This window comes from Caballeronia sp. LP006, assembly GCF_031450995.1.
Classification (GTDB): domain Bacteria; phylum Pseudomonadota; class Gammaproteobacteria; order Burkholderiales; family Burkholderiaceae; genus Caballeronia.
This window is the reverse complement of record NZ_JARTVW010000001.1, coordinates 1-115,343: the sequence shown is the minus strand read 5'-3', so window position 1 is coordinate 115,343 and position 115,343 is coordinate 1. Positions and strand designations below refer to the sequence as shown.

The window sequence follows — 115,343 nt, the reverse complement described above, 5'->3', positions numbered from 1 at the left end:
TCCTGGGAGCAGCGCTCTCGATCTTTCGATGAGCGCGCGTGCCCCAGGTTTGATTGATTACTGCTTCAACGACGGTTCGCCTACTTTGGGCCCCACTCCCACGCTTGCTTACGTTTCGGCGCGGGACGCGTCGCCGGATACCTCTTTCGACTGCTTCATGAATCGAGATTCAGGCAAAAAGAAAAAGCCGATGACCGCAACAACGCCCGCAACTACTGTCGGGTACCAGAGGCCGAAGTAGATGTCGCCTGTCGCGGCGACCATCGCAAAGGCTGTCGCGGGCATGAAACCGCCAAACCATCCGTTGCCGATGTTGTATGGAAGCGAAGTAGCGGTGTAACGGACCTGCGGCGGGAACAACTCGACCAGCCACGCGGCGGCGGGACTGTACACCATGGTCAGATAGATGACCGGTATCATGATGAGCAGAATGAGCATCGGCTTATTGACGGCCGATGGGTCCGCACTCTTCGGATAACCGTGCTGCGCAAGTGCGGCAGTCAGCGATTCAGTGAACGCCTTGATACGTTGAGTGACCTGCGGTGCGCTAAGGCCCTGAAGGCTACGAAGTTCGACGACCTGGCTGCCCACAATCACGACCGTGGCTGGCCCGCTGGACTGGGACGCGGTGTAATTCACTGCATTCCTCGCCAGTGCCGCTTTCGCCACGTCGCACGGCTTGTTGAAGGTGCTCGTGCCAACAGGGTTGAACTGGAAGCTGCAGTCGCTCAGGTTCGTTTCGAGCTTCACGGGCGAGGTTGCCTGTGCGTACTCGAGTGCCGGATTTGCGTAGTGCATGATCCCCTTGTAAATCGGTAAGTAGGTCAGCGCGGCAATTGCACAGCCGGTGAGAATCACCGGTTTGCGGCCGATACGGTCGGACAGCCAACCGCACAACACATAAAATGGAAGGCACAGCACCAGCGCGATGGTCAGGACCTCATTGGTCAACTTTCCGTCCAGCTTCACCGCTTGCAGCAGGAAGAACTGGATGTAGAACTGTCCCGTGTATGCAACCACGCCGAGCCCTGCGGTGCAGCCAAGCAGAGACGCAATCACAAGCTTTCTGTTCCTGGCGTTGACGAACGTGTCACGCAGCGGCGACTTGGATTGCTCCCCTTTCTCCTGCATCTGCTTGAATTCCGGACTCTCGTTAAGCTTCACGCGAATCCACAACGAGATGCCGAGCAGGACAATGGAAAACAGGAACGGAAGACGCCATCCCCAGTCTCCGAACGAGTCTTCGCCGACACCGGAACGCACGCCCAGAATGACGAAGAGGGAAAGGAGGAGACCGAGCGTGCCAGTCGTCTGGATCCACGACGTGTGCAAACCGCGTTTTTCGGCGCTCGAATGTTCGGCCACATAGGTCACCGCACCGCCATACTCACCGCCCACGGCAAGGCCCTGCAGCAGTCGGAGCACGATGAGCAGAATTGGAGATGCGATCCCAAGGGTTTCATACGAAGGCAGCAGCCCGACAATAAAAGTCGGCAAACCCATCAACACAATGGTGACGAGGAAGGTGCGCTTTCTCCCAGCGATGTCGCCAATGACGCCAAACACGAGCGAGCCGAACGGCCGAACGATGAACCCTGCTGCAAATGCCAACAGGGCAAAAATAAAGCCGGCGGTTGGATTCACGCCAGAGAAAAACTGCTTCGCGATAATCGCGGAGAGCGAACCATAGAGATAAAAGTCGTACCACTCGAACATCGTCCCGAGGGACGATGCAATGATGACCTTCCTTCGCTCACTCGACGACGTTTGGGATTTCAAGGCAAGCATTCCAGTCTCCTACTATCTCGTTCAGGAGCCGGAACCTGCGGCTTCCAACGGTTCCGGCGGGGTCGTTGCGCTGACGACTATCCGATGGCCTCTGTCAGCAGAGCGCTACTTAAACCATCCCGAACTTTTCCAGCTTGTCTCCCAAGCCGAGCAGCTCGACCATGCTCTTGCCAGCGGCGATTCCTTCGCGGATTCCGTTTTCCTTGTCCTCGCGCGCGCGGCTGAGGCGAATGACCTCTTCGACTTCGTCCTGTGCGACGACGACCAGTCCGTCGCGGTCACCGACTACGATGTCGCCTGGATTCACGACAACGCCGCCGATGGTGACGGGAACGTTGACCTTCCCGGGTTGATTCTTATTGGTGCCTTTGATGGACAGGCCGCGCGAGAACGTCGGAAAGCCCAGCTCGATGATGGTATTTGCGTCACGAACAGAACCGTCGATGACCAACCCGACAATGCCCTGTTTCTGCGCAGCCAGCGTGAGGAGATCGCCCCACGGACCTGCCTCGATGAAGCCTTTGGCATCTATCACGAGCACGTCGCCTGGCTTCGCCTTCGTCAGCGAGTAGTGAATCGCCAGGTTATCGCTGGGGCGAATGTCAACGGTCAGCGCGCGGCCAGCCAGACCCACCGTCGGGTCGATGGGGCGCAGTGCGCCGTCAATTGCGCCTTTCTGGCCTTGCGCTTCGTGAATCGTTGCGGTGCCGAGTTGCTTGAGCGCTTCGATTTGTTCATTGGTAACGGACATGACCTTCTCCAAAACAATAGGGTGAGCAGGGGCCTGACAGCCGCACTGCCAAATGGACTTCGGGATTTCGTTGGGGCTAAGCTGCTGCTTTCTCAGGCTCTGACGAGAGCCAGGTAAGCGCATCGGCCAGCGCGGGCTTCTCGGTGGGAAGCGGAAATGCGTCGAGCTTGTCCGCGGTACGTGCAAAGCGATGCTGCACACCGTCAAGAACATCCGACACGATGCCGATCGCAGCAAGTTGGCGCTCTGCCTCTTCGACTTCATGCTGACGGCGACGAGCATGGATAACGTGCGTCGTCACCAGCATCTCGAGGAACTGCGGCAACGAGGCCTTATCGATGTCCTGTAGCACCTCGTAAAGCGCCGGGCGCAGCCCTTGTCGTTCCGCTGCCATCAACACCTCAACGGCCAGCGCCTCCATACCCTTCGTAAATACGCTGCGCAAGATCTTCAGCGACATCGCGTCCCCGGCACGGCTGTCCGGAAGGACTCGCGGCGCCACACCTGCAGCTTCGGCCAGAATGGCTGAAAACAAGGTCGCACCATCCCCTGAGCAAAGCAGCGGGGTGCGTGCGCCAAAGAGTGCAATCGCCCCCATGATCGCCACGTCGGCGTATGCGATTTTCTGCGAATTCGCGAGGGCCTCCCCCTGACGCTTCGTCTCCGGAGATGCTGTCGTGAAGTCGGCGAACAATGCTCCTGGCTTCATGTACTTGAAACAGCTCTGGGCAACCTCATGCGATTTCGTCCCTACAACACATGAAAAAACGCAGTTGGCCTCGGAAAGCCACGGCCCCACTGCCTCGTTGATAGGCAAATTGACGTCGCTTGCAAGCTTTGCCGCCAGTTCCGATACCCGCTGCTCGCACAGCATCAATTTGTTTTGAGCCATGCCCGCAAGTGCGCTCGCGTAGCAACGCCCGACCTCACCCAACCCCACGATTGCAATATTCATGAACTCCTCCTTGTGACGGGTTAACAGTACAAATAAAATACAATCGTCACAAGCGGACTTTGCGGAATGCCGGGAAAACCCCTAATCTATGGCATTCTGGACGAGTGGCAGGGCGGGTCCGGGACAATCGAAAAACAATGTATGATGTAGAATCACTAAGGGCAGGAGACGGTGCATCTGATGGGAGTGGTTCGCCAAACGGGCAGTCGGGGCGGACCGACTGCCGGTCGAGAGAGCTACGCGAGATGAAAAAAGGAATGGAATCCGCCTACGACACGATGCGTAAACGCATCCTGTCGGGCCAGTACGAGCCGGGCACGCAGCTTAAAGAGGAACACCTCGCTGAAGAACTTGGCATGAGCCGAACGCCGGTAAGGGCCGCGCTGAAGAAGCTGTCTGACGACAAACTGGTCTCCGTCGAGGCAAACCGCGGTGTGTTCGTTGCGGGATGGACGCGGTGGGACATCGAAGAAATGTTCAGTCTTCGCGCCCTACTGGAGCCGCACGCCGCGCGGCTTGCCGCCGAGCATGCCACGGATGACGACATCGATGAATTGAATCGAATCAACGCTGAGATGGCCAGCGCGATTAAGAGCCAGTCGGAGGATGCAGTTCTGCGGATACAAGCAGCCAATCGAGCGTTTCACATGCAGCTACTCGATTGCGCCAAGTCCCAGCGCCTGAAATCGATGCTGGTCACGCTCATCGACATGCCGGTCATCACACGGTCCTTCTTCCTCTACTCTGCACCGGACTTCGCACGAAGCCTCCAGCAGCACGAGGACATCGCCTACGCTGTGCAGACACACGACGGTCAACTGGCCTGTAGTCTGATGGAGTCGCACATTCGCTTGTCGTATCGTCGCTTCATGAAAGAGCGAATTGACTCCGGCCAGAGGCTGAATCAGGCACAGACGCCGCATGAGCATTAACTTGCGCAAGGCCGGCGCTCAGACAGCCAATACAAAGAAAGAACAATCCAGTGGTGAGCATTTCGACATGATCCCTTTCTCTGCCGGCGATAGTCGCCCTACTGTCGCGCTGCCTGAAGACGCTTGCGACTGCCACATGCACGTTTTCGATGACCGGCTGCCCCCAGTTGCTGGCGCGCTACTTACACCGCCCACCGCAACGATTGACGACTATCGAAAACTGCAGGCAAGGCTTGGATGCAGCCGTCATGTGCTCGTGCAGCCTTCGACGTACGGCACTGACAACAGCTTAATGGTGTCGGTGCTCCGCGAGAATCGCACCATGACTCGAGGTGTTGCGGTCGTCAATGACAGAGTGACCGACGTTGAGCTTCTCGCGCTCGCCGATGCTGGCGTCGTCGGCATCCGATTCAATCAGGTGCAAGCCGGCGCGACGTCACTTGACATGCTGCATACGCTCGCTCCCCGAATCAATAAATTGGGCTGGCATATCCAGCTTCATCTGACTGGACAACAACTCATCGAGAGCGCACAGCTGCTATTGGCACTCGACGTTCCGGTTGTCCTTGACCACTACGCGCGGTTGCATCTTTTCCCGAGACTGGCGAGCGAACTGACAGAAAGCGTTCTGAGGCTCATGGATTCTGGTCGCGTCTGGCTCAAGCTCTCCGCGCCGTACCTGTCGAGTCAGGGCCAACATCCGCCGTACACCGACTTGGGGAAGGCTCTTGAATTTCTGACGCACAGATTCCCAGAACGGCTCGTATGGGGTTCTGACTGGCCTCATGCGACCGAACAAAAAAAGCCGGATGACGCCAAGATGTTGGATTGGCTCGCGGGGCAGACATCCATTTCGATGCTGAAGAAATCTGTATTTGTCGATAACGCCGCCTCGCTGTACGGTTTTTAGTTGGCTCGTGCGTCGGAGTCACACGCCGACGCGTATCGATAAGCAGACTTCCGGCTGGCTGATCACGGAGCCTGCATTGGACGACAGATGCGATCCCTTGGCCTGGTCCGGCAGACTGCTATCGGTATAAAGCTGCCATCTGAATGTCCGAGCGACGCTAGTATCGAACGTCTCAAAGTGGCCGATTGGGTGAGGTCGCCAACGGCCGCTTATTGGCGCTCCAGTTCGCGAAACCTGAAATTAGCTGACTGACCGCTTCGGAGAAAGTTATCTGACCGGAGTGGGTCGCGTTCTGCCGGTCGCCTGCGCTAGGCAGCAAGCGGCCACAACTGGTCGGCCGGGTGTGTCCGCTTTCGGATTGTCCAAACAGTTGGTCGCCGGCCGCCGTGCCTGTTGAATCCGGCCGAGTGAAGCAAGTCACAATGGTGCCGCGCACGTGGCCTTGTTGATCGAACCTATTTTTTCTCAATGGTGCGCGCATTCTTTCGGCGCTTATTTGGGCAGTTCTTCCGCGTCCGCCATAATTTTGATCAGGTCGTGCGTCATTTCCCTTGGCACCTGCGACACGAGTAGCCGTAGCTGTAACTTGAAGAGATTTAACCTTCGAGCCCAGAAGCGTTTACGTTCACCTGTCGTTTCGTTGCACTGCGCTCGGATAGGATCCAAACTATCGCGGGCCTGCTGAATCTGGATTGCGAACTCGCCTTTGAAAGGCATTGGTATAAGTCGCGTTCCCGTCACTTTCACGCGCGTGCCCTTAGCTTGAATCTGTTGCGCCATCGAACTAATGTCAGCGAGCAACGCCGAGATCGAGGTGCGAACTTTATCCGCGCTAGTCTCTGGATAATCATCGTCAAGGTAGCTGAAGGACATATTCCTCGCATACGAGGCTAACTTGTCCTGCATTAGGCTCACGTGCTCCCAAGCATGCGCGAACTCATTCCTGATTTTGCGCAGGTACTCGAGGTCTTTGAACTGTTCCTCGTTGATCAAACCGAGGGCGTAGCTGGCCTTGATCCGCGATGAGAATGTGCCCAGCGGCGCGTTGAAACCCGTAAGCAGATCTTTGCTCGCCTCGACGGGCAGCATGAACGCTTCGATAAGCCGTCCCAAGGCTTCCTCAGCGAACGCGGCCAACGACAGGATCAGACCACGTTCGTCGTGGTCGTGCAGCGTCCTCGTTAGTCGATTCAGCGGGCTGAAAACATTATCTTCTTTCATTGAGTGCTCGTCCTTCTTTGGGGGCGCCATGTTTCTCCTTGATGTTCATAGGCAGTGAGGCTCATTGAACCATCTCGATCTTGTGGCTGTCGACCTCCTCAGCGAATCTCACCCATAGCGAAGATCAATGCGTCCGCTTTTCGTCAATCAATCGCCGAAAGCGGAGGTCCGCTCCGGGTCGCTTTCACCCATTAGGAAACGAAGGAAATGCTGCCGGGTGACGTCGCGAGATAGGAGTGCGGTGGTGGAAGGCGGTGAATGTCCGTCGTCATGGACTGAGCTGCCGGTTATTGGGCCCAAGCAAGTGGTACGGCAGTGAGATCGCCCCGCGACGGATTTGCAGTCAAGGGTTCAACGTTATCTAGCCTCCGTTGAGTGTTGAATCGCGAGTTGTCCACGGACGGGCAACGGGTCGCTTTTCACGACCACGACGCTGCCCGTCGGTGGGCAACTCGCAGGGTGATGCGGCTTTTGTCTTCGCGCTCAGGTTTTCGAATTCGAGCGGCGAACAAAATCCGATGCTGCTATGCAGGCGGCGTACGTTGTACCAACCTTCCAAGAATGAGAAGATGCACCGCCGTGCTTGTTCGTGGGTCACGAAGTGTTCGCGCAGCAGCAGATCTGCCTCAAGTGTGCCAAAAAAGGATTCGCACATTGCGTTGTCGTAGGCGTCGCCAGCTGTACCCATCGACGGCTGTACACCCGCTTCGCGGCAGCGTCGCCCAAATGCAATTGACGTGTATTGGGATCCTTGGTCGGTATGCAGGATGACGCCCTCGTGACGCCGCTGCTGGAGCGCCATGGCGAGCGCGCGTAACATAAATTCAGTGTACAAATGGTTCGACATCGCCCAGCCGACAATGCGCCGACTGAATACATCGAGCACCACGGCCAGATATAGAAAGCTTTCCACCATCGGAATGTAGGTGGCATCTGCGACCCACAGTATGTTAGGCCCCCCAGCATTGAAGTGCCGGCGCACCAAATCCGGCGCGCGCCGTGCTCCCGCCCGCTGACGCGTCGTATGTGGCCAGCGCCGTCGGCGTGCTCCCCTTAGGTCCGCAAAGCGCATTAGGCGCGCGACTCGCTTGCGTCCCACGTGCACACCTTCGCGCGCGAGTTGCAAATGGATGCGCGGCGCCGCATACGTACTCCGCGAACTCGCATGTAGCGTACGAATGCGTGCGAGTAATTGAGCATCGCTACGTGATTGCCTAGACGGCTCACGCACCAGCCACGCGTAGTAACCGCTGGTCGAGACTCCCAACAGCCGTGCCATCGTGGCAATGGGCCAACGGGCCCGGTTCGCTCTCATGAATCCGTATCCTTCGAAGATACGGCTCCTGTCTCGCGGGCGAACCAGGCCGCGGCGTGAGAGAGAATGTCGCGCTCCGTTCTTAGTTGCCGATTTCTCGCGGCGCAAACGGGTGAGTTCCTGGCGCTCAGCGGTGGTTGAACCCTCCTGACGCACACCGGCGTCAATATCCGCTTGCGCGACCCAGTAAATTATCGTCTGCACGCTAGGCTCGAACTCTCGCGCCAGCTCCTCAGGTGTTCGGCCTTCACCAGGGCAACAATACGAGCCCGGAACTCCGCCGGGTACGGTGCTCGATGCCTGCCCATTTTCACCACCTCCTTTTACAAAGAATAGGTATCCTTTTTTCCCGGTCAACATATGCGCCGGCGACTTCCTCACAGGTGTTTGCGTTCAAAACGCGACGTTTTGCCGACCTTTTAACTTCAGGATCTCGCGCGCCTCGGCTGGAGTGGCGATCTCCAGCCCAAGCTCAGTCAGGATGCGGCCGATTTTGGCCACCTGCTCGGCGTTCGAGATGGCAAGCTCGCCGCGCCCCTTGAATAAATTGTCTTCCAAGCCGACGCGCACGTTCGCTCCCATGACCGCGCCCATGGTCACGAATGGCATCTGCTGGCGACCTGCGGCGAACAGTGACCAAACGTAATCTTTGCCGAACAGGCGATCGGCCGTCTGTTTCATCAGCAGCACGTTTTCTGGGTCGGCGCCAATGCCGCCCATCACACCGAACACCGATTGGATCAGGAATGGTGGTTTGACCAGGCCGATCTCGACGAAGTAGGCCAGGTTATACAGGTGGCCGATGTCGTAGCACTCGAACTCGAATTTGGTGCCATGGGTCTTGCCCAGCGTTTCTAAGATGTAGCGGATGTCGCGGAAGGTGTTGCGGAAGATGCCGTCTTCGGTAGCTTTCAGATAGGGCACCTCCCAGTCGTGTTTCCATTCGCGAGGCTTATCGGCCATGCGAAACATGGCGAAGTTGATCGAGCCCATGTTCAGCGAAGCCATCTCCGAGGATGCGCGCAGCGCGCCTTCCAGCCGCTGCTCGAGCGTCATCGTTAAGCTTCCGCCCGTGGTGATGTTGAGCACGGCATCGGTCTGCTCGGCGATGCGCGGTAGAAACTGCATGTACGTGTTGGCAGAGGGCGTGGGGCTACCGTCGACAGGATTGCGCGCGTGGAGGTGAATGATGGCCGCGCCGGCCTCGGCTGCAGCGACGCTCTGCTCGGTGATCTTGTCAGGCGTGCAGGGCAGGTAGGGCGACATCGTGGGCGTGTGTACGGACCCGGTAATGGCGCAGCTGATGATGGTCTTGCTCATGAATGTGTCTCGTTGTGTGATGGAGGGATGGCGAGTGGATCGGGGGACGCGGCCAGCCGGTCGTCGAAGATGGCGACTGCGCGCGTCCAGCCAGCCGAAGCGTTGCGAATTTTGTGGGGGAAACAGCTGATGAAGAAGCCAGCGGGCGGCAGCGCCTCTAGGTTGTGCAGCTTCTCAAGATGGCAGTAGCCGATGTCGCGGCCGGCCTTGTGGCCTTCCCAGATCAGTCCCGCGTCATGGCTCTCGGCGAATTTTTCGGCGGTGTAGACGAAAGGTGCATCCCAGCTCCAGGCGTCGGTGCCGGTCAGGCGGACGCCACGCTCCAGCAGGTACATGGTGGCGTCGTAGCCCATGCCACAGCCTGCCGAGACGTAGTCGTTATTACCGTAGCGACTGCCTGCGCGGGTATTGATCACCACGATCTCTAAGGGCTGCAGCACATGGCCGATGCGCTTAAGTTCGGCTTCGACGTCGGTTGCTCTGACCACGTATCCGTCGGCGAAATTGCGGAAGTCCAGCTTCACGCCGGGCTGGAAGCACCACTCCAGCGGCACCTCATCAATGGTCCAGGCACGCCTTTTCTCGCCCAGAGCTTTGTCCATAGTGCTGTGGAAGTGGAACGGTGCATCGAGGTGCGTGCCGTTGTGGGTGGAGAGCGTCACTCTTTCAACGGCCCAACCCTCGCCGTCAGGTAGATCCTCTTTCTTCAGGCCAGGAAAGAACGGCTCGATCTGGTCGACCGTGTTCTCGTGAGTGAAGTACTGGATATCGGGCCTGAAGGCGGGTGGATCGGAGACGACGTCGTTTTCCAGGTAGATGGATAGATCGACGAGGCGGCGGGTCATCGGGGAACTCCTATCATTTGGGGCGAGCAGAACATGTCGGGCTCAGCGCGCCGCGACGACTTCTTCCGCAGGAAGTTTTTGTTCGGGTGGCAGCATCATCACAACCGCAGCGGCAGCCACGAAGACGCCACCGCACACGGCAATGCTGGGACCGAAGCCGAAGGCACTGGACATAGAGTTCAGCAGTAGCGGCGCGAACGCGGAGAAGCCGCGTCCCACGTTAAAGCAGAAGCCCGTGCCTGTAGCACGCACCTGGGTCGGAAACAATTCCGCGAAATACGAACCCATCAGCCCCGCGAAGGCCATGAAGAAGGCGAACACCGGGCCGAGAAACAGCAGGAGCGTCTGGTCGGTGGCCTGCACCTAGAAGGGCAGCAGAAGGCCTGAGCAGCCCAGCGACAGGCTCAGTGCCGTCTTCTTACCGATGCGGTCGGCGATGTATCCGAAAGCGTTGTAGCCGATGAACATGCCGACGTTAAGCAAGGCGAGGAACCGCGCCATGGTCCCCACGTCAAGTCCGCGCTCTTTCACCAGGAAAGTTGGCAGCCAGGTGCTGGCGCCCCAGTACGCGGCCAGAGCCAGCGCCGAGGTCAGCGTACCCAGTATCGTCACGCGCAGCAGGGCGGGGGCGAACAGCGGAGCTAATCCTCGTTCACCAGCGCTCTGGTGTTGGCCGCTGTGCTTGTGCTGCTGTTTGGCCCGCCAAGCCTCGGACTCGGGGACGCATAGCCAGACGTAAGCCATGGCGATCACGACCGCGGCACCGCAGGCGAAGAACAGCACGCGCCAGCCGTATATGGGTAGTACGTAGGCGGCCGCGGCTGCGGCGACGGCCGCGCCGATGGAGAACGAACTGAGCACAAAGGACGTAGCCCGCGCTCGCTGATCCGCAGGCCAGGTTTCGTTCACATGTGAGGCGGCTATGCCAAACACGCTGCCGAAACCCAGGCCGGACAGGAACCGCAGCACCAGCACTTCGCGCCAATCGGTTACCCCGGCGATCATCATGGTGAGCAAGCCGAAGCTCCCCAGCGAGAGTAGCAGCACGGCACGGCGCCCCCAGCGGTCGGCTAAGGGACCCATTACCATGCCGCTCATGCCAACACCAAGCAAGGTGGCTGTGACCAGCAGTCCAGCCTGCGTCGGAGCGATTTGCAAGGACGCTCTGATTGAGGGCATGGCAATCGCTAGGATGATGATGTCCACGGCTTCAAACATGTAGCTCAAGAAATATCCGGTCAGCACGCGCCATTTCAATGTGAATGCGAGGGGGGGCATGGGTGTCGTCTCCAAGATTGTCTTGATCTTATATTGACTGTACGTACGTGCAGTGTTCGAAAAATGATATACGGTAAGTAAAGTTAGTCAATTCTTTCTTTCGGAAACACCATGGGGAAACCTTGGTTCTCAGTTGGGGAACCCATCAAGGTTGACCTTGCATAATCGACCGTTTGCCGGCGATGCTCGGCAGTCTGAATCGCTAGCCGCGTCTAGTCCCGAGCCTAGACGCGCTAGGCTCGCGCAAAGGTCACCAGTGCTTCAAATGCTGCATCAGAAAGTCGTCTGACCGCAATCAGCCTCATCGGAAGCTGTTTGCGAGACACCCAAAGGCCTGCAGCCGTCATCAGGGAACGAGTCGTCTGACGGCCAGTTCAATGCCGTGGCATTCCCGTAACTTCTCGCATGCCAGCGTCGAACCAAAATCGGCATAACGCTGGCGGATCAGCGCGAGCGCATGTTAGGCCCCGCCGCCCGACAACTTGGGATCTACAAATTTGTCACGGCCAAATTGAAATCTCGCAGTCCAGGGCAGCAGAATTCTTGCACTGGGTTAAGTCGTCAGCCCGAGACTCGACCGATAATCAATCGGACTGAGTGCGCAAAGCGGGCTCGTGATCCGTTTCTCGTTGTGTCAGCGAATGTAAGAGTCAACGGCCTCATGCATTGATCAATTGATCGGTGCTGTAGGCCAGCCAGTCCGGAGCGTAAAACAATTTCGTCGTCAGCCATCCGAAGAATGGTTCTCACGCCGCATTATCAGGCGAGCATCCCTTGCGCGAAATCCAACGAAGTAGATTGGCCTCACGCAATCCGGTGAGGCAAGCTGGCCGGCGACCGTACGCACTACGATCTGAGTGCGCGAATGGGCCACAGGTCGGCCGTTGCCTGCTCATTGATCGACGGCAGCATCGAACATCGAGTCCATAAACTCGGCGTCTGGTCACGTACCGATCGCCCCCGGTTCCAGCATGAATGAAGTAAAGCTGCTTCTGAATCGACGTGTCGAGCCGTGCCCCGCGATGTTTGGCAAGACCCCTAGAACTTGTGGCGAATTCCCAATGTGGTCACCAACTGACGGTTGGTGGAGGACGCGTAATAGCCTTGGATATCGGCTAAAGCTCCGCCGCCTGCTTCTTGTAAATATACGATCAGCGCAATGTCGGTCCGCTTTGACAGGAAGTAATCGGCCGCCAGATTCAGTTCGCGCCAACGGGGCCTTGATCCGGTGATTGAGTATTTTCCCGTTGTGTACACATAACCCATGCCAAGGAGCAGGTCGCTGTGCAACATGTAATTAGCGCTGACGCTAAAGTTTTGAAGATTGAGGTGTTGACCGTCAAGATAGAAATAGTTGACGTCGGTGTAGAGTGCGCCAAGCTTCAACGCGCCGATGTTATAAAAGCCCCCAGTGCCGAAAATTCTCTGTTTGTCAGCGTAAGCGTGCGTCGTCAGCGCGCTTCTATCGAACGTTAAATAGGAGACGGCATAATCAGTGTCAAGTGCGCCGGTTTGATTTGTCGCACTGTAAGGATGATCGAACTCTGTGTATGCGATGTTCCAGTTGAAGGGCCCAGACTGGTAGCTTAGGCCTCCGCCGAACGAGCGATTGTCGCTGAACCCGCTTGCGGAATTGCTAAATCCATACATCGCAGTTGCTCGGATGCCGCCGTAAGTCGGCGAGGTGTATTTGACAGCGTTATTGACGTGAAGATTGTTATAGGTATTGTCGTTGTCGCCGATTGTGCCGTTCCAGTTATAGCCAGTGTTTAGGTCGAGAAGGTCTTCGACGCTGTCGTACTGCCGGCCGAAAGTGACTGTGCCCCAGGTCGAATTCGACAATCCGACGAAGGCTTGGCGCCCAAACATCCGAGCGTTGTAAGACGCAGTTCCGTTCAAGATATTGAACCCATTCTCCAAGGTGAAAATGACGCTCGTTCCACCGCCAATATCCTCTTTCCCCTGCAAACCCCATCGCGGCGACTGGTTCGTGCCGCTGGCTGTCTGATAGCTATGATGCCCGCTCTGGTTGGTCGAATATGCGAGGCCGCCGGAGATCAGTCCGTAGAGTGTTACGCTGCTCTGTGCAAACGCCTCGGATCCGTAGAAGGCGGCGCACAACAAACATGGATATGCGAGTTGTCTTGTTTTCACGCTAATTCTCGAGTTGGATGGTTGAAGACGAAGGCAGCATCATTCGGATTCGCGCAATTTATGTTGCAGTACTAATAAACGTGCCTATTTAGACACACACTTTAGGCAAAATACCGCCGCGCCAACGGTCTACAATCAAAAATCACGGCCGCCTCCAGAGCTGGGAGGCAACACGTTATCGACGGGTTTTAGCGGGTCGGCGGTCGACGGCGAATTTCAATCAGACCGGAATCACTTTTGATACCCATCGCGTACAGCCCCGGCGATTGACCGTTGTAGCGAATCTCCACATTGAGGTCCATAGGCCTTACGACATCGCCAAACCATGAGGAAAGTTGGTTCTCGTCCTCACCGATTTCAATCCATTCGACCCCCCCAGGAGTGGAGTGCCCCGTATCCTTTTCGACCGGCACACTGGCAGGATGATTCGAAAGCTCAGGTTTGTAGTAGAGATTCGGCATCCCGGCCGGCCAGGCCTTCAGCGCGCTAGGCACCTGGATCGCCAGGCCACGGTTGCCGTTCATCATCTGACGGGCCGTATCGACATTGAGTGTCTTGGTGTCGACGGTCGTGCCCTGATGTGCGGCGAAGCATTCCATTTCCTCCATCGTGCTGGCGCGAAAGCAGAGGCCGAGAAAGCAGTCGCCAGCGAGCGTGACGCGTTCATAGAGCTTGGTGACCGGGTTTGCATTGTATAACTGGACGTAATCGACAATCCCTTCGACCTCAATGTAGACATCAGATGACAACGGCACCACCTTGTGTCCGAGCCCGTAGAGCGGGAAGAAACCACCGTCGTAGTTTCCGAATCCTGTTTCCCGGCTCAATCGGAAGGTGGCTTCGTAAACGTTCTGTGCCGCAAGACAGATGTGATCCAGTTCGATCATAATTTGTCATCCTCTCTTTGTTAGTGTTGAGACTGTGAATTGATACCCGGCTAAGAATTAACCTGTGCAGCTGTTCGCTGCCGAGGACCGACTAGCGCCTCATCGCGATATCGGGGAAGCGTCAGGAAGAGCAGCGCGGCGACCAACGCGAGCGTTGCACATACGTAGAGACCGGGTTTGTAGCTGTGAAAGACGTCGGCAATCCAGCCAATCGAAAAGGGGCTGATGCCCGCGCAGATTGAAAGCGCACCGTATTGCCATGCGTAGACACGCGGAAAGATCGACATTTTGAAGTATCGTGTGGTCATGTACGCGATCAGGTCAATTTCGCCGCCAAATGCCCAGCCAAGTGTGAAAGCGTAGAGTGTCGCGTATCGTGCGCCGCCTGCGCCGACCAGCAGCAATCCAACGGCTCCGACGACACAGGACGTCGCCATAAGCCACGGTGCGTGCAGCAGATCGGAAAGCCATCCGAAAATGAGCCGCACGCAGATCGTGCCGATTCCAATCATGCTCACGTACTTCGCGACCGACACTGAGTCGACACCGAACTCCCGAAGCATGGGAACCATGTGCTGCGCACTTCCGGATACGAACAGCGTCGTCGCGGAAAAGGCAACCAGTAGCGTCCAGAACACACGTCCTCTGCGGGCTATACGGAATTCCTCCAAGATGACCGTATCCAGCACAGAAGTCGTTTCCCGCTGCGATGGACCGTGCGATCGCATGCGCAGACATACAAGTGCGATCGGCACACCAATCAGCGCAATTAGCGCCAGTGCGAGGTAGCCGCCACGCCATCCATGTACGCGTATCATGGACGCAGTAACTATCGGTATCAGCGCACCCGACGCGCCCAGTCCGATCTGAGTCAGTCCGAGTGCGAATCCGCGGCCCTTGTCAAACCAGTCGCTGATCACCCGTGTGAACGTGATCCCGCTCGTTGCGCCGCCGCAGAGGCCCAGACAGCAGAGCAGGCCGATGTAGATTGCAGGGCTCGTTGTAAAGCTGGCCAATCCGGCGAAACAGGCCGCCATGCCGACTGCACTGATCGCCGTCGTTTTGGCTGCGCCGAAGCGCGACAGCAGGCGTCCCCACGTTCCCAGACCGAGGGCAAGACCGAATGTAAAGGCCGCATATCCGGCGCCGTATTGCGCTTTGGTCAAACCGATCGACGCATTAAGGTCTTTCGCGAAAAGCCCGAGGTTATAGCTCGCGAGGCCAATGACGCCAACTCCCAAACCCGCGGTCGATGCGAGCAGTTGAACTAGGCCGCGACGGAACTCTTCCACTTTTGTCATTTGTAGCTCTCTCCATTTTCCGACGCACTTTACGTATCTGTGAGGCTGCCTTTCTACTGCCCCGAGGTGTCTGCAGCATATTTCTAGATTAGACTTGCTAACTGTACGTACGTCTAGTGTACAAAATAAAAAGCAGCTTTTGCAACGCTGGGGTAAACAGCAATGCACGGTGCAGAAGACGACACAGGCCGCAGTGTCTTGCGGGACTTATCCACCTCGGCCGACCTCTCGCCATCAGGCAAGTATGCGTCGGGGAGACACGCTCAATACGGCAAAGTAGCGGAACGCAAAAAGGCCACCGACGCCCTCACTATTCAAGCGGCGCCGATTTTCCTGCGAACGTTGTTGACCAGAAGCGCTTCGAGTTGCCCGACGCTTTCGGAAGCGTGCCGGCGGAAAAGCTCGAGTTCCGCTGTCAGTAGATTCGGTCGGGATTCAACGATTTTTCCGAACCACAATATCGACTGTCTTTCGCCATCGTACGGCCGCCACCGATCGTCCGGTTGCCCCTCGCGGATAAACGCCGCGTAGAGCTGTCCCATCTCTCTCGAGACGCGCCGGACGTCTTCGCGGTCCGCACCGTCGAACGCCGGCCACTGCAAGAGGTCCTCTTCAGCATGATTGCGCCAGAGGAAGGGCATATCGCCCGTGTGCACTGCGCGTAGATAGCCGCCGAAGCCGGGAAGATCGTAAGCAAACTCAAAGACATGGACAGGTGTGCCGCTCGATGACTGACGCCTAGCGATCTCCAGCGAAGAAAATTTGAAGAACTCAAACGACATGATGTCCGAAACTGTATGGCCAGGCTGAGTATGGTCGGGGTACAGTTTTCGGTAGCCATCGTAGAGGTCCCGCGCATGCGCGTCGCCATAGACTTGGCTCAGGATCGCCAGTGCCTGCGTTTCGGATCCTTCGACAATAGTCTTCGCGTGTCCGCGGAAGAATTGCCATTCATCCTTTGCGAACCCGATCATCAATGGCTTTTTCAAGTCATCCGAGCGGGGACTGGAAAGAAACTGGGCAGGCGCCTCGGGAATCCATTGTCCGTCGATGACACCGCCCAGCGGACGCCAGGCAACATTTGCGTCGGGATCGAAGAAGCGCGTCATGATGTTCTGAACGGCGAGCAGCCGAATCGGGTCAATGTCGTGAAGCTTGGAAAAGTCGTCAAGCTTCAGAAGTTCCAGATACTTGTTGGCGACGAAGCGGGCTTCTTCCTGCTGCTGGGTGCACCAAACGTTGAAAGGCGACAGCGACTGAAGGATCGCTCGTTTAAAGTACCGGCGAGCTGGAGGGTATGTCAGAAGATGCGATACTGCGGTCGCCCCGGCAGACTCTCCACCGATCGTGATGTTCTCCGGGTCGCCACCGAACGCTTCGATGTTCTCGAATACCCATGCTAGCGCCGCCACTTGGTCCTGCACGCCAAGGTTGATTGCTTCGGGAAACTCGTCGCTCACGAGGCCAAAATGCACCCAGCCTAGCGCGCCCATTCGATAGTTCGGGCGAACGACGATGAAATCCTCTTCCCGAGCCAGGTTTTCTCCGCGTTCGACAGCGAATGATCCCGAGCTCACCGCATTCGCACCGCCATGGAAGTAGACGTACACGGGACGAAGGCCGCGTGGCCGGTTGTCCGGTGCCCAAATGTCGAGGTATAGGCAGTCTTCCGCGATATGCTCGTGGTTATAGACTTTCCCGACGTATCCGGGCCATGCCGGAATGCCAGGTACGCCGGAATCTAATTGCGCCACTTCCTTCAGAACTTCCTGCGCGTTGACGAGATTGATTTGTACAGACGCTGGGCCGGATTTTGTTGCCGACCGCACGCCGGTCCACCGCTCAAGTGGTCGTGGGGCACAGAACCGTAATGCGCCGATCGGCGGCTTTGCGAAAGGGACTCCCCTGAAAACGCGCAGACCGTTCTCACGTCCGCCTTCGAGTTTGCCGTAGCGCGTTTCTACGACACCAAGTTCGCTTTGCATATGAATCTCCGATGCTTGTGGACTCAAATCGGCAGTGGCCGTTGAGTACAGGGTTTGAAATCGCAGTGTTGACTGTACGTACGTACAGTCTAAGCTAATAGCGTCGTGACTTGCAAGCTCGTGTAAAAGTCGTCGAACCATGTCCCAGTTTCGAAGAATATATTTTAGACTGTACGTACGTGCAATTTTGTGCTAATCAAATGCATGTTAGAGTTTTCACGTAGACCGTTAATAAGGAAATCAAATGACAGTTGGCACGACGTCGGAAGCGCGCCGGATTAAAGCAAAACCGGCGCATGAGCCAGACAAGCGCGAGCGAATCCTCGTTGCCGCTGAGAAGCTTTTTGCGCAGGAGGGTTATCATGGGGTGTCGATGCGAGACATCGCAAAAAGCGCGGAGGTCGGCTTACCGATCATCGTCTATCACTTCGAAACGAAGCTGAATCTATACCGTTCGATCTTTGAATTCCGTAGGGAAATCATGGAGGAACGTCTAAACGACCTTGGCAAGATCGACGACTTCGACAGCGAGGACGCAGTCGAGAGGATCGTGCGCGCTTTCATCGCTCCGATTGTCCGCAGTCACGCTACTCCGGAAGGCATCTACCACGCGCAGCTCGTTGTGCGGGAAGCGTCTGATCCACAGGAAGCTACGCGAGGCATCATCGAAGAATATTTTGATCCTCTGGCTAGGGCGTTCATCGATGCGCTGAGAAAGGCGATCCCCACAGCGTCACACGAGTACCTGTGCTGGGCATACCTATTTTCAGTTGGCGCGTTGGTCATGAGCGATTTCGATGGACGAATGGTACGAATCTCGCAGGGCAAATACGCTGGCATCCCGATGAAGAAAAAAATTGCAATGCTGAGTCGGTATATTGCTGCGGGCATCCGCGCTAGCAGCTAGGTTAGGCTTGTCAGTTGCCGCGGGAAAGGCGTGCCCGCCAATGGCTTTAATGATTTTATCTGGCGCCGGTGGCCGCCGCTCATGCATTTCCCGCGCGATGGCCCGTCCACAAGATTGCAGGCCAGTTGCGAGACGATTGACCGTGGTTCGAGGGGCTCGGCTTCATGGGCGTGTCGGCCGAAGCTGGGCTTACATCGCCACAAACTGCTACCACGCGCATATCAGCGATTCACAAGCTCACTCAAATGGCCGTTCAGGGGGGGCGGAAGCGAGTGTTCAGCGTGCCCCGCGATGATCTCTATCACACATTTCGAGCCTTGCAATCTAAAGCCGACAAATCCGGAAAGCTGGATCAACTTTAATTCGATAAGGACTACATATGAAAATGCGTTAATACTATTTATGTAAAACAGGCCTCAGGGCCACGAGGGACGACGACAATTACCTTTTTGCGTTCAACTTGCGCCAGAGCGTTGTCTTGCTGATGCCGAGCGCCTTGCATGCGGCATCGCGGTCGCCGCCGAATTCGGCAAGCGTCGCGCGCACCTGATCCGCCTCGGCGGTCCGGCTCAACTGACGCAGGCTCAAATTCGCATCGTCGTCTCGCGCCGGTTCGCAGACCTCGGGCGCAATCGCTGCAAAATCTTCCAGTGACAACCTCGACTCGCGTCCGTTTTTCTCGCGCAGATGCGCGATTTCCACCGCCACGCGTTCGATCACGTTTTGCAATTCCCGCACATTCCCCGGCCAGCGATATGCGCTCAACACTCCGTCGAGCGGCGCCAGCACTTTCTTCACGACATCGCGGTTCGGCAGGCGCAATCCGAGCGCCACCTCGCGGCTCGCGGCCTGCATCAGCAGTTCCGTCGCGAGCGGCAGGATGTCGCCGGCGCGCGCCCGCAGCGGCGGCAACGCGATGCTCAATATATTGATCCGATAGAACAGGTCGGCGCGGAACGAGCCGTCCTGCACGCCTTGCGCGAGCGTCCGGTGCGTGGCGGCGATCACGCGGATATCCACGCGCGTCGATTCGGTCGAGCCCAGCCGCACGACCTCGCGTTCCTGCAACACTCGCAGCAGCCGGCTTTGCAGCGACGCCGGCATCTCGCCGATTTCATCGAGAAACAGCGTGCCGCGATGAGCCGCCTCGATCAGCCCCGCCTTGCCGCCCTTGCGCGCGCCCGTGAACGCGCCTTCCTCGTAGCCGAATAGTTCGCTCTCCAGCAACGCCTCTGGAAACGCGCCGCAATTGATCGCGACGAACGGAAAGTCCTGCCGCCGGCTCATCTGATGCATGCTCTGCGCGACCATTTCCTTGCCCGTGCCGCTTTCGCCGAGAATCAGCAGCGTCGCATCCGATGTCGCGTACTTGCACACCTGCGCCTTCACGCGCTGCATCGCATCCGATTCCCCGACGATCGCGTCGAGCCGATAACGCGCGACGAATTCCTGCGCGCCTTGTCGCGAGCGCAGCGTCCGGTCCAGCCGCTCCACCGCTCGGGATTCCTGAAACGTGTAGATCGTGCCACCGGAGGCGCCGTCGCCCGCCAGCGGACCACAATGGATTGCGTAGCTGACACCGCGCACGCTGCCAACTCGGTCTTCGCCGTCCGAAGGCAGGATACTGCCTAGTGCCGGCGCGACGTCAAGCAGCGGACGGCCCACGATGCGTGCAGCATCGGTGAGCCCGAGCGCAGACAGCAAACGCTGATTAATGGCCTCGATACAGCCATTTGCGTCGACCGCGACGACGCCATCGCGCAGATGCTGTAACAGGTTATCGAGCCGCGTGCGCCGCCCGACTTCGCGGCGCATCGCCTGCGCGACTTCCAGCGCGGTCTCGAACGCGGCTGCCACTGATGTCCGCGAATAGAGGAACACCGACTGCATGCCGGCACGAGCGGCGAGGTCGGTCACGAGGCCCGGCCCGACCACGACATCGATACCCCGGTCGCGCAGGTCATGCACGAGAATTTCCGCATCCTCCGCCGAACGATACGATTCGCAGGCCACGTCGATGGCATAGGCCGACAAGAAGCGCCGAATCTCCTGCGGCGTCTCACCGTGCGTGACAAGCGCCATCCGCGCGCCGTCCTGACGCGCTTTCGTGAGCGCATGCATGACATCAAAGCCGGTCGGGCTGATGATCACCACCGGCACCGAGACGCGCGATTTCAGATACGCGCCGTTCGATCCGCCGCCGACCACCACGTCCGGCCGCTCGCCGGTCTCACTCTCGATGCGCGCCACGGCATCTTCATAACCCAGCGCGACCACGTCGAGGTCGGCACGGTCGGCGTACTCGCTGCTGACATCCAAGAACAGGTCCCGCAGCCGGCTGATGCCGACCGCCCAGATGCGCGGATGCGATGCGGATTCTGCTTTCATGCTGTTCCGGAAATGACTTTTAAAAAGACGGACAGGATATCGCGTGAATCCCCATTCCGAAATTGGAATTTCACTTATGAAAGGAAGTGCGCACGGTGCAAATTGACGATTATATAAAAATCAACAGGTTACGAGCGCGCTTCTGCATGGCAAAGAATTTGCACTATTACGGCGCCTTTTACGGAGACATCAACATGCACTCAACATCCTCACCTGGACAGACCGCCGGCGCGCGGTTTCGTAACGCCGTCCGGGACGAATCGCCCTTGCAGGTCGTCGGTGCGATCACCGCCTATGCCTCCAAGATGGCCGAAGCCGTCGGCTTCAAGGCGCTCTATCTCTCGGGTGGCGGCGTGGCCGCCAATTCGCTCGGCATGCCGGACCTCGGGATCAGCACGATGGAAGACGTGCTGATCGACGCGCGCCGCATCACGGATGCGTCGTCGCTGCCGCTCATGGTCGATATCGATACCGGCTGGGGCGGCGCGTTGAACATCGCGCGCACGATCCGCTCGTTCATTAATGCGGGCGTGGCGGCGGTGCATATCGAAGATCAGGTCGGACAGAAACGCTGCGGGCATCGCCCGGGCAAGGAAGTCGTCACGACGGGTGAAATGGTCGATCGTGTGAAAGCCGCTGTTGATGCGCGCACCGACGACGCTTTCGTAATCATGGCGCGCACCGACGCGGCCGCCGCCGAAGGCATCGACGCCGCGATCGAGCGCGCCGTGGCCTATGTCGAAGCCGGAGCGGACATGATTTTCCCCGAAGCCATGAAGACACTCGACGACTATCGGCGCTTCAAGGCGGCGGTCGGCGTGCCGATTCTCGCGAATCTGACCGAGTTCGGCTCGACGCCGTTCTTCACGACCGACGAACTGAAGGACGCGAATGTCGATATCGCGCTCTATTGCTGCGGCGCGTATCGCGCAATGAATGCCGCCGCGCTCAACTTCTACGAGACCGTGCGGCGCGATGGCACACAAAAAGCCGCCGTAGACACGATGCAGACGCGCGCCGACCTGTATCGATATCTCGGCTATCACGCGTACGAAGACAAGCTGGATCAGTTGTTTTCGGCGCAGAAATAACCCCCAGCTTCAGGAGACTGAGTAATGAGCGAAGCAGACAACAGCACCGCAACGAGCGGTTTCAAGCCGAAGAAATCGGTTGCCCTCTCGGGCGTGACCGCGGGCAACACCGCGTTGTGCACAGTCGGCAAGACCGGCAACGACCTGCACTATCGCGGTTACGACATTCTCGATGTCGCGACCACCAGCGAGTTCGAGGAGATCGCGTATCTGCTCGTGCATGGCAAGCTGCCGAACGTCGCCGAGTTGAAGGCGTACAAGACAAAACTCAAGGCTTTGCGCGGCTTGCCCGCAAACCTCAAGGCCGCGCTCGAATGGATTCCGGCGTCCGCGCACCCCATGGACGTCATGCGCACCGGCGTATCCATGCTCGGCACCATCCTGCCCGAAAAAGACGATCACAACGTTCCCGGCGCGAAGGATATCGCCGACAAACTGATGGCCTCGCTCGGTTCGATGCTGCTCTACTGGTATCACTACTCGCACAACGGCAAGCGCATCGAAGTCGAAACTGACGACGACTCCATCGGCGGACACTTTCTGCATTTGCTGCATGGCGTGGAGCCCTCGAAATCGTGGGTCGAAGCCATGCACGTATCGCTCAATCTTTACGCTGAACATGAGTTCAACGCATCCACGTTCACCACTCGCGTGATCGCGGGCACGGGATCGGACATGTATTCGGCGATCGTGGGTGGCATTGGCGCATTGCGCGGCCCGAAACATGGCGGCGCCAATGAAGTCGCGTTCGAAATTCAATCGCGCTATCAGACGCCCGACGAAGCCGAGTCCGACATTCGCGCACGCGTCGAGAAGAAGGAAGTGGTGATCGGCTTCGGTCATCCGGTCTATACCATCTCCGATCCGCGTAACAAGGTCATCAAGGAAGTCGCGAAGAAGCTCTCGAAGGAAGCGGGCGACAACAAGCTCTTCAGCATCGCCGAACGGCTCGAATCCGTGATGGCCGACGCAAAGAAAATGTTCCCCAACCTCGACTGGTTCAGCGCGGTTTCGTATCACATGATGGGCGTGCCCACGGCCATGTTCACGCCGCTCTTCGTCATCTCGCGCACGGCGGGATGGAGCGCGCACATCATCGAGCAACGCATCGACAACAAAATCATCCGGCCGAGTGCGAACTACACGGGACCAGACAACCTCGATTTCGTCGCACTGGCCGACCGCAGGTAAGTTTGCGTTCGTCCCTCTGCGTCCTGAGAGCGCGCGGAGTTATGCTCTGTCGCCCCCCGGCAGCAGAGGCTTTTTCCAGCGGTCCATAAAAACCGATTCAACCTGCCCCCACCCTACCTTCGAGCATGGCGTCTACAGTCAAAGACCATGCGATGAGCGAGACACGGCCATGAACACTGCAAACCGCAAACCCCTGCCCGGCACCCAATGCGATTTCTTCGATGCGCGCGCGGCCGTCGACGCCATCTCGCCCGGCGCCTACGACACGCTGCCCTACACCTCGCGCGTGCTCGCTGAAAACCTCGTGCGCCGCTGCGACCCGGAGATTCTCGAAGCGTCGCTGCGACAATTGATCGAACGCAAGACCGAGCGCGATTTTCCGTGGTTTCCGGCGCGTGTCGTCTGCCACGACATTCTCGGCCAGACGGCGCTCGTCGATCTCGCGGGCCTGCGCGACGCCATCGCCGATCAGGGCGGCGATCCCGCCAAGGTGAACCCTGTGGTGCCAGTTCAGCTGATCGTGGACCACTCGCTCGCCGTCGAATGCGGAGGCTTCGATCCGGACGCGTTTCAGAAGAACCGAGCTATCGAAGATCGCAGAAACGAAGACCGTTTCCACTTCATCGACTGGACCAAGCAGGCCTTTAAGAACGTCGAGGTCATTCCGCCGGGCAACGGCATCATGCATCAGATCAACCTGGAGCGGATGTCGCCGGTCATCCATTCGATCGACGGCGTCGCGTTTCCCGACACGCTTGTTGGCACCGACAGCCACACACCGCACGTCGATGCGCTCGGCGTCGTTGCCATCGGCGTGGGCGGTCTCGAAGCCGAGAACGTCATGCTGGGCCGCGCGTCGTGGATGCGCCTGCCGGATATCGTCGGCGTCGAACTGACGGGCAAGCGCCAGCCGGGCATTACCGCAACCGATATCGTGCTCGCGCTAACCGAATTCCTGCGCCGCGAAAAAGTCGTCGGCGCGTACCTAGAGTTCTACGGCGAAGGCGCGTCGAGCCTCACGCTCGGCGATCGCGCGACCATCTCGAACATGGCGCCGGAATACGGCGCGACCGCCGCGATGTATTACATCGACGAGCAGACCATCGCGTATCTTCGTCTGACGGGCCGCGACGAAGCGCAGATCCGCCTCGTCGAGACCTATGCCAAAACCGCTGGCCTCTGGGCCGACACGCTCGGTAACGCGCAATACGAGCGCATTCTCCGTTTTGACCTGTCGAGCGTCGAGCGCAACATGGCCGGGCCGTCGAATCCGCATAAGCGCCTGCCGACCGCGCAGCTCTACGACCGCGGCATCGCGCGCCAGTGGGAAGAAACACCCGGCAAGATGCCGGACGGCGCGGTCATCATCGCGGCCATCACCAGTTGCACGAACACCAGCAATCCGCGCAACGTGATCGCGGCGGCGCTCCTCGCGCGCAATGCAAACGCGCAAGGTCTCGCGCGCAAACCGTGGGTCAAGTCGTCGCTCGCGCCGGGATCGAAGGCGGTCGAACTGTATTTGCAGGAAGCCGCCCTGCTGTCGGAACTGGAAAAGCTCGGCTTCGGCATCGTCGCGTTCGCGTGCACGACCTGCAACGGCATGTCGGGCGCGCTCGATCCCGTCATCCAGCAGGAAATCGTCGATCGTGAGCTTTACACCACCGCCGTGCTCTCCGGCAACCGCAACTTCGATGGCCGTATTCACCCCTATGCTAAGCAGGCGTTTCTCGCGTCGCCGCCGCTCGTCGTCGCCTATGCGATTGCGGGAACGATCCACTTCGATATCGAAAAGGATGTGCTCGGCGTCGGCAAGGACGGGCAGCCGGTGTATCTGAAGGACATCTGGCCCGACGATGCCGAGATCGACGCGATCGTCGCGCAAAGCGTGAAGCCGGAACATTTCCGCCGCGTGTATGAGCCGATGTTTGCGCTCACGCAGGCAAGCGGCGACGCCATCAGCCCGCTCTACGACTGGCGCGGCCAGAGCACGTACATTCGCCGTCCGCCGTACTGGGAAGGCGCGCTTGCGGGCGAGCGCACGCTCAAGAACATGCGGCCGCTCGCCGTGCTCGGCGACAACATCACGACCGATCACCTGTCGCCTTCCAACGCCATTCTTGCGAACAGCGCGGCAGGCGAATATCTCGCGAAAATGGGCCTGCCCGAAGAGGACTTCAACTCGTACGCGACCCATCGCGGTGATCATCTGACGGCGCAGCGCGCGACCTTCGCCAATCCGACGCTCGTCAACGAGATGGCCGTGATCGACGGACAGGTGAAGAAAGGGTCGCTCGCGCGTATCGAACCGGAAGGCCGGGTCACGCGCATGTGGGAAGCCATCGAAACGTATATGGAGCGCAAGCAGCCGCTCATCATCGTCGCGGGTGCGGACTATGGACAAGGCTCGTCGCGCGACTGGGCCGCGAAGGGTGTGCGGCTCGCGGGCGTGGAGGCCATCGTCGCGGAAGGCTTCGAGCGCATCCATCGCACGAACCTGATCGGCATGGGCGTATTGCCGCTCGAATTCAAGGCAGGCGTCAATCGCGTGACGCTCGCGCTCGACGGCACGGAAACCTACGACGTGAACGGCGAGCGCAAGCCGCGCGCCGATCTCGTGCTCGTGGTACATCGCAAGAACGGCGAACGTCTGGAAGTACCGGTCACCTGCCGGCTCGATACGGCCGAGGAGGTCTCGATCTACGAAGCGGGCGGCGTATTGCAGCGCTTCGCGCAGGACTTCCTGGAGTCGTCGAAGGCAGCGGCCTGACGCACGCGGCCCTCTCTTTACAAGGATTCGATAAACATGGCACACGCACCCCAAATCCGGATTCCCGCCACCTACATGCGCGGCGGCACCAGCAAGGGCGTCTTTTTCCAGCTGAATGATCTGCCCGAAGCGGCACGCGTTCCGGGCGCCGCGCGCGACGCCCTCTTCATGCGCTTGATTGGCAGCCCCGATTCGTACGGCAAGCAGATCGACGGCATGGGCGGCGCGACATCGAGCACGAGCAAGACTGTCATCGTGTCGAAGAGCACGCGCCCCGGTCACGACGTCGATTACCTGTTCGGTCAGGTGTCCATCGACAAGCCGTTCGTGGACTGGAGCGGCAACTGCGGCAACCTGTCGGCAGCGGTCGGCCCGTTCGCCATCAGCAGCGGATTGGTCGATCCGGACCGCGTGCCGGATAACGGCATCGCGATCGTGCGCATCTGGCAGGCGAACATCGGCAAGACCATCATCGCGCATGTGCCGATGACGAACGGTGCCGTGCAGGAAACGGGCGACTTCGAACTCGACGGCGTAACCTTCCCGGCCGCCGAAGTGCAACTGGAGTTCCTCGATCCGGCTGCGGAGAAGGAAGGCGCTGGCGGCTCGATGTTCCCCACCGGCAATGTGGTGGACGACCTCGACATCCCGGGCATAGGGACGCTGAAGGCCACGATGATCAACGCGGGCATTCCGATCATTTTTCTGGATGCGGACGCCATCGGCTACACGGGCACCGAGTTGCAGGACGCCATCAACGGCGACGAAGCCGCCCTCGAGCGCTTTGAGACGATTCGCGCACACGGCGCACTGCGCATGGGTCTCATCAAGCACCTTGATGAGATCGCGCAGCGCCAGCACACACCAAAGGTTGCGTTCGTCGCGAAACCGGTGGCTTACGTGTCATCAAGCGGCAAGGCGGTCGGCGTAGAGGACGTGGACGTGCTCGTGCGCGCGATGTCGATGGGCAAGCTGCATCACGCGATGATGGGCACCGCCGCAGTCGCCATCGGTACGGCGGCGGCGATTCCCGGCACGCTCGTCAATCTCGCGGCGGACGGCGGCGAGCGTCAATCGGTGCGGTTCGGGCATCCGTCGGGCACGTTGCGGGTCGGCGCCGAGGCGGTGAAAGCGGACGGCGAATGGCAGGTCACGAAGGCGATGATGAGCCGCAGCGCGCGCGTGCTGATGGAAGGGTATGTGCGCGTTCCGTTCGACTTGGACGGCTAAGCGTTGATTGTCGGAGACTCGTCCTGTTCGTATCGGATGAGACTCTTCGGTAAAAAACCTAGCGTGCCTCCGAGCGGTGTCGTACGAAATCGCATCGTGAGATTCAGTTTAAGAGTCCTCATCCGGGGTAAGGCGTCGTGGCAAAGCGAGTGCCATCGACCGGCACAAAACCCAGCGGTTGGCATTGCTTAGCCAATATCAGGCGGGTCCGCGGCAAGATCCGGGAGAAATTGCGAGTTGACGCGGAGATGTCAGTGCGTAGGAGAAGCCGCACCTGGATCAAAGCGGAATTGTGCCCGCGCAAGCAGCGGCTGCAATCGGCGCGACCGTGAGGAGCGCTTCGCTGGCCTCTATCAATCTCGAATCGGGCAACCTGGCGGCCTGCGCAGCCAAGCACAAAGCAGCGACAGGAACACGAGCCTGACTAAATACGGGCACACCAACCGAGTGGACCCCGCGCACTAGATCGCCAAGGCTGATGCCGAAGCCAAACACTTCAGAGCGCCGATACATACTGTCCAGCGATTCGAGGCTTGCTCCAACGCAGCGGCTAATTTCCTGCTTTTGATTCTTGGCGCGCACGTCGGCAGCTTCATGCGCGGGAAGCGAAAGCAGAATCGATACTCCAGCAGCCGCTGTAATGAGTGGACGGCGCGTGCCGACTCCAACCGACACCGCGCGCAAATCTGCATGACCAGTGCGCAAAGCACAAACATACTCATAGCCGCTTCGCAGCATCAGGAAAGCAATGCCATCGAACCGGAGGGCAACGGCAGCGAGCCGCTCACGACACGAACCTTCCAGTTCGGGATGGAATGGCACTGAAAGTCCCAGCTCCCAAGCAAGCGGCCCTAACATGTAACGGAGATCTTTGGAGCGTTGTTGCGCCAGCCTTTCGCGGATCAGACAAGCTAGCAGCCGGTGCGTGGAACTCTTGTCCAAGCCGCAGCAAGCGGCCAAATCAGAAAGCCTCCAGCCAGTGCGGTGGCGAGATGCGAGTACACGCAGTATTCGAATGGCGCGTTCAAGGCTCTGCGTTCCAGAGCGAGTGGAGCCAATCCCTCTTACGCGGTCCTCGAGTTGATCCGTGGAAAGCACAGAAAGCTCGCCTTTAAGCGAGAGATCAGGTGGAACGGAACGCGGGACCGCTGCCGTAGAGTTGTGGCCAGTGAATCTCATCGCTGAATTCCTGCAAATGAACAAGGCAGATGCGGAGCGCAGTTAAGCGAAAAAATTTTCAAGCCGTCAATCAATTGTGCTTGTCAGCTCCGGCACATGCACAAACAGGTCGCCGACGAGACCGTAATCGGCAACGCTGAAGATCGGCGCTTCGGGGTCTTTATTGATCGCGACGATTACCTTGCTGTCCTTCATGCCGGCCAGATGCTGGATCGCACCCGATATGCCCACGGCCACGTACAGTTGCGGCGCGACGATCTTGCCGGTCTGGCCCACTTGATAGTCGTTCGGCACATAGCCCGCATCGACCGCCGCGCGCGATGCGCCTAGCGCCGCGCCGAGTTTGTCGGCGAGTGGTTCGAGCGTCTTCGTGTAGTTCTCTCCGCTTCCCAAGCCACGCCCGCCCGACACGATGATGTGCGCGCTCGTCAGTTCCGGCCGATCAAGCTTCGTCACTTCGCGACTGACGAACTGCGAGATACCCGCGTCCGCCGCCGCTTCGATCTTGTCGATCGCTGCGCTGCCGCCTTCCGCCGCCACCGGATCGAAGCCGGTCGAGCGCACGGTGATGACCTTGATCGGATCGCTCGATTGCACCGTCGCGATCGCGTTGCCCGCGTAGATCGGACGCTCGAACGTGTCCGCGCTGTCGACGGCGGTGATGTCGCTGATCTGCGCGACATCTAGATGCGCGGCGATACGCGGCGCGATGTTCTTGCCGTATGCGGTCGCCGGCGCGAGGATATGCGAATAGTCCTTCGCGATGTTCAGCGCCGTAGCTTCGACGTTCTCCGCGAGGCCTGCGACAAGTTGAGGCGCATCGGCGAGCAGCACTTTAGCCACGCCCGCGATTTTCGCGGCGGCATCTGCCGCGCCCTGCGCGTTCGAACCCGCGACCAGCACGTGCACGTCGCCGCCGATCTTCGCGGCCGCTGCAACGGTATTCAGCGTCGATGCCTTGATCGACGCGTTGTCGTGTTCCGCAATAACGAGAATGGTCATCAGATCACCTTCGCTTCGTTCTTCAGTTTGCCAACCAGCGTTTGCACATCCGGCACTGTGATGCCGGCGCTGCGCTTGGGCGGCTCGACGACCTTCAGCGTCTTCAGTCGCGGCGCGACATCCACGCCAAGGTCGGCCGGCTTCACGACCGTCAGCGGCTTCTTCTTTGCCTTCATGATGTTCGGTAGCGTCACATAACGCGGCTCGTTCAGGCGCAGGTCTGTCGTGATCACGGCGGGCAGCATCAGCGACAGCGTCTCGGCGCCGCCATCGACTTCGCGCGACACGGTGGCCTTGCCGTCCGCAATCACGACCTTCGAGGCGAAGGTCGCCTGCGGCAAACCCGCCAGCGCGGCCAGCATCTGACCGGTCTGATTCGAGTCGTCGTCGATGGCCTGCTTGCCGAGAATCACGAGCTCAGGCTTTTCCTGATCGACCAGCGCCTTCAGGATCTTCGCCACCGCCAGCGGCTGCAATTCATCGGCGGATTCGACGAGAATCGCACGATCCGCTCCGATCGCCAGCGCCGTGCGCAGCGTTTCCTGACACTGCGTCACGCCGCACGACACGGCAATCACTTCGGTCGCGACACCCGCTTCCCTCAGACGCACCGCTTCTTCCACGGCGATCTCGTCGAACGGGTTCATCGACATTTTCACGTTGGCGATATCGACTCCCGTGTTGTCCGACTTCACCCGGACCTTCACGTTGTAATCGACCACGCGCTTGACTGGCACCAGAATCTTCATCCCTGCCTCACTGCATTTCACTGGTCTTCGATGCACGCGCTGCCCGCATCGTCCGAAATTTACACATCGATGCCCGAGCCGCGCTTCGGCACGAGCACCGTTCGCTCGAACTGCATGAAGCGCGTCCCATCGGCTTTCAGTCCGACCGTCCTGACGGTCACGATGCCTTGGGTCGGGCGCGATTTCGATTCGCGCTTGTTGAGCACTTCCGACTCGGCATAGATCGTATCGCCGACGAAAACCGGCGCGGTCAGCGATACCTTGTCCCAGCCCAGATTGCCGATGGCGTGCTGACTGACGTCGCGCACGCTCATCCCGACCACCATCGAAAGCGTGAGACAGCTATTGACCAGCGCGCGCCCGAACTCCGATTGCGACGCATATTCGTTGTCGAAGTGGAGCGGATGGGTATTCATGGTCAACAACGTAAACCAGATGTTGTCGGTCTCGGTAATCGTGCGGCCGGGCCGATGTTCGTAGATATGACCCGGCTCGAAATCTTCGTAGAAGCGGCCTGCGTTTTCCCGGATACGAACGGTTTCGTGCGTTATGTCGCTCATGGTGATACTCCGTCGATAAACTCAGTCAGCCTGGCGAGGCACGGCCGGCAGGCCGAGCTCGGCGTTGTGTTCGCCAAGTTTCGCGACATGTAGATCCGGTCGTGCGGGCTGATGCTTGAAATGGATAGGCGGACCGATGTACCGCCGCCCTTCTTGGTCCGTGTTCACCATGCCGCGTGCGATTGCGTGCTCGTCGTCGAGCGCCTCGGGCAATGTCTTCACGACGGCATGACAGATGTCCAGCGTCCCGAGGATCTCATCCCAGGCGGCGACGGATTTCGTCGCGAAGGTCGCAGAGAGAAAGTCCATCACAGGCTGCTGGTGCGGACCTGGCCCACGCAGACAGAGTTCGCACAGATCGCTTCGGCCTAAATAGCCGAGCAGCGCCTCGACGAACTTCGGCTCCTGCCCGGCAAGGCTCAGATACCGTCCGTCGCCGGTTCGGTAGCTACGATAAAGCGCACCGCCGCCCGTCGTGCGTTGATGCTTGGCCACGGGCTGCACGCCGCTCAGTTGCGCCGGCCCAAGAATGTTGAGACATCCGGCGAGCATCGCGTCGTGCATGCTGATGTCGATGAATTCGCCCTCGCCCGTACGCTCGCGCGCGAGCAGCGCCATCAGCACGCCCGACAGCCCTTGCAGGCCCGCGAGCAGATCCGAAACCGGCACGCCCGGCATGGCCGGTCGATCGTCTTCGCCGAGCGTCATGCTGAGCACGCCGCTCAACGCCTCGGCCGCCAGATCGTGCGCCGGACGCAGCGCATAGGGACCGGTCTGTCCGAACGCGCTGAGCGAGCAATACACGATGCGCGGATTACGCGCGCGCACGCTTTCGTAGTCCACGCCGAGGCGCTTCATCACGCCCGGCCGGAACGACTCGACGAAGACATCGACGGATCCGCACAGTGTCAGCAATGCGTCTTTGCCTTCGGCGCTTTTAAGATCCAGCACGGCGCTTTTCTTGCCGCGGTTGAGGTTGCGGAAAAAGACCGTCGTATCGCCGTCGGACGGGGCGATGTGTCTGCCCGGATCGCCGCCTTGCGGTGCTTCGATCTTGATCACTTCCGCACCATGATCGGCGAGCGCGAGCGTCAGATACGGGCCCGGCAGAAACGAGGTGAGATCGAGTACCCGGATACCGGTCAGCTTCATGACGCGCTCGTCTCGCGGTCGTTCAGCTCGGCGAGGATGGCGTCGCTGTTCTCGCCCAGCGACGCGCAGACTCGCTGGCTAAGACGAGCGCCGTCGATCTTCAGCGGATTCGAGAGCATGCGGAAATCCGGCCGCGCCGGATGCGGGACCTGGCTGATCATGCCGCTTTCGGCCACGAACGGATTCGCGAGCGCCTGTCCGACCGTAAGCACGGGACCAATCGGCAGTTTGCCTTGCAGCACGGACAGCCAATGGTTCGTGCCGTGCTCGCGAAAGACCCGGTCGAGTTCCGCGTTCAGTTCGTCGCGATGTGCGTTGCGCGCGTCGACATCGACGAAACGCGGATCCGTGGCGAGCTGCCGGGCGTCGATGCCGGTCAGCAGCGCCTGCCAGAATTTGTCGGTCATGCACATGATGAAGATCCACCCGTCCGCGGTGGGAAACGTCTGGACCGGCGTCAGCGAAAAATGCGAACTCCGGGGTTGCCGCGTCACGGTGTGCTTTTCGTTCAGACTCCAGATCGCCGAATAGCCGAGTTGATGCAGCGCGACGTCGAACAGGCACGTATCCACGTCGCAGCCCTTGCCCGAGGCGCGCGCGCCCAGCAGCGCGGCCAGCAAGCCGACCGCGCCGGTGATGCCGGTCATGTGATCGATGATCGACGGCGCGCCCAGACGCGACGGCGGCGCGGACGGTTCGCCGGTCAGATCCATAAGGCCGGACTCGGCCTGCATCAGGTAGTCATAGCCGGGCCACGACGCGCGTTCGTTATCCCGTCCGTATGCGGAGATATGTAGGCAGACGATCGCCGGATTGACCGCCGACAGCGTCGCGTAGTCGAGACCCATCTTGGCCGGCAGGTCGCCTCGCATGTTGTTGACGACGGCATCGGCGGTCTCGACGAGTTGTAGCAGCGCCTGCTTGCCTTCTGCCGATCGCAGGTCGAGCGTCACACTCTGCTTGTTTGAATTCCAGGTCTGAAAATACTGGCTGTCGGCTTTGCCGAGTGTGTGAGGACCGGTGTATCGCGCCGGATCACCCCCGATCGCCACGTTCTCGATCTTGATCACCTGAGCGCCGAGATCGGCGAGAAACATCGACCCGTACGGCGCCGCGCCGAACTGTTCGACCGAGACGATGCGGATTCCATTGAGGGGTTTCATGCGATCGAATTCCTCTTGATCCATTGCTTCGCGATGATGATGCGCTGCATTTCGTTGGTCCCCTCGCCGATACACGTGAGCGGCGCGTCACGATAAAGACGCTCGATGTGGTACTCCTTCGAGTAGCCGTAAGCGCCGTGAATGCGCATCGACTCCGTGCTGTTCTCCAGCGCGGCCTCCGAAGCGAAGTACTTCGCCATGCCCGCCTGCAGGTCGCAGCGCTCGCCGCGATCGAACGCGGCGGCCGCGTCCATGACGAGCAGGCGCGCGGCGCGCGCGCGCGTGGCCATCTCTCCGAGCTTGAGCTGGATTGCCTGGTGTTCGCAGATCGGCTTGCCGAAGGTCTTGCGCACCTGCGCGTATTCGGTCGCCAGCGCGAGCGCGCCATCCGCAATACCCACGCCCCGTGCCGCCACGTTGATGCGGCCCAGTTCGAGTCCGCCAGTCGCCTGATAGAAACCCTGCCCCTCGTTACCGCCAATCAGGTGATCGGCTGGAATCCGATAGTTGTCGAAGACGAGTTCGGCCGAATCGATGGACTTATAGCCGAGCTTCTCGAGCTTGCGTCCAACCGTGAAGCCCGACTGCTTCGGCGCGATGAACAGGCTCATGCCCTTATGACGTGGATCGGCATCCGGATTCGTCTTCACCAGCAGCGCGAAGACCGACCCTTCGATGCCGTTCGAGATCCACGTCTTGGTGCCGTTGATCACGTAGTGATCCCCAGCCTTGCGGGCGGTCATGCGAATGCCTTGCAGATCGGTTCCCGCGTCCGGCTCGGTAAGCGCCAGACCGCCGCGAATCTCGCCGCTCGCAAGTTTGGGCAGCCACGTGTCCTTCTGCGCCTCGGTACCGAATTTCTCGATCGCCAACGCCAGCATGAGATGCGAATTGATGATGCCGGTGATCGCCATCCAGGTCGCCGAAATGCGCATGATGATCTGCGCATACGTCGATGCAGGCAGCCCGAGGCCGCCGTAATCCTGACTGATCGTCGCGCCGAACAGCCCAAGCTCTTTCATCTGTTCGACCAGCTTTGCAGGCCATATGTCCTCATGGTCGTGCTGCAGCACGACCGGCTCGACCTCACGCTTCACCCAACGGTCGATAGCATCCAGCAACTGCGCTTCTTCCGCAGGGTCGATGACCGGGTTGTTCATTTCCGTCCTCCTTCATGAATACGGCTTTGCCGGTTGATCCTTTGCAACTTGTACGGATAAGTGTAAAGGCATCTTTCCGGCGATGTCAACACGCAGTTCCGAGTGTAAAAGCCAAACTGATCTTTTCAGGAGACACTTAGGTATAAATCACTAGCCCGATTAAGTTGACATGTACGTACATGTCAACTTAATGTGCCGATACTCCGGCCCATGCCGTGGCCGAGGCGGCCGTGACAGCCGCTGCACATCGCAACATTCCAAGGAGACGTCATGCCATGCTCGATTCCGAAAGCCGGCGCACGGCTCGACCGTCTGCCCATTGCGGGTTTTCACTGGCGCACCGTCGGGCTGGTCGCCGGCGGCATGTTTCTCGATGCGTTCGAGATCTATCTGGGCGCCGCGGTGCTCGGCGCGCTGATCAAGAGCGGCTGGTCGGATCTGGCGAAGAACGCGCAATTCGTATCCTCCACGTTCGCCGGCATGGTGCTCGGCGCGTGGCTTGCCGGCATACTCGGCGACCGCTTTGGGCGGCGTTTCTCCTATCAGGCGAACCTGCTGATCTTCGGCATCGCGTCGCTTGCGGGCGCCTGTGCCCCGAGCATGTCGTGGCTCATCGTCGCGCGGTTCTTCATGGGCATCGGGCTGGGCGCGGAGATCGTCGTCGGTTATGTGACCGTCAGCGAATTTATCCCGCCGACGCACCGCGGACGCTGGGGCTCGGCGCTGTCGGCGCTGACCAATATCGCGCTGTTCATGTCGGCGTTGCTCAGCTATCTGATCATCCCGAACTACGGCTGGCGCTGGATGTTCGTGATCGTCGGCGCGGGCGCGATGGTCGTCTGGTATTTGCGCAAGAAGATGCCCGAGTCTCCTCGCTGGCTCGAATCGAAGGGCCGCTATGCCGAGGCTGAACGCGTACTGAGCGATATCGAGAGCGAGATCTCGCGCACGCATACGCTGGCGCCGGTCTTGTCGGCGCCCCCGCCGCTTCCCATCGCGCGCTCGTTCACGGCGCTGTTCTCGAAGGAACTGATCCGCCGCACGATCGTGGGCAGCGTGATCCTGATCGTGTTGAACACAGTGATTTATGGGTTCATCGCGTGGATTCCATCCTTCATGGCGAAAAGCGGCATGAGCATCGTCACATCGCTCGGCTTCGCGACGCTGATGTCGTTCGGCGGCCCGGTCGGCGGATTGATCGGCATGCTGGCCGGCGACCGTCTGGGCCGCAAGCGCGGCATCATCGCGTTTTCGTGCGTGGCCGTGGTGCTCGGCGCAATCTATCCGAACGTGACCTCGCCCGCCGCGATCGCGCTGGTCGGCTTCGGCCTCGTGACGACCATCTATGTGATGGTCGCGTTCGCGTGGGCGCTGTACGTGCCGGAGCTGTTCCCGACCGATATCCGGATGCGGGGATCGGGCTTTTGCAACACCCTGGGCCGCCTCATGACGGTGATCACGCCATACATGGTCGTCGCGCTGCACGGCCGCTATCAGGTGAGCGGCGTCGTGATTGCCATGCTGTCGATGCTGGTCCTGCAAATCGTTGTCGTGGCCGCGCTCGGTATCGAGACCAAAGGGCGCTCGCTCGAAGCGCTCACGCCTGTCGAGGACAATGTCCCGGACGCGACGCTCGAAGCGTCCCGTCCCATGAGATAAACGGCACGGCGAACCGCTGCCCTTCATCCGCCATGCCGCGACTGCCGTCGCGGCATTCCACTTTCTCCGATCACTCACACCGCCCCAATGGAAACCCGTATCCGCTCTGAAGCAAGGTCGTATCTGTTCGTCCCCGGCAACCGTCCGGAGCGCTTTGCAAAAGCGTTGCTCGCGGGCGCCGACGCCGTGATCGTGGACCTCGAAGACGCCGTCGCGCCGCACGACAAGGACCGCGCCCGCGAAGCAGTACTGCGAGCGCTGCCTGAGCTGGCCAGCGTGTACGTGCGCATCAATGCCGCCGACACATGCTGGTTCGACGAGGATGTCGGCGCCTTTGCCGCCCATCCTGCCGTGCAAGGGCTCGTCGTGCCGAAAGCGGCAAACACCGAGGCGCTGGCGCATATCGACTCGCGAAGTCATGCCCGCCTCGCCCTTCTGCCGCTGATCGAATCCGCGGCGGCATTCACAGCGCTCGATGCGATCTGCCATGCTCCGCGCGTGGAACGCCTGCTGTTCGGCACGGTCGATTTCCAACTCGACACCGGGTTTGGAGGCGACGGTGAGGAGTTGTCGTATTTTCGCTCGCAGATGACACTCGCGTCCCGGCTCGCGAATATCGGCAGTCCGGTTGACGGCGTGACGATGGCGCTCGACGATGCCGGCGAGATCTTCGATGCAGCCCGCCGCGCGCAACGCTTCGGATTCGGCGGCAAACTGTGCATCCATCCGAAGCAGATCGCGCCGACTCACGACGCGTTCACGCCCACCGAGGCGGACCTAGCCTGGGCCACGCGCGTTCTGCGGGCGGCCCAGGGGAGCGCGGGTTCCGCCACCGTCGTCGACGGCAAGCTGATCGACGTCCCGGTCATCGAGCGAGCCCGAATGATCCTCGCAAGAGCAAGATGAACGGAACCCGCGCGCCGAATGCCGCATGCTTAGAAACGGTGCGACATGCCGAGCCGGACGGCGATCTGGTGGTTGTTCGACGATGGCGACTGTCCGGTAATGTAGGCGACGGCGGGCTGACCCAGAGAATCGGTCCCGTTGGCGTGCTGATACACGACGATGGCGTAGACATCGGTGCGCTTGGACAGGAAGTAATCGGTGCCGGCCTGTGCCTGATGGTAGGTCGCTCCGCTGCGTTCACTCGCGCCCGACGCGTGGGTATAGACGTAGGCGACGCCGGCGAGCCATGACGGCGTCAGCTGATAGCGGAAATTCGCCTCGGCGTTGTCGAATCTCGCGGTGCCCGTGTAGCCCAGCGGGTCCGGTCCCGAGTTTGATCCAAGGCCGCGAAACTGCACGTTCGAATACGTGAGCCCGACCGTGGCGCCGCCGAATTTGTAGGAGCCTGCCGCACTGATGATCTGCGTCGTCGATGCGGACGCGTAGCCGGCGTAGATCGGGTTGGACTGCGGCGTGGTCGCCGAGCCGGCGCTTCCGAGGTTGTTGGCGGCCGCGGTGGTGCCGGCGTTCGGATTGGTGCCGTAGAACGAAAAATTGGGATTGCGCGCATTCAAATAAGCTGCGCCCAACGCCACCGGGCCATTCTGATAACCCGCGCCGACCGACCATACCTGATTGGCCGAGATGCTGCCGGGCACGCCCCCGACGCCATACACGCCGCCGAAGCGGAACCCCGAATAGTCGACGCTGGCGAACTTCACCGCGTTGTTGACGCGACGCGTGTTCAGCGTGTTGTCGATGTCGCCCGCATGTGCGCCGAGATAGCCTGCCCACATTGCGCCGGACGTGAAAAGCTGCATGTAGTCGACGACCGAGTCGTACTGGCGACCGAACGTAACCGTGCCGAAGCTGCTGCTCTGCAATCCGACAAACGCCTGGCGCCCCAGTCCGGCGCCCCCTTGTGCGAGCGTCCCGTTGGTGATGCTAAAGCCGTTCTCAAGCACGAAGAGCGCTTTTAGTCCGCCGCCGAGGTCCTCCGTTCCTCGCAAGCCCCAGCGACTTCCACGGACCCCGCCCGTCGCGCCGTCCTGCATCGTATATTGACGGGCGCCTTGCAGACCCGTTGAGCTGCGTCCCGTCTGCACGTTGTTATTAAAATTAAGACCTACGTCGATGATGCCGTACAACGTGACACTGCTCTGCGCCCAGACCGGCGATGCACCGACGACCGTGCTCAGCACCGCCGCCGTGGCGGCCAGCTTTGTTTTCATTGTAGTTCCCTGATAGGTAGCGGTTGAAATACAGCGAACTTCATCAGACTTGCGCAAACACCGGATGAACCGATGTCGGACGCGCGCACGCGTGGCGCGCGCGAGGCCGTTTCGCGTCACAGACGCAGAATAAAAGGATCCTGAACTTCATCTCCAAGTTCGCACCAGATGCTTTTGGTTTGCAGATACTGCTCGACGGCTTCGGCACCGTTGACGCGGCCGATACCGCTCGCCTTATAGCCACCGAACGGCGAGTTAAACGCGAGCGCGCGGTACATGTTGATCCACACGGTGCCCGCTTCGAGCCGCTTGGCGAACGAGTGCGCGCGTTGCAGATTGCAGGTCCACATGCCGGCCGCGAGCCCGAAGCGCGTGCCGTTTGCAAGCGCGAGTACTTCCTCGTCGTCATCGAAAGGCGTCACGCACAGCACCGGACCGAAGACCTCTTCGTTCATGATGTGGTCGTCCGGCCTAGTATGATGAACGATGGTCGGCTCGAAAAAAAACCCGGATGCGAAGCCCGGCACTGACGCGCGCTGGCCGCCGCACAACAGCTCGGCACCCTCGTCGCGTGCTTGCGCCACCATGGAAAGATCCTTCTCCAGCTGTGCACGGGTCGCAACCGGCCCCATCTGCGTGGCGACCTCGAGCGGATCGCCGAGCCTGATCTGCTTCGCACGCACCGCGAGCCGTTCTACGAAGCGGTCATATATCTTCCGATGCACATAGGCGCGCGATCCCGCAATGCAGGTCTGGCCCGCCGCCGCGAAGATACCGGCGAGCACGCCCGCTTCGGCCTGCTCGAGACGTGCATCGTCGAACACGATGTTGGCGCTCTTGCCGCCCAGTTCGAGCGTGCACGCCGCCAGCCGGCTGCCCGCCTTCGCCGCGATGCTGCGGCCCGCCTGTTCGCTGCCGGTAAAGACGATCTTCGCGACGCCCGCGTGTCCGACTAGCGCGTCGCCGGTTTCTCGCGCGCCGGTGACGACATTGATCACGCCCGCCGGTATGCCGGCCGCCTCCGCGAGCCGCACGAGTTCGAACGCGGACGCCGACGTGATCTCCGAAGGCTTGAGCACGATCGCATTTCCCGCAGCGAGTGCGGGCGCCATGCTCATGATCGCGATCAGCGTGGGCGAATTCCACGGCACGATTACGCCGATCACGCCGAGCGGCTCGCGCAGCGTGTAGTTCAGCACGCTCGAACGCTCGAGCGGGATGACCCTGCCTTCGATCTTGTCGGCGAGACCGCCGAAGTAAAAGAGCCAGTCCTTGACGATCTTCGCCTGCGCCTGCATTTCGGCGAGCAGCTTGCCGTTCTGCTCCGACTCCATCGTGCCGATGCGTCGAGCGTTCTCGGCGATCTTCTCGCCCCACGCCATCAGCAAGCGGCCCTTTGCGCTCGGCGAGAGCTTGCCCCATGGACCCTTCAGCGCGGCATGGGCGGCCGCGACGGCCGCATCGACATCGCTCGCCGACGACAGCGCGAAGGCGCCCCATTCGCGGCCGGTGGTCGGGTTGATCGACGTGAAGGTTTCCCCGCCCGAAGTGGGCACTTCCTTGCCGCCGATGTAATTGCCATAGCGAGGCCGTTCGGTCGGCGCATCTGTCGTCGTCATGCGAGCTCCAGTAAGGTGGGTTTCAAGCTTCGTCACGCAGCGAATCGCCGCTTCCGCTCAGACCGGTGAAACTCGCGGCACCGCGCATCCAGGCCGGCACACTGAGCGCGCCGGCCACGATCATGTTGAGCAGCAGCGCCCACATCGCGGCATAGAGCGGGATGGCGTAACCGTCGAAATGCAGCGTGTAGACGGATGTTTTGAAGTGCTGTTGCGCGACCATCCACGTGCCGCACGCAAGGCCGCTGAACAGACCGATCAGCAGCGCGCGCGGGTCGAATGTGCGGCCGAACAGTCCGAACACGACAGTCGGCAGGGTCTGGATGATCCAGATACCGCCGAGCAATTGCAGATCGGTCGCGTACGACACGGGCAGGCCAAAAATGATCGCGATGGCGCCGATCTTCACGAACACGGCGACGAGTTTCGACACGCGCGTCTCGTCGAGTGCGGTCATGCGCGGATTGACGATCGCCAGATGAACGTTGCGCGTGTACAGGTTCGCCGCGGCGATCGACATGATCGCCGCCGGCACCAGCGCGCCAATTCCGATCGCCGCGAACGCAAGCCCGGCAAGCCACGAAGGAAAGAAGTGCAGAAACAGGGCTGGCACCGCGAAGTTGTTGCCGTACGCGGCGAAGTACTTCGCAAACTCGGGCATGCCGCGCACGTTCGCGGCGACCGCCATGTAGCCCAGCAACGTAATAAAGCCGAGCAGCAAGGTGTAGATCGGCAACAAAACCATGTTGCGCCGCACGGTATTGCCCGACTTCGACGACAGCAGCGCCGTCGCCGCATGCGGATAGAGCACGGTCGCGACGGCGGAGCCGAGCGCGATCGATACATACGCGCCGTAATCGGCGAGACCCGACGCGGTTGGCGGGCGCAGCAGGCGCTTGGACGCAGGAATCGCCGCGAAGATGTGTTCGAAGCCGCCAAGCTGTCCGGGAATGATGATTGCGGCGGCGATGACGGTCACGTAGATCAGGATGTCCTTGACGATCGCGATCATTGCCGGCGCGCGCAGGCCTGACTTATACGTGTAGGCCGCGAGAATCGCGAAGGCCACCGCGAGCGGCATGTCGCCGGTCAGGCCCGAAGTGTCGAAGCCGAGCGCGCCGATGGCGACTTCGAGGCCCACCAGTTGCAGCGCGATGTACGGCATCAGCGCGAGAATTCCCGTTACCGCGATGGCCAGTGCAAGTGTCTTGCTTCGATAGCGTGCATGCACAAAATCCGCCACAGTCACGTAGCCGCGTTGCTTGGCGACGCGCCACAAGCGCGGGAAGACGATGAAGATGAACGGGAACGTGATGATGCAGAACGGGATCGCGAACATGCCCACTGCGCCGGCGCCGAACGCGAGCGCCGGAATCGCGACGACCGTAAAGGCGGTAAAGAGATCGCCACCGAGCAGGAACCACGTGACGATGGTGCCGAATTGCCGGCCGCCGAGTCCCCATTCGGCCAGTTCGTCGAGATTGCCGCGACGCCATCCTGCCGCCACGAATCCAAGCACGGTCACGAGCAGGAACAACACGCTGAAGACCACAGTCGCGCCGATGTTCATTGCGCCTCCTGATCGTTGTTGAACGATTCGCGGTCCGGCGTCAGCCGATAGATCGCGCCCGTGACCAACGCGCCGATCACCACGAACAGAAGCTGCGACCAGTAGAAAAAAGGTAGGCCCCATAACGTGGGCTCGTCCCGGTTGTAGAACGGCACGCCCAACACCAGCGCGAGCGGTATCAGAAAGCCCCAATACCATCGTCCCTGACGAGTCCTCCTGTCGGACAGATGCTTCATGACGTCTCCACGATTGATCTTATGTATTGACTCAATTACCGCGCGTTGCGCACGCGTCGCTGTACCGCCGTCGCCCTGCTCCTGCACCGCCCCTTGCCCTGTCAGCCACGTAACGCTTTCGACTGCGCGAGATAACCGGTTGGATCGACATGAACATCGATCAGACACGGACCGTCTGTTGCGAACGCCTGCGCCAGTGCGGACTGATAATCCATTGGTGTCGCCGCTGAAAAAGTGGTCAAGCCGAAACCACGCGCGATCGCCGCGAAATCGATGCGCGGCCAGGTAACGCCGTCTTTCTCGAGCCCCCGGCTTTGCTGTTTGATCTGAATTAGTGAGAGCGTCGAATCGTTAAATACGATCACGCAAAGCTTCACGTTTTCGCGTGCGGCCGTCGCCAGTTCGCCGATGCACATCAGCAGTCCACCGTCGCCCGTGAAGGCGATCACTTGGCGTGCTGGATCGGACAAACTAATGGCAACCCCAGCGGGCAGCGCGTATGCCATCGACGCAAGCCCGTTCGAGATTAGTACGTCGCCGGCACGTCTCGCCGGCCAGAACGCCATCGCCGAAAACATGTGAGCGCCCGCGTCGACCGTCATGCGCGGATCGAGCGCAGCGGATACGGTGGCCGCGAGGCGCACCACCTGCTCGGGCATCAGTCCCACGCCATCGCCGCTGTAGGCGAGACGCGTCTGCATGCCTGTCTTGAGACTGGCGAACGCTTGCGGCGCCCATCCTTCGCGCGGCTTCACACCCAATAGCGCATCGAGCGCCTGCGCGAGCGGCAGCCGCAGCTTTACCGTGGGTTCGACGTAGTGCGGCCTATGCTCGACCGCACTCAGATCCAGAACTGGCGCGTCGTAGCCCCAAGGCCGGCCGATCAACTCGACGGGATCCAGTCCGCACAGCACGATCAGTCCAGCCGACGACACGCATTCGCGTTCGAGCGCGCCGCCGGTGAAAAGACCGACCACGTGATCGCCGTGTTCGTCAACGACGCCTTTTGCCTTGTAAGTGGTCAGCAGCGGACAGTCGAGCTGGCGCGCGAAAGCGGCGATTTTCGCGGCGACTTCGGCTGTTCTCGCTTCCAGACCGACGACGATCACCGGTCGCCGGGAATCTTCGATGAGCGCACGCGCCGCGTCGATGTGCGCGACCACGGCACGCGTTGCGGCGGCCTCGTGGCACTGAAGATCGGGCGTGAAGCCGGCGTCCTGCGCGACCACTTTTCTCCGTGCGTTTTCGCCAGTCAGTTCCAGGTAGACCGGCCCCCACGGGAGCGTTTTCGCGAGCGCGAGCAGCGCTTCGAGTTCATCCGCGGCCTGTTCGCCCTCCAGCCTCGTATGGGCCTTCACGACCGGCGCCAGCATCGCGCGCTGATCGAAAACCTGATGCGAATCGACCATGCGCTGCCGCTCCGTCCAGCCATCCGTGATGACGAGCACCGGCACGCGATCGAGGCACGCGTGAGCAATCGCGTTGACTACACTCGCCGTGCCCGGGCCCTGCGTCGTCACCACCACGGCGAGACCGCGATTCGCTTCGGCATCGGCGGCGGCCATCATCCCGGCTGCCGCTTCGGTATGGGCCAGCACGAAACGGATGCCGCGCGACGCGCACGCTTCGATGACATCGAGACTGCTGCCCCCGCCCGGCAACCCATAGATCCTTCGCACGCCGTGGTGGCCGAGGGTCTCGGCAACGACCTGAGCAACCGTGCGCGCCTGGCCGACATCCTGAGCCGGCGGCTCGTCATGTGAGAGAGAGTCGAGCATCGCGATGTCCTAGTGTCCCGCCGTGGCATCCGCCGGCGCGTGCGAATACATCGGCATGCCGGCTACCGGCATATCGGCCACCAGCACCGACGAGCCCTGCGTGATGAACAACTGGCGGTTGTCCACGCCGCCGAACGCGCAGTTGGTCGTCATGCGTCCGTTCGGCGAGTTGATGCGCAGAAGCGGCTCCCCGGTCGGCCCGAACAGCCAGACTGCACCGAGGCCGACATGACATACCGCGATCGATCCGTCGCTTGCGAGCGCCACGCCGTCAGGACCGCCGCCGCCCGACATCTGCACATAGGTACCGACCTTCGTCACCAATGCGTCGCGCACGAGCGGTACTCGCCAGATTGCGTTCGCCCGAGTCACCGCAAGCATCACGACATGACTCGCTTCGTTGAGTACCAGCCCATTCGGACTCGGCACGTTGTTCAACAGGCAATCGAGCCGGCCATCGTGACCGAGGCGGTAGAGCCGGCCGGTCGGATCCTGGTGACCCGTCTGTCCCTGGTCGGTGAAATAGATATCGCCGTTCGACGCGAATACGAGATCGTTGAGGCCTTTGAAACGTTGCACCAGCGAGCGCTCGAGAAACGGCTCGATCCGGCCGGACTTCGGATCGAACACCATCAGTCCGTTCTTGCAGTCCGCAATGAACGCGCGGCCGTCGCGGTGGAACTTCAGGCCATTCGGCTCGCCGTCGTATTCGAGTTCGCACGACACCCGCGCGTCGGGGGTGATCTTGAAGACGCGTCCCCACGGAATATCGACGACCCATAGATTGCCCTCGCGATCGAATGACGGACCTTCCAGAAAAGCAGGCGCTTCGGCGCCGTGCAGTTGCACATCGACCCAGACCGAAGGGCGGCCCTTCACATGAAATTCAGACGGAATTGCGACGAATTCACGTGCTTCGACGGCGGGTGGCGGCGCGTACATGCAGTCTCCTGATGCGATTGTCACGGGTTAAGTTATACGTACATGTTAAGTTCGTGAATGCGTTCGTGAGAATAGGGTAAATACCATTTTATGCATCATCATTCGCAGATAAGTTTCACAGTGCAAAACTTTTTTTGCCGGGTGATCTATCCACGTGTACGTACATGTTTTCTAATATGGAACGCATCCGTATCCGGGGCGATGAGGCGACTATTCAGGAGACTTGCATGAGGCCGGACAAAGCATTGAGCATCGACGATCTGCGCAAAATCGCGCGAAGGCGTTTGCCACGCGTGATCTACGATTACCTGGAAGGCGGGGCCGAGGACGAGGCGTGTCTGGCTGCCAACCGGCGGGCGTTTGAAAAGCACCGGCTGCTGCCGCGTTACCTCGTCGACATCACGCAGCGCGATCAGTCGACGACAGTGCTTGGACAGCGCTTCGCGTCGCCGTTCGGGATTGCGCCGACCGGCATGATCGCGATGGTGCGGCCGCGTGCCGATGTCCTGCTGGCCGAAGCGGCCGCGCGCGCGGACGTGCCGTTCGTCATCTCCGGCGCGAGCACGGCGTCCATCGAGGAGATCGCGCGGATCGCGCCGAAGTCCTGGTATCAACACTATCCATGCCGGGACGCCGGCATGACATCCGACCTGCTTCGCCGCGTGGCCGACGCGGGTCTGCAGACGCTGGTAGTCACTGTCGATGTGCCTTTGCATTCGAAGCGCGAGCGCAACATCCGCAGCGGCTGGGTGCGTCCTTACAAGCCGACGCTCGCGGTCGTGCTGGAGGCGTCGAGACATCCGGGATGGGTCGTCGACTATCTGCGCACCGGGCTGCCGTTTATGGAGAACTACCGCAAGTACGCGCCGCCTGACACCAGCGCGCGAGACCTCACCAGCTTCTACGCGGGCCAGGTGCCGGCCGCGCACTCGTGGGCGGCGATCGAGAAAATCCGGCGGGAATGGAGCGGCTCGCTGGTGCTCAAAGGCATCTTGCACCCCGACGATGCAAGCCAGGCGCTGCGGTGCGGCGTAGACGGCGTCATCGTTTCGAATCACGGCGGGCGGCAGCTCGACCGCGCCACGGCGCCGATCGACGCGCTCCCGCGTATCGTCGATGCGGTCGGAGATCGCCTGACCGTGATGCTTGACAGCGGGATCCGGCGCGGCGCCGATATCGCCACCGCGCTGTGTCTGGGCGCACGTTTCGTGTTCGTTGGGCGCGCGCCCGCTTATGGCGTCGCCGCGGGCGGTGTCGACGGCGCGATGAAAGCGCTGAGCATCCTGCGCAACGAAGTCGATCTCGTGTGCGGCCAGATCGGTTGTCCTTCCGCGACCGCCCTCGGTCCCGCTTTTATCGACCGTTACGACGGTCAAAGCGTTGCTCGCGGGACCCGAGCGTGCATCGCGCACGCACACCCCATCGAAACGCTGCGAGCATAGGCGAACGAGTGCGCGTGATAGCGGCGGCGCGCCTTTCATTTGCTCCATTGGCCACATGGTAAAGTTTTACCCTGTTACCGATATCGCAGGAGATTATCGTTGGTTCAGCGCAAAACAACGCCGGACAAGACGCTCAAGGTTCAAACCGGAACCCGCCGCCCGCGCGGGAGCCGGACGGTGTCCGCTTCACGCGATGAACCACTTTACGTGCAGGTCGTCTCCACCCTGAAGTCCGAGATTCTTAAAGGCACTTTTCCGGTCGACACGCAGCTGCCGTCGGAAGATCTGCTCGCACAACGTTTCTCCGTGAGCCGCCACACCGTCCGCGAAGCGCTGCGGCGTCTGCGCGAGGATGGTCTGATCTCGTCGAGACAAGGCGCGGCGACCACGGTGGTTCGACCCGGCGCGGGCGGCTCGTACGTCCACGAGATCGCCTCCATCAACGATCTCTTCTCGTTCGTTTCGGCGTTGCGCTTTCGCATCGACTCCGTGCGCATGGTGACGGCGGACGCGCCGCTCGCCGAACAACTCGCCACTTCGCCAGGAGACAAATGGCTGCGCATCGACGGCTTTCGTTATCAGGCTGAGAGCGATGAGCCGGCGTGCTGGATGGAAGTTTTCGTACACGGGGATTACGCCGGTGTGGCGCGACTGCTCGATCGCAACAGCCGGCCAATTTTCGAACTCATCGAAACGCTCTATGGCGAGCGGATTGTCGAAGTCGAACAGGCGCTGCGCACGGCGCCGATGCCGGCCGACATCGCACCGGCGTTGCGCAGCGAACCCGGCGAAGTCGCGATCGAAGTGATCCGCACCTTCCGCATAGCGTCGGGCAAGATCGCCGAGGTGTCGATCGCGCACTATCCATCCGATAACTTCGCCTTCTCGATGAAACTGCGCCGAAGCCGCTAGGTCGCCCGGCGCGTTACGTGAACCACGCGTCGCTCAGCACCAGCGGCACTTCCTTGTTGGCTTCGGAGAATCCATCCAGCGGCAGCTCGTCGATTCCGACGCGGGCGAGCGGATCGCTCGTACCGTCAATCGTCGCGCCGACCCGAAGCATCACAAGTGCTTCACCCTTATCCGCGACGAACGAATAGAACGAGCCGCGCGGCAGTACGATGCCTTCATTTTTCGAAACGATACGGATCTCGCCGTTCGGTCCGCGAAAGGTTGCGCTGCCTTGCAGGATGAAGAACATGTGATCTTCGTTGGTATGCGCATGCAGTTCGTTCTCGCCCCCGCTTGCATACGTCTTCAGCACGACACTCAACGTATGCGTCGCGCCGAGCACGATATTGGTCCGGCCTTGATCGGGCAACTGCGCGCGCGCATGAAAGAAAGTCGGCTTCGTGCGCTTCTCGAACTGCGTGATCGCCTCGAGCCACTCCGCGGTATTGCGCACAATCGTGGATGACTGGGCAATGGTGTCGAACGTGCTCATATCGAATCTCCTAGAAAAAACGGGGGCGCACGCTACGGCGCTTGGCGCGTCATTCGCCGGTGGGGAACCCGTATAACGAGGCCGGATTGTCAGCAAGAATGCGCCGGCGCACGGCCGTGTCCGGTGCCCATTTCGCGAGCAGGTTTAGCACGCCCGCACCGTCCACCTGCTCCGGCGGACTGACGCGGTCAGCGGTGAAAGCGTGCACCGGATTCGGATGCGGCCAATTACTGGCCCATAACATTCGCGCCGGATTGGCCTCGATCAATGCCTGCGCGATATCGGCGAGATCGTCGTAGCGCGGCGCATCGTTCGAACAGAGATACGGCGCCGACAGCTTCACATATGCATGACCGGCCCGCACCAGTTCGAGGATCACGTCGAAACCCGGTTGCCGCACGCCGTCCGCCGCGTTCGTGCGCGCGAAATGATCGAGCACGACGGGCACATCGAGTTCACCGAGTACGTCGGCGAGCGAAGCGATCAGTCCGAGTTGGCTATATAACTGAATGTGCCATCCGCGCGCGGAGAGCTTCCTGGCCGTGTGCCTGATGAGTGTCTTGCAGCGCGCCGGATCGTGCTCGGCGAGCATCTCCAGATTAAGCCGCACGCCGCGCGCGCCCGCTTCATGTAACGCTTCGAGGTAGGCGTCGGTCGCGCGGTCGTCGATCACGACGACCGCGCGTGCGTGCTGCTGACCGATTTCATCGACCGCATCGAGCGTTGCCGCGTTATCGCTGCCGTAGACGCTCGGCTGCACGATCACCACCCGTGGAAGGTGCAAGCCTTTGAGAGTCGTGCGCAACTGCGCCACGCTCGCGAACGGAGGCGTGTATTTTCGCGCGGACGAGTAAGCGTAGTTCGGGGAGTCGGGGAACACGTGCGTATGGCAGTCGCACGCATGCGGAGGCATCTCGAAGGCCAGTGTCGTCATGACGGATTGCGCTTTGATTGCATCAATGGGTAGCCAGCCGACGACTTGCTATTGCAGCGGCCGGCCTTTGGTTTCGGGCAGAAGCATCGCCATGATCACGGAGGCGCCATACGCGCAACCGGCAAAGATCGCAATTGCGCTGCCCAGCGACGAGCTCTCGCTCAAGTAGCCCACCAGCGCAGGAAAGAGCGCGCCGATGCCGCGGCCGAAGTTGTAGCAGAAGCTCTGACCCGTGGCCCGCACGCCCGACGGATACAACTCCGTCAGATACGCGCCGATCCCCGCAAAAACGCCGCACGACGCGAGTCCGAGCGGAAAACCGAGCACCATCATTTCGCCATCGGTCAGCGGCAGCTTCAGATAGAGGTACAAACACACGGCTGCGGCAAACGAGAACACCACGAAACTGCGGCGGCGGCCCCAGAAATCCGTGAGATAGGCGCCGAGGATATAGCCACAGAATGAGCCGGCGATCAGCAACAGTAGATAACCGCTCGTATTGATCACGGACAGATGGCGCTCTACCTTGAGGAAGGTCGGCAGCCAGGTCGACATCGCGTAATAGCCGCCCGTCAACGCCGTGCACAGCGCCGACGCCTTGATGGTGGTGCCGAGGAGAGGCGGCGTGAAGATCGACAGCAGGCTGGTGCGGGTGGCACTCGCACGGGCCTCCGCTTGCGCCTTGACGAAGATTTCCGGTTCGGTCACGTTGCGTCGCACGAACAGCACCATCAGCGCGGGAATCACGCCGATCCAGAACAGCGCACGCCATGCGTATTGCTCCGGCAGATAGGAAAACGACAGGCTGTAGATCAACGCTGCAGCGGCCCAGCCGATTGACCATCCACTCTGCACGAAACCGACAGCCTTGCCGCGATCCTCTGCACGAACCGTCTCGCCTATCAGCACCGCGCCAATCGCCCATTCGCCGCCGAAGCCGAGACCTTGCAGAATCCTCAGCCCGAGCACTTGCTCGAAGTTCTGCGCGAACCCAATGAGAATGGTGCAGGTCGAGAACCAGAGAATCGTCGCCTGCAGCAACCTGACGCGACCAAAGCGGTCTGCAAGCATCCCCGCGCCCCACCCGCCGAATGCTGACGCCAGCAACGTCGCCGTGCCGATCAGGCCGATTGCTCCCCGTTGCACGCCGAGCGTGTGCGTGAGCGCCGTGATGACGAAGCTGAAGATCATGAAGTCGAATGCGTCGATCGCCCAGCCGCCGAACGCTGCCACGAAGGTCTTCCTGCCGCTAGGATCGAGCCGGGCAATCCATGCTGGCATCCAAGACGGGATTCGTCTTTCGGTTTCTCGCGTGGTGGCGACTTTCATCTGAGCTCCGTGGGCGGCCAAGGCAAAGCGGAAGCTGACGCCTGGCGAGGCGAAGGGCGATCACTCACTGAGAAAGCGGCGATCGCAGATCAAACATGCGATTCGGTAACGTGGATCAATTGTTCATGCACATGGACAATTCGTCTCTCCGGGTGAACCCTAGAATTGACGTTCGATGAGAATTTGGAATATGAGGGCTTCCGCCCCGATTGCGATTCTTTAAACAAGGTCGCGGGACGGTCGACGAATCGTGACTAAATGCCACTTGTTAAACTGCGAAGTTGGCAACCGCGCAATCCACCATCCACGATGAACACAAAGGTCAGACAAGCCGCCCAGGTTTTGGAACTGCTCGAGTTTTTTGCTCAGATCAAGCGGCCTGCGGCGCTTGCGGAGATTTCGGAGACTTTGAACTGGCCACGTTCCAGCACCTTCAACCTACTGAACACGCTGAAGTCACTCGGTTATCTCTACGAGCCGAGACCGAAGGGCGGTGTGTACCCATCGCCGCGATGGCGGGAACTGGTGGAAACTATCAGCAGCGGCGAGACGCCGCCGATCGAAATGGAAAGATTGCTCGAGCATCTCGCCGGTGTGACTGGCGAGACCACGGCTCTAGCTGTTCCCAACGCCGCCCAGGCTATATTCGTTGGTGTGCACGAGTCGGCGTTTCCGATTCGCTATACGACACAAATCGGCAACTGCGTGCCCATGCATGCGACCGCTGCGGGGCGGGCGCTGCTATCGCAACGTTCTTCGGCTGATCGTCTCGCGCTCCTGCGGCGTGCGGACTATATCCGGTACACACCGAATACACTCACGGATCCTGACGAGATCGAAGCGGAAATCAGGCGTTCGATCGAAAAAGGGTACTTTGTCGGTAAGGAAGAATATTCTCCAGGTCTGATGGGCGTAGCTCTCGCACTGCCGATGCCGGCGCGGCACTACGCATTACTGATCTCGGGCCCTGTTGATCGTTTGAAAAATCGAGTGGATGAAATTGCTAAAGCTATGTTCACCGCGGTACACGACATTCTCGGAATCGATCTGCTGCAAAGCAAGCAGTAGGCTCGCAGATGTGAATATCGGGGCGGAGATCGTGAGGGAGACATCAGGAAGATGTTAGGCCACGACGCGGACCACACCGTTGGGCGAGAGCGACTAAGAAAGCTCTGGCCAAATGCATGGGTGAACTTGGTCTTTGTTGAGAGCGGTATCAATCGGGCAATCGGCTCACTGATGGAGAAAAACAGCGTACAGAGCAGCAACGATGAAATGATTCTTTTGAATCTCGCTTGTCTTTTAAGAGTCTTTCTCAAACCCAAACAGACTCCACTTTCGCTTGATGAGCTGAAAACATACGTCTCTAAGGTTAGACGATGCTTTCTCAGTACGAGTCGAGACAGTAATTGCTTTCATCAAGATTGTGCCAGTTATTGGGTCGACGAAAAATTCGAGGAAATTGTCTCGGAATATGTCCCGTCTCACGCGCCGGCTTCGCCCCAGGCGTGTGCCGGTAGCACATGAACCTCGAACTCACGCTCGACGCGGCGTAGAACCCCCTAACGCTCGTTGACAAATTTATTAGGAACGCTGCCCTCGTAGACTGCTTTAATTTCCGCCTGATACGAAAGCGCGAATCCGATTGCCTGACTAAGCTCTTCGGTTAGATGGCCTATGAGTCCTGCCGTGCGAGCGAGAATGGGGACGCCCTTGAGCGCAGATAGAGGAAAGCAGACGCCGAGCAACACCGCAGGGATTGCTGCAGAAACGTTGAGCATGAGCGGCTTTCCGACCACACCGGGTATCACGGACTCAATTGCCTCCGCGATGCGAACGTACTCAAGGTTCGCGCCTACCTTTTCAGCTACCTCGAAAAGCGCAGACACGCGTGGGTCCCGAACCTTATGCAGAGGGTGCCCGTAACCAGGAATGATTCGTTGTCGGCCCGATACTCTTTCAGCACTTCAGCGGCCGAGGCGGCGATGTCCCCACTTGTGCTTGCACGGAGCCTGACCTCAGCGAGCATCTGGCCGCAAGTTTCCGAGGCTTCCAAGATAACGGAACCGCAGCCCAGAATGCCCGCAGCAACAGCACCTTGGTAAGCTTCTGGCGCGGCCGCCAGCGTCATCCGACTTGCTTGCACACTCGGCGTCAAGCCGTGCTCGGCAATTGCCACCAGTGTTGCATCCAAGACCGCGGTTGCTCCGGGCGACGGGAGTTCGCCAGTGATCAGCAAATAGAAGTAGTCCGTGAACGATACCTTTCCGATGAGTTCTTTCGAAAGGTTGCGCACACGAACAATGATGGTTTCAGAGTTTGCAGTAGAGATGATTGTGCGAGGAATGCTTTCTTTACCAATCTGCATGCTTGTCTCCGTTTCATTTCGTTTGTTCGCGGCGTTGTGATAGCAACTCGAAAGGCGTCGCCCGCGTGGAGCCTACGTCGTTCCGTGATTCACGCTTCCCCCCGCTCGGACGGCGAAGATAGCCGTTGCCTGAAATACGTCTACTCCGTCTACTTTCAGACTGCAGGTCGCGTAGACAAGATTGCGTCCATGTTTGTCGATATGCGTGTGCGCTTCCAGCCAGGCCCCGTCGGTCACGGGTTTGAGAAACGAGAGTGACATCTGTGCGGTGACCACAGGGACGTTTAAGCGAGTGACCAAAGCATTTCCCATTGCGCAGTCCGCCAGCGTCGCCAGCAAACCACCGTGAGCAATCGCATGCATATTGGTGTGGTCGACCCCAAGCCGCAAAGCAAGTACTTGGTCGGACTCACGGTAGTAGAACGTGCCAAACTCTGCGATACGGCGAATGTACTGACTTGCCGGGCGCCACGGCTTGAAATCGGAAGAATATGTCATCGATTGCGTTCCTAGAGTGTGTTGGCTTAAATATCATTGGCAGCTAAGTCATCCCTCAGTTCGGCGACGTCTCCACCGTACTTATCGAAAATTTCTCAAGGCGTCCGATCAAACTGCGTGACGGCGGTCTTGATGAACTCTTTCACAGAGGGAGCGGCCTCGCGAGTTCTGTAGGCGAGAGCAAGCTCCACCTCATCGTCGTAGTCCTGGATCGAGCGAAAAACGACATCCGGAGGCGCCAAGGACTTCATGGACTGCGGGACCAAGACAACGCCATAGCCTGCCGCTGCCATGCTCAAAGCGGTAATGAAGTCGGCGACGCGGTGACGCGGGACGGCATCGAACCCTCCACATCGACCCAAGCTCGAAAGATTTTCGGCAAAACCCTCGCTTTCGCTAAATTGAGGCACGATGAACGCCTCGTCTCGCAATTGACAAGCTTTTATCGTTGATGAGGACGCGAGCTCGTGCCCATCCGCGACTGCAATCATCAACTGCTCACGCATGAGCACAGTCGCCGCAACGCCATCTGGATACTGAGAGCGAGACCTCAGCAAACCAATATCCAAACGTCCGTCGTGGAGCCCTTCGAGTTGTCGAGGGGTCTCCATCAGGTTGATGTTCATTTCGACTTGAGCATGCCCCCGGCGATACGCTTTAAGCAGCGTTGGCAGAACCCCGGTAGAGACGGCTGAACCGACATAGCCCAGCGACAGGTTCCCCACCTCCCCTCGAGCTGCCAATCGGCCAACCGCCTCCGCCCTCTCTAGCTGGCGAATCGCAAGAGTTGCCTCTTGAAGAAACACTGCACCGGCGTCCGTCAGGCTGACGGCTGAGCGCTTGTTGCGGTTGAGTAGCCGCACACCTAGGTCGGACTCAAGCTTTTTGATGTTGTCGCTTAATACCGACTGCGCGATATCGAGTCTGTCAGCAGTTCGCGCGAAATGCAGGTCTTCTGCAAGAGCGACAAAGGCCCTCAACTGGCGACTGTCCATTTGTTCGGTTTCTCAGATTAAAAAACATGGTTTTGCTGGTTTATTTGAACACGTGGGTGACGTGAAATATCGACGCAACCAAACATGGAGTGAAAGATGAACGCACCTACCGAAGCAAAGCTCGCTCATCAACTTTTCAGCGTCAATCCGCATCCGCAGCACGACCGCCTGCGGAAGATTGAACTCAGCGAAGACGCTATCGACGGCTTCCTCGAGGCCGTCAAACACATCGATGTCCAAAACTTGCAATACGTCCCATTCATGCGCTTCATCCTGGGACAGGAACTGGACCGTGCTCTGGGCGGAAACTTTGGTTCGACCATCAGCCAGCTCGCGCAGGACCGTTCCAGCGGCGGCTTTACCGTGGGCGTTCAGGGCGTCACCACAAACAGCGACGACTACGTAAAGTTCGGAACCGCCGTCGGCCACCTTCTGGGACCGAGCAACCATGATGCAATGTCGGGTACCTACTACGCTCGCTTTCTTGTGAAAGACACGGATTCCAGCGACTCCTACCTGCGGCAGGCTTACCGCCTGTTTACACTGCACACCGACGGTACTTATGTCGAGGAAGAGACTCACTGGCTGTTGATGATGAAGTTCGAAGAGAAGAATGCTGTGGGCGGCGAATCGCGACTCATGCACATCGACGACTGGAAGGAGCGTGACGAGTTCGCGCTGGCCCCGATGGGTGCGCTTCCGTTCCAATATAAGTCGCCGGGCTCGAAGAATGTCAGCGCCACGGTTGAGCGTCCGCTGTTCTTCCATTCGAAATTCGGTCTCGCGATGTCTTTCATCGACCAGTTCGTCCAGCCGCGCAACACCACAGAAGCGCGTTTCCTGCACGACATGTCGGCATCGATGGAGCAGTCTCCTGCCACCAAGGAAATCTCCCTTCCGGTGGGTGACCTGGTTGTTGCGAACAACTACTTTTGGCTGCATGGTCGTGCTCCATTCGAGAAGAATCCGGAACTGCATCGCGAACTGATGCGTCAACGCGGCACCTTCGCAGAATGAAAGCGCGTATTCCACTTCGCAACGCAGACGCCGATGTCATCGTCATTGGTGGCGGAATCATCGGCGTGTCCACCGCAATGCAACTGACCGAGTGCTATCCGTGGCTCAAGGTCTTGCTGGTGGAAAAAGAGGACACGTTGGCAGTTCACCAGTCCGGGCATAACAGCGGTGTCATACATGCAGGTGTTTATTACGCACCCGGCAGCCTCAAGGCCGACTTTTGTCGTCGCGGCGCGGCGGCCACCTACGAGTTCTCGCGTCGTCACGATATTCGGTTCGAGCAGTGCGGCAAGCTCATCGTTGCGACGAACGACCTTGAGGTGAAGCGCCTGAAGGACCTGTTCGAGCGATGCAAACAGAACCAGTTGCAGCCCGATTGGCTTCATCAAGCCGACCTGACCATTGAAGAGCCTCGCATCGTTGGCGAGGCCGCTATCCGGGTGGGATCCAGCGGCATTGCGGACTACCCGGAAGTCACCCGAACGATGGCTCGTGTTGCGCAAGAAAACAGTGCGACCATCCTGCTCGGCCAGCGTGTGACCGGAATGAGCGAGGACAATGACGGCGTCACCGTTACCACGGAGAAGGCAGTCTTCCGTGCGAAACACGCCATTGTCTGTGCTGGACTCATGGCCGACAGGCTTGCCAGCATGTGCAAGCTGGATGTTGATTTCCGTATCGTGCCCTTCCGCGGCGAATATTACCGCCTTCCCGAGTCGAAGAACGACATCGTCAAGCACCTCATCTACCCAGTGCCGGACCCGTCGCTTCCGTTCCTGGGGGTGCATTTGACGCGGATGATTGGCGGATATGTGACCGTTGGGCCTAATGCAGTTCTCGCGATGGCACGCGAGGGATACCGTTGGCGCGACGTGAACTTGTCCGACCTGGCCGGGATGGCTGCGTTCGGCGGCTTCTGGAAGATGCTCAAGACCTACGGGCCGTCGGGAATCTCCGAGGTGCGGAACTCTCTTTGGAAAAAGGGCTACCTGGAGCTGTGCAAGAAGTACTGTCCGGAGTTGCGCCTTGAAGACCTCCAACCTTACCCGGCTGGGGTCCGTGCTCAAGCCGTATCGGGAGGCGGGGCGTTGATTCATGACTTCCTAATCAGACCGTCCAAGCGCAGTCTTCACGTGTGCAATGCTCCGTCGCCAGCTGCGACCTCGGCAATCCCAATTGGGGAATATCTGGTCGAGGCTTTTGCTAAGGAGTTTGATTTCGCGCCTGCCTTCGCAGCCGCTCTGTAAATTCGCATTGAACTGCCCTCCGAGGGCGCTATGCCCGCCGGACACCCACGGCGGGCTTTTTTTGCTCTCGCTTAAGTTGCCACTCGCTCGATGGCGATTGCGATGCCTTGGCCGACGCCGATACACATGGTGCAAAGTGCGAACCTACCATCCGTACGCTCAAGCTGATACGTTGCCGTCGTTACCAAGCGTGCGCCACTCATACCCAGCGGGTGGCCCAAAGCAATGGCGCCGCCATTGGGGTTCACCCGCTCGTCATCTGCCTTGAGCCCCAGCATACGAAGCACCGCAATACCCTGAGAAGCGAATGCCTCATTCAGCTCGATAACGTCAAAGTCGGCTATCGTCATTCCGAGACGCGCAAGCAATTTTTGCGTAGCGGGCGCCGGGCCAATTCCCATGATTCGGGGAGATACGCCGGCCGTCGCCATACCAAGGATGCGAGCCCTCGGTTTGAGACCATACCGCTGTGCCGATTCTGCGCTCGCAAGCAGCAAGGCAGCGGCGCCGTCGTTCACGCCGGAGGCATTGCCTGCCGTGACCGAACCATCCGGCTTGACCACACCTTTTAGACGGCTCAGAGCTTCAATACGTGTTTCTCTCGGATGCTCGTCCTTGCTGACGATAACCGGGTCGCCCTTCTTCTGCGCAATCACGACGGGCTCAATCTCTGCATCAAGGACGCCGTCAGCCTGCGCTCGAAGTGCCTTCTCTTGGCTACGCAACGCGAATACATCCTGGTCCTCGCGACTCACATTGAAATCGACCGCCACGTTCTCTGCGGTCTCAGGCATGGAGTCGACACCGTACTGGCTGCGCATCAGAGAGTTCACAAATCGCCAACCGATAGTCGTGTCGTATATTTGTGCGTCCCGAGAGAAAGGTGTCGCGCCCTTCGGAATGACAAACGGCGCACGACTCATGCTCTCAACACCGCCTGCAATCATCAACTCCGCCTCTCCGCATCCAATCGCACGTGCTGCCGTGCCGAGCGCATCCATGCCCGACCCGCACAATCTGTTAATTGTTGCACCTGGAACTGCGTCCGGGAGCGCCGCGAGCAACGCGCTCATGCGAGCAACGTTGCGGTTATCCTCGCCTGCCTGATTCGCGCAGCCATAGATGACATCGTCGACCTTGCTCCAATCAACGTCTGCGTTGCGCTTCATAAGCGCGCGGATTGGAATGGCACCCAGGTCATCGGTTCGAACCGGGGACAAAGCCCCGCCGTATCGTCCGATGGGCGTTCTGATGGCATCGCAAATGAAAACGTCTTTCATGTCTTTTCCTTTCGATTGTTTTTCGCCCTGAGTGACGGGCCATAAAGAATCAGCTGTCTGAATTAAAACCTTCGAAGGTTTGACCGTCCTGCTCAAGTTGAAGCAACAGCTCTGAGGGGGCCCACGCACCGCGTTGCTCCAGCTTGAATTCGTTTAGGTCTTCAATCACCGTTTTGATGCCGTAGTCGTCGGCATAGCGCATCGGACCGCCACGAAAACGCGGAAACCCATATGCTTTGATATGTAGGACGTCGATGTCGGACGGACGCTGTGCCACGGACTCTTCGACGAGCGCTGCACCTTCATTGATGAGCGCAGCAACGCAGCGGCGAACGATGTCATCGTCGGAATACTGCCGAGGATTCGGGTGAGGGCCGGCCGCCTCCTTCTCGAGCATTCTCACGATTTCGCCGTCCTCAATCGGCTTGTTTCTAGCTGCGTAAAGGTAGAACCCGCGCTTCGTGCCAACTCCGCGGAAGCCATTCTTAAGCAAACATTGCCTTGCGTTGCCCGTGCTCAGTTCGATCGTACGGGTTGGGATAACACGTGCGAACTGGTCAACGATGTCGAGTCCCAGCGTGTCCATAAGCCAGAAAGGGCCCATGGCAAAGCCGAACTTTCTCATCGCGGTATCGACTCGATAAGGGGATACGCCATGCTCAACGAGATGTTGAGCGACATTAAGCATGCTCATGAGGGAGCGAACAGCTATCAAGCCAGGTACCGGAGCCGCCAGCACCGGTGTTCGATTCATTTTTTTGGCCATGTTGAACGCTGCTAATACTGCAAGCGGATTTTGTTCGCCAGACCCAACCACTTCAATCACGCTATCGTCTTGACCTGACGCCACGAAATGGAATCCGACGAATCGCTCCGGCAGGTGCGTGATGTCAGCGATCATGGAGTTCGTCGCGATGAATGCCGTTGGATTGCACGTGTCTGCGAATCGTCGTAACGCTTCCTCACCCCAACCAACGGTATCAATGACAAAATCAGCGGAGGTCAAGGTATCAAGATAACGAGAAACGACGAGCCTACCAATGTCATCTGCCCGTCCTGCATCACTCAAAGCTCGATGAAGCTTGGCTTCGATGTCTTGGGAAGAGTCAGTGCTTCCGTCGAACTCGATGAAGGACACTCTTGCGCCCGGCGCCTGAAGCGCGTCCTTGACAAGTCCGATACTGGAATTACTTTGACCGACAATGCCAATATGCCTGCACGACGGCGCTTTAAGGCCATCGAACGTCGGCGCCTTCGTAGTTCGCCGCTCAGAGAAGAATGCATGTACTTGAGCGCCTCGTTGTTCGTTGGCGAGACAGGCATCGAACAAGGCTTGTTCGTTATGCATGCCCAGAGCAAAGGGCTCCGTCACCGCCATCTCAACTGCGTCAACGAGCTTTTCCGCTGCGAATTGCATGTAATGCGTCGTCGTAATCCTCCGACGCGCCTCCGAGACCGCTCTCATTGCATCGGAACGGGCCAGGCCTTGCGCCTCTGATGTTCGACGCGGTCCAGCGCCTTCACCAAGCAACTCGCGGATGAAGGCCAACCCTTCAATCAATACGTCGGGACCACAGACTCGGTCAACGATGCCGGATTCCAGCGCTTCAATCGCCGTTACCTGCCTCGCGGAGAGCATAATGTCCAATGCGCGAGCGGCACCGACAAGTCTCGGTAGACGTTGTGTTCCACCACCGCCCGGAATCGTGCCGAGAAGAATCTCGGGTAGTCCTACGCGCGTGCCCTCAGCGGCGATACGGTAGTGTGAGCCAAGCGCTACTTCGAGCCCTCCGCCTAGTGCGAAGCCGTGAATTGCGGCAACGACCACCTTCCCGGAAGCTTCGATTCGATTGCAGACTTCTCCTGTCCGGATGCTCGCAGCCTGCCCGAATCCGCGTATATCGGCTCCTGCGCAGAACGCTCGACCAGCACCGCGTATCAAGATGCCGACCACTCGAGGGTCCGCATTGGCCATGTCAACAGCGTCGACCAGCCCTTGCCGGATTGGACCGTTCAACGCATTGAGCGGTGGATTAGACATTGTTAAAACGAGAATGCCATCCTTGGAGAGGTCACCTGAAACGGCCTCGCTGTCAATTACGCGCTGAAAGTCCGACAAAATCTTGCTCCAGATTGAAGTGATAAAGCTGTGCTGTTTGACTGCAAAGAAGATACCAACGACCCGGCTCTAGTTCGAAAAGGACGCGAGAGTCGCGCTCCCCACGATGACGCTTTTTCCCTGTGCGTGCGCGCGCACGCTGACCAGCCACTCGTTCTTAGGCATTGCCTCAAGCACCTCGTATTCGATTTCGACCGACATTCCCGCATAGACGGGCGCGGTGAAGCGGGCGTCTAACTTCTTCAACCAAAGCTCATGTCCAAAGGTCTTCGCAATCCCTGAGGCACACAGGCCCATCGAGAGCATCCCGTGGGCAACAACGCCATCCATTCCTCGTGAGGTCGCATACAGATGGTCGAAGTGAAGCGGATTGAAATCACCTGATGCACAGGCGTATTTCACAATGTCGGTCGTGGTTATCTCTGGAAAATACAGCTTCGAGATATCACCGACGCGCAAATTGGGAGCATTCATACTGTGACTGAGGCTAGAGGGATGAAGATGAAGACGCGCTGGTTGGTTACGACTTGCTCCTCCGACTCATCGAAAGCGCGAAGCTCTTGAACGAGAAGCTGAGCCGGCCCGCGCTTTGTGACTGTCTCCTCGACATTGACAAGCGTGAGGTAACAAGAGAGGCTCTCGCCGCACCGCAGCGGCCGCCGATACTCGAAGGTTTGCTGCCTAGCGAGAAGCGCCCCTTCACCTAAACCGACCAGCCATGTTGGAGTGGTGGGCGCGTGGAAAATCATGGGAAACGTCGCGGGCACCACCAGTTGAGACACATCACTGTCTGAGCTGTGATACACAAGGTCATGTCTGATGGCGCGGCAGAACTGTTGGACTGCTGAGGCGTCGACCAAGACATTGAAGGTCTCTGTTTTTGCCCCTCTGAGCGAGTCGGAAACTTTCATCAGTTGCAAATCCATTTTGACGACAAAGCCGACGACAGGATGTACCTGCGTCGGCCTGTACCAATTTTCATGGGCACTCTTGATAAGCCCCGTGAAGAGGGGCATTACGAGACTTTGCGCTCCCGCAGGAGGCTGGCAGGAATGCCAACCAATACTGCGAGACCGCCGAGGACGAGCGCTACCGCCACAACGTACATGCCGGACGACATGGAGCCGGTCGCCGTGCGCACCCAACCGATTACTGCCGGCGCGGACAAACCGCCGAGCTGACCAAGGCTACTGATAAGCGCAATGCCGCCAGCCGCCGCAGTCCCCGAAAGAAAAGCAGTCGGAATAGTCCAGAACAGGGCGGTCACCGAGAGGTAGCCGATGCACATAACCGACAGGTAGGAAATGGATGCAACCCAGCCGGTGCTAATTGCGCCGAGTGCAGTCGTTCCGCCGGCGACGATAAGAGCCGCGATGAAGAAGTGCCAACGGCGTTCGACCATGCGGTCAGAATTCCAGCAGAAGAGCAGCATTCCGATGGCACCAACGAACCACGGCACTGCGGAGAGCACACCCACGTGCCACACGTTGGTGACACCAGCCTGTTTGATGATTGCCGGCCCCCAGAAGTTCAGCACCGAGCCCGCCCAAGGAATCACAAAGTAACCGAACGCGCCGACGTAGACCCGCGGATTCTTGAGCGCCGCCATGAAGCTATGTCCTTTCTCAACTGCCGAACGCGCGTGCGCGTCTGCTGCAAGTTGAGCCAAGACGATTTCCTTCTCGGCGGGCGTCAGCCACTTGGCCTGCGCAGGCTTGTCGCTGAGATAGAAAAACGCCACGATGCCCGCGATTACCGAGGGGAGTCCTTCGAGCAGGAAAAGCCACTGCCACGATTTCAGTCCGTACACGCCGGCCAGGTTGTGGAGAATCCAGCCCGACACGATGCCGCCCACAATGCCCGATACAGCAATGCCGAGGATGAAGCGCGACGTTACTCGTGCACGTCGGCCTGACGGATACCAGTACGTCAGGTAGAGAATCACACCCGGAAGGAACCCGGCCTCTGCACATCCAAGCGCGATACGCGCGATATAGAACTGCATCGGCGTTTGCACGAACATCATGCAAGTAGATATGAACCCCCAGAGAATCATGATTCGAGAAATCGTGATTTTTGCTCCGAAGCGCTGGAGCGCTAGGTTACTCGGAATCTCGAAGATGATGTAGCCGATAAAGAACAGGCCGACACCCAAACCGTACGCCGCCTCACTCAAGCCAATGTCCTTACTGAACTCGAGATGAGCGAAGCTAATGTTCACCCGGTCGATAAACCCCAAAACGTAGCAGAAGAAAAGAAACGGAAGAATTCGAAGATTAAGTTTCCTGTAGGTAGCATGTATTTCCGCGTCGCTGGCGGAATGAATGTTTATATTGGGTGCCGCTGTCTGCATGGTTGTCTCCACCCGAATCGGGTAATCCCAAGGTCCCCGTTGCGTGACCGTTTGACCTTTACGTGTCTCACCTCTGTTCGCATCTTTTAAGAATATGCATAACAAATAGGTGTACTAATGTCTGGCTCGAAAACAGCAGACGCTTTTGACGCCTGCTTACACTTACTGCTTCTTCGCTTCTCCGAACGCGCCCTCGACTTCCAGACTCGAGATTTCGCTTTCAGTAAAACCACTCTCGGAGAGAACCTGTTGCTTATGCTCGCCAATCTGCGGCGGCTTCATACGAAACATGCCCGGCGTGCGGACGAGCTTGACCGGGATGCCTGGACCTCGATAATCCGGTGACTCAAGAACCATTTCACGGTGCGCAGTATGCGGAGCCTTTGCAACGGTTCCGACATCGAGAATTGCCGCTGCGGGCACGCCACGTCGAAGCAACTCTTCACCGAACGACTCGCCTTGAACCTTGCCAAACAAATCCTTCAGTTCCACCTCGAGGTCTGCTCTATTCTCGACGCGCTTTCCATTCGACGCATAGCGCAGGTCATCGGCCAAGGCGGGCGAACCGAGCAGCTGACACAGCAGACGGAACTGGCGGTTGTTGGCGACGGCGACAAAAATCGGAGTGGTAGCGGTTTCGAAAAGGTTATACGGCACGATGTTCGGATGGCCGTTTCCTGCCGGCTTCGGCGTCTTGCCTGACGCAAGGAAGTTCGTCAGATAAGGGTGAGCCATGCTGACCGCACTGTCATAGAGAGCGACGTCTGCCATTTGCCCCTTGCCGGTACGATTGCGGTCTTGAAGCGCCAGCAGCGCGGCAAGAGCCGTGTTCATACCGGTCGTCATATCGACGATAGGCGAGCCGAGACGCACCGGCAGCCTCCCGGGCTCACCATTGATGCTGATGAGGCCCGACATTGCCTGGACGACCGCGTCATATCCCGGCAGCTCACCCAACGGGCCATCATCTCCAAACCCAGTAATGCGGCAATGGACGAGCTTCGGAAGGCGCGCGGTGATGTCAGCAGGATTTTCGATGCCCCACGACCGCAGCGTGCTTGCCTTGAAGTTCTCGATGAGCACGTCGGCGGACTCCAGCAACTTCCAGAAAACCTGACGACCCGATTCCGCGTTCATGTCGAGAACAATCGCGCGCTTGTTCCGGTTCACGGCGTTGAAGTAAGCAGAGCTGTTGTCAACGAACGGCGGTCCGAAGCCGCGACATTCATCGCCCTCAGGCGACTCCACCTTAATAACGTTCGCTCCGTGGTCGGCGAGAATCTGCGCTGCAAACGGACCTGCGAGCACGCGCGACGCATCGATGACCTTGAGTCCTTCGAGTGCTCCCGGCATCAGCGGCTCCCGTTACGAGCAGGCTCGCTAACGAGCCATTCGAAGTGGGTGTTCGTCACGTCTCTCTTGGTTACCGTGAGTGTCAGGCGATGGTTGTGCGCGTCCGCAGCACCTTCGAGCAGGCCGTTCCACGCATCGAATACTGCCGGGTTGATGTCCTTTGCGTTTGCGAAAAGCGACCACGTAGTCTGAGTGATGACAACACCTTCACCGGTTTCCCGAACCGTGACTTCGTCGCTCTGAGCCCGCGCGAGTTTGGTAAGGAAATCCACGAACGAGGCAAGTGACTTATCCTTTGCCACGCCGAGGCGTTCCGCGGCCTCGTGGTAGCACTGCATGCCAACTTGCCGAGCAGACAGACGAAGCAGGCTCACTGCTTCGTACGGACCATAAAGGTCGACAGCCGTCGGCAGCGTGGTGCGGACGTACTCCATCGCGTAGTTCCGGCTTGCCTTCTCCACACGAGCTTGCGGCCAGTCGCTCGTCGGCAGCGTTGGCGCCTTTGCGGGGTCGAAATCAGGTGCGTCTTCATTGCGCAAGAAGCGCAGGCGCTCATGCGGCTCAAGCGGCTTGTCGTACTCGTAGTAGTAGCCCTCGAGGCCCGACTGGCCGTCGGCCGTTTGCTTAGTGCATACGAAGCCCAGACGCGGGTTGCCGAGCGTGACACCGTTTTGCGAATGCCAGCCGAGCACCATCGCAGTCGAGACTTCGGACGGAATTCCGCACAGAGCGGTGCCGGCCCAAATCCAGCGCGGAGGCGTGTAGCGAATCCAGGCCTTGCGGTCGCTCTCGTACATGTACTCGACCGAGACTCCGCCGATGTTGTTGGAGAGGTAGTGGTATTGGGCGGCCTTGACTGCTGCCGGGAGTTTGTCGATGCCCAGCTTTTCCAGTCCCTTCAGGAACCGTTGCTGACGTTGCTTGCAGAAGACCCGATAGACGAGCTCTGCAGCGCTCGAGGTGCCCTTGCGTGTCACGGCGGACAGGACCATGCCCGTGAAGAACGAGTGATACCACTCAGCTACTGCGCGCCAGGACTGGCTAGTTTCTTTGTCAACAACCGTACTCATCGTCATTTCCTTCGAATTCTCTATTTGCGCGCGGCGTTCGCTGCGGTTAGACGTAAGCCGTCTACAAGGTAGTTGGCAATCTCTTCCGCCATCTTGGTTCTGTCTTCTTCCGTTTCCTTGGGTCGCGGGCGATACCAGAGCGTGGTCCAGTTCAGCGCACCAAGGAGCGGTTTAACAATCAGTTTCGCGTTGGCCGGCTTGAAAACACCTTGAGAGATGCCCTCTTCAATCACGAGACGGAACAAGGATTCGTACTCATCGCGCATGTCGATAATGCGAGTGAGCTCTGCACGTTGCGCAGCAGTGGTGCTGCCGGTGATGTGTAGTTCGACGCCTTGAACCGTCACGCGTTGATAGGAGGTGTACTCCATCATGAGGTGCGTGTGTTCCATAGCCATCAGACGAAGACGCTCGTCTGCCTTTGCTTCATGGTCATTTGCAATTGGCGAGATGATTTCGAGGTTCATCTCCATCGCTCGTCGATGTACAGCAGCAAACAAGTCCGTCTTGCTGCGGTAGTAGTAATACACGCTACCTTTCGTGGCCTTGATTTGGTCGGCCACATAATCAATCGACGTTGCTTCGTAACCAAGCTGCGAGAAGGCTTCTGCCGCTGCATCAAGAATTGCAACTTGCCGCTGCGGCATGTCTTCGTATCGGACGGCTTCCATTCCCACGTTTAATCCTTTCGGTTTTTCGCCGAAAGCACCGCTTTCTTGACATGGCGGGCGAGCACAACCCGCTGAATTTCAGAGGTGCCCTCGTAAATTTCAGTGATTCGTTGGTCGCGGTAGTAGCGCTCCATCGGGCTCGGCTTTACATAGCCGCGACCACCCAAGACCTGCATCGCGTCGTCAACAATCGTGTGCGACGACTCGCTTGCGAACAGCTTCGCCATCGCACCCAGAACCGCGATGTCGCCGCCGTTGTCGTACGTTTTTGCTGCTTCATACATCATCAGGCGAGAGGCTGACAGTGACGTCGCCGCATCAGCCAACTTGAAGCCGATGCCTTGATGGTCGATGATGGGGCGACCAAAGGTCTCGCGTTCTACCGCAAACTCTGCAGCCTCATCAAAGGCAGCGCGCGCAATGCCGTTGGCTTGCGCCGCGATGACAACACGGCCAAGTGTCAACGTCCCTAGCGCGAGATTCAGACCTTTGCCGATGTCGCCCACGATTGCATCGTCGTTAACATATGTATCGACCTTCAGGTTCGTCGTGGTCGTGCCGCGAATTCCCATCTTGTCTTCGTAGAAGTCGACGGCAATGCCCTCGGCATCGCGCTCCACAACGAACGCCGTAATCTGTTTCTTACCGTTGTCCTCGCCCGTGCATGCAAACACTATGAAGTGCTGCGAGTGACCACCGTTGCCCAGCCAGCACTTCTCGCCCTGGATGTGCCAGCGACTGCCCTCACGCGTCGCCGTCGCCTGAAGCGCCGAGGCGTCAGAACCGGCACCACGCTCGCTCAAGGCGAAGTTTACCGCCGACCCAGCCTTTGCAAGGCCGCCGAGCAGTTTTTGCTTCTGAGCGTCACTGCCGCCGAGGAGAACCGGAAACGCACCGAGCGAAAACGCAGCCATGATGGCAGCGGTCGACGCGCAGCCTCGCGCGAGTTCCTCGACCACGGCAACAACGGCCGTCAGGGAAGCGCCGCGGCCGCCATATTCCTTCGGCGTGAACATGCCACTCAGGCCGTGCTCAAGCATCACCGGAAGATGCTCGACAGGGTAACGCTGGTCCCGGTCAATTTCGGCAGCCAGCGGGCGAAAATAACGCTCTGTGAGCGTGCGGGCAGTTTCCTGCCACTTCAGCTCCTCGGCGTTCAGTGTGGGATTCCAGATTACGCTCATAAAAAAGATACTACTCAGTAGGAAATGAAGTTATCGTGTTGCAGCGCGCATGTGCATCAGGTGTTAACCCTCAAACCATGCGTATCCAGGGAAAACGGTCAATTACTGAAGCCGTGCTGCGCTACGCCCGTAAGTCAACCACCACGCGACCATGCTGTTTCTGATGCACCATGTCCCGGCTTACCGACTCCAGCCCTTCCAACGACACGGTGCGTGCTGCAAGAAGGTCCACCGACGTAATCGGGTAATCGACGGCAATACGCCGCCATGTCCGGTCTCGCTCTGCTGCGGGTGTGGTCTCTGCATCTATACCTACCAGCCGTACCGCGCGGAACAGAAATGGATGCAGCGAACTTTTCAACTCATCATCATCAGTCGCACCCGCAACGACGGCGATGCCACCGTACTTCAGTCCGCTGATGACAGCGGACAGTACTGCTCCGCCCATCGTGTCTATCACCGCGGCCCATCGGCCATCAGAGCTCGCAACATTTGAGGGCTCCGGATAAACCTCGCCTCCAAAGATCGTATCGGTTTCATACCCGAGCCTGTCAAGAATCAAAAGGGCGGCCTGCCCTAAAGCGCTCGACGGATTTGTGACGAGTACTGGCCCCTTGTCCGGCGCCCCGCCAGAATCCTCGAGCGAACATACACAAAGCATCGCCATGTAGCCTGGATGGCCCACCAGTGCCGCGGATTGTGCGTTTATGTTGCCGGGAAGGCGCGCTACGCCGCTTTCACAAACGCGCAGGAACTCACTGCAACCAAGCCAACCCGCCGCATCGCCTCCTGTCGCTGTCACCACCACTCGTTCACCCACGCGCAGTCGACCGCCTTCCGTCCCAACCACCAAACCTGCAGCTGCGTACCATGAAGTCGTGCATTTCCGCTGCCCTGATAAGGGTAGTCCGCTGATGCGGGAGGCATCCGTATCGGTGAACGCGGCGAACTCAACGCGGATGAGCGTATTGTGAGGCGGAAGCTCCTTCACTTTCGCTTCAACTAAGCGAGCGCGCTCACTTGTGCTGTCGAGCATCGCGCCGCGAAAGCTCATCCGGTCGATTAAGTCCACTGATGCATTCATTCGTAAATCCGTACACCGCCGTCGGTGACTGCTTGAGCGAGCTGCTCTTGGGTGTACCCCAACTCCTCAAGCAACTCTTTGCTGTTTTCCCCAACGCGCGGACAGTGCAGACGCAGCGTCGGTTGGGTAAGCGACCATTTCGAAGGAATGTTCACTTCGCGGATTCGCCCTTCGGTGGGGTGTTCACTCATTTTGAAGAAGCCAACAGCGTTCAAATGCGGGTCGTCCAGCAGCGATTCAGTTGTCTGCAACTTACTGGCCGGGATGTCGCACTCTCGGAGAAGTCGCAACCACTCGTCTCCCGTCTTCGTTACGAGCGCTTTAGATAGTACGGCGTAAAGCTCCTGCAGGTGTCTGCTTCGCGAGGCAACATTTGCAAAGCGTTCGTCCGTCGGCAAGCTTGAGTCTCCGGATTGCGCAGCGAATGCCGCCCATTGGCGGTCGGTATGAATCATCACGCCGATATAGCCGTCCTTCGTCGGCAGCGGACGACGCTTACTGACATAACGAATGAATCCCGTCGGTCCGATAGGCGGTTCATAGGTTTGGCCCGCAAGGTGGTCAGCAAAAACCATCGAAGCAAGCGTCTCGAACATCGGAATCTGGATTTTCTGACCCTTGCCGGTCTTCGCACGGTGAAAGAGCGCCGCGCAAACCGCATTGGTTGCATGCAATGACGCTGTTCTGTCCGCGATAGCAATCGGGATGTAAGCCGGCTCGGCGTCGGGGAAGACTTTGGAGAGGGTCGGCAACCCTGTCGCCGCTTGAATCAGGTCATCATAGGCCGGCTGCCCGTCATACGGACCTCCTTCACCGTATCCCGTGATGCTCAGATACACGATATCCCCGCGAACCGTCTTGATGTCTTCGTAGCTCAGACCGAGCTTAGCGAGTGGCTTCGAACGCACATTGGTCACGAACACATCTGCCGACGCCAACAACTTAAGCATGGCCTCCCGGCCTGACGGCAGCTTCAAGTCAAGCGCAACGCTTCGCTTATTGCGATTCGCGTTCATGAACACGGGGCTCATCCCTTCGTTGAGAAGCGGCCCAATCGGACGCATCGCATCGCCCTCGGGCGGCTCGACCTTGATTACATCGGCGCCCATGTCTCCGAGCAACTCGGCCGCATACGGGCCCGACAGCATTGAAGTCAGCTCGATTACGCGAATGCCTTCCAGCGGTCCTGCCATGACTCAGTCTCCTGTGACTGGCTCTACAGCGTTGCTGCTTTAGCCAATTTTTGAGCATCAAAAGTGCCCATCCCGTGAGACGTAAGGTAACATACTACTCAGTATCATCCTTACTGTCAGACATCAGCGTTTTCCCTAATGCAGCCGTCGACCGCAATGGAATCTGTGATGGCGTGCAACACACAAGCGCTATTGCATCGTCGCTTTAAACAGCCGGGCTATCTGCCGCTTAGACCCGGTTCTCAACAGATTGGAGACACCGTGAAAGCTGTCGTCGTTCGTGAATATGGGCCGCCGGACCAGGCGAAATTAGAAGAAATCCCGGCGCCGCTGATGGCCCGAGGCAGCATCCGAGTGAAGCTAGAGGCGACCTGCATTGGCTTCGCCAACCTGCTGACCATGGAAGGTAAGCATCAGAATCGAGCTCAGTGCCCTTTCGTCCCGGGGACCGAATCAGCTGGGGTTGTGCTCGAGTGCGCGCCCGATGTCACGGATTTCAATCCCGGTGACCGGGTCATCGCCGGCATGCGCGATGGAGCATTCGCACAGGAGGCCGTTGTCCCACGCACCACGGTGTTTCATCTGCCTGATGACATCGATTTCGTCATTGGCGCTCAATTCCCGACCATCTATGCGACGGCTTACTCCGCCTTTAAGTGGCGCGCGCACATGCAGCCGGGCGAGACGCTGCTCGTTCACGGTGCTGCTGGAGGCAGTGGCTTGGCCGCAGTGGAAGTTGGAAAGGCCATGGGCGCTCGCGTCATTGCCACAGCAAGCTCAGAAGAAAAGCTCGCGGTCATCCGTGAACACGGCGCTGATGAAGTTATCGACTATCAAAAAGAGAACTTCCGCGACCGTGTTCTCGAACTAACCGATGGTCGCGGCGCAGACGTAATTTATGACCCCGTCGGTGGCAAAACCTTTGACGACTCCCTCCGCTGCATTGCGCCTGACGGCCGAATCATTCCGATGGGCTTTGCAAGTGGAACGATTCCTCAGATTCCCGCGAACATCGTACTCGTCAAGAACATCACGGTCATCGGACTCTACTGGGGTTACTACGTCGGCTGGGCCAAGCAGCTTCCGCTGGGTGGGACCGACGACAAAATACGAGCCGCATACCAAGAGATGTTCGAGTGGGTCAGACAAGGAAAGCTGAAGCCGTTGACCTATCGCACTTATCCGCTGAATCAGTTTGCCGAGGCGCTCAACGTCCTTGCGGCCCGCGAAGCCGTTGGTCGTGTCGCGCTCCTTCCCCACGCGGAGTAATCAGCGACTTTTCAGAGCGACATCAGCGCGTCGGTACAAGCGTCACTTTCGTCCCACGCCGACTCAGCCAAGCAGCAGAACCGAAATCATCGCGATGAACACACAAACGCCAAGTATTGAAGCAATCGGAATCGTCGGTACGGGTGCTATGGGCAGAGGCATCGCCCAGATAGCCGCGCTAGCAGGGCTGAGCGTCCATCTGTTCGATACCAAGCCCGAAGCCGTAACAGCAGCGCGTGACTATCTGGCCGAGACTTTTGCGAAGCTCGTTGCAAAGGGAAAGCTTGAAGCAACTCGAGCGGACGACTCGCTCGCGCAGGTAACCGGAGCATCCTCGCTGAACGACCTGGCTGGTTGTCAGCTTGTCGTCGAAGCTATCGTAGAAAAGATTGAGGCCAAGCGCGCACTCTTCGAAGACCTCGAGACCATCGTCGACGCACAGTGCATTCTGGCGTCGAATACTTCGTCCCTGTCCATCACTGCGATTGCTGCTTCCTGCGATAGGCCTGAACGCATCGCAGGCTACCACTTCTTCAACCCCGTTCCGCTGATGAAGGTGGTCGAAGTTATCGACGGTCTTCGTACCAGTCCGATTGTTGGCGATGCTTTGATGGAACTGGCACGACGCATGGGTCACACGCCCGTGCGTGCGAAAGACATGCCTGGCTTCATCGTGAATCACGCAGGCCGCGGCATGAACACCGAGGGGCTTCGCGTTGCTGGCGAGGGCGTTGCAAGCTTCACAGACATTGACCGAATCATGCGCGAGCAAGCAGGCTTTCGTCTCGGACCGTTCGAGTTGCTGGACTTGACCGCACTCGACGTCTCGCACCCGGTCATGGAGTCGATTTATCACCAATTCTTCGAGGAGCCACGATTTACGCCCTCCCCTATCTCGGCCGTGCGATTCGCAGGCGGAATGCTTGGGCGCAAGACCGGCGAAGGCTTCTACAAATATGTTGATGGCAAAGCGCAAGTCGAAACTGAGCCGGCGGCCCCGACGGAACTGCCCGCAAGCGTGTGGGTAAGTCAACGATACGCCAAGGCTCACGCAGCTGTATGCGACCTTCTGAACGCCGCGAACATCGAGATTGATTGGGACGACGCGCCCAAGCCGCACTCTCTCATCCTCGTCACGCCCCTAGGCCAAGACGCAACGAGCGCGGCGGTCGACGAGGACCTTGATGCCTCCCACACTGTGGCCATCGACACCTTGTTCCCCTTGGAGACAGGAAGACGTCGTGTGCTTATGACGACGCCGGCAACGAAGAAGAAGTACCGGGACTTCGCTCATGCGCTCTTCGCAAATGACGGAAGCTCGGTCACGGTAATTCGAGATTCGGCGGGATTTGTCGCACAGCGTATCGTGGCGACAATTGTGAACATCGGTTGCGATATTGCCCAGCGTCAAATCGCGTCTCCAACGGACATCGATTTGGCCGTGCATCTCGGGCTCGGATATCCGCTTGGGCCGCTGGCGCTCGGGGATTGCTTTGGCGCAATGACCATCTTCTCCATTTTGCAGAACATGGTGAGGAATCTCGGCGAGCCGCGCTACCGGCCCTCGCCTTGGCTCGCTCGCAGGGCACTGTTGAAAACGAGCTTAATCGAGAGCGACGTCATTGACTCGTAGCACACACCAACCATCCCGGGCACCGGGGTGCGCATTGACGAAACAGAAACTCGCCCGTTACAGACTCGCCAACATTTAGCGAAATCAAGCGGCTTAAGCAGGCGCAAGTGCTCCAGCCGCTAGACCTCTAGTGACCGCGCAACCTGCTTCCGCTCGCCGCAGCGGTTTCGATGGAGAAAAGCACTCATATTATTTCGGTATACCAAATAATAAATTACCCCTATTGACTGGTGGTGAATCTGTCACACGATGCCAGCAACTCACTTGGTCGATGTGATCGCAAAACCATGCGGTCGCGCCGCCATGCAGACTGCGTTCTGAACACATCGGCTCTGAGCGCAGGGAGCGTTCGATTTGTCAAATGCTAGTCCTTCGTCAGCGCCAGGGACGGGGTCACTTCGTCCCTACGCATCGGAAACTAAACACCACAACAACAAGGCGACTTGTGATTGGAGACAAAATGCTATTCACGAACACTAAAAAGAAGACCTTTCCTAAACATGCACTGGCACTGGTCGCCACAGCCGCCGCAGGGGCAACTCTGTGGCCGGCGACATCGTTTGGTCAAAGCAGCGTCACGCTTTATGGCATCGCCGACGTCGGCGTTGAATACCTTAACAACACGACCGCCGGCGGAACGCAAACCCGCATGGTCTCAGGCAATCTCTCGGGTTCGCGATGGGGTTTGAAAGGGGTCGAGGATATGGGGAGCGGCCTGAAGGCAATCTTCGTTCTGGAGGATGGGTTCAACATCAACGACGGCACGACTGCACAGTCGACCCGAGGCTTGGGTGCAAATGCGACAACGACGGCACGATTGTTTGGCCGTCAGGCGTGGGTCGGTCTGTCCTACAAGGGTCAGCAGTTGACGTTTGGGCGGCACATGTCTTTGCTGTTTGAGCAGGCCACTCAATTCGACCCGTTTGGCGCCGCCCTTAGATACTCAACGCTAACGCTGGATTCTGCGTTCTCTGCTCGAGTCGACAATTCAGCTCGCTATTCTGGCAGTTTCGGACCAGTTACAGCGTCGGCGATGTACAGCACGCGCTACGACATCGGATATGGGACGGAAGTCCCCGGTGCGGAGCTGACGGGTCGGTACTTCGGCGGCATCTTGAATTATGCGACCGGCCCGTTTGCAGCCAGCGTGTTGTACGAACAGCGCAATAGCAATACTGCGGCGACGAACACAGCGACCGAGCGGCGAGCGACCGCCGCAGCGACATATCAATTCGGATCACTTAAGGGTCTTGCTGGTTATCGCTACCTTCGCGCGTCAAACGCGTTCCAACCGGTGAATCCGATAGCGGTAGCCAATGGCGCTGAAGCCAGTGCTGCCAACATGTATTGGCTCGGCGCTCAACATTACGTAACGCCGGCTTTTGCAATGACGGTCAGTGGTTACTATCAGGACGTGCATTCGTCGGATGCAGACCCGTGGATGGCGGTACTGGGTCTCGATTACTTCCTCTCGAAACGCACCGACCTGTACGCGACAGCAGCTTTCACTAGGAACAAGGGCGGCTCCAACCTGGGTATTGTGGGCTACGGAACCGCAGCAACGAATCACAATCAGGCTGCTGTCGTACTGGGCATGAGGCAGAAGTTCTAACTCCGACGATGCAAGCGGATTGAGGTTGGCGCGGCAGCTCGCTTCGACAGCTGTCGCGCTAGTCAAATTGCTCTCTCGCCCTCACTCAGACTAGCGGCGTGGCATTGGAAATCTTCAACGCGGGACGAATGCGACAGCGGGTAGGAGCAACCCCGAACCACCCGTCAACTTCAGCGGCAATCCTAAAAAGAATGAGAATGCGCGGAGGCTAGACCCAGCGTCAAGCGAATCTAGACGTGCAACGTTCGCCCAAGCTAGATAAGCGCTTCCAAGTAGGATTTTGCCGTCAGTACATGACTTGATTGCACCCATCGCGGTGGGCTTCGCTGGATGGATACCCTTCCGTTAAAGTCGCCGAAAATCCGTTTTGTGTCCGCGCCGACGGAATTTTGAGCCACCGGGGGTGCGGCTAAAATCTTGGACTGATTTACGCCGCATTTCCAAGACTCTCCCGGTATTGAAAAGGGCTAAGAGAGCCGAGCGAGACCTTAATTCGCGTGGCGTTGTACCAGAGGATTTAGGAGTCGAGGACCTCGATAAATTGATCAACGGTCGTAGCTCGGCAGTCACGAGAATAGAACATTTCCGTCTTGAGTCGCCCGAAGAAGCCTTCGCAGGCTGCGTTATCCGGCGAGCATCCCTTGAGTGACATTGAGCGAATCAGTCTGGCATCCTGCATCCGTGAGAGCCATCCTGGCCAGCGGTAATGCGCACCACGATCCGAGTGAACTACGGGCCGCTCCTTGCACTCAGCCAACGACTTAATCGCCGAATCCAGCATGGTATTGACGAGTTCGGCATCCGGCCGCGTGCCGATCGACCAGCTCACAACGAGACCGTCGAAGCAGTCGATGACTGGTGACAGATACACTTTGCCAGCCGGGATCTGGAATTCGCTAATGTCGGTCAGCCATTTCTGATTCGGCGCGGCTGCACGGAAATCACGGTTGATGAGATTTTCCGGCGCGGGGCTTATCTCTCCACGATAGGAACCGTAGCGACGTCGGTTGGACGTGACCGCGGTCAACCCTTCCTGCCGCATTAAACGTCGCACCACTTTCTCCGATATGAAGACCTGTTGCCTGATCAATGCCGCGCGCATTCGACGATAACCATAGCAGCGGTGATTGCGCTCGAAGATGTCCGCGATGACGCGACGCGCATCTGCATGCCTATCAGCGACAAGCAGACGTGCGCGGTGATAGAAGTAGGAGCGGCGAGCAAGCCCCAAGACGGTGAATAACTCCGGCAACGCATAGGTTTGTCTCAGGGCATCAACCAGCATCGTCTTCTCCTGGTTGCTCAGGAGTTGCGGGTCGATGCCCATCGTTTTTCTACCAGTTCGTTCGCCTTCTTGAGGATGTTGCGCTCGAGTGAAGCGCACCGGGAATTTCGGAGACGGTTTTGCTGGAGTTACGCTGCATCGGCATTCGAGCGATTTGTTCATAGTGGCGGGCTTCCGCTTCGGCCGGTGGGAGGTTGCCGATCGGCTCAAGTAGGCGTCGATGATTAAACCAGTCTACCCATTCAAGCGTGGCGAGTTCAACCGCCTGCACGTTACGCCATGGTCCGCGACGATAAATAACTTCTGCCTTGTAAAGGCGGTTGATCGTTTCGGCGAGTGCGTTATCGTATGAATCTCCGACGCTGCCGACTGACGGTTCGATTCCTGCTTCGGCTAGACGTTCCGTGTACCGAATTGAAACGTATTGCGACCCGCGGTCCGAATGATGTACCAAACGGTTACTTTCGGCTGGTCGGCGCTCGCGTACCGCCTGCTCCAGCGCGTCCAACACGAAGTCAGTACGCGCTGAGCTTGACACTCTCCAGCCTACGATGCGTCGCGCGAACACATCAACGACGAAGGCAACATAAGCGAAGCCTTGCCAGGTAGCCACGAAGGTGAAATCTGACACCCACAGCGCGTTCGGCCGTGACGCTTTGAACTGTCGCTGGACGTGATCAAGCGGGCACGGTGTGTTTCGCTCGCTGACGGTGGTTCGAATCGATCTGCCGCGCCGCACACCTTGCAGCTCGAGCCGCTTCACCAGTCGCTCGACAGTACACCGTGCGAGCTTGAATTTTCGCGCAATAGCTGCCGCCAAACCTTGCGCGCACCATACACCCGAAAGTTCTCCTCCCATACACGCCGGATGTGCTGACACAGCAGTGCATCGCGCTGCGCGCGCGGCGGCAGCCGACGCGGATCAGCGCGTCAAGACGAATGAAGGTAATACGTCGACGGGGCGATCGGCAGCACCCTGCAGATCGCCTCGACCCCATACGCCGACCGGTGATCGTCAATGAAGGCAATCATCACTTCGGTCGGCGGTCGAGCTCCGCCTACGCGAAATATGCCGAGGCCTTGCGAAGGATTTCATTGGCCTGACGCAGTTCCCGGACTTCGCGTTCAAGCATCGCGGATGCGGTCCTGCTCCTGCGTCTTGGGGCCCGTGCGCAAACCACGATCGCTCTCAGCCTGACGAACCCAGTTCCTTAACGTTTCGCGTGAGCAACCCATCTTGGCGGCAATCGACTGGATTGCGTCCCATTGCGTCGCGTACTCTGCACGATGCTCGAACACCATACGAACCGCGCGCTCACGCACTTCCGCCGAATATTTCGGTGTCGTCTTCCGTTTTGCTTTGTCGAGGTTTTCCATGACTCTATTCTCTCAGGAGTAAAGGTCTCCGGAAAACCCGGTGCGCTTCAGTCTCCAGAGCTCCGCGGTCTTCAACTGGAAGGCGACAATAAATGCGTCCATTCGTGTCGACTTCCGCCGGCGATGATGATCGGAATTGATCGGTCGGACTCGATACCGGATGCCGTCGATTTGCGTGTAAAAACGCAGTCGTTAAAATAACTACCCTTATCGCGATAGACGCGTTTCAGTCGAAAACCGATGGTCGGCAAAATCATCTGGCCGCGGACCGTCCCCTACAACTCAAACAGAAACTCGTTCGCGACCTACTCAAACGGCGTGAGGCCAAGTACACGACCGCGCTCGAGCTCGTACATGAGCTTCCGAAACCGCTCAACACTTGGCCGCTTGCAGAGAATCCCATCGATGCCATAGGGGTTCGTGTACCAGACGATCTCGTCGGCGTCATCGAACACGAAGTAGTGTTGATGAATCGTGATCGACCTACCGGCCAAAAGCGCATCGACGATCTGTTCAGGCGTCAAAGAACTGCCGGGTTCGTCAATTCGAAGATAGGGAATTTTCATTCGGGGAACCTCTTGACGGTCAAAACGCGTTCGTTTCACTGACCGATACCCATGTCCGGACCAACCGCAGCTTTCTCTTTAGCTCGGATTTTTTGACCTTCAATCGGCGGACCGCTTTTTCCGTGCCCTTGCTCAATCCAGTGCTTGAGCTGATTGAGTTCAAGCGCAGCTGTCTTGGTCGCTTCTCGTAACACAGCACTAGGCAGCCGCGCACGGTTGTCAGTGAATATCTCCGCTTCGTATCGGGCGCGCGAGACTGCGACGTAGTAGACATCTTTCGCCGTGGTGAGGGATCGCGTATCGAGGTTGATCAGCACCTTGTCGCTCGTTAGACCTTGAGCACTGTGGACGGTCGAAGCGTAGGCGAGCGCGGCATACATGGCGCGCGTCGCATCGAGCTTGATGGACCGCCCATGCGACTCAACAACGATCTCCGTCTCTCGAACCTCCCGGACCGTCAGTCGATCACCATTTGCAAGATTCCGATCTTTGTCGTTGCGCGTGACTTTGATCTGATCGCCCACCGCCACTTCGATACGCTCGGGTCGATAGACGGATAGCTGCGTAGTCCGGGCTGGCGAGAACGTCAACACTGCGCCGTCCGGTGCGCGGACGGTGAGTCGATTTCCGGGTCCCGTGTCCAGCACCTCGTATTGCTCGCCGCGGCACAGACCGATGGCATAGTCGCGTTCCGGAATGATGACGGCGCCCTTCTCATAGTATTTGCTGTGTCGCCGCTCGGCTTGCGTCGTATCGAGCCGGTCGAGTAGCGTGTAGTCGCGACCGGTTCCCTTCAACCCTAGCGCCTGCTGTATTCCGTCGTTGATCGCCTTGCGACTCTGGTTCGTGCCGGTGATCACGAGCGTCTGTACGCGTTCAACCGGCGACAGGTCGGCGTAGGTCTTTACGATCTGAGCATAGCGGTCCGCCGCTTCCATTACTTCGTGGATCCGTGTCACGTGCGCGAGCGAGTCTGCGGTCTTGCCCACAGCGGCCAGCTCAACCGCCTTCAACAACTCGGGGTCCTTCTGACGCTGGATCGTCCGAATCTCGGTCGATTGCATGCCAGCTTTCAGGAGCTGTTCGAATGGCTTGCCCGCCTCGATCGCTTTCGTTTGCGCCGTGTCTCCCAGAAACACGACGCGCGCATGATGCGCCTCAACAATCTTCATCGTTTCGAGCATCTGACGAGCCGGGATGACGCCGGCTTCATCCACGAAGACGACCGTGCCGCTGTTGAGCTTCTTGTTTTTCGCCTTGAGGAACGATTGGAGCGTGCGTGCCTCGATACCCTCGGATTCGAGCGCCTTCTTCTGACTCCCGTAGGGCGCGAGCGCGACCACTGAATAACCCTGCTGCTCAAGAAGCTCTTTCGCCGCCTTGGTCATGTAGCTTTTCCCGACACCTGCGAAGCCGGGCACTGCCATGAATCGATTAGTCGAATCCGCGATGCGCGCGACCGCCCGTGCCTGCTCGGCGTTCAACCCTGCGCGCTCGACCGTCTGGGTGCGTGTGGCCAGATAGGCGTCGATCTGCTGGGCCGTGACGCGCGAGGAGATCGCCCCGCGCCCCGCCGACTCGAGTGCCAAGATGTCGCGCTCGCGCCGCTGCGCGATGTGCGTCGTGTAGCGCGTCTCAGTCTTTTCCAGTCGTCCCTGCGCAATTCCGGCGTCCACCAGCGCCCGCGCTTGTTCGCGGGTCCGTCTCCCCCGGGTGCCTTCACCGTCGCCCTGGTCACCCATCAACTGAGCGATCCATTTCTCGCGTGGCATCGCAGATCCCGTCGGCCCAGTCCATGCCGTCTTATCGTCCGCACGCTCGGCCGGATTCAGCGATCGATAGAGGGCCTCCTCTTGGATGAGATGTCCACTGCGCTGCGCGCGGTCGATCGCGGCGCGAATGTCGATCGCAATCAGCCGCCCGTAGCCGTGCCTGAGCGCGACCGCAAGTAGCTGTTCGCGCGTGACGATCGCCTGTCGCTCAGTCAGACTCTGGATCGCGAATTTCACGGTTTGGTCGGCGTGAAAGACAAGCGGCTGGTCGATCTGTGGCGGTCGGCCCGAATGGCCGGATTCCTCTGCAGGGACGTTGCGTGATCCATCGCGGGGTTCGTTGCCTGAATCATTGCCGGATTTATTGCCGAATCGATCGCGCAATCCGCTGTCCGGTGACCTGGCTGGGCCGTCATTCCCCACGCCGGCCCATTCACGGCGATCGAAATCGATCCCTAATTCTTTGGCGCGCGCAAGCCACGACTCGCGCACACCCTCCCGATTGATGACGCTCTTCCGCTCTCGCGTTTGCATCGCAGCGAGATCGCGCTGCTCAGGCGTGGCGCTCTCGCGACTCAAGCCCCATTCAGCCAGTTTCGCGTCGATCTGGTTGCGCCTCGCGCTGAACTCGGAGATCTGGTGCTCGGTGAAATGCGCGAGATCGAAGGTGCCGTTGCGCTTGAACTTTAGTTTGAAGCCTTGCAACTCGAGCGCCTTCGCAAGCTCTGCTTTATAGACGTTCCCGAGGTGGCTCAACGAATTGACGATGCCGTCATTGACCAGCGCACGCCATTCGCCGTTCGCACGTTGGGTCATGTTGAGCACGAAAGCATGCGTGTGCAGATCCGAGTCCACTTCGCGCGAGGTCTCATGTCGGAAGGTTGCCGCGACCAGTTTATGGGTGTGCTCGACGCTGGTCTTACCGTCCAAGGTAGAGCGGGCCGCGGCTAGCATCTCGGCCTCGCGCAATGCAGCGGCCACCGCGCTATCGTGAGCTGCAATGATCCGCGCGTCACCGTGTACAAGCGCCTGCAGCGAGACGCCCTTAGGGGCTGAGAACGTCAGGTCGTACCCCAGCCGCTCTTTTCGCGCCTCCGAGGGCTTGGTTCGGCGCAATTGAGTGCGCTCATTGATCCGGCCATTCAGCAATTCAGCAAAGCGGCTCTGCTCAACCGCTCCAGCCAGCCCAAGCGCCTCTGCCCCCTTCCCATGCCACTGCATGGCGCTGCCATCCTTCGCGTAATAATCGTCGGCGCTGTCGGCGTAGTAGCCCACGACCTTGCCGACGTTCTGGCGCTTGATCGTCGTGATGTTAAGCATCAGACCGCCCCGAAAATTTCGCCATCAGGCGATACGATCCCGGGAACGTGGCGCTTGCGCGTGTAGGTCACTGATTCGGTTTTGAAGCGAGCGATGGGCAGATCGCCCGGAAAGGCGAGATACCCTTCGAGGTTCGGAAGCCGCATCAATTCAGACGCAAGCACGACCGACTCCGGCTTGATCTCCTCATTTTGGCTGTTGGTCCCTAACCCGCCAAACGCGCGGCGGCTGCGTCCCGAGCGATGACGCTTGATTTCGTGTTGCCCGAGGGCGCGCGACATCTTCTCAGCCGTCTTCTCGCCCATGCGACCGACGCCAAGGGCCACCATCGTGCGGTGATTGCCGAGCATTGTCTCCGCGAGATTCTCGCCGTACACGTCCACCAATTGCGTGTAGGTCTGGTATCCGGACACGACCCGCAGCCCCTTCTTCCGCCCTTTCGTTAGCGCGTCGCCCAAGGTCGGCAGGCGGGCGAGCGACTCCAGCTCGTCCAGATAGACCCAGAGCCGGCGATTCAAGTCGGCGCTCATCCCGAGCACGCTGCTGAAAATCGTATCCGCAAAGCAGGAAATCAGCGGAACGAGCGCCGCCCGCATATTTTCGTCCCAGGTGATGAACAGGTTGCCTCCCTTCGGATCGGCGATCCAGTCGCGCAACGAAAAATCGCCATGAGGCATGTCGAGATGCGGAGGCAGCTTGTTGGACAGCACGAATCGCGCACTGCCGGACGCGCGGCTATTGCCCGTAAAAAGCGCCTGCGCATTGGTGCCCTCCACGTAGGCTTCAAGTTCCTCAAGCGTCTTGCGATTCGTCCACTCGAAGACTTCTTCCATGGTCGGATTACGCGATGTCGCATACACTTTTCGGGCGACCTCTGTGAATAGCAGCCGACCGTAATCATTCCACTCTTCAGATTCGACGCTGCCCGATCGCTGAATAATCGACGCTGAGTAGCGCTTGAAGTCAAATTCGGCGCGAATTTCATTGAAAAACGACCAGCCTTCCGATCTCGCGTCGTAGGGATTTAAGACCTTGTCGCCATTGCGGTAAAAGGTCGAGAGAAACTCGCCGTCGGGGTCCAGTACCACCATTCGATCACCACGAGCGAGCGCACCTAAAATCATCTCTTTGAAGATCGTTGATTTTCCTGTCCCTGTTGACCCTCCGATGGAGACATGGGTGTTCTCTGCCGCGAGCGGGATGGGTACGCCGGCAATCGTAATTTGATGCTTTCCCTTTTCCTGCGTCTTCCTTGCCAGTTCATTTGCGGTGACGATTTCCGTTCCGCGAAAGAACTTGGAAAACGCCGCGCCTTTGAACGGTCCGTTCACGGCTCTTGTCGCGATCACCAATCCAATAATCGCCACCACTTCGCCACCGATCAGCGCTGCCCAAAGAGAGACAAGATGAAAGGTGTTCGAGATCAGATATGGAACAACGACCCGTGCATCCTGCGGCGTAAAACCGAAGACCACCTTTGCCGTGACAAACCAGGCGAAAAGCGGAACGAACACCAATGCAGCCATCGCCGCCTGCCGCTTTTGAATATCATCCACGATTGCTCTCCCATGTAGGCTGCCACGAGCGAATATGTAGGCGGTCAAGCTCAGCACGCGCGCCACGCAACTTGTCGGGCGGCAGCGCCATTCGCAATAAGATCAAAATCTCCATCAGCATGTGAGAAGACGGTTCGATGTCGTCTGAAGCTGATCGACTTTGAGAATGACTCGACATCTTTGAGACGGAGAGCGTCAACTCGTCCAGTTGCGCAATCAGCGCTTGTCGCTGGTCCTGGGCTTCTCCAAATAGCGCGTGCTTGATGTAATCCGACACGTTTCCCTCGTGTCGTGAAGATCGTTCCTCCAACTCGATCTTCTGAGACTCGGACAAGCGCAGGCTGATAGTGGGCATGAGGTCACTCCGGTAATACGCTTGTCCTACACCCTAATCCTTATGCGATAGCACGTTCAAGGGGTTGTGTAGGACCCCGGTTTTACAGCATGATTCTTGTCGGTCAGCAAATACTGCGCTGAATCAAGCACTTAGGCAATGCGAAGCATTGCGTATGGTGTATAGCCTTCAAGGGCCAGGGCGAACCGATGATTTAAGGGGAAGTCGGGAATGTTTACAGCCTATTTGCGCGTCCAAATAACGTTCTTTCCTATCCTTCACGCATCGCGTGAAGGCATCTGCGCGAATAGACCGAAAGAGGACAATAAGGAGACACTTCGATTACCAATCGAGGCTACAGCGAGGACTGAATAGCACGTTTCAAGAGACAACATGCTTGCGTCAAGTCGCTGTGATCATTAGAGTGACTTCAAACTCACAAGGACGCTACTCAACGGGAGGGATTGCCAATGCCGCTATCGCAACTCAAACCGAAAAGCGATTCGGCGGTCGTGCGCAACATGCTTGGCGAGATTGAAACGGCGTTAAATGTAGGTGCCTCACGTGAATCGATCTGGAAGATGCTTTGCGAAGAACAGGGACTCACACTGACGTTCGAGGGCTTCGTAAAAGCTTTGTGGCGGGCCAGAAGGTCTCAGGAACGGCCAACCTTGCGTCAATCGCAACCGGCAGAGTTGGAATCTCGCACACCGGCTCCGATAAGTCGCTCGACTGAACGATTTTTCCCGGACGAGAAAAATCAAGAGGCACCTGATAAGCCGCAAGACGCCGCAGCAAAGCGTAACCGCATTAAGACGCCGCGTGACTTTGAAAGTGTTCACAGCATGGATTTCAGTGAGTTCGACGATAAATTCAAGTGAGGTGCAAATTGAAGATTGCCGTCTTAAATTACAGCGGGAGCGTGGGAAAGACTGTCGCCGCCCATTACCTTCTCAAGCCGCGCATGCCGAATGCAGCGTTCTTTTCGGTGGAGACTATCAATCAATCCGCGAGCGATCTTGGCGCGGATCAAGTCTCCCAATTGCAGGGAAAGAAGTTTGGCGAATTGCTTGAAGCATTGGTTCTGGAAGACGACGCCATCATCGATATCGGTGCCTCGAACATCGAGCCGTTCTTTGAAGCCATGTCACGGTTTTCTGATGCCGAACAGGAGTTCGATCTGTATGTGATTCCGGTGACGCCAGATCAAAAGGCGTGGCAGGAAAGTTTAAAGACCGTCGAAGCACTTTCGAATATCGGTGTTCAACCGGCAAAAATTCGACTGTTGCCGAACAGGATTTCGTCGGAGCCGACCGGCGAAATTCCGGCCGTGTTCAATTACGTCAAGAAAACCAAGAAGGCGTGGATCGATCCGAATGCGTACCTGTTCGAGAGCGACATCTACGGCTACCTGGCAGCCAAGCGAATCGGCTTTGACCAGTTGATCGATGATGGCGTGGATTACCGGACGCTCGCCAAATCCGAGTCCGACCCGGACAAGGCCAAGGATTTCGCTCGCATGTATCGGTGGAAGAAGTTGGCCATACCGGTGCGGAACAACCTCAACGACGCCTTTTCGACGCTGGTGTCATGATGGATCGGCCGCCGTCCAAAGAGGAAGTACTGCTTGAGTGGTTCCTTGGGGATTCGAAGGAGATTGCCGCCGACCTGAAGGTAGCAGCAGCCGACGCTGAAAGCGTGCGCGATGGGATTGTCTCGGCGAAGGGCGAACTGGATGCGACGGTCCAGGCAGCGACACGAGAATTGGTGGCGGCCCACCGCGAACTGGCGCAGACCCTCCGCGATGCAAAAGCCAGCAACGCAGACGCTGCGCGATCCGTCGCCGCAACGAGTCAAGATGCGGTCTCGGTGGGCGTGCGCCGGTCAATTCCCCTGCTGGTGGTGTATTGTGGGGTGACCGCGACGATTGGGGCCACCCTCGGCGCGGCGGTCGCTATCCTGCTTGTCCGGCATCTCGTTTAGAACAGTACGGCAGTTTGGCAGCGACGCTGACAAGAAATTGATGTGGGCCGGAGCGACGCGCGTCGGGTCGTCTCGGCGCAGTGTACTTCTCGGTTAGTCTGGTTGCTTGATGCGCGCCTTCGCCTCTTCGGCCATCTGCCGAACTTGTGTGGCAAGTTCAGGTGGCAGCCACACCTCGACCTGCACCCAATTCGCCGGGTATTCTTGCGACACGGCCAGCACGGATTTAATCACTGCGCCGACGCGCTGTTTCGTCAATCCGCTTTCATTCGCGGCTTCAGTCTGCGAGATGCCATCGACCAATACGCGACGCGCAACTTCAACGTTGCCGACCGTCATGCGTTTGAGACGGGGCATGAGCGACTTAAAATCCTTCGCTGTCATGCTCTCTCCTGCCATGTTTACGCCCCCATCTGAATGCGTGAATTTGAGGCTAGATTATCTGCTTGGAGTCAATAGCGGTCAATAGAATCGAAAAGCAAGCCGCACGGCGGCTCTGCGTGCGGCGTGCTGTTCTCTTGTGTCAGTGGTGCTGGATCTTCTGCGCGATCAATGGATGAGGGAGCGTGGCGACACCGCGGAATCGCCAGTAGCGCGACCCTTTTCGGGCATAGATGAAGGTGACGTTTCCCTCGACGGGTTCGCTACCTTTGAACGATTCGACGCCATCGCCCAGTTGCCAGACGAGCGGCGGCCACGGGCCGGACATGGCTGCGTGATATTCGGCCTCGGTGATTTCCTCCGGGTGAGTCGATAACGCGCGCTCCTGCTGCTCGATGAAGGAATCCTCCTCACCGATCACCACGCCCGGATAGCGCTGCGCAAGCTGGTCGAGCGTTTCGCGTGTCCAGTTTGTGACGTAAGTGGTGGTTGGGCCGTCCGTCAGTTCCAACGCGTAATCGATCGCGGTCGGCTCGCCCGGAATAAAAAAGACCTTGCTCATGGTGTTCTCTCCATGTGTCCGAGGAACTACCGGGCGGCTGCATTCGCCCGGTAGCCTATCCGCGTTAGCCGATCATCTTGCGCATCTCATCGGCGAGAACCCACAAAGCCCGATTCAGTTTGACGTTCTGGTCGATGCCGCTGACCGCTCGGGTGGTGGTCGTGCGGCCCGTCGCACTTCGTCCGCGCAGCCCACCCTTCACCATGTTTTCTTGTACGCGGTGAAAAGTCGTCCACAGGTCCAACCCACCATCCTCCATGCGGCGGGGGCGGAGAATCTGCGTTTCCGTTACTGGCGCGGCGGCGTCTTCCGAGTCGTATTTCAATTCGAGGGCCGCGCGCGCAAAGGCGTTTTGTGCGCCGGTGTCGAGCGTCACGCCTTGCATGCCTTCGCGTTGCTCGTCTACCACCTCGAAGTTGTCGAGCACGCGAAATGCACCCTCGATCACTTCGCCAACAACGTCACCCTTATGCGGGACGCGGACCTCTCCGACATTCGTGCCGCACACCATGCCGTTGCAGCAGACGAAGCGGAACATACCGGCGAGCATCTGATAGCTGCTCGTTCCATCGTGGCTGTTCAGCAAAATGATTTCGTTCGCTTCCTTGCCGCTGATCTGGTCGGCATGGCGGAGACGAATCATGTGCTTGGTGAAATCGCGCTTGTCTTCGCTGCGCACGCGCGTCTGCGCGACCATGAAGGGCTGGAAACCTTCGCGGCGCAGGCCGTTGAGTACATCGATCGTCGGGATGTAGGTGTACCGCTTCGAGCGGCTTTCGTGCTTTTCAGCAGCGAAAATCGACGGTGCGATGCTTTGGATTTGGTCGTCCGTCAGCGGGATTTCCGAACGGAGAACGGGTGCGTTATAACCAAACTTGGATGCGAGTTGCATTTACAGTACTCCTAAATTGCGGTGTTGTGAAAAGTCCGGGAGCGGTTGCCGCCGCTTGATTCCCGGTATCGAGGCGCTGTGCTGATTAGCGTGTCGATGTATGTACGATAGGACGAAACCCGCTGAAAGTCAATATATGTAAATATAAATATCTTTTGTGTTTACCGTCTGATGTCGATGAGTTTGCTTTCAAGGTCCTGCCCCGAGGACGAGGGAGGGAGCGGATCGTTCATTTCAGACGGGCGCGTAAGCGCCTGTCTCACTTCCTCCTGCGTAAAGCACGCGAGGACGCTGGTTGCTTCTGCTCGTCGGAGTCGGTCGGTCGCGGTAAGCCCGTTCTGCTGCGCGCACCGGCGCGGTCAAGGGAACGTGGAATACCGCAGAGCGCGCAGCGGTCGAGGATATGCCGCGAAAGTCCCTTGACCGGGAAAGCCGGGGCGTGTGGCAGATTCAAGGGCGTGTGCGACTGGCCGACTCCGACGAGCAGATACGCCCGACAACCGGTGCGACACAACCAGCAAGACCCATCAACTTGCGACAGCGTGCGCAGCGCCGCCAGGCGCAAAGGTCGGTGTTTCACTTGGTGTTTTGCAAGCGCATCGATATAATGAGGCGAGTTGGATCCCGTTCTACTCCTGCGGTGTTGGACGGAAAGGCTCGAAGCGTTGCCGCGCTCCGAGCCTTATGTTTTTATCGATGACCCTGAGGACTGAACGGCCATAAGACCGCTCGTCCCTCAGTACGTCTGGGCAATCGTTATTCTTCCCTCTGATTTCTTCGCGTTCACACCCCGCTTGTTCGTTTGGTTCTGTCGGGTCGTCTTGGTCGGAATCCAGCTCGTCAGTCTCGGCAGACGCAAAGCTGTAATCTCCCGGCACCTCGCGATTGACCAGTACTTCCGGAAGCCAGCCAGTCTCGGACAACAAGCGCTCGGCCATCGATGCGGCCTCCTGCTTCTTGTTCGATGCGAGCGGTGCCGCAGCATCTGCCGATACGGCGACAGTCACGACTTCCGAGATTCGATCTTTCGAGATGTGGTTCAAGTAACTGGCTTGCGTGGCCTTCCAGTACTTCGTCATGTCGAGATTCAACACGTCGCATAGGGCGTTCACAGGATGCGCGCGATCGGTTCCGCTCACGCTGTCGAGGGTCGCGGCGACGCAATATGCGAAGAGATTCGACGTGATGTCATCGCTCTGCTGCAAGAGCCAAGGCAGAACCTCCGAGCCTCTTGTCGGCAGCATCGAAGACCATTTTGCACGCTCGGCGCCGATTTGCTGCCACGCAGCACGCGAGGAGCTGGCTGAAGTGTCATGAACCGGCCGCGTTCCTGGCCGCCGTGCTCAACTCGCAGCCGATGGGCTTTTATTCACCCCCACCGCTCGGACAAGATGCGAAGCGTCACGGCGTGAAAGTGGCATCGATCGACGTCACGATCAGCGGCTGGGATTCGGTCCTCGAGCGGAAGCCTGATGGCTCACAGCCAATCGTTCGACCCGGACTTTCATTGCTGAAGGGGATGCGTGACGGCGCCGCCGAGCGCATCGAGAACGCCCGAGCGGTGAGCGCTTTCGGGAGCGTAAGCGATCTCGCACGACGCGCTCAGCTCGATCGCCGCGATCTGCAAGTGCTGGCGGCGGCTAACGCGCTTCAATCACTGGCGGGCAACCGGCGCGAGGCGCTCTGGCAATCTGCTGCCGCTGTGCCCGACCAAGATCTTCTTTTTGATAGTCGGATCGACGACGAGACACCCGCGCTCGGTGCGCCATCGGAGGCGCAAGAGATCGTCAGCGACTACAACTCGACAGGCTTGACGCTCGGCCGGCATCCATTGCCACTCCTGCGCCCTATATTTCTCCAGCAGCGGCTTATGCCGGCATCGACGCTGCGGAGCTATCGAAATGGACGGTTGGCGCGACGATGCGGTCTTGTAGCAGTGCGGCAAAAGCCTGGAACAGCCAAGGGCGTCATGTTCGTGACACTCGAGGATGAGACCGGCAATGTGCACGTCATCATCTCGCCATCGCTATTAGAGAAGCATCGAAAAGAAGCCTTGGGCGCTTCGCTGCTCGCTGTCCACGGAACGTGGCAATGCGAGGGCGAAGTTCGACACCTTGTGGCGAAACGGCTCGTCGATATGTCTCATGTCCTGTGTGGGCTCACGACCACTAGTCGCAACTTCCATTGATGTCGCAAGATTTTCTTCCGATCTGCGAAAACAGTCACCTTTAACAGTAAATTGGGCGTTAGCCGACGCCGCTAAATGGCATAATCTTTCGCTCGATCTTGTAAGGCATCGGAGACCAAATGAGTGGTGGCGAAACAGCGCCCACAGCGGAGATGGCGAATCTAATTTCGCGAGAAATCTTCGAGTGGTTCAGGTGGAAACGCGTCGACTTGCTTGATCAGAACTTCAACTGCATGAAGGCCGTCAAGCATACGGGAAAGGAAAACGTAGCCCATACTCATCCGGTAGACGTCGTGTTCAGCTACATCGACCCGTACTTGAACCGGCGGATACTAATGAACATGGATCTGAAAAGTTATTCCGCCAGCAGTATCTCGGCTTCGCCGGTACGCTCGGCCTTAAAGTCCTTGGCGCAGACAATTGACTGTGCGCGCGCTAGTGAGGAATGGGACAAACGGTATAACTTGGACGAAGGGGACTTCGAGATCCGTGGTGCGTTGTTTGTCTATAACCACGATGCAGAATACGACAAAAGATTTTTTGACATATTCAACCCGAAGAAGGTTGGGCGAGTAGACGTAGAACGCGGAATTCGTACCGAAAATTTGCCGCTCGAGGCAAACATGCTGCTTCACGTCATTGATCCGTTGTTGATCAACTATATGACGACGATCATCTCGGACGCTAATCGCCTCCATCGGGAAGGTAGCTTTCCGGAGACGAACTATCAGTTCTACTATCCCGAGCTGCGTCGACATCGAGTGCTGCTCCGGTCCGACGAGGCACCCGCCACAATCGAGCAGATTGCTGGACCCTTTATCATCATCGCACACGATACGGTGACGAAATATGACGAAAAGAAAAAAGAGAGCGTTGAGCGCCACGGGCCAGGGTATGTGATCTACTACAACCGACCGGGCAGTAGTCATGCGGAATTCATTTATCTATTCGATTGTCTCGCGACTTATCAGATTCCCCAGGCCGGGCAAACCCTGAGGATCCGCGTTGCGCACCATCAGCCGCATGATGACATCCGTAGCCACTTCAAGCGTGCGATCGAAGCCTACTTGCACGACTGGGGCTTCGATGCCGCGAAACGGGAGATGCTAGAAGCAATAAAACTGGACGTCCTCGAAATCGAAAAAAAGACGTTTTCCAAGGTCGAACTCGGTTGGGAAAAAAAGGAAAAGTAAATGGCCATCTATAGTGCTGGTGATAAGGCAATATTTGATGCTTTGAACTTGCCGGCAGTCACCAATCAACACTTGAGAGAGCTCTTCATAAGCCGAGGCATCATCATATCGAAGAGCACCCCGCGACGCGCACTCGCCGACTATTATTCGCGTCTGGCCCATGACTATCAGGATTATCAGACGCTAGCGAAGCTATTCGGCTCGCCGGCGCGTCGCGAACGACTATCTTCCATGCGCGTCACCTCGAGCTCTGTGGATATCAGTCAATTTGAGGCGGCCGCCCACAGCCTTTGCAAAAGCATCCGCGCGGGAGGCGATCTAGCAACGGTTCGAGCAAGGGCGAACGGCAGTTTCGATATCGTGGTGAAGTACCAAGTCACGCAGTTCAATCAGACAGAGTTCCGGCAAGTAGTAGCGAAAGAAGCAACCATTACAGTTGAACCTTCAGGCGCGGCTATCGCAATTAGCGGCCCCCATAATGAACATGTGGATGAGTGGACCCGCACACTGATCGCGGATGTCGGTAAAGAGGCAGATGACACGCTCGACATCGACGAAGTCTCTCTCGAGCATATTTTGGATTCAAACAAGCGTTCTAAGTTCTTCATGGAGCTGATCAAGAGCGTGCGAGGATTCAAGTTTTATGACGTTACCGACGCGTTCGTATACAAGCCGAAGTTGAAATCCACTGACGAAGAGGACGATCAAGATCCGACAATCGATATCGGCGTGCATATCACTAAGGCGTCGCTCAAGGGTGAAGGCGTTTTGCAATCCGACGAGCTACGGATCCTATTTTCCAAAGGCTTCTACTTATGGAAAATAGTCTGGCAAGCCGTCAACGAAAGCACCTCGGAACCCGACCTATACGAATTTGAGGCGCAATTCTCTGAGCCCGAGAGTTGCACGAGATTCTCGTACCTACCGCGCGGCTTCTACAAGGTTCAGGAAGATACGAGCTTCAATAAATCTCGAACGGGCGTGGCAGAAGGCGCTGACACAAGCCTGGGACGACGCATCGAAGATGCGGCGCGCTCAGTAGTTAAGAAGCTGTGAGGCGAACAGCGACATGGCAATGGCGAAGACGAAATGGATTGAGATGCATCTCACCCTAGGCGTGCGCGCGCTTGCCGCACGCTTAGGAAAATCGACCTTCAATCTCGATAGTGGATTGGGCTTCGAAGTAATTGATGTTCGCGAAAAGCGGATTGAGGCTCGTTTTATTGAGCGCTTCGTTCAACGCGAGACGCTTGAGGATCCGTTCGGGGAGGTTAGCCAGGTCGAATCCGTACGCTACAACATCTTCCGATTTTATATGCTCGCACTCAGCGATGGTCGGTACATGATCGTGCTGATTGATGCGCCCCGCTCGGTGCGATCCTTTGTGACCCTTTTGTCCAACGTCATCGATTCGAGCATGTCCGTTGAAGCCGTGCGCTTTGATTTGCTTGCTTTGTTGAACGTGCTAGGCACAGCGCAAGAGGTCAACAATCTAGTAGTCCGAAAGGTAAAGGCTGTGGGTGCTATTTTAAGCGGCCAAGCGAGTGTCCGTCTCGAACTTCAATCCCAGGGAGATGCTAGTCATGATCTCCGATCAGCGTTTCCTAAATTTAAAGCATCGATTGAACGGGTAAGCTTTCAATTCATCTATGAGGGTGGGTCGGAGTCGGGAGAATTATCGGCGTCGGGAACGTTGGCGGTTCGTGAGTACTTGATCGAGAAGTTCGTCGCGTTGATCATCCCCGAATTAGATCTACGCGGTGAGCGTTAGAACTAAGGGCATCCGCCGTATCGCGCGAAGTGTTGGATGAGAAGTAGCTATCCACCGAGGTCAGATATCGATTGCCCTTTCGGCGATCGGTTTTTTCCGATGTTCACGACGCTCGGCTTGTGGAAACACCGTACCGTTTGAATAGTGTGTCAAAAAATGCTTTCACGTCCTCCTTGGCTGTGGGTGCCTGTAGCTCCGCTGCGCCGAAGCGAAATACTTCGTAGCCCGCGAGCTTGAGTTCGCGGTCGGCGCTGACCATCTGTGCATAGCGCTGAACGTCGGCGTTGCCCGCCGCATCCGCGTAGTGATGCTTGCCATCCACCTCGATGACCACACGAACGCCTTGTGGGAGCAGAAGGAGAAAGTCCATTCGAAAGCGCAGGAGCGCGTCCGGCCCTCGCTCCTTTACCGTGCGTGGGTCCCAGTGCAGCCACAGTTCCGGCAGGAGCGCAGGCAGGGTCGGTACCGCAGTACGGAAGCCCTCGAAGAAGGCCCTGAACAAGAGAGATTGTGGTGGAGAGTTCTGAGGTAAGCTGGTCTTGAGCCGTTCGTATGACGAACGCTTTGCATACATCGGCTCGAATATCTGCTCTTTATCGCTCCACCACTGCTGTAGGTCATTCCAGCGCAAGCCATCGTTTCCGATGGGCCGGTCGTACACGAGCACCTCGTCCGCATTCGTGACGATTTCAACATCGTTGTCCAACGCGTCTCGGAAGCGCAGGTCAGGCTTGCTAGGTGACGCGAAGATCAGGTTCTTCGGCCGACCTCTGGTCGCAGCGCGCAAAGAGACCATCGAAAAGACGGGATAGCCGCCATTCAAACCCGTCTCGCGCAACTCGGCGCCGCAGACGCAGAGCACCTCGTTGACGCACGCCACAAAGTGGCGTTGAGCTGACTCATCGGGTCTAACGTCCGCGGAAGCGAGGCCCTCCAAAAACAACCCAAAGCGCTGGTCAGAAGCATCATAGGCGCCTAATTGGTCGAACAGCGTTTCCGCAGGCCAGTCCTCTGGGTTGACATGCACATGCTGTTGAATATCCGCACGTAGTCCTTTGGGTTTTCCGCCGAAAAAATTCACCCAATCATCGGGATCTAAGATCCACAGTCGCTCCAATAGCTCGTCAAACTTGCGAGCGTCTATGTAGAGACCCTCACAATTAAGCATGCGAGCTACGTCTCGGCGATAGCGCTTCGGGATCGACGGGTACGCACCATCGCTCCAGAGAATGTCTTGAATCTGGTTGCGAGTCGTTGCATTGGGCGGATGACGCGCGATCAGCTTGCGAGCAATCGTGGGCAGGTCGGCGTCTGTTACGTTGTCAAAGCTGGATGTAATGCGCTCGCGTTTTGATCCGTCTGCAGGCGGAGCAGGCAGCCCGATCTCCTCGCAAAGCGCCGGCAGCATGGGATGGGTTCCCGTGTCCTTCAACGCCGTGACAAGAGGCTCCAACAAACTGCGAAGTTGTATGTAGTCCATCGGGCGCGATCAGACTCGCAGCGCCATTGCTCGCAACAGAGCGTCAATCTGCCCAAACGCATCTTGTTGCCACTGTTCGGGCGTGCGATCACGCAACGCACGCGTGTCTTCGACAAAACGTTTCACGCAAGTGGGGCCATGCCCCTCGAACGAGTCAAACTTCTCCGCGATGTATTGGAAGCCGCGCTTGCCGCTGGCGTGTTCCAGTAGTGGGCGGCATTCCTCTGCAAGCGCGTCGATGCCATCGGGGTAATTTCTCACGCAATAGTAGATGTCGTAGGCATCCTTCTGTTTGTATCGACCCGCCAACGCATGACCCTTCATTGCCAATAGGGCCGGGATAGAGCAGACCGCTATCTCCACCCGGTTTGTGCCGCCGTTCGGCATCGATCCCGTCACTGCAACAAGCTGATAAAACCGTATCGCCAGATCTGCACCATCTGCCCGTTGCACAGCGAAGTCGCTGATCAGGGGAGGATCGTTCTTTACAATCTCTACATCGCGAGGCATCAGGAAGTCGACTACGACATCGATCGCATCCCCGTCATCCTGAGTGGGAACCTGACGAAGCAGTTGGAAACGTCGAAGTCCCTCACGTTGGGCATATCCATGGCTTTGCAAGGCACCCACTAAGGTTGCATACTCGCCGTCGCCGAGTGCTTCCGCGTCTAGCCCAACATCTACATCAAGCGTACCGACGTGAGGCATGTCTTCGTTCGCAAGGAGCAGCCAGGGGACCGCGCCACCAATAATGGCGAACTTGCCCTTGAAACTGCCCAGAATCTGGCCCATCTCGATTAGCACTGACTTTACTGCTGCCGTCGTGCGGTCGTCATATTCGGCGGCCGACTGTGGTTCGCGGGCTGGCGTTATTTTGGCCATTTCAGCCTTTCTTGGCGAAGATGCTCGGCCGCCTCCACACCGCGTTCGCCCGCAACGGAGAGGTCGAGATAGGTTTGAATCGGGCTTGTGCAGATCGCGCCGGGCGCGGGTTCTATCGTGTCGATCAGCAACCCCTCATCCTTCGGTACGAGAACTGAGACATTCTCACCTTTGGCGGCAGAGGTAAGCTTCAAGGCGTCTCGAAGCTTGTTTAGCCCATCTTTGTCCGCGATGAAGTACTGAGTACCGGTGCGGCCGTATGGTGCGATCCAATGTGCAGCGGAGAAGGAGGCGAACGCCGCCAGCCCAGGACCATCGTTCGCTCGCAGAACATTGCGAGCAGCGTTTTCGAATGCACCTCCATGCAACGGGGTGTAAAACGGAAGTCTCTCACCCTGAGGTGCTGTGTAACTGTTCCGCCACGCATCCAAGAGAGCGTCTTGCTTCGTAAGAATGAGGCCATCGTCCGAAGCACTGGCCCATTCTCGATTAATCAATCCGTTTCGGACGTTACTGACGTGTCCAAGACTTACTCCAGATGCTTCGGATAATTCGGTTACTTTCCATGCGCGGTCAGGCTCGCGTAGCATAGCCCGAAGCACTTGTGCAGATTTCGGTTTGAACAGTGATTTGAGCTCGCGTTGCTCGGTGACCGGCTTCTCATTCATCATACGTTCGATGAACACGCCATCGAAGGCAATGCGTGCGTTCCCCTCGAGATCAAGATAGCTGACCTCGTTCGCTTCACACATTTCTCGCACGGCAGGTGAGACGTACGGCGCGATGAAGATCGGCGTTGCCTCGGTTGCACGGTGCGCGATGTAATTCCGAAGTTCAGCCACTGCGGAGCGCGCATACCGCGGTTGTCCATTGGACTTCACTTCGCAAATGAGTAGATGCTCGTGGCCGCCGACGACAACCCAAGCAACCAAATCCGGCGTCCAGTCGGAGGATGGTTGATCGCCCTGGATATTCTTTACCCGGAGGATGGGGATTTTTTCAAGCACAGTCCTCAGGGCCGCGCTGGCCTGACTTTCGATTTCTTTCATTAAATTTGCCCTTTTCAACATTTGATGAAAGTAGCAGATTTTGTGAAATTCACCAAGCGATTTCACTGTTTTCACGTCTTTCAGCGAATGCCGAAAGCGGTTTAAACACTGAAATCGAAACCATGCATGCAGTCGAATACTACCGTTGTGAAGCGGCAGGGCCGATGAAGTAGTTAACGAGAAAACCGCCCCGTCGCGATCTTCCACGCCTTAACGTCGTCGTCTTCGATCCAGCTTGCGGCGAGCTCGCACGCCGCGCGTGCCGCCGCGGAGACCACGTCGCCGTCCTTGATCGTTACTTCGACGCTGCTATTGCTATCCTCGGCAGCCAGATCCCCTTCACGGGGAAGTGTGTAGGAGATGCCCGTTTCAACCAGCAGCTTGATCAAATCTTCTCTCGAGTTCAACGGAATTGATCGAGGTTCACGGCAACCACGCGATCCACATCGGAGAATGCGGCCAGGCCCGCGCGCAGATTTAACTCTTTATCAGTCACTGTTCTTTTCCTGTACGCCAGCGCAGACGAGCGCCGACAATCGCTGCGCACTGTATCAAAACACCGCGCCAAATGGGTGCAGAAGTTGAAGTCGATGAGCCCCAAAACGAATCACGCTCAGGTCGCGGCCTTGCGCGCGGCGACGCTCGCGTAATAGCGCGCCACTTCCTCGAGGACGCGCTGCTTTTCGGCTTGGACGTAGATGGTCGTGGTCTGCAGCGAAGCATGACCTAGCACTTTCTGCACGACATCGACGGGCACCTCATCTGCGACGGATTGTGTGCCGAACGTGTGCCTGAACGCATGCGCGTTGGCCTGCCCGAGCCGCATCCGGTCATCGAGATCGAGTGACACCATCGTCTCGACCAGTTGGTTTAACATGCGACCGATCAGCCGGTTCAGACCGTCCGCTGTATATCCAGCCTCATTCAACTGCGTCGGTCCGATTCCTTTCCCGGACCGATGTCGTAGCTTGGAAGCTTCAGTCCACGGAATGATGACCGGCGCAATCAAGGGGCCGGTTGGGGCACCATTTGAGTCGCGGCCGTCGAACAGTTTCCCTCGGTCCGCCCAATGCGCACGAAGGGCATCAAGTGTCGCCGTGCTGACCGGCACGGTTCGTTCTTGTTGCCGCTTGCCGACAATCGTCAATTCCCAAACCGGACGATCGACGGTTCTATATAACGACGATCGCAAGTTTTGACGAAGGGCGATGGCGACTTCCTCGCGACGCAGACCCGAGTCGCCCATCAACAGCATCGCGGCGCGGGCCGCGCGCCATTGCATCGCGCTGGCCTCCGCCGAGCGCACATCGAGCTCGTTGCGCAGCTTTCGCCACAACGCCGCCGGCAACGCGCGCTCGATCTTCATCGCACTCACCCGTTTGACTACCACCAGATCATTGACCGCCTTCCACGGGTTACCGGCGAGATAGCGGACATCGACCCATCAGGTGAACGCCGCACGCAATGCACGCACCGCATACCGTTGAGACTCGGCAGACAACGACGCCGATCCATCGGCGCCGGCGGCGAACGGCCGCCACCGTGGTGAGTGCCGCACGAACCGCTCCCCCACAAAACGCAGATCGGGATTTTTCAGAAAATCCTTGTAGGCCTCGCAATCGTCGACCTTCAGATCGCTCAGCGCCTTGCCGCGCTACACCACCGCCCACAACAGGAAACGCTCGAGTTCCTTGGTGTACGCACGTAGGGTTTTCGGCTGATCGCGGTGGCGATTCAGATACGCACGCACCGCATCGAGGTCATGATTCGCCTGGATGTAGCATAACGCGCTCGAGCGGTTTTCGCCGTCAGCGCCGGACAATGCATGCGGCACCGACAGGCGTTCGAGCGGCGCGAGCCTCAGACGCGGTAACGATCCGAGCGGTCCGCGATCGGCGTAATACTCGGGGACCACTTCAACAAGTTCGTCCGCCACCAATGGCACACCATCGCGCTCTTCCGAATCGACGTCGATCTCGACGGTCAGCTGAAGCTTCGCCTGGTGTTTGCGTAACCAGCTCACGATCGCACGCGCGCGCCCGCGCCCGATGCGCGGAATCGAGCGCCACCAGCTCGGTCCCCGCCAGTTGCAGAACGCGACCAGTTCGCCGAGTGTGGCGATGCCCTCCCCTTCCAGTCGGCGCGCGATGCGCGGACGCAGCCACGCACCGATCGGGTGATCCGCGTGCGGGGCGGCCGCTGCGAGTTGCGCGGCTTCGGTCACCATGCGGAAGGTCACGGCGGTGAGCAACGGGCGACCATGCTGTTTGATCGACGCGCGCAGGTGCGTGGCGAGCGCCGACGAGGCGTGCGCGAGCGCGAGCTGGACCAGCGAATCGAGCATCGCGTTCAGGTGCCGCTCCATCGCCGCCGGGGTCGTCGCATGCGCGTCTTCATCCGGGTCGTAGTAGGTACGCGCAATGATCGCCGGCGCAATGCGCTGCACGAACGCGCGCAGCGCAGTGAAATCCTTGGTCGTGAAGCCTCGCTCGATGGCAACAGAGCCGACCGGGGCGACCGGCGAGCCGGACATTTTCGACGTCGACTTGCGTTCAGCCACGACCGCCCTCCTCGCTTGCTGAGTTGTTACCTTCGTCGTCGTCACCGTCGTTGTGGCCACCTTTCTTGCGGTGATGCTCGTCGGCGCCGCGACCCTGGTCCTCGACATCGCTCACCGGCGGCACAAGATCCGCCTCCGGCGGCCGCACGCGTACGCCGAGCCCAGCGAGCACCGCATGTGTCTGGGCGAGAAACACCTCGGGCCAGGTCGCACAGAGAAACTCGAACGCTACGCGCGCGTCGCGCACCGCTTCTGCGAGTCGCGCGTTTTCTGCCGCGTAGGCGGTGACATCGAAGTCAGTGACCGGGCGTGCGCCATACATCACGCGCTGCACGGACTTAACGGCGCCATAGTCGGCGATGAAGTCGATTACCGGAACAAAGCGGGCGTCTCTATATAGAGCTGTCCCGTAGGTCTCGGCGAGCGTGATAACCACCGCCAGTTCCATGCGCGTGGGGTTGATCGGCAGTGACGGCACGGCGTCGCCATGCGCCGTGAGCCACGCCGCGGCCGCGGTTCGCTTCAGCGTGATCGACGCGTCGATCTTCAGCACGACACGCGCGACCTCGGGCGTGGGGGCTTCATCGGGCCAAAGATCATTTTGATCGCGCGGATCGCCCGACCGTCGCGGCCATCCGCCTTCGCTGAAATCGCCCGGATCACCGAAATCACCCGCAAAGTCTTGTGCCACGGGGCTGGGCCCTCTCACGCAATTTGAATAGGGGCAATTTTACCTCTGAAACGCTATCCCGATAATATACAATTATCAAGCTTGATAATTCGATCGTTATAATCTATTCGGCTCACTGAAAGTCACGACAACGGTAGGATCGCGCAGAACCCACAGAACACAAGGCTGATCAACCGTGTCTCGAGCGACGCGATTATTTAATGTACGGCATGAAATGAAAAACTCCAAAGGCGGCGCCTGGATCGCACTACTTGCTCACGGCACGACGACTTGCAATGCTTCTTCGTAATCAGCCGTATAACGCCACCTAGCTGTCGAAGCAGATCGTCACATTTCTGGGCCATTCGGTACAGGGCTTGCTCGAACCCCTATCGAGTCTAACCACGAAGTCGGCCTTGCTATGTCACAACTCACATCCTCACGTACCCGGCCGGTCACGGTATTACTTATTGACGACGATCCAGACATCGTGCAAATCTGGGCACTCGTGCTTTCGTTTGAAGGGATGGTAGTCATCACGGCTCAAAACGGTAGTGATGGGTTAGCGAAAGCCCTGCAAGGAGGAGCCGACGTCATTGTCTGCGACTACATGATGCCTGGCATGGACGGACTAGCAGTATGCCGTGCGTTGCGGTCCGACGAACGAACCCATGGCCTGCCGATGATTCTTTGCTCAGCCGCAAGGGGCATTCAAGCCGAAAGCTTAGCCAACGTTGTTTTAGAAAAACCCCTTTCAGTTGAAACGTTAGTCGAGCATATCCGATCGCTTTCGCGCCGTCCGTCGAGTCATTAAAATTTTCATCGAGGTTCGACGCGCTGCAGAAAGCAACGCGCGCTCGAGCATATGTCTGTCTCTAATTGCCGCCATTAATCAGGGTTATGCAAGGCCTATGCCCTAATTAGAGGGCCGATCTCTGCCGTGCTCCTCGAATTGCGCCGCAACGATCCCAGTAAGCTTCATGCAAGAGGCGACTTCGCCCGTGGTCGGCTTGACTGGATTGCAACTGGACAACGATGATGACACCCTTCACATCCAATTCTTGGCCGAGCCCCAAGAGGCGAGTTGAGAACATTTCGCTGAACTATGTGGATTTGCCCCCGTAGTTCCGGACACCATCTCACACCAAGGTTGATGAATCGGCTTTACGTCGGAACTCGCGCGGCGAGCGGTATTTCAGCGCGCTATGCGGGTGTTTGTCGTTGTAGTGTTCGAATGCGACGGCCAGATTGCGCACGGCGGTCGCCGCGTCCGGCTTCGGCATGAACGCAACGTAATCGCGCTTCATCGTCTTGACGAAGCTTTCTGCCATGCCATTGCTCTGCGGGCTGCATACGGGCGTGGTCAACGGCTTGAGACCAATATCTGAAGCGAACGCGCGGGTCTTTTCGGCAATGTAACCCGAACCGTTGTCGCTGAGCCATTCGATTTGCTCGGGCGTTTTGCGAACGTTCCCGAAACGATGTTCGACAGCCGCCAGCATGACATCGCGCACAACGTCGCCGCTATGACCGCCTGTCGTCGCTGCCCAGCTGATCGCTTCGCGGTCACAGCAATCGAGTGCGAACGTCACGCGCAGCGGCGCGCCGTTGTCGCAACGAAACTCGAAGCCGTCAGAGCACCATCGCTGATTGCTTCTGGGCACCGCCACCGTACCTTCATGCCGACGCTCGATGCTCGGCCTCGCAGGCCTCCTGTGAAGCAACAAATCGTGCTGGCGCATCACGCGATAAACACGTTTCGCATTCACTGGAACCTCACACCGCAATTCCCGCTCGCTTCGCAGCAGGCCCCAGACGCGTCGATAGCCGTAGCTGGGCAAGTCAGCAACGAGCAAACGGATTTCGTCGACAATGCCAGCATCATCCGTTTTGCGTGCGCGCCGGCTATCCTGCCAGTCAGCAGTCCGGGCGAGCTTTACCGACACATTTGAGCGCGCTACACCGAGAACGTCACAGACCTGCTTCACTGGCCGTCCCCCGGTAATGAGGGTGAGCGCGCAATCCATTTTCGCGACTTCATCACCTCCACGGCTTCCCGGAAAATCTCGTTCTCCATGGTCTTCTTGCCCAGCAGGCGCTGGAGCTCCTTGATCTGCTTCAGCGCGTCGCTCAACTCGGACGCCGGCACAACTTCTTCTCCAGCGCTCACTGCCGACAGGCTGCCGTCCTGATGCAGCTTGCGCCACTGAAACAGCTGATTCGGATTGATGCCGTGCAGCCGAGCCACCATCGAAACTGTCTTGCCGGGCTCGAACGTCTCCCGAACCATCGCCAGCTTCTCATCAGCCGACCAGCGCCGTCGGCGCTCAGGTCCCGTCAACACTTCCATTACTTCGTTCTTGTTGTTAGTCATATACACAGTCTTATGCCTACCCGCTATTGTAAGTGGGAGACTGTGTCCGGTCTTTCACGGGGCTGTTCCACTATGACCGTTTGGCCGCCGATCCGGTCCTGAAACGGCAGCAGGAGTTTGAGGAACGGATGCATGTCTACGACGTTCTGATCGTCATCGGGCTTGTGACGGCCGCAATGGGCTTGCCGACGGTGTTTTTTATGTTGTACTTTTTGAAAGCGTAAGAGGCATTCATTCTCCGACGGCATGCTTTCTTCTTGTCGAACATGGACGGTGCGAGGTTGCGATCCCTCGTGCAGTCAAAACGCGGGAAGGGGTGCCGAAAAAAAGGGCCCGCCACCGAGGGCGAGCCAAACTACTGAGAGACAGCAGCCGAGGCGCTGCATCCTCCCATCAACGGCACCAACATTGCAAACTTGAGCGGCTCGTTTTCACAAGTCTCAACGGGTCGGCTTCAACCTGAACGAGACGCCGATAAACAACCGCGTCGTCGACAACTCGTCTTGCAAAGGTTGAACAGATTTCGTTGCGGAGTAGCCGCGCATGCAGTCAGGCGAAGTTCGAAGGTTCATTGCGTTGACGCCCGCGATGACGGCGCCCCACGACAAGCATGGTAGTGCATCGCCTGTTGTACGCATTTTCGTGATTGCCTCCTGATGTTGCAACTTGTCTAAGCCTAGGAGGATCGCAAGCGTCCTGCCGTACTTTAGAACGGCGGGCATTCGGAATGCGGTAGACCAAGTAACAGAGGCAGCCAAGAGCAACCGAAGCTTTCGACCTGCCTTCGCGAGAGCAATCGCGATCTCGCATCGCCGATGAACGGCCGCATGTAGCTCATGGGCGTTCTTCAGTGTCGATGCCAGGGAGGCGGTGTCCCGTCCTTCGCGTCATGTGTGAAGGTAAAAGTTTTCCTTCGACATGGCCACATCCATGGAGAATGTAGCTTTCATGACAACCGATCCCCGGGCCGACGACAGCACCGTCACGAGCATTTCTGAAGCGATCCACGAAAATCTGGAGAAGGTGTCACAGTTTGCTCAGCGCGAGGATGCGAAGCGCACCGTGCTACAAAGAATGATTGAGCGAGTTAGCTTGTTCTTTGGTGAACCACGATTTTTACTGACTTTTCTATGTGCAAGCGTGGCATGGATTATCACCGACATCTTTTTGCATCACCTGGGCTATCGCTACTTCGACGAACCGCCGTTTTCTCTATTGCAAGGCGTTATTACTTTCATAGGCGTCCTAGTCACAATGGCGGTGCTCATTCGGCAAAATCGCTTAGCGCGTGTCGAGGAAGATCGCGCCCATCTCGAACTCCAGATTAACCTGCTGGCCGAGCAGAAAACCACCAAAATCATCATGTTGCTTGAGGAGCTTCGACGCGATCTTCCCCACGTACCTGACCGGCATGACCAACATGCGGAAACTCTGCAGGCGGCGACCAACCCAGATGCCGTTCTCGAAGCAATTGAGCAACGGAAGGAGCAACGCTAATAACGACGCTTTCACCGGTCGAGTACCGCGTCCCATCGCAATAAAGGTTCAATCGAGCAGACCCGACATGCCTTGGTCGAAACGTATCGCAAGATCAAGCCCACAGGGGTTTTAGCCCGGCTTGACCCAATGTTCCCGCGCGGAAACCAGATAAAGATGCATCTGTTCCGCATCGGTGTAATTGAAGCGGCCAACTTCAGGGTCGATGACGACAAGGCATCAGGCGCCGGTAAAAGAAGACGAGGTCGACGCGAAACCAAGTGTCGTCGATTTGGAGTCGCCGCTGCCTTCCCACGGGGGCGAAATCGTCGCTGAGCTCGAGTAGAAAGTTAATAAGTCGTTGGATCAGCGCCGCCTTCTGATCCGACTCATAACATTCGTCCTTCAGATCAAGGAGCTCCAGCACGAACGGGTCGCGGATCGCTTCTCCTGGCGTGAGCGTTTCGCTTGGTTCTATGGCGTTGGGTTTGATCAGGAGCGGAACTTTGCGCGACAGGGCAAGCCGCTCTTAGAGTTGGGTATTAATCTGCCGATCGAGCTGCCGCACTAACCAGCCTTTGCGCAGCGCGTCAGTCTCGTAGGCGAAATATTCGAGAAGTGCCGCTTGCATGACAGGCCTCTTCACGATCTGGCCCGTTTCGGGGTCGACTCAGTGAAGCGGCATTACGCTTTTTGCGGTGTCCACACGCACGATCGTATGCGTGACACAAATGTCGACCCTGTCTCATCGGTACGGAGTCGTGCACCTCGAATCCTTGGCGCGGATAGCGCGACCGGCTTGACCGCTTGGGACTTGCTGAAATGAGCGATGTTTGGGTGAAAGCTAAACAGCACCCTTGACGTCAGGCCACATAAGGTCACAATTCGATGGAATCTTAAGATGTAGCGCGGGCCACAAACCGTCACCTTTCTGGGCCCCGCTGAAGCGTGGACCATACGAACCAAAGCTCTCCCACGATGGGGCGAGGCTAAAACCGGCGTTGATTGACGGGATTGCCGGGAAGCGCGTTCTTCTTGCGGCTACTGTCCGGCCGTCAGGACCGCCAATATTCACTTGAATTTGTCGGATTCAGCCAAGTCTGAACCGCCGCACAGACGAAGCGTGGACAGCAAATATACTGAAATATTTAACTTAATCCGAGGGTTAACTTAGCGCTAGACTTCCTTGTTTCAGCTCGCTCAAGGTTCAAAATTTCTGGCGTCGCTTCCAACGTCAGAAATAGTATGACGGTCCGCTCACGACGCTCAACGGCCCTTCGGGTTGCGGCAGCAACATGCGCGGCGAACGGACGGACTGATCGTTATCCAGGAGATTCAACCGCGCAAACGAGCGGCATCGCACTTCGCCGTCGTCGCGCTGACGAGCCTCATTCCGATCAGCAGTCGAGCGTCGAATGCCCCGCCCGCGTGAAGGACGCATACCGCCTTCGGGCTGGGTTCGTAGAAAGAAGGAAACTGGCCACGAAGCGGATCGCGCGGAAAATGCCATTTGCCTCGTATGTCGAGGCGAAGCACATCGCCTTTCAGAAAGCGCGTCGCATGCGGCTGCAACGCGACCTCGACTGGAATGATCTCGCCTGCACGCAGCGGCTCGGCGAAACGATGCGTATGAACCGGCTGTACAGAGGTGGAAAGCCGTTCATCGAGTTCACGATGCGCGGCGCGTTGCCATCCTTTGGAGACCATGTCGCCTGAAAAGCCGAATGAGCCTTCGAACTGCATCTGCACGCCATCGCGAAACTTGCGCACGCCCGCAAAAACGAAAACGTCGTCGGCGCCCAGCACTTCAAGATGCAAACGCAGCGCCATAGGTCCGATCACGTCGATATCGTCCGGCACTGTCCAGACGAACTGCGCTGCCCCTCGTCGCGTGTCGAACGATACGGATGTCGCCTGAGCCCGCGGCGCTTCTTCGATCAGCGTTCCGCAGCCGGGATCGAGTGAAAGCGTACGCCACTGGAGATCGCCGGGCGGCCAGTTATGCTCACCGACAACGGCGACCGGTTCCGGCCCGTTATCGTGGATCGCCAGACGAACTGCGGGCTCGCTGTCCCACCCGTTGTCGATGCCCTTGAGCGTGTGATCGAAGAAACGCAGCCGCGCCGCGGAAGCCTCCTTGCCATAGAAAGCGCACCACTTGCCGTCACGATGCGTGTAGAGCGATTTGAGAGCCGAGCCGCCGCGCCGGAAAACCTCGAACGAGCCTTGCGTGTGCAGCGAGTGGTCCGAGAAGCTGCCGCATACCAGGATCGGAACCTCGATGCGCTCAAGGTCAGGAACCGTGGATTCGTACCATTCGTCCCGTTCTGGACGATTGACGATCTCTTCCCGAAATCGGGTGCTAGTCGCGACTCCGCCTCGTTTGAGCCCCTTGTCCCAGACGATCGTGAAGCCGTCCTCGCGAATGCCGCCGGGACGTGCAAAGTCGCGATACAGATCGCTAAACCCCTCCCACGGACAAATGGCCGCAAGATGCGGCGGGCGCAGCGCTGCCACTTTGTATTCGCTGATCGCGAGGTAAGACACGCCGTTGAGCGCCACGCGCCCGGAACACCACGCTTGCGTGCCGGCCCACTCAATCACGTCGTAATAGTCGCGGGCTTCCTGATCGGAGAACAGTTCGCCGATACCTTCGGCGGTGCCTCCGCCGCGCAGGTCGACGTTCACCACCGCGTATCCTTGCGGCACCCAGAAGCCGGGATCTGGCGCTTCCCAGCTCGTCCACTCGGAGATCGCAATAGAATGGGGCTGCGGAAAGAGTCGATATTGCAGGTCGACGGCCCGGCCGCTTCGACTATGCGCGGCAATCATGTCCTTGCCGTACGGATGAGCCGACATGATCACCGGCGCAGGATCGCCGCTCGACGGGCGAAACACATTGACGCGCAGCGTCGTTCCGTCACGAACCTTTACCGGAACATCCCAATCCGCGTGAATACCGCTGGGTATCGCGTATAAGTGAACCTGAGGGCGAAAAGCGTTCCTTATCCGACGATACGCCAAGGTCAGCGGTCCAATACTCTGTCGTGCCGTATGCGCAGTCATCTTGCTCGCCGTTGCTTTGGTGTTAGAGCATTGTAATAGTCGAAAACGATCGAACATCGAGAACTAACGCCGAACATGAATGGCGGCCTCGTACTGCCCGCACGAAATGCCGCGCTTGTCGCTGCCATGCTCGCAGTCCATCGGCAAGCGCTGCGGCACGAGCAGTGGCTCACCGCTCAGAGTCCGCCTACGCGGCCACAAGCCTCACTTCACCGCACGCTCGGGAAGCTTCTCCAGCAGCGGCCCCAGACCCTCCGCCACGGTCAGATGGGAAACACGGGATCCCGAAGTTGCGGATACGGGATGCCTGCGACCATCGCCGTTTGCATCGCCGCCAGTACTTCGCCCGCTTCCGAGCCGATCATCGTGAAGCCGAGTAGGCGGTCATCATCCGCGCCGACGAGCACCTTCATGAAATCCTGCGTTTCGTCGGTCGCTTCCGTGCGCAAGACGTTGCGCATCGGTGGCATTGCAACACGCACGGCGATCCCCGCGCGCAGTGCATCCGTTTCGTTGAGGCCGACGCGCGCGAGTGGCGGATCGGTGAACAACGTGTACGCAATCAGCCGATCACCCGTGCTGCGATGTCCGCCCGCCATGTTGTTGCGCACGATGCGGAAATCGTCGACGGAGACATGCGTGTACTGCGGGCTCCCTGCGACCTCGCCGATTGCCCAGACATTGTCCGCCGATGTCGGCAGGCGATCGTTCACGGGATAATACCGCGCTCGTCAAGTTGCACGCCGTCCCGTTCAAAACGGATATCGGCCGTGTTGGAGAACGTCCCGCGGCAACCGGAATGTCGCTGCCCGCAACGATCTGCTCGCCCGAAGGTGTCCGCACGACGACGCGCATCTGCGTTCCCAAGCGACCTTCGACGCGGATCGTCTGCGCGTCGAGTACGACGTCGATATCTACCGCCCGAAGGATGCGCAGCATCTCGTCGCCGACGTCCGCGTCCTCGCGCGCCATCAATCGCGCACCGCGCTCGACGGTAGTCACGCGGCTCCCGAAACGCCGGTACGCCCGCGCCATCTCCACGCCGATATAGCCGCCGCCGAGCACGATCAGATGCTCCGGCGCGCGGTCGAGATCCAGCGCGCCGATGTGCGTCATCGGCTGGGAGGCCCGCAAACCCGGCACGGCCGGAATCGCGGCATGCGTGCCGACGTTCACCACCAACTGTTTGCCCGCGAGCATGCTCGTGCCGCGGCGTTGAGTCGAACTTCGACGGTCTTCGGCCCGGCAAAGCGCCCGACGCCCATGGCATGACCGCTTCGTTCCGGCGTATTTGCCTGGGCGGGTTGTAGTCCGCACATCGACGTTGACGGGCGGCGTGCAGGGCGAGGCGCTGAATCATTCGAATGATCTCGTCGCGCTGATGCGAGCGGAGTCGATCACTGACGGAATATCTCGAGACCGCCCGCGCAACCGGCGAATGTCAGCCGCCGCCAGGGAAGCTACCTTGGCCGCTGTAGGCAGATAATGCATTTTCCGACAGGAGCTGCCTTGCAGGGCCGCGCATCGTCGCCACCAGACACCTCTTTGATCGGTTCATATACGACTGATCTCTGGACAGAGCCGACGCCTGGATGTCCCAGCAAAGAAGCGAGCGAATGACTCTTCGTGGCCGGCTTGAGCCAACGGCAGCAAAACGCGCTAGTTTTTCTATTTGAGCTTTACTGGACCGGCCGTTCCGTGAACTCCTTAATCCAAGCAATCATCACGTCAACATCCTTCTCTAACACATCAACATCCGGACATTCGGCGGGAAGCTCGGTGGATTGCGAATGCTCGAAGACCGAATAGCGTGTCATTAGGTCGTCAATCAAGGCGCAGTCATCGGCTTTAATCTTCGCCAGCTTACCGATTTTGTTTTGCGTTGTGATACTACGTCGAAACCGAATCAACACATCGTTGAGGAGTATCGTCTCAACGCACTTCTCGACGAGGATTCGGACGTCGCTGCATATGCCCTTTACCTTCTCATCATACCCAGCAACATCCGCTTCATCGTGCAGCTTCCGAAGTTGCTTCAATGACTCGTTGCGAATGCGGTTCAGTGCTTTGTCTGGTTTGGCATCCCTGATATTGATGTCGGCAATCAGTCCGACTGTCTTCCCTAAGCGGCGAAGCGATAGCGAATTTAGTTCAATCGGTGTCGGCTGCTTTGCAAGGAAGGCCTTGTCCTGAATTTTTTTCACTAACGACTCGACCTGAGCGACCAACGACAATCGGTGAGTGAAGATAATGACCTGACGCTCATGGGATAGGTCGACAAGCCGTTTAACCACATGCTCTTCGAAGTCCTGGTCGAGCGAAGAAATCGGGTCGTCGAAAACGAATGGTGTAGGTTGACCCGACCCGGAAATATCGGCTAAGAATGCCGCCATCGCGATGATTCGTCGTTCACCCTCACTCAAGACCGACTCCGCCCTAACGCCGTCGCCCGTATCTTTTAGCGTGAGCGAGAACGTCACCTTGCCTTTGCCCTGCTGCTTACTTCTTGGTTCGATGGGAATTCGTGAACCGTTGAGAGCCTTCAACTCTCGCTCGAAGCGTTCTTGGTACCCACCTCGCAGCTCCTGTTCCGCTAGCTCGGTGTTCTTCTTAGTCAACGCGGTCGTCGATGTCAGCGAGATGCTCTTTTGGAGTATCGCGAGCGTGTCCAAGCGCTTGACCTCAACTCTAACGGCCTCCTGCTCCCTATTCAACCATTGACAGGCAACGAGTTCACTCACACGGGCCGCGAGCTCCTTTCGATTTCCGTCCTGCAGAAGCGCTTGCAGTGTCTTCTGCTCGGCGAGCAGTGCATCGGTCACCACTATCATTGGCAATTCGACGACCGACCAATCCACAGCAGTGACCGCGTCAATTGTCAATGCGATGTCTGCCGCGCTTCGCCGTTTTGATAGTTGGGTGAGCCAGTCGGTCGCTGCTTGGTGCTCCAACTTGATGGGTGCCGTGGTAACTACCCAGGTCTTCGCCTCGGGCAAGTTTGGCAAAGACTGCTCAAGCTTTTTCAACGCACGCTCTGCTTCCTGCGCGTCCTTTTCGAGCTCGCCCTTAACAAAGCGCTCGAAATGGGAGAGGCGGTCCTTGGCGTCGTCTCCTAGCTCTTGCTGACAGAGGACACATCTCGCGCCTGGTTCCGTGTTCGGGAATTCGGACTCTTTGTAAGCATACGAAACGGAGAATTCTCGCGCCTTCTCCCACAGGTCGTGCCAAGACTCCTGGCCAATCCCATCGACCGGCGAACCGGCGAATACCTTGGCTGCGTCTTCGCCAGCAGCTTTCCGTTTTTGCAGCGCGGCTGCTCGCGCGCCAGCCAGCTCGGTCAGCTTTTCGTCGCTCAAGGCCGTCTTCCAAGATTGAACCAACGCTTTTACGATGTCGAGCGCCGCAATCTCGCGATCGATAACTTTGAGTCTGCCCGGAACATCCTTCTCTGCAAGCGACGCTTCTCCCGCAATACGCTCATTGTTCATCTCGTCCGTGTAGACACACGCTGAAGCGATTGCAGCTTCAGTGGTGCCTGCTTTGAGCTTGGAGACAAATCTTCCCGACTTAGTTGCTGCCAGTTCGGCCGGCATAATCGGCAGCTTTGTCTGGAGCTTTTGCTTTCGAGCATCAAGCTCGTCGGACACTTGGTCACACACCCTAATGAGCGAGGAGACGAAACGCATGCGTGACGGCTCATAGGTCGCCTCATTCTTTTGACCAAAATACAGGGCGGCCACGGTCGAATCGAACACATGGAGATGTCGTAGCTGCGGGACAGCGCCATCGGCCAACGTCCAGATACCTTCCTTCTCCTTCTCGCCAACGGAGAGAAGCACGCGCGCAGATGGCTCCTGCTGTTCGTTGCTGAAGACGTTTCCAAGAAGGTCTTCTTTTGCACGAGAGCCACAGAGTTGCTTAATGAGTCGCGCGAAGCCGCTCTTTCCTGAACCGTTCGAACCATAGACGAGGGAAATGCTGCTCGTCCCAAACTCGATGGATGCGCCGTTCTTTATTGCGTTCACACCCGTTACTTCACTGATTCGACGAAGGCGAATAGGCGATTGGCCTTGTGCCTGAGCGAGAACTCCTGGCGCGACAGCCTCAAACTTTTCTACACCTTGTTTTGAAGCTTCAATGACACACAAGTCTGCTAGTTCACAAATAGCGTCCGCGTCGGGAAAAGCACGAGTTCGAATCAACCTAGCTGCGGCAGTTTGAAGCCACTTATGGCGTTCGGATAACCATTGCTCGAAGGGGTCCAACACAGGACCAACTGCAGCGTCATTGTTATCGCTCATCTATCTCTCTTTGTTTTTATTGAAAAAGTCTGCCTCAGCGGCCGAATTTGATGCGTCCGCGCTCAAGCGCAGCAGCATTGAAGTACGGCAGGGCGATTTAGCTCAGCGTGGGCGTCATCCAAGCTAGTACTTCCCGGAATGCGCCAGCAATCATATCGAGGAATTTGAGGTTTAGGTGATGTGCCATTGTGGATGGGTTTGTCGACGAGTGAGAAAGCTTTTATTTGGCAGCCGCAATGGAACCTGTCCGCACTTTTGTGTGCGAGGCGGTTAGCGGAGTCACCCGCGTGCGTTGGTAAAACGCTCTCCAAACAGGATGGCAAACTGGTTCATCGCGGACGACCAGTCGAACGCCGCGCGTACTGACTTTGCCAGCACGTTGCGCAATGCCAGCCACAGCAGCTTGATGGCGGCCTCGTCATTGGGGAAGTGGCCGCGTGTCTTGATGATCTTGCGTAGTTGCATGTTCAGACTCTCAATGGCGTTTGTGGTGTACGCCGTGCCAATCGCCTCAGCCAGTCCCTTCAGGCCGTCGACCACCGCGATCAGGATGTCCTGGCAGCCCCGGGTCTTCAGTTCGTTGAACACTTTCAGCCAGAACTTCGCCCCTTCGGTCTGTTCGATCCACAGGCCGAGCACATCGCGCTGGCCGTCGGCCTGAATGCCCAGCGCCAGATACACCGCCTTGTTGCTCACCACGCCGTCGCCACGGATCTTCACACGCAGCGCGTCGAAGAACACCACCGGGTACATCGGCTCAAGCGGACGGCTTTGCCAGGCGAGCGCCTCAGCCATGACTTCGTCGGTGACCGAGCTGATGAAATCGGGCGAAACCTCGGTGCCATAGGCTTCGGCCAGAAACGCCTGGATCTCGCGCACACTCATGCCGCGCGCGTACATGGCGATGATTCGTTGACCGCTAAGAGGAATACGACCCTCCAACACTATTTCTAGCTTGATTGGCCGTTCGCTGGTCCCCGCATCGAGTACCGCCGAAATCTTATCCCGATCTTTTCGAACGTCCCGCACTTCACGCTGCGCACCGCGCGCGTTATTGCGCTCGAGTTTTCGAGTCTCACAGGTTTGTGACGCCATGATGCACGCAATTGTTGTTGAGGCCCACTAATTCCGCTAATGTGGTGCACAAATTCTGCTAATAGAATTGCGATAACCGCTGATTCGCCTGAAAAATTCGAACTCATCGAACCTGTCTCGAATGCCCAATGATGTCTAAATCAAAGTCGCGAAAACCGATCCGTAGCGTCGCAAAAGCGGCAAGGCATAAGAAGGTGCTTTATCTTCCGCTCGATCCGGATTCGGTCGCACAAATTTCCATCCAGGTCCGCATGGCGCTTGAAGTCGCTCGTGCAGGGCAAGGCGACGCAGCGACTTTGCGTTGCCTATCGCAAGCCGTGGCCTTAACGGGATTAATCGCAGCGGCCGGGCACGGCGAGATCGACGAGTGCAGCCTTGCCTCAGCCGAGGCTGCGCTTACTGGCGTCCTCGCGTCGGGAAACTTGAGCGGCTGGAGATTGGGCAGGGATGAGATGGAAGTTGCGACAGCGGTGGTCAACGAGCATGACCGCCAGCTTAGAGAGACGCGTCTTGACGTAGTTGTGCGCGCCTTTGAACAGATCGAGCGAGGGCTTGGAACGGGGATGACGCTCACCGGTCTGTTCGCGCTTCGGCGGCTAGTTCTTCATGCCCGATAACCTCGCATTAGAAAAATCATGCAACCATCTAACGGCGTGCTTGTCAGAACGGCAAACCGATACCTAGTCGTTGCGCATTGAACATCTGCGCATCGAGAAAAGAGCTGTTTTGCTAGCTTCCTATCGGAAATATGCAGACCTGATGCAACATCTCACACGCATGAAAGCTTTGCAGCCGACATCTCTTTAGTCGGCCTTTGAGAACGTCAAGATTGCCCGAGTAGACGTATGTCCAGGGACCGTATCGACTAACTTAAAGCCCTGTCGGATGGCCAACCTCCGCCCTTCGACTGCTGCCGACGCTCGCCGCTCATCCACTGTGCGGCTGCATTTCGTCACTTCGCCTTCGTTCGCGATGCGGCGCATTGTGCGTCGGCCTCCCCAAAAGCGATCGAGTCAAACCGACCCAATCCGGTCGGACGGCCCTCTCCAAACCGGTCACTCAGTCGAACCGGCATCTTCCGAGCTGGAGCACCATAAAGCGGACGTTGGCGACCTTACCCAACCGGCCAGTTGTTGCCATTCACCCATGCGGTCATGCGGACACTTGGACGACCGATCCGCGACTGACAGCAGCCATTCGACAGGGTCTTCCGATTGTACTTGTGGGCGCACTCGACCACGGCAACCCAATTCCGAGGTCGCGTCCGTTTCAACTCCACGATGCGATCGCGGCACGTGGCATATCCACGACGCTGATGGGCAAGATCTCTACCGCACGGGACGATCACCGAGTCGGACGCGTTGCGGGCGGGAATCCGATGGTTGATGATGTTGTGCAACAAGAACCGGCGCCAGACGATTGAGTCCGGCTTGTTGTCGAAAGAGGCGCCGAATGACTGGACGTCTCTGCGCGCTGGACACGACGGGGGCGACACGCCGTCGCATCCGCCGCAGTGTTGGCGCCTTGCGGCCCGCAAGCAACAGTGGGACGTACCTTAAGGGAGCTCGAAAGGATATCGGAAGTTGCGCTCCTCACGCTATCAAGTTTCGCCCGTCTGGACCCTCACCGACTTGCGCGGATCCAAACCCCGTCCAAGTGGATGTCAGACCGTCCGCACCTGCTCTACTGCTTTCGATGTCTTGTGCTCAATCCCGTTGATATAGCCGCGCCCCGTTGGAAGCGGATATGGCTCGACACCAACGTCGCCGCCTGCGAGGTGCACGGCATAACACTCGAGCAGTTTCCAGCAGCAATTGCGCGGCGAGCACGAAACATGGATCGGCTGCTTATTCTGGTAAGCAAGTACCGGCAGAAGCTCCAAATCGCCTGACCTACGGTGTATTAGCAGAATTAAAGCCCCTCAACACCAGGCGAGCAGGCTCGGCACCAGCACGAGCATCGCGAGACCGTTGCCGCCCATGATGGTGCGCCACACCTCGAAGAGATCGCGGCCGCCTATCGCAACCGCGCGCGCCGACACTACAACCATGCGCCGGACCTGGAGAAAAAGGCGCTTCAATCACACAACCGAAGAAGAGGTGAATCATGCCGATGCCGTGCTATCTGACCGTCGAAGGTGAAAATCAAGAAAAGATCGAAGGCGCAACGAAAGTTCAGGGCCACGAAGGCATGATCCTAGTGCAGGCCGTGGATCATGTGATCGAAATTCCCAAGAGCCCGCAAACGGGGTTGCCAACCGGCAAGCGTGTTCACGGCGCGATGACCGTTGCCAATGAAATCGACAAATCCAGCCTGAAGCTTTTTCAGGCGCTGACTTCCGGCGAGCAGCTCAAGTCTGTGCTGCTTGAGTTCTACCGTATCTTGCCCAAGGGCACGGAAGAGAAGTACTACACCGCGAAGCTTAAGAACGCCATCCTGACCAGCATGAAGTCATGGACACCGAACTGCCTCGACCCGAACAACCGGCAGATCGGCCATATGGAAGACCTCGCTTTCACCTATGAAAAGATTACCTGGGCCTACGAGCCGGACGGCATCGAAGCCGAAGATTCGTGACTCGCGCCCAAGGCGTAAAGCGCTGGACAAAGCTTCGAAGCCCTTGTCGTGAAAGGGTTTCGAGGCATCGAACGAGAGATTTCGACAATTGGGGGATACGGCTTTGCCCGGTCATTCTTTAGTGCATATGAACTGATAAAAATGCGTTGGGTTTTTGAGATACGTCTGTTTATAATGAGCCGCACTCAAATCCGGGCAAGGCTTGCGAGCTTCGGGAAAAGTTTCCCACCTGGACTGGCCGATCCTTGCGCTCAATCGCGAGCGAAGCATCCGACGGTCTGGCTCAAGCAAATCCGGCCCGCGCCGTTATCCGCAATCAGCGACACGTAATTTCTTTAGTTATCCCGCGCTCAGGCGATGGCTGCCGGCCCGAGCATGCAATGGCAGCGGCCCGCGTCAAGTCGGTGCGATCCCTGACACGCGTTTTCATCGATGTCCGCACTGCCAGCGCGGCGCCGTGAATCTGGAGATGGCAGCAATGGCAAATGATGGTTCGGTAGCTCCGAAGGAACGCGTCAATATCGTCTATCGTCCGGCCACGGGAGACGCGCAGGCAGAAGTGGAACTGCCGCTCAAGTTGCTCGTGCTCGGCGACTTCACGTTGCGTCAGGACGACGTACCGATCGAAGACATGAAGCCGATCAACGTCGACAAGGACAACTTCAACGAAGTGCTGAAAGGCCAAAAGCTCGGCCTGCAACTCTCGGTGCCGAACAAGCTCGACGAGAAAGCCGGTCCCGACGACGTGCTCTCGCTCGACCTGAAGTTCGACTCGATCAACGACTTCACGCCCGATGCGCTCGCGGAACGCATTCCCGAACTGCGTCAGATGCTCGAACTGCGCGACGCCCTGAAGGCGCTGAAAAGCCCGATCGGCAATCTGCCCGACTTCCGCAAGCGTCTGCAAGAGCTGATCCAGGACGAAGGCGTGCGCGCGCGGCTGCTCGGCGAACTCGGCGCACAAGACAAGTAACGCGGAACCAGCACTTCGTAGATGAAGGAGATTGAATTGAGCGACGAACAACAGCAATCCGGCGCAGCGGCGCCGGCAGAGGCCGCGGCGGGCGAAGTCTCGCTGCTCGATCAACTGGTGGAGTCGGCCCGCATCAAGCCGGGCGACGAAGCGTACTCGATCACGCGCCAAGGTATTCAGGCGTTCGTCGCGCAACTGCTCGAACCGCAGCGTTCGGTGGAGCGTGTCACCGCCGCGACCGTCGACGACATGATCGCGAGCCTCGACCGCAAGCTGTGCGCGCAGGTCGATGCCATCCTGCATCACGATGACTTCCAGAAGCTGGAATCGTCGTGGCGCTCGCTCAAGTTTCTGGTGGACCGCACCAACTTCCGCGAGAACATCAAGATTCAGTTGATGAGCGTGAGCAAGCAGAAGCTGCTCGACGACTTCCAGGACGCGCCCGAGATCACCAAGTCAGGGCTGTACAAGAACGTCTATACGGCCGAATACGGCCAGTTCGGCGGCCAGCCGTTCGGCGCGATCATCGCTAACTACGAGTTCAATGCAAGCGCGCCCGATGTCAAGCTGCTGCAATATTCGGCAAGCGTCGCCGCGATGGGTCACACGCCTTTCGTCGCCGCCGCCGGCGCGGATTTCTTCGGCATCGACTCGTTCGATCAGTTGCCGAACCTGAAAGATCTGTCGTCCATCTTCGAAGGTCCGAAGTACGTCAAGTGGAACGCCTTCCGCGAAAGTGAAGATGCGCGCTACGTCGGCCTGACCGCGCCGCATTTCCTCTTGCGCGTGCCGTATGGCCCGGAAACGGCGCCTTCGAAGAAATTCAACTACAAGGAAGACGTCTCGAGCGGTAACGACCAGTTCCTGTGGGGCAACGCGGCCTTCGCGTTTGCCACGCGTCTCACCGAAAGCTTCGCGGACTACCGCTGGTGCGCCAACGTCATCGGCCCGCAAGGCGGCGGCACGGTGCAGGACTTGCCGGTGTATTCGTTCGAATCCATGGGCGAGATCCAGAACAAGATTCCGACCGAAATCCTGATTTCCGAACGACGCGAGTTCGAGCTGGCCGAGCAAGGTTTCATGGCGCTCACCATGCGCAAGGACAGCGACAACGCCGCGTTCTTCTCCGCCAACTCGGCGCAGAAACCGAAGTTCTTCGGCCAGTCGAAAGAAGGCAAGGAAGCCGAGCTCAATTACAAGCTCAGCACGCAATTGCCGTACATGTTCGTCATGAGCCGCATGGCGCACTACATCAAGGTGATGCAGCGCGAGAACATCGGCACGTGGAAGGAGCGCGGCGATCTGGAGAAGGAGCTCAACAACTGGATTCGCCAGTACGTCGCCGACATGGACAACCCGAGTCCGGGCGTGCGCAGCCGCCGCCCGTTGCGTCAGGCCGAAATCAACGTGCTCGACGTGGAAGGCGAACCGGGCTGGTACAAGGTCGACATGAAGGTGCGCCCGCATTTCAAGTACATGGGCGCGTCGTTCACGCTGTCGCTCGTCGGCAAGCTGGAAACTGCCTGATGCGCGCATCGGGTTCGAGGCAGCCGCGAACATAAGCGGCGCTTCGGCCAGGTTTCATCCGTAACACGCGGGCGGTCACTTGCAACGAGGCGGTAACCGCCCGCGCTCACACTGTAGTCATGCGCTCGACAAGAACAACGAGCGCATCGCGTCGAAGTACACCACCCGAACGAACCATAACGGCAACTGGAGGCCACCATGCCGATGCCATGCTACCTGACCCTCGAAGGTCAGAACCAAGGAAAGATCGAAGGCTCGACCAAAGTTCAAGGTCACGAAGGCAAGATCCTCGTGCAGGCCGTCGATCACACCATCGAAATTCCGAAGAGCCCGCAAACGGGTCTGCCCACCGGCAAGCGCGTGCATGGCGCAATGACGGTGACGAAGGAAATCGACAAGTCCAGCCCGAAGCTGTATCAGGCGCTGACGTCCGGTGAGCAACTGAAGACCGTGACGCTGGAGTTCTACCGCATCTCGCCGAAGGGCACCGAAGAAAAGTACTACAGCGCCAAGCTCGAAAACGCGATCCTCACGCACATGCAGTCGTGGACGCCGAACTGCCTCGACCCGAACAACCGTCAGATGGGCCACATGGAAGACCTCGCGTTCACCTACGAGAAGATCACGTGGACGTACGAGCCGGACGGCATCGAAGCGGAAGATTCCTGGCTTGCTCCGAAGGCCTGACCTTGAAGCTTGCGCGTCGTGGATGTCCCACGTCGCGCGTTCGTGAACCATCCCGCCAACTGCCGCCATGACTTCGCTTTCCGCACGACTCGCCAACAATCAGCGCTTCAGCTTCGTTTCCGACGCTTACGCTGCCGACACGTTCTCGGTGGTGCGCATGCACGGACGTGAAGCCATCTCGCAGTTGTTCCGCTTCGAAATGACGCTCGTTTCGGACGATGCCGCCATCGACCTCACGAAGATGTTGCAGAACAACGCGACCTTCGAGATAGGCGCGCCCGACGATCCTTCGCGCACGACGCCTTACTCCGGCATGCTCGCCGAGTTCGATCAGTTGCATCACGCGGGCGGCTATACGTTTTATCGCGCGGTGCTGGTGCCGCGTGCATGGCGGCTCACGCTCACGCGCACTTGCGAGGTTTATCTGAACGAGCAGACCATCCCGCAGATTCTGGGCGGCGTGCTGCGCGACGCGCAGCTTACGGGCAGCGCCGTCGATCTCAAACTCACAGGCGATTACCGTCCGCGCAGCTATGTCTGTCAGTTCCAAGAGAGCCACTTCGAATTCATGTCGCGCTGGCTGGAGAAGGAAGGCATGTACTACTACTTCGCGCAGAGCGGCGAGGCGGACACGCTCACGATCGTCGATGACCGCGCCATGCACGCCGCCGATGCGCTGCCCGTAAACTATCGCCCCGCCGACGAACTCGATACCGGTGTCGCGCCGGATTCGGTGCAGAGCTTCATGTGCCGCACGAAGCCGCTGCCCGCGAAGGTGGTGCTGCAGGACTACAACTACCGCAAGGCATCGTTGCCGTTGGTGGTCGAGGCGGCCGTATCCGCGCAAGGCTTCGGCGAAGCGATGTTCTACGGCGACAACTTCCGCGACGCCGACGAAGGCGCGCGCTACGCCCATCTGCGCGCAGAGGAAATTCTGTGCGGCGGCGTGCGCTTTCATGGCCAGGGCACGGCTGTGGGAATGCGCAGCGGCTATTTCATGCAGATGTCGCATCATTATCGCGACGACTTCAACGGCCGCTATCTCGTGACCGAGATCACGCATGAAGGATCGCAGGCGGGCGCGCTGCTCGCGGGCATCAAGACGCCCTTCAGCGCGAGCAGTGAAGCGCGCGAAGAGATCATCTATCGCAATTCGTTTTCAGCGATCAGCGCCGATGTGCAGTATCGC

The 115,343-nt window shown here is 58.5% G+C and carries 95 protein-coding genes, 7 pseudogenes and 1 other annotated feature; of the genes and pseudogenes, 32 read left to right on the top strand and 70 right to left on the bottom strand.

The window, feature by feature from the left end; translation table 11 throughout:
- Positions 1 to 108: 108 nt before the first annotated feature.
- From P9250_RS00515 to P9250_RS00505, 3 genes are all read right to left on the bottom strand, one after another.
- The gene (locus tag P9250_RS00515) at positions 109 to 1,788 is read right to left on the bottom strand and encodes an MFS transporter (protein WP_310390669.1); all 1,680 of its coding nucleotides are present in this window, start codon (positions 1,786 to 1,788) and stop codon (positions 109 to 111) included.
- A gap of 109 nt (positions 1,789 to 1,897) precedes the next feature.
- A complete protein-coding gene (locus P9250_RS00510) occupies positions 1,898 to 2,662 on the bottom strand; it encodes a 4-carboxy-4-hydroxy-2-oxoadipate aldolase/oxaloacetate decarboxylase (protein ID WP_310390668.1) in 765 nt (254 codons plus the stop codon).
- Positions 2,616 to 3,494, bottom strand: coding sequence for a DUF1932 domain-containing protein (locus P9250_RS00505; RefSeq protein ID WP_310390667.1), 879 nt, complete (start codon positions 3,492 to 3,494; stop codon positions 2,616 to 2,618). The genes P9250_RS00510 and P9250_RS00505 overlap by 47 nt, the downstream gene beginning before the upstream one ends.
- A 257-nt stretch (positions 3,495 to 3,751) precedes the next feature.
- Between P9250_RS00505 and P9250_RS00500 the strand changes: the two genes are divergently transcribed.
- Both P9250_RS00500 and P9250_RS00495 read left to right on the top strand, forming a co-directional pair.
- A complete protein-coding gene (locus P9250_RS00500) occupies positions 3,752 to 4,426 on the top strand; it encodes a GntR family transcriptional regulator (protein ID WP_310390666.1) in 675 nt (224 codons plus the stop codon).
- On the top strand, positions 4,416 to 5,336 hold the full coding sequence (locus P9250_RS00495; protein ID WP_310390665.1) for an amidohydrolase family protein: 921 nt from the start codon (positions 4,416 to 4,418) through the stop codon (positions 5,334 to 5,336). The genes P9250_RS00500 and P9250_RS00495 overlap by 11 nt, the downstream gene beginning before the upstream one ends.
- Positions 5,337 to 5,828: 492 nt before the next feature.
- Here P9250_RS00495 and P9250_RS00490 read toward each other — a convergent pair whose 3' ends face one another.
- The 11 genes and pseudogenes from P9250_RS00490 to P9250_RS00435 all read right to left on the bottom strand — a co-directional run bounded on the left by P9250_RS00490 (position 5,829) and on the right by P9250_RS00435 (position 17,642).
- Complete coding sequence (locus tag P9250_RS00490; RefSeq protein WP_310390664.1) at positions 5,829 to 6,557, bottom strand: MltR family transcriptional regulator; 729 nt, start codon at positions 6,555 to 6,557, stop codon at positions 5,829 to 5,831.
- Positions 6,558 to 6,918: 361 nt separating this feature from the next.
- Complete coding sequence (locus tag P9250_RS00485; protein ID WP_409014773.1) at positions 6,919 to 8,232, bottom strand: IS3 family transposase; 1,314 nt, start codon at positions 8,230 to 8,232, stop codon at positions 6,919 to 6,921.
- A gap of 33 nt (positions 8,233 to 8,265) precedes the next feature.
- Positions 8,266 to 9,192, bottom strand: a complete 927-nt coding sequence (locus tag P9250_RS00480) for a 3-keto-5-aminohexanoate cleavage protein (RefSeq protein ID WP_310390663.1) — start codon at positions 9,190 to 9,192, stop codon at positions 8,266 to 8,268.
- Entirely contained in the window at positions 9,189 to 10,037 is an 849-nt protein-coding gene (locus P9250_RS00475) for a cyclase family protein (RefSeq protein ID WP_310390662.1), read from the bottom strand. Before P9250_RS00475 ends, P9250_RS00480 begins: the two co-directional genes overlap by 4 nt.
- A 42-nt stretch (positions 10,038 to 10,079) precedes the next feature.
- A complete protein-coding gene (locus P9250_RS00470) occupies positions 10,080 to 10,400 on the bottom strand; it encodes an MFS transporter (protein WP_310390661.1) in 321 nt (106 codons plus the stop codon).
- The gene (locus P9250_RS00465; protein WP_310390660.1) at positions 10,401 to 11,315 is read right to left on the bottom strand and encodes an MFS transporter; all 915 of its coding nucleotides are present in this window, start codon (positions 11,313 to 11,315) and stop codon (positions 10,401 to 10,403) included.
- A 284-nt stretch (positions 11,316 to 11,599) separates the two neighbouring features.
- Positions 11,600 to 11,772, bottom strand: a pseudogene (locus P9250_RS00460) (transposase); the annotation flags it as partial.
- Positions 11,773 to 12,353: 581 nt separating this feature from the next.
- The gene (locus P9250_RS00450; RefSeq protein ID WP_310390659.1) at positions 12,354 to 13,469 is read right to left on the bottom strand and encodes a porin; all 1,116 of its coding nucleotides are present in this window, start codon (positions 13,467 to 13,469) and stop codon (positions 12,354 to 12,356) included.
- A 188-nt stretch (positions 13,470 to 13,657) separates the two neighbouring features.
- Entirely contained in the window at positions 13,658 to 14,356 is a 699-nt protein-coding gene (locus P9250_RS00445) for a VOC family protein (RefSeq protein WP_310390658.1), read from the bottom strand.
- 50 nt (positions 14,357 to 14,406) lie between these two features.
- Positions 14,407 to 15,657, bottom strand: coding sequence for an MFS transporter (locus P9250_RS00440; RefSeq protein ID WP_310390657.1), 1,251 nt, complete (start codon positions 15,655 to 15,657; stop codon positions 14,407 to 14,409).
- Positions 15,658 to 15,971: 314 nt separating this feature from the next.
- Positions 15,972 to 17,642, bottom strand: coding sequence for a carboxylesterase family protein (locus P9250_RS00435; RefSeq protein ID WP_310390656.1), 1,671 nt, complete (start codon positions 17,640 to 17,642; stop codon positions 15,972 to 15,974).
- Positions 17,643 to 17,886: 244 nt separating this feature from the next.
- Here P9250_RS00435 and P9250_RS00430 point away from each other — a divergent pair, with 244 nt between their 5' ends.
- Positions 17,887 to 18,549 (top strand): TetR family transcriptional regulator, encoded by a 663-nt coding sequence (locus P9250_RS00430; RefSeq protein WP_310390655.1) that lies wholly within the window; start codon positions 17,887 to 17,889, stop codon positions 18,547 to 18,549.
- Positions 18,550 to 18,990: 441 nt separating this feature from the next.
- Here the strand turns inward: P9250_RS00430 and prpR are convergent, their stop codons facing one another.
- Positions 18,991 to 20,937: a propionate catabolism operon regulatory protein PrpR gene (gene prpR, locus P9250_RS00425; protein ID WP_310390654.1), complete on the bottom strand. Its 1,947-nt coding sequence runs from the start codon at positions 20,935 to 20,937 to the stop codon at positions 18,991 to 18,993.
- Between the two features lie 194 nt (positions 20,938 to 21,131).
- Here prpR and prpB point away from each other — a divergent pair, with 194 nt between their 5' ends.
- From prpB to prpF, 4 genes are all read left to right on the top strand, one after another.
- Complete coding sequence (gene prpB, locus P9250_RS00420; protein ID WP_310390653.1) at positions 21,132 to 22,028, top strand: methylisocitrate lyase; 897 nt, start codon at positions 21,132 to 21,134, stop codon at positions 22,026 to 22,028.
- 24 nt (positions 22,029 to 22,052) lie between these two features.
- Positions 22,053 to 23,219 (top strand): 2-methylcitrate synthase, encoded by a 1,167-nt coding sequence (gene prpC, locus P9250_RS00415; protein ID WP_310390652.1) that lies wholly within the window; start codon positions 22,053 to 22,055, stop codon positions 23,217 to 23,219.
- Between the two features lie 169 nt (positions 23,220 to 23,388).
- Positions 23,389 to 25,986, top strand: coding sequence for a Fe/S-dependent 2-methylisocitrate dehydratase AcnD (acnD, locus tag P9250_RS00410; protein WP_310390651.1), 2,598 nt, complete (start codon positions 23,389 to 23,391; stop codon positions 25,984 to 25,986).
- A 36-nt stretch (positions 25,987 to 26,022) separates the two neighbouring features.
- Positions 26,023 to 27,216: a 2-methylaconitate cis-trans isomerase PrpF gene (gene prpF, locus P9250_RS00405; RefSeq protein ID WP_310390650.1), complete on the top strand. Its 1,194-nt coding sequence runs from the start codon at positions 26,023 to 26,025 to the stop codon at positions 27,214 to 27,216.
- Between the two features lie 279 nt (positions 27,217 to 27,495).
- Here prpF and P9250_RS00400 read toward each other — a convergent pair whose 3' ends face one another.
- The 7 genes from P9250_RS00400 to P9250_RS00370 form a co-directional block, all read right to left on the bottom strand.
- Positions 27,496 to 28,395 carry a helix-turn-helix domain-containing protein gene (locus P9250_RS00400; protein WP_310390649.1) on the bottom strand — a complete coding sequence of 300 codons (900 nt, stop codon included), beginning with the start codon at positions 28,393 to 28,395 and terminating at the stop codon, positions 27,496 to 27,498.
- A 66-nt stretch (positions 28,396 to 28,461) separates the two neighbouring features.
- Positions 28,462 to 29,397: an electron transfer flavoprotein subunit alpha/FixB family protein gene (locus tag P9250_RS00395; protein ID WP_310390648.1), complete on the bottom strand. Its 936-nt coding sequence runs from the start codon at positions 29,395 to 29,397 to the stop codon at positions 28,462 to 28,464.
- Positions 29,397 to 30,146, bottom strand: a complete 750-nt coding sequence (locus P9250_RS00390; protein WP_310390647.1) for an electron transfer flavoprotein subunit beta/FixA family protein — start codon at positions 30,144 to 30,146, stop codon at positions 29,397 to 29,399. Before P9250_RS00390 ends, P9250_RS00395 begins: the two co-directional genes overlap by 1 nt.
- Positions 30,147 to 30,205: 59 nt before the next feature.
- A complete protein-coding gene (locus P9250_RS00385) occupies positions 30,206 to 30,706 on the bottom strand; it encodes a MaoC family dehydratase (protein WP_310390646.1) in 501 nt (166 codons plus the stop codon).
- A 21-nt stretch (positions 30,707 to 30,727) separates the two neighbouring features.
- Positions 30,728 to 31,858 carry a CoA transferase gene (locus P9250_RS00380; RefSeq protein ID WP_310390645.1) on the bottom strand — a complete coding sequence of 377 codons (1,131 nt, stop codon included), beginning with the start codon at positions 31,856 to 31,858 and terminating at the stop codon, positions 30,728 to 30,730.
- A complete protein-coding gene (locus P9250_RS00375; RefSeq protein WP_310390644.1) occupies positions 31,855 to 33,021 on the bottom strand; it encodes a CoA transferase in 1,167 nt (388 codons plus the stop codon). The genes P9250_RS00380 and P9250_RS00375 overlap by 4 nt, the downstream gene beginning before the upstream one ends.
- Positions 33,018 to 34,181, bottom strand: coding sequence for an acyl-CoA dehydrogenase family protein (locus P9250_RS00370; protein WP_310390643.1), 1,164 nt, complete (start codon positions 34,179 to 34,181; stop codon positions 33,018 to 33,020). Before P9250_RS00370 ends, P9250_RS00375 begins: the two co-directional genes overlap by 4 nt.
- A 270-nt stretch (positions 34,182 to 34,451) precedes the next feature.
- Between P9250_RS00370 and P9250_RS00365 the strand changes: the two genes are divergently transcribed.
- Both P9250_RS00365 and P9250_RS00360 read left to right on the top strand, forming a co-directional pair.
- Positions 34,452 to 35,840 (top strand): MFS transporter, encoded by a 1,389-nt coding sequence (locus tag P9250_RS00365; RefSeq protein ID WP_310390642.1) that lies wholly within the window; start codon positions 34,452 to 34,454, stop codon positions 35,838 to 35,840.
- A gap of 87 nt (positions 35,841 to 35,927) precedes the next feature.
- The gene (locus P9250_RS00360) at positions 35,928 to 36,746 is read left to right on the top strand and encodes a CoA ester lyase (RefSeq protein ID WP_310390641.1); all 819 of its coding nucleotides are present in this window, start codon (positions 35,928 to 35,930) and stop codon (positions 36,744 to 36,746) included.
- Positions 36,747 to 36,775: 29 nt separating this feature from the next.
- On the opposite strand, the gene P9250_RS00355 is transcribed toward P9250_RS00360, so the two are convergent.
- The 6 genes from P9250_RS00355 to P9250_RS00330 form a co-directional block, all read right to left on the bottom strand.
- Complete coding sequence (locus tag P9250_RS00355; protein ID WP_310390640.1) at positions 36,776 to 38,017, bottom strand: porin; 1,242 nt, start codon at positions 38,015 to 38,017, stop codon at positions 36,776 to 36,778.
- Positions 38,018 to 38,133: 116 nt separating this feature from the next.
- Positions 38,134 to 39,636: an aldehyde dehydrogenase gene (locus tag P9250_RS00350; RefSeq protein WP_310390639.1), complete on the bottom strand. Its 1,503-nt coding sequence runs from the start codon at positions 39,634 to 39,636 to the stop codon at positions 38,134 to 38,136.
- 22 nt (positions 39,637 to 39,658) lie between these two features.
- Positions 39,659 to 41,206, bottom strand: coding sequence for a monocarboxylate uptake permease MctP (gene mctP / locus P9250_RS00345; protein WP_310390638.1), 1,548 nt, complete (start codon positions 41,204 to 41,206; stop codon positions 39,659 to 39,661).
- Entirely contained in the window at positions 41,203 to 41,442 is a 240-nt protein-coding gene (locus P9250_RS00340; protein WP_310390637.1) for a DUF3311 domain-containing protein, read from the bottom strand. Before P9250_RS00340 ends, mctP begins: the two co-directional genes overlap by 4 nt.
- Positions 41,443 to 41,543: 101 nt before the next feature.
- Positions 41,544 to 43,220, bottom strand: coding sequence for a thiamine pyrophosphate-dependent enzyme (locus P9250_RS00335; RefSeq protein WP_310390636.1), 1,677 nt, complete (start codon positions 43,218 to 43,220; stop codon positions 41,544 to 41,546).
- Between the two features lie 9 nt (positions 43,221 to 43,229).
- Positions 43,230 to 44,162, bottom strand: coding sequence for an SMP-30/gluconolactonase/LRE family protein (locus P9250_RS00330; protein WP_310390635.1), 933 nt, complete (start codon positions 44,160 to 44,162; stop codon positions 43,230 to 43,232).
- Positions 44,163 to 44,407: 245 nt separating this feature from the next.
- Between P9250_RS00330 and P9250_RS00325 the strand changes: the two genes are divergently transcribed.
- Complete coding sequence (locus P9250_RS00325) at positions 44,408 to 45,604, top strand: alpha-hydroxy acid oxidase (protein WP_310390634.1); 1,197 nt, start codon at positions 44,408 to 44,410, stop codon at positions 45,602 to 45,604.
- A gap of 177 nt (positions 45,605 to 45,781) precedes the next feature.
- Positions 45,782 to 46,516 (top strand): GntR family transcriptional regulator, encoded by a 735-nt coding sequence (locus P9250_RS00320; protein ID WP_310390633.1) that lies wholly within the window; start codon positions 45,782 to 45,784, stop codon positions 46,514 to 46,516.
- A 13-nt stretch (positions 46,517 to 46,529) separates the two neighbouring features.
- Here the strand turns inward: P9250_RS00320 and P9250_RS00315 are convergent, their stop codons facing one another.
- Genes P9250_RS00315 through P9250_RS00305 form a run of 3 tightly spaced genes read right to left on the bottom strand, consistent with a single transcriptional unit; the run spans position 46,530 to position 49,263 of the window.
- Positions 46,530 to 47,048 carry a cupin domain-containing protein gene (locus tag P9250_RS00315; RefSeq protein WP_310390632.1) on the bottom strand — a complete coding sequence of 173 codons (519 nt, stop codon included), beginning with the start codon at positions 47,046 to 47,048 and terminating at the stop codon, positions 46,530 to 46,532.
- A gap of 49 nt (positions 47,049 to 47,097) precedes the next feature.
- Positions 47,098 to 47,982: an amidohydrolase family protein gene (locus P9250_RS00310; protein WP_310390631.1), complete on the bottom strand. Its 885-nt coding sequence runs from the start codon at positions 47,980 to 47,982 to the stop codon at positions 47,098 to 47,100.
- A 48-nt stretch (positions 47,983 to 48,030) separates the two neighbouring features.
- Positions 48,031 to 49,263 carry an MFS transporter gene (locus P9250_RS00305; RefSeq protein ID WP_310390630.1) on the bottom strand — a complete coding sequence of 411 codons (1,233 nt, stop codon included), beginning with the start codon at positions 49,261 to 49,263 and terminating at the stop codon, positions 48,031 to 48,033.
- Positions 49,264 to 49,620: 357 nt separating this feature from the next.
- Between P9250_RS00305 and P9250_RS00300 the strand changes: the two genes are divergently transcribed.
- The gene (locus P9250_RS00300) at positions 49,621 to 50,379 is read left to right on the top strand and encodes an IclR family transcriptional regulator (RefSeq protein WP_310390629.1); all 759 of its coding nucleotides are present in this window, start codon (positions 49,621 to 49,623) and stop codon (positions 50,377 to 50,379) included.
- Between the two features lie 494 nt (positions 50,380 to 50,873).
- Here the strand turns inward: P9250_RS00300 and P9250_RS00295 are convergent.
- The 3 genes and pseudogenes from P9250_RS00295 to P9250_RS00285 all read right to left on the bottom strand — a co-directional run bounded on the left by P9250_RS00295 (position 50,874) and on the right by P9250_RS00285 (position 53,172).
- A pseudogene (locus tag P9250_RS00295) lies at positions 50,874 to 51,679 on the bottom strand (citryl-CoA lyase).
- A 72-nt stretch (positions 51,680 to 51,751) separates the two neighbouring features.
- Positions 51,752 to 52,177 carry a PaaI family thioesterase gene (locus P9250_RS00290; protein ID WP_310390628.1) on the bottom strand — a complete coding sequence of 142 codons (426 nt, stop codon included), beginning with the start codon at positions 52,175 to 52,177 and terminating at the stop codon, positions 51,752 to 51,754.
- 95 nt (positions 52,178 to 52,272) lie between these two features.
- Positions 52,273 to 53,172, bottom strand: a complete 900-nt coding sequence (locus tag P9250_RS00285) for a LysR family transcriptional regulator (protein WP_310390627.1) — start codon at positions 53,170 to 53,172, stop codon at positions 52,273 to 52,275.
- A gap of 96 nt (positions 53,173 to 53,268) precedes the next feature.
- On the opposite strand from P9250_RS00285, the gene glaH reads away from it, so the two are divergent.
- Positions 53,269 to 54,189: a glutarate dioxygenase GlaH gene (gene glaH, locus P9250_RS00280; protein WP_310390626.1), complete on the top strand. Its 921-nt coding sequence runs from the start codon at positions 53,269 to 53,271 to the stop codon at positions 54,187 to 54,189.
- A complete protein-coding gene (gene lhgO / locus P9250_RS00275; RefSeq protein ID WP_310390625.1) occupies positions 54,186 to 55,436 on the top strand; it encodes an L-2-hydroxyglutarate oxidase in 1,251 nt (416 codons plus the stop codon). The genes glaH and lhgO overlap by 4 nt, the downstream gene beginning before the upstream one ends.
- A gap of 71 nt (positions 55,437 to 55,507) precedes the next feature.
- Here lhgO and pcaF read toward each other — a convergent pair whose 3' ends face one another.
- The 11 genes from pcaF to P9250_RS00220 form a co-directional block, all read right to left on the bottom strand.
- Entirely contained in the window at positions 55,508 to 56,716 is a 1,209-nt protein-coding gene (pcaF, locus tag P9250_RS00270; RefSeq protein ID WP_310390624.1) for a 3-oxoadipyl-CoA thiolase, read from the bottom strand.
- A gap of 49 nt (positions 56,717 to 56,765) precedes the next feature.
- Positions 56,766 to 58,835, bottom strand: a complete 2,070-nt coding sequence (locus P9250_RS00265) for an enoyl-CoA hydratase-related protein (protein WP_310390623.1) — start codon at positions 58,833 to 58,835, stop codon at positions 56,766 to 56,768.
- Between the two features lie 69 nt (positions 58,836 to 58,904).
- A complete protein-coding gene (locus P9250_RS00260; RefSeq protein ID WP_310390622.1) occupies positions 58,905 to 59,309 on the bottom strand; it encodes a MaoC family dehydratase in 405 nt (134 codons plus the stop codon).
- A complete protein-coding gene (locus tag P9250_RS00255; RefSeq protein ID WP_310390621.1) occupies positions 59,306 to 59,851 on the bottom strand; it encodes a MaoC family dehydratase N-terminal domain-containing protein in 546 nt (181 codons plus the stop codon). Before P9250_RS00255 ends, P9250_RS00260 begins: the two co-directional genes overlap by 4 nt.
- Entirely contained in the window at positions 59,851 to 61,188 is a 1,338-nt protein-coding gene (locus tag P9250_RS00250; protein ID WP_310390620.1) for an MFS transporter, read from the bottom strand. Before P9250_RS00250 ends, P9250_RS00255 begins: the two co-directional genes overlap by 1 nt.
- A gap of 162 nt (positions 61,189 to 61,350) precedes the next feature.
- Positions 61,351 to 62,541, bottom strand: a complete 1,191-nt coding sequence (locus P9250_RS00245; protein ID WP_310390619.1) for a CoA transferase — start codon at positions 62,539 to 62,541, stop codon at positions 61,351 to 61,353.
- Positions 62,541 to 63,611, bottom strand: coding sequence for a hypothetical protein (locus P9250_RS00240; RefSeq protein ID WP_310390618.1), 1,071 nt, complete (start codon positions 63,609 to 63,611; stop codon positions 62,541 to 62,543). The genes P9250_RS00245 and P9250_RS00240 overlap by 1 nt, the downstream gene beginning before the upstream one ends.
- Positions 63,612 to 63,631: 20 nt before the next feature.
- Positions 63,632 to 64,282, bottom strand: a complete 651-nt coding sequence (locus P9250_RS00235) for a TetR/AcrR family transcriptional regulator (protein ID WP_310390712.1) — start codon at positions 64,280 to 64,282, stop codon at positions 63,632 to 63,634.
- 8 nt (positions 64,283 to 64,290) lie between these two features.
- Positions 64,291 to 65,466, bottom strand: a complete 1,176-nt coding sequence (locus P9250_RS00230; protein WP_310390617.1) for an acyl-CoA dehydrogenase family protein — start codon at positions 65,464 to 65,466, stop codon at positions 64,291 to 64,293.
- Between the two features lie 121 nt (positions 65,467 to 65,587).
- A complete protein-coding gene (locus tag P9250_RS00225; protein ID WP_310390616.1) occupies positions 65,588 to 66,550 on the bottom strand; it encodes a hypothetical protein in 963 nt (320 codons plus the stop codon).
- Positions 66,547 to 67,743 (bottom strand): CoA transferase, encoded by a 1,197-nt coding sequence (locus P9250_RS00220; RefSeq protein WP_310390615.1) that lies wholly within the window; start codon positions 67,741 to 67,743, stop codon positions 66,547 to 66,549. Before P9250_RS00220 ends, P9250_RS00225 begins: the two co-directional genes overlap by 4 nt.
- Before the next feature lie 261 nt (positions 67,744 to 68,004).
- Between P9250_RS00220 and P9250_RS00215 the strand changes: the two genes are divergently transcribed.
- The 3 genes from P9250_RS00215 to P9250_RS00205 all read left to right on the top strand — a co-directional run bounded on the left by P9250_RS00215 (position 68,005) and on the right by P9250_RS00205 (position 72,257).
- On the top strand, positions 68,005 to 69,012 hold the full coding sequence (locus P9250_RS00215; RefSeq protein WP_310390614.1) for an NADPH:quinone oxidoreductase family protein: 1,008 nt from the start codon (positions 68,005 to 68,007) through the stop codon (positions 69,010 to 69,012).
- A gap of 94 nt (positions 69,013 to 69,106) precedes the next feature.
- A complete protein-coding gene (locus tag P9250_RS00210) occupies positions 69,107 to 70,645 on the top strand; it encodes a 3-hydroxyacyl-CoA dehydrogenase (protein ID WP_310390613.1) in 1,539 nt (512 codons plus the stop codon).
- 460 nt (positions 70,646 to 71,105) lie between these two features.
- Positions 71,106 to 72,257: a porin gene (locus tag P9250_RS00205; protein ID WP_310390612.1), complete on the top strand. Its 1,152-nt coding sequence runs from the start codon at positions 71,106 to 71,108 to the stop codon at positions 72,255 to 72,257.
- 427 nt (positions 72,258 to 72,684) lie between these two features.
- Here the strand turns inward: P9250_RS00205 and P9250_RS00200 are convergent.
- The 6 genes and pseudogenes from P9250_RS00200 to P9250_RS00175 form a co-directional block, all read right to left on the bottom strand.
- A pseudogene (locus P9250_RS00200) lies at positions 72,685 to 73,631 on the bottom strand (IS3 family transposase); the annotation flags it as partial.
- Positions 73,592 to 74,919 (bottom strand): annotated as a pseudogene (locus P9250_RS00195) (IS3 family transposase). The pseudogenes P9250_RS00200 and P9250_RS00195, both read right to left, overlap by 40 nt.
- Positions 74,500 to 74,616, bottom strand: a sequence feature (AL1L pseudoknot). Its footprint overlaps the pseudogene before it by 117 nt.
- A 305-nt stretch (positions 74,920 to 75,224) precedes the next feature.
- The gene (locus P9250_RS00190; protein ID WP_310390611.1) at positions 75,225 to 75,485 is read right to left on the bottom strand and encodes a hypothetical protein; all 261 of its coding nucleotides are present in this window, start codon (positions 75,483 to 75,485) and stop codon (positions 75,225 to 75,227) included.
- Between the two features lie 35 nt (positions 75,486 to 75,520).
- Entirely contained in the window at positions 75,521 to 78,577 is a 3,057-nt protein-coding gene (mobF, locus tag P9250_RS00185) for a MobF family relaxase (protein WP_310390610.1), read from the bottom strand.
- A complete protein-coding gene (locus P9250_RS00180; RefSeq protein ID WP_310390609.1) occupies positions 78,577 to 80,133 on the bottom strand; it encodes a type IV secretion system DNA-binding domain-containing protein in 1,557 nt (518 codons plus the stop codon). Before P9250_RS00180 ends, mobF begins: the two co-directional genes overlap by 1 nt.
- On the bottom strand, positions 80,126 to 80,488 hold the full coding sequence (locus tag P9250_RS00175; RefSeq protein WP_310390608.1) for a hypothetical protein: 363 nt from the start codon (positions 80,486 to 80,488) through the stop codon (positions 80,126 to 80,128). The genes P9250_RS00180 and P9250_RS00175 overlap by 8 nt, the downstream gene beginning before the upstream one ends.
- Positions 80,489 to 80,937: 449 nt before the next feature.
- Here P9250_RS00175 and P9250_RS00170 point away from each other — a divergent pair, with 449 nt between their 5' ends.
- The 3 genes from P9250_RS00170 to stbC are packed head-to-tail and all read left to right on the top strand — an operon-like array spanning position 80,938 to position 82,450.
- On the top strand, positions 80,938 to 81,348 hold the full coding sequence (locus P9250_RS00170) for a hypothetical protein (RefSeq protein ID WP_310390607.1): 411 nt from the start codon (positions 80,938 to 80,940) through the stop codon (positions 81,346 to 81,348).
- An 8-nt stretch (positions 81,349 to 81,356) separates the two neighbouring features.
- Positions 81,357 to 82,061, top strand: a complete 705-nt coding sequence (gene stbB / locus P9250_RS00165) for a StbB family protein (protein ID WP_310390606.1) — start codon at positions 81,357 to 81,359, stop codon at positions 82,059 to 82,061.
- Positions 82,058 to 82,450, top strand: coding sequence for a plasmid stabilization protein StbC (stbC, locus tag P9250_RS00160; protein ID WP_310390605.1), 393 nt, complete (start codon positions 82,058 to 82,060; stop codon positions 82,448 to 82,450). Before stbB ends, stbC begins: the two co-directional genes overlap by 4 nt.
- A gap of 93 nt (positions 82,451 to 82,543) precedes the next feature.
- On the opposite strand, the gene P9250_RS00155 is transcribed toward stbC, so the two are convergent.
- From P9250_RS00155 to P9250_RS00140, 4 genes are all read right to left on the bottom strand, one after another.
- Positions 82,544 to 82,834, bottom strand: coding sequence for a TrfB-related DNA-binding protein (locus P9250_RS00155; RefSeq protein WP_310390604.1), 291 nt, complete (start codon positions 82,832 to 82,834; stop codon positions 82,544 to 82,546).
- Positions 82,835 to 82,973: 139 nt separating this feature from the next.
- Positions 82,974 to 83,393, bottom strand: a complete 420-nt coding sequence (locus P9250_RS00150) for a hypothetical protein (RefSeq protein WP_310390603.1) — start codon at positions 83,391 to 83,393, stop codon at positions 82,974 to 82,976.
- Between the two features lie 64 nt (positions 83,394 to 83,457).
- Positions 83,458 to 84,285 (bottom strand): DUF932 domain-containing protein, encoded by an 828-nt coding sequence (locus P9250_RS00145; RefSeq protein WP_310390602.1) that lies wholly within the window; start codon positions 84,283 to 84,285, stop codon positions 83,458 to 83,460.
- 629 nt (positions 84,286 to 84,914) lie between these two features.
- Positions 84,915 to 85,490, bottom strand: coding sequence for a hypothetical protein (locus P9250_RS00140; RefSeq protein ID WP_310390601.1), 576 nt, complete (start codon positions 85,488 to 85,490; stop codon positions 84,915 to 84,917).
- A gap of 86 nt (positions 85,491 to 85,576) precedes the next feature.
- On the opposite strand from P9250_RS00140, the pseudogene P9250_RS00135 reads away from it, so the two are divergent.
- The 4 genes and pseudogenes from P9250_RS00135 to P9250_RS00120 form a co-directional block, all read left to right on the top strand.
- Positions 85,577 to 86,473, top strand: a pseudogene (locus P9250_RS00135) (error-prone DNA polymerase); the annotation flags it as partial.
- Positions 86,474 to 86,592: 119 nt separating this feature from the next.
- Complete coding sequence (locus P9250_RS00130) at positions 86,593 to 87,666, top strand: hypothetical protein (RefSeq protein ID WP_310390600.1); 1,074 nt, start codon at positions 86,593 to 86,595, stop codon at positions 87,664 to 87,666.
- Positions 87,667 to 88,722, top strand: a complete 1,056-nt coding sequence (locus P9250_RS00125) for a hypothetical protein (RefSeq protein ID WP_310390599.1) — start codon at positions 87,667 to 87,669, stop codon at positions 88,720 to 88,722.
- 13 nt (positions 88,723 to 88,735) lie between these two features.
- Positions 88,736 to 89,437 carry a hypothetical protein gene (locus P9250_RS00120; RefSeq protein ID WP_310390598.1) on the top strand — a complete coding sequence of 234 codons (702 nt, stop codon included), beginning with the start codon at positions 88,736 to 88,738 and terminating at the stop codon, positions 89,435 to 89,437.
- A 103-nt stretch (positions 89,438 to 89,540) separates the two neighbouring features.
- Here P9250_RS00120 and P9250_RS00115 read toward each other — a convergent pair whose 3' ends face one another.
- The 7 genes from P9250_RS00115 to P9250_RS00085 form a co-directional block, all read right to left on the bottom strand.
- Positions 89,541 to 90,917: a hypothetical protein gene (locus tag P9250_RS00115; protein WP_310390597.1), complete on the bottom strand. Its 1,377-nt coding sequence runs from the start codon at positions 90,915 to 90,917 to the stop codon at positions 89,541 to 89,543.
- A 9-nt stretch (positions 90,918 to 90,926) separates the two neighbouring features.
- Positions 90,927 to 91,799: a nucleotidyl transferase AbiEii/AbiGii toxin family protein gene (locus P9250_RS00110; protein WP_310390596.1), complete on the bottom strand. Its 873-nt coding sequence runs from the start codon at positions 91,797 to 91,799 to the stop codon at positions 90,927 to 90,929.
- Positions 91,787 to 92,869, bottom strand: coding sequence for a type IV toxin-antitoxin system AbiEi family antitoxin (locus P9250_RS00105; RefSeq protein ID WP_310390711.1), 1,083 nt, complete (start codon positions 92,867 to 92,869; stop codon positions 91,787 to 91,789). The genes P9250_RS00110 and P9250_RS00105 overlap by 13 nt, the downstream gene beginning before the upstream one ends.
- 152 nt (positions 92,870 to 93,021) lie before the next feature.
- The gene (locus tag P9250_RS00100) at positions 93,022 to 93,237 is read right to left on the bottom strand and encodes a hypothetical protein (protein WP_310390595.1); all 216 of its coding nucleotides are present in this window, start codon (positions 93,235 to 93,237) and stop codon (positions 93,022 to 93,024) included.
- A 224-nt stretch (positions 93,238 to 93,461) separates the two neighbouring features.
- Entirely contained in the window at positions 93,462 to 94,214 is a 753-nt protein-coding gene (locus P9250_RS00095; protein WP_310390594.1) for a site-specific integrase, read from the bottom strand.
- Positions 94,215 to 94,502: 288 nt separating this feature from the next.
- Complete coding sequence (locus P9250_RS00090; protein WP_310390593.1) at positions 94,503 to 95,408, bottom strand: phage integrase family protein; 906 nt, start codon at positions 95,406 to 95,408, stop codon at positions 94,503 to 94,505.
- The gene (locus P9250_RS00085) at positions 95,401 to 96,099 is read right to left on the bottom strand and encodes a hypothetical protein (RefSeq protein WP_310390592.1); all 699 of its coding nucleotides are present in this window, start codon (positions 96,097 to 96,099) and stop codon (positions 95,401 to 95,403) included. Before P9250_RS00085 ends, P9250_RS00090 begins: the two co-directional genes overlap by 8 nt.
- Positions 96,100 to 96,499: 400 nt before the next feature.
- On the opposite strand from P9250_RS00085, the gene P9250_RS00080 reads away from it, so the two are divergent.
- Positions 96,500 to 96,892, top strand: coding sequence for a response regulator (locus P9250_RS00080; protein ID WP_310390591.1), 393 nt, complete (start codon positions 96,500 to 96,502; stop codon positions 96,890 to 96,892).
- 325 nt (positions 96,893 to 97,217) lie between these two features.
- Here the strand turns inward: P9250_RS00080 and P9250_RS00075 are convergent.
- Positions 97,218 to 98,428 (bottom strand): IS3 family transposase gene (locus P9250_RS00075; RefSeq protein ID WP_310390710.1). Its coding sequence is split into 2 segments (ribosomal slippage): positions 97,218 to 98,110 and positions 98,110 to 98,428, totalling 1,212 coding nucleotides; the frame shifts between segments, so codons are not numbered across the junction.
- 972 nt (positions 98,429 to 99,400) lie between these two features.
- Here P9250_RS00075 and P9250_RS00070 point away from each other — a divergent pair.
- Positions 99,401 to 99,949, top strand: coding sequence for a DUF1003 domain-containing protein (locus tag P9250_RS00070; RefSeq protein ID WP_310390590.1), 549 nt, complete (start codon positions 99,401 to 99,403; stop codon positions 99,947 to 99,949).
- Between the two features lie 11 nt (positions 99,950 to 99,960).
- On the opposite strand, the pseudogene P9250_RS00065 reads toward P9250_RS00070, so the two are convergent.
- The 6 genes and pseudogenes from P9250_RS00065 to P9250_RS00040 form a co-directional block, all read right to left on the bottom strand.
- Positions 99,961 to 100,529 (bottom strand): annotated as a pseudogene (locus tag P9250_RS00065) (PDDEXK nuclease domain-containing protein); the annotation flags it as partial.
- Between the two features lie 734 nt (positions 100,530 to 101,263).
- Positions 101,264 to 102,994 carry a CocE/NonD family hydrolase gene (locus tag P9250_RS00060; RefSeq protein WP_310390589.1) on the bottom strand — a complete coding sequence of 577 codons (1,731 nt, stop codon included), beginning with the start codon at positions 102,992 to 102,994 and terminating at the stop codon, positions 101,264 to 101,266.
- A gap of 263 nt (positions 102,995 to 103,257) precedes the next feature.
- The gene (locus P9250_RS00055; RefSeq protein ID WP_310390588.1) at positions 103,258 to 103,605 is read right to left on the bottom strand and encodes a hypothetical protein; all 348 of its coding nucleotides are present in this window, start codon (positions 103,603 to 103,605) and stop codon (positions 103,258 to 103,260) included.
- Entirely contained in the window at positions 103,565 to 104,194 is a 630-nt protein-coding gene (locus P9250_RS00050) for an FAD-dependent oxidoreductase (protein ID WP_310390587.1), read from the bottom strand. Before P9250_RS00050 ends, P9250_RS00055 begins: the two co-directional genes overlap by 41 nt.
- A gap of 479 nt (positions 104,195 to 104,673) precedes the next feature.
- Positions 104,674 to 107,295, bottom strand: a complete 2,622-nt coding sequence (locus P9250_RS00045) for an AAA family ATPase (protein WP_310390586.1) — start codon at positions 107,293 to 107,295, stop codon at positions 104,674 to 104,676.
- 279 nt (positions 107,296 to 107,574) lie between these two features.
- A pseudogene (locus P9250_RS00040) lies at positions 107,575 to 108,207 on the bottom strand (transposase); the annotation flags it as partial.
- Between the two features lie 311 nt (positions 108,208 to 108,518).
- On the opposite strand from P9250_RS00040, the gene P9250_RS00035 reads away from it, so the two are divergent.
- Positions 108,519 to 109,007 carry a hypothetical protein gene (locus P9250_RS00035; RefSeq protein ID WP_310390585.1) on the top strand — a complete coding sequence of 163 codons (489 nt, stop codon included), beginning with the start codon at positions 108,519 to 108,521 and terminating at the stop codon, positions 109,005 to 109,007.
- Between the two features lie 1,304 nt (positions 109,008 to 110,311).
- Here P9250_RS00035 and P9250_RS00030 read toward each other — a convergent pair.
- The gene (locus P9250_RS00030) at positions 110,312 to 110,440 is read right to left on the bottom strand and encodes a hypothetical protein (protein WP_284504005.1); all 129 of its coding nucleotides are present in this window, start codon (positions 110,438 to 110,440) and stop codon (positions 110,312 to 110,314) included.
- A 56-nt stretch (positions 110,441 to 110,496) separates the two neighbouring features.
- On the opposite strand from P9250_RS00030, the gene P9250_RS00025 reads away from it, so the two are divergent.
- The 5 genes from P9250_RS00025 to P9250_RS00005 all read left to right on the top strand — a co-directional run.
- A complete protein-coding gene (locus tag P9250_RS00025; RefSeq protein ID WP_310390584.1) occupies positions 110,497 to 110,967 on the top strand; it encodes an Hcp family type VI secretion system effector in 471 nt (156 codons plus the stop codon).
- Positions 110,968 to 111,445: 478 nt separating this feature from the next.
- The gene (gene tssB, locus P9250_RS00020; protein ID WP_244831862.1) at positions 111,446 to 111,940 is read left to right on the top strand and encodes a type VI secretion system contractile sheath small subunit; all 495 of its coding nucleotides are present in this window, start codon (positions 111,446 to 111,448) and stop codon (positions 111,938 to 111,940) included.
- 102 nt (positions 111,941 to 112,042) lie between these two features.
- Positions 112,043 to 113,467: a type VI secretion system contractile sheath large subunit gene (tssC, locus tag P9250_RS00015; RefSeq protein WP_250511776.1), complete on the top strand. Its 1,425-nt coding sequence runs from the start codon at positions 112,043 to 112,045 to the stop codon at positions 113,465 to 113,467.
- Positions 113,468 to 113,665: 198 nt separating this feature from the next.
- On the top strand, positions 113,666 to 114,154 hold the full coding sequence (locus P9250_RS00010) for an Hcp family type VI secretion system effector (RefSeq protein ID WP_310390583.1): 489 nt from the start codon (positions 113,666 to 113,668) through the stop codon (positions 114,152 to 114,154).
- A 67-nt stretch (positions 114,155 to 114,221) separates the two neighbouring features.
- The coding region (locus P9250_RS00005; RefSeq protein WP_310390582.1) for a type VI secretion system tip protein TssI/VgrG at positions 114,222 to 115,343 on the top strand (1,122 nt) is incomplete at its 3' end.

Coding starts and splice junctions, on each gene's coding strand:
- P9250_RS00045 (WP_310390586.1), bottom strand. CDS start 107,295: ATGAGCGATAACAATGACGCTGCAGTTGGTCCTGTGTTGGACCCCTTC.
- P9250_RS00300 (WP_310390629.1), top strand. CDS start 49,621: ATGAACACAAAGGTCAGACAAGCCGCCCAGGTTTTGGAACTGCTCGAG.
- P9250_RS00505 (WP_310390667.1), bottom strand. CDS start 3,494: ATGAATATTGCAATCGTGGGGTTGGGTGAGGTCGGGCGTTGCTACGCG.
- P9250_RS00095 (WP_310390594.1), bottom strand. CDS start 94,214: ATGAAGATCGAGCGCGCGTTGCCGGCGGCGTTGTGGCGAAAGCTGCGC.
- P9250_RS00035 (WP_310390585.1), top strand. CDS start 108,519: ATGATGTCTAAATCAAAGTCGCGAAAACCGATCCGTAGCGTCGCAAAA.
- tssB (WP_244831862.1), top strand. CDS start 111,446: ATGGCAAATGATGGTTCGGTAGCTCCGAAGGAACGCGTCAATATCGTC.
- P9250_RS00050 (WP_310390587.1), bottom strand. CDS start 104,194: ATGCTCGCGGGCAAACAGTTGGTGGTGAACGTCGGCACGCATGCCGCG.
- P9250_RS00430 (WP_310390655.1), top strand. CDS start 17,887: ATGACAGTTGGCACGACGTCGGAAGCGCGCCGGATTAAAGCAAAACCG.
- P9250_RS00105 (WP_310390711.1), bottom strand. CDS start 92,869: ATGTTGAAAAGGGCAAATTTAATGAAAGAAATCGAAAGTCAGGCCAGC.
- P9250_RS00330 (WP_310390635.1), bottom strand. CDS start 44,162: ATGTACGCGCCGCCACCCGCCGTCGAAGCACGTGAATTCGTCGCAATT.
- lhgO (WP_310390625.1), top strand. CDS start 54,186: ATGAAAGCGCGTATTCCACTTCGCAACGCAGACGCCGATGTCATCGTC.
- P9250_RS00150 (WP_310390603.1), bottom strand. CDS start 83,393: ATGAGCAAGGTCTTTTTTATTCCGGGCGAGCCGACCGCGATCGATTAC.
- P9250_RS00375 (WP_310390644.1), bottom strand. CDS start 33,021: ATGAAACCCCTCAATGGAATCCGCATCGTCTCGGTCGAACAGTTCGGC.
- P9250_RS00230 (WP_310390617.1), bottom strand. CDS start 65,466: ATGAGCGTAATCTGGAATCCCACACTGAACGCCGAGGAGCTGAAGTGG.
- P9250_RS00010 (WP_310390583.1), top strand. CDS start 113,666: ATGCCGATGCCATGCTACCTGACCCTCGAAGGTCAGAACCAAGGAAAG.
- P9250_RS00475 (WP_310390662.1), bottom strand. CDS start 10,037: ATGACCCGCCGCCTCGTCGATCTATCCATCTACCTGGAAAACGACGTC.
- P9250_RS00255 (WP_310390621.1), bottom strand. CDS start 59,851: ATGCCCCTCTTCACGGGGCTTATCAAGAGTGCCCATGAAAATTGGTAC.
- P9250_RS00305 (WP_310390630.1), bottom strand. CDS start 49,263: ATGCCAGCATGGATTGCCCGGCTCGATCCTAGCGGCAGGAAGACCTTC.
- glaH (WP_310390626.1), top strand. CDS start 53,269: ATGAACGCACCTACCGAAGCAAAGCTCGCTCATCAACTTTTCAGCGTC.
- mctP (WP_310390638.1), bottom strand. CDS start 41,206: ATGAACATCGGCGCGACTGTGGTCTTCAGCGTGTTGTTCCTGCTCGTG.
- P9250_RS00495 (WP_310390665.1), top strand. CDS start 4,416: ATGAGCATTAACTTGCGCAAGGCCGGCGCTCAGACAGCCAATACAAAG.
- P9250_RS00440 (WP_310390657.1), bottom strand. CDS start 15,657: ATGACAAAAGTGGAAGAGTTCCGTCGCGGCCTAGTTCAACTGCTCGCA.
- P9250_RS00155 (WP_310390604.1), bottom strand. CDS start 82,834: ATGACAGCGAAGGATTTTAAGTCGCTCATGCCCCGTCTCAAACGCATG.
- P9250_RS00515 (WP_310390669.1), bottom strand. CDS start 1,788: ATGCTTGCCTTGAAATCCCAAACGTCGTCGAGTGAGCGAAGGAAGGTC.
- P9250_RS00480 (WP_310390663.1), bottom strand. CDS start 9,192: ATGAGCAAGACCATCATCAGCTGCGCCATTACCGGGTCCGTACACACG.
- P9250_RS00395 (WP_310390648.1), bottom strand. CDS start 29,397: ATGACCATTCTCGTTATTGCGGAACACGACAACGCGTCGATCAAGGCA.
- P9250_RS00170 (WP_310390607.1), top strand. CDS start 80,938: ATGCCGCTATCGCAACTCAAACCGAAAAGCGATTCGGCGGTCGTGCGC.
- P9250_RS00315 (WP_310390632.1), bottom strand. CDS start 47,048: ATGAGCACGTTCGACACCATTGCCCAGTCATCCACGATTGTGCGCAAT.
- P9250_RS00260 (WP_310390622.1), bottom strand. CDS start 59,309: ATGAATGCTCCCAATTTGCGCGTCGGTGATATCTCGAAGCTGTATTTT.
- P9250_RS00465 (WP_310390660.1), bottom strand. CDS start 11,315: ATGCCCCCCCTCGCATTCACATTGAAATGGCGCGTGCTGACCGGATAT.
- P9250_RS00080 (WP_310390591.1), top strand. CDS start 96,500: ATGTCACAACTCACATCCTCACGTACCCGGCCGGTCACGGTATTACTT.
- P9250_RS00235 (WP_310390712.1), bottom strand. CDS start 64,282: ATGGAAGCCGTCCGATACGAAGACATGCCGCAGCGGCAAGTTGCAATT.
- P9250_RS00370 (WP_310390643.1), bottom strand. CDS start 34,181: ATGAACAACCCGGTCATCGACCCTGCGGAAGAAGCGCAGTTGCTGGAT.
- P9250_RS00110 (WP_310390596.1), bottom strand. CDS start 91,799: ATGGCCAAAATAACGCCAGCCCGCGAACCACAGTCGGCCGCCGAATAT.
- P9250_RS00120 (WP_310390598.1), top strand. CDS start 88,736: ATGGCAATGGCGAAGACGAAATGGATTGAGATGCATCTCACCCTAGGC.
- P9250_RS00380 (WP_310390645.1), bottom strand. CDS start 31,858: ATGAAGCTGACCGGTATCCGGGTACTCGATCTCACCTCGTTTCTGCCG.
- P9250_RS00245 (WP_310390619.1), bottom strand. CDS start 62,541: ATGCCGGGAGCACTCGAAGGACTCAAGGTCATCGATGCGTCGCGCGTG.
- P9250_RS00030 (WP_284504005.1), bottom strand. CDS start 110,440: ATGGTTGTAGTGTCGGCGCGCGCGGTTGCGATAGGCGGCCGCGATCTC.
- P9250_RS00355 (WP_310390640.1), bottom strand. CDS start 38,017: ATGAAAACAAAGCTGGCCGCCACGGCGGCGGTGCTGAGCACGGTCGTC.
- P9250_RS00130 (WP_310390600.1), top strand. CDS start 86,593: ATGAGTGGTGGCGAAACAGCGCCCACAGCGGAGATGGCGAATCTAATT.
- P9250_RS00290 (WP_310390628.1), bottom strand. CDS start 52,177: ATGACATATTCTTCCGATTTCAAGCCGTGGCGCCCGGCAAGTCAGTAC.
- prpR (WP_310390654.1), bottom strand. CDS start 20,937: ATGAAAGCAGAATCCGCATCGCATCCGCGCATCTGGGCGGTCGGCATC.
- prpC (WP_310390652.1), top strand. CDS start 22,053: ATGAGCGAAGCAGACAACAGCACCGCAACGAGCGGTTTCAAGCCGAAG.
- P9250_RS00365 (WP_310390642.1), top strand. CDS start 34,452: ATGCCATGCTCGATTCCGAAAGCCGGCGCACGGCTCGACCGTCTGCCC.
- P9250_RS00385 (WP_310390646.1), bottom strand. CDS start 30,706: ATGAGCGACATAACGCACGAAACCGTTCGTATCCGGGAAAACGCAGGC.
- P9250_RS00350 (WP_310390639.1), bottom strand. CDS start 39,636: ATGACGACGACAGATGCGCCGACCGAACGGCCTCGCTATGGCAATTAC.
- stbC (WP_310390605.1), top strand. CDS start 82,058: ATGATGGATCGGCCGCCGTCCAAAGAGGAAGTACTGCTTGAGTGGTTC.
- P9250_RS00435 (WP_310390656.1), bottom strand. CDS start 17,642: ATGCAAAGCGAACTTGGTGTCGTAGAAACGCGCTACGGCAAACTCGAA.
- P9250_RS00285 (WP_310390627.1), bottom strand. CDS start 53,172: ATGGACAGTCGCCAGTTGAGGGCCTTTGTCGCTCTTGCAGAAGACCTG.
- P9250_RS00205 (WP_310390612.1), top strand. CDS start 71,106: ATGCTATTCACGAACACTAAAAAGAAGACCTTTCCTAAACATGCACTG.
- P9250_RS00360 (WP_310390641.1), top strand. CDS start 35,928: ATGGAAACCCGTATCCGCTCTGAAGCAAGGTCGTATCTGTTCGTCCCC.
- P9250_RS00485 (WP_409014773.1), bottom strand. CDS start 8,232: ATGTTGACCGGGAAAAAAGGATACCTATTCTTTGTAAAAGGAGGTGGT.
- P9250_RS00390 (WP_310390647.1), bottom strand. CDS start 30,146: ATGAAGATTCTGGTGCCAGTCAAGCGCGTGGTCGATTACAACGTGAAG.
- P9250_RS00250 (WP_310390620.1), bottom strand. CDS start 61,188: ATGCAGACAGCGGCACCCAATATAAACATTCATTCCGCCAGCGACGCG.
- P9250_RS00500 (WP_310390666.1), top strand. CDS start 3,752: ATGGAATCCGCCTACGACACGATGCGTAAACGCATCCTGTCGGGCCAG.
- P9250_RS00145 (WP_310390602.1), bottom strand. CDS start 84,285: ATGCAACTCGCATCCAAGTTTGGTTATAACGCACCCGTTCTCCGTTCG.
- P9250_RS00190 (WP_310390611.1), bottom strand. CDS start 75,485: ATGAAAATTCCCTATCTTCGAATTGACGAACCCGGCAGTTCTTTGACG.
- P9250_RS00060 (WP_310390589.1), bottom strand. CDS start 102,994: ATGACTGCGCATACGGCACGACAGAGTATTGGACCGCTGACCTTGGCG.
- P9250_RS00240 (WP_310390618.1), bottom strand. CDS start 63,611: ATGAGTACGGTTGTTGACAAAGAAACTAGCCAGTCCTGGCGCGCAGTA.
- P9250_RS00310 (WP_310390631.1), bottom strand. CDS start 47,982: ATGACGACACTGGCCTTCGAGATGCCTCCGCATGCGTGCGACTGCCAT.
- P9250_RS00220 (WP_310390615.1), bottom strand. CDS start 67,743: ATGGCAGGACCGCTGGAAGGCATTCGCGTAATCGAGCTGACTTCAATG.
- P9250_RS00210 (WP_310390613.1), top strand. CDS start 69,107: ATGAACACACAAACGCCAAGTATTGAAGCAATCGGAATCGTCGGTACG.
- pcaF (WP_310390624.1), bottom strand. CDS start 56,716: ATGAAAGACGTTTTCATTTGCGATGCCATCAGAACGCCCATCGGACGA.
- P9250_RS00175 (WP_310390608.1), bottom strand. CDS start 80,488: ATGCCCACTATCAGCCTGCGCTTGTCCGAGTCTCAGAAGATCGAGTTG.
- prpF (WP_310390650.1), top strand. CDS start 26,023: ATGGCACACGCACCCCAAATCCGGATTCCCGCCACCTACATGCGCGGC.
- P9250_RS00400 (WP_310390649.1), bottom strand. CDS start 28,395: ATGAGATTCACTGGCCACAACTCTACGGCAGCGGTCCCGCGTTCCGTT.
- acnD (WP_310390651.1), top strand. CDS start 23,389: ATGAACACTGCAAACCGCAAACCCCTGCCCGGCACCCAATGCGATTTC.
- P9250_RS00115 (WP_310390597.1), bottom strand. CDS start 90,917: ATGGACTACATACAACTTCGCAGTTTGTTGGAGCCTCTTGTCACGGCG.
- P9250_RS00125 (WP_310390599.1), top strand. CDS start 87,667: ATGGCCATCTATAGTGCTGGTGATAAGGCAATATTTGATGCTTTGAAC.
- P9250_RS00025 (WP_310390584.1), top strand. CDS start 110,497: ATGCCGATGCCGTGCTATCTGACCGTCGAAGGTGAAAATCAAGAAAAG.
- prpB (WP_310390653.1), top strand. CDS start 21,132: ATGCACTCAACATCCTCACCTGGACAGACCGCCGGCGCGCGGTTTCGT.
- P9250_RS00340 (WP_310390637.1), bottom strand. CDS start 41,442: ATGAAGCATCTGTCCGACAGGAGGACTCGTCAGGGACGATGGTATTGG.
- mobF (WP_310390610.1), bottom strand. CDS start 78,577: ATGCTTAACATCACGACGATCAAGCGCCAGAACGTCGGCAAGGTCGTG.
- P9250_RS00490 (WP_310390664.1), bottom strand. CDS start 6,557: ATGAAAGAAGATAATGTTTTCAGCCCGCTGAATCGACTAACGAGGACG.
- P9250_RS00445 (WP_310390658.1), bottom strand. CDS start 14,356: ATGATCGAACTGGATCACATCTGTCTTGCGGCACAGAACGTTTACGAA.
- P9250_RS00335 (WP_310390636.1), bottom strand. CDS start 43,220: ATGCTCGACTCTCTCTCACATGACGAGCCGCCGGCTCAGGATGTCGGC.
- P9250_RS00225 (WP_310390616.1), bottom strand. CDS start 66,550: ATGAATGCATCAGTGGACTTAATCGACCGGATGAGCTTTCGCGGCGCG.
- P9250_RS00510 (WP_310390668.1), bottom strand. CDS start 2,662: ATGCGCTTACCTGGCTCTCGTCAGAGCCTGAGAAAGCAGCAGCTTAGC.
- P9250_RS00070 (WP_310390590.1), top strand. CDS start 99,401: ATGACAACCGATCCCCGGGCCGACGACAGCACCGTCACGAGCATTTCT.